116 protein-coding genes and 1 riboswitch (2 of these 117 only partly in view) are annotated in these 110265 nt (G+C 71.9%); of the genes, 69 read left to right on the forward strand and 47 right to left on the reverse strand.

Annotated features, from left to right (window positions below):
* From QQ657_RS21630 to QQ657_RS21665, 8 genes are all read left to right on the forward strand, one after another.
* Window positions 1–13 carry the 3' end of a UDP-N-acetylmuramoyl-tripeptide--D-alanyl-D-alanine ligase gene (locus QQ657_RS21630; RefSeq protein ID WP_284744012.1) on the forward strand. 1490 nt of this gene lie to the left of the window's left edge, so only the last 13 of its 1503 coding nucleotides appear in the window; its start codon lies beyond the left edge, outside the window; it ends in the stop codon at window positions 11–13.
* Window positions 10–1092, forward strand: coding sequence for a phospho-N-acetylmuramoyl-pentapeptide-transferase (gene mraY / locus QQ657_RS21635; RefSeq protein ID WP_155546014.1), 1083 nt, complete (start codon window positions 10–12; stop codon window positions 1090–1092). Before QQ657_RS21630 ends, mraY begins: the two co-directional genes overlap by 4 nt.
* Window positions 1093–1094: 2 nt before the next feature.
* Window positions 1095–2501 (forward strand): UDP-N-acetylmuramoyl-L-alanine--D-glutamate ligase, encoded by a 1407-nt coding sequence (murD, locus tag QQ657_RS21640; protein ID WP_284744013.1) that lies wholly within the window; start codon window positions 1095–1097, stop codon window positions 2499–2501.
* The gene (gene ftsW, locus QQ657_RS21645; RefSeq protein WP_284744014.1) at window positions 2488–3990 is read left to right on the forward strand and encodes a putative lipid II flippase FtsW; all 1503 of its coding nucleotides are present in this window, start codon (window positions 2488–2490) and stop codon (window positions 3988–3990) included. Before murD ends, ftsW begins: the two co-directional genes overlap by 14 nt.
* Complete coding sequence (gene murG, locus QQ657_RS21650; RefSeq protein ID WP_284744015.1) at window positions 3987–5111, forward strand: undecaprenyldiphospho-muramoylpentapeptide beta-N-acetylglucosaminyltransferase; 1125 nt, start codon at window positions 3987–3989, stop codon at window positions 5109–5111. The genes ftsW and murG overlap by 4 nt, the downstream gene beginning before the upstream one ends.
* Window positions 5104–6501 carry a UDP-N-acetylmuramate--L-alanine ligase gene (gene murC, locus QQ657_RS21655; protein WP_284744016.1) on the forward strand — a complete coding sequence of 466 codons (1398 nt, stop codon included), beginning with the start codon at window positions 5104–5106 and terminating at the stop codon, window positions 6499–6501. Before murG ends, murC begins: the two co-directional genes overlap by 8 nt.
* Before the next feature lie 4 nt (window positions 6502–6505).
* Window positions 6506–7336: a cell division protein FtsQ/DivIB gene (locus QQ657_RS21660; RefSeq protein WP_284744017.1), complete on the forward strand. Its 831-nt coding sequence runs from the start codon at window positions 6506–6508 to the stop codon at window positions 7334–7336.
* A gap of 199 nt (window positions 7337–7535) precedes the next feature.
* Window positions 7536–8360 (forward strand): NAD(P)H-binding protein, encoded by an 825-nt coding sequence (locus tag QQ657_RS21665; RefSeq protein ID WP_284744018.1) that lies wholly within the window; start codon window positions 7536–7538, stop codon window positions 8358–8360.
* Here the strand turns inward: QQ657_RS21665 and QQ657_RS21670 are convergent.
* Entirely contained in the window at window positions 8357–9526 is a 1170-nt protein-coding gene (locus QQ657_RS21670) for an MFS transporter (protein WP_284744019.1), read from the reverse strand. The two genes, QQ657_RS21665 and QQ657_RS21670, sit on opposite strands and share 4 nt — an antisense overlap.
* A 77-nt stretch (window positions 9527–9603) precedes the next feature.
* On the opposite strand from QQ657_RS21670, the gene QQ657_RS21675 reads away from it, so the two are divergent.
* The 5 genes from QQ657_RS21675 to QQ657_RS21695 all read left to right on the forward strand — a co-directional run bounded on the left by QQ657_RS21675 (window position 9604) and on the right by QQ657_RS21695 (window position 12254).
* Entirely contained in the window at window positions 9604–10140 is a 537-nt protein-coding gene (locus tag QQ657_RS21675; protein WP_284744020.1) for a CGNR zinc finger domain-containing protein, read from the forward strand.
* Window positions 10141–10216: 76 nt separating this feature from the next.
* Window positions 10217–10411 carry a hypothetical protein gene (locus tag QQ657_RS21680; RefSeq protein WP_284744021.1) on the forward strand — a complete coding sequence of 65 codons (195 nt, stop codon included), beginning with the start codon at window positions 10217–10219 and terminating at the stop codon, window positions 10409–10411.
* A complete protein-coding gene (locus QQ657_RS21685) occupies window positions 10395–10919 on the forward strand; it encodes a DUF6879 family protein (protein WP_284744022.1) in 525 nt (174 codons plus the stop codon). Before QQ657_RS21680 ends, QQ657_RS21685 begins: the two co-directional genes overlap by 17 nt.
* A 22-nt stretch (window positions 10920–10941) precedes the next feature.
* On the forward strand, window positions 10942–11757 hold the full coding sequence (locus QQ657_RS21690) for a helix-turn-helix domain-containing protein (RefSeq protein WP_284744181.1): 816 nt from the start codon (window positions 10942–10944) through the stop codon (window positions 11755–11757).
* A 308-nt stretch (window positions 11758–12065) separates the two neighbouring features.
* Window positions 12066–12254, forward strand: coding sequence for a hypothetical protein (locus tag QQ657_RS21695; protein ID WP_284744023.1), 189 nt, complete (start codon window positions 12066–12068; stop codon window positions 12252–12254).
* 40 nt (window positions 12255–12294) lie between these two features.
* On the opposite strand, the gene QQ657_RS21700 is transcribed toward QQ657_RS21695, so the two are convergent.
* Both QQ657_RS21700 and QQ657_RS21705 read right to left on the reverse strand, forming a co-directional pair.
* The gene (locus QQ657_RS21700) at window positions 12295–12729 is read right to left on the reverse strand and encodes an OsmC family peroxiredoxin (RefSeq protein ID WP_284744024.1); all 435 of its coding nucleotides are present in this window, start codon (window positions 12727–12729) and stop codon (window positions 12295–12297) included.
* The gene (locus QQ657_RS21705; protein ID WP_284744025.1) at window positions 12716–13174 is read right to left on the reverse strand and encodes a MarR family winged helix-turn-helix transcriptional regulator; all 459 of its coding nucleotides are present in this window, start codon (window positions 13172–13174) and stop codon (window positions 12716–12718) included. The genes QQ657_RS21700 and QQ657_RS21705 overlap by 14 nt, the downstream gene beginning before the upstream one ends.
* Window positions 13175–13254: 80 nt before the next feature.
* Here QQ657_RS21705 and QQ657_RS21710 point away from each other — a divergent pair, with 80 nt between their 5' ends.
* Window positions 13255–13761, forward strand: a complete 507-nt coding sequence (locus QQ657_RS21710) for a DinB family protein (protein WP_284744026.1) — start codon at window positions 13255–13257, stop codon at window positions 13759–13761.
* On the opposite strand, the gene QQ657_RS21715 is transcribed toward QQ657_RS21710, so the two are convergent.
* Both QQ657_RS21715 and QQ657_RS21720 read right to left on the reverse strand, forming a co-directional pair.
* Window positions 13748–14518 (reverse strand): DUF1295 domain-containing protein, encoded by a 771-nt coding sequence (locus QQ657_RS21715; RefSeq protein ID WP_284744027.1) that lies wholly within the window; start codon window positions 14516–14518, stop codon window positions 13748–13750. The genes QQ657_RS21710 and QQ657_RS21715 overlap by 14 nt on opposite strands.
* Window positions 14518–15789 carry an SAM-dependent methyltransferase gene (locus tag QQ657_RS21720; RefSeq protein ID WP_284744028.1) on the reverse strand — a complete coding sequence of 424 codons (1272 nt, stop codon included), beginning with the start codon at window positions 15787–15789 and terminating at the stop codon, window positions 14518–14520. The genes QQ657_RS21715 and QQ657_RS21720 overlap by 1 nt, the downstream gene beginning before the upstream one ends.
* 82 nt (window positions 15790–15871) lie before the next feature.
* Between QQ657_RS21720 and QQ657_RS21725 the strand changes: the two genes are divergently transcribed.
* The 11 genes from QQ657_RS21725 to QQ657_RS21775 all read left to right on the forward strand — a co-directional run bounded on the left by QQ657_RS21725 (window position 15872) and on the right by QQ657_RS21775 (window position 25018).
* Window positions 15872–17140 carry an NAD(P)/FAD-dependent oxidoreductase gene (locus QQ657_RS21725; RefSeq protein WP_284744029.1) on the forward strand — a complete coding sequence of 423 codons (1269 nt, stop codon included), beginning with the start codon at window positions 15872–15874 and terminating at the stop codon, window positions 17138–17140.
* Window positions 17134–17868, forward strand: a complete 735-nt coding sequence (locus tag QQ657_RS21730) for a DUF1365 domain-containing protein (RefSeq protein ID WP_284744182.1) — start codon at window positions 17134–17136, stop codon at window positions 17866–17868. The genes QQ657_RS21725 and QQ657_RS21730 overlap by 7 nt, the downstream gene beginning before the upstream one ends.
* Window positions 17861–18475 (forward strand): ECF RNA polymerase sigma factor SigK, encoded by a 615-nt coding sequence (sigK, locus tag QQ657_RS21735; protein ID WP_284744030.1) that lies wholly within the window; start codon window positions 17861–17863, stop codon window positions 18473–18475. Before QQ657_RS21730 ends, sigK begins: the two co-directional genes overlap by 8 nt.
* Window positions 18472–19239: an anti-sigma factor gene (locus tag QQ657_RS21740; protein WP_284744031.1), complete on the forward strand. Its 768-nt coding sequence runs from the start codon at window positions 18472–18474 to the stop codon at window positions 19237–19239. The genes sigK and QQ657_RS21740 overlap by 4 nt, the downstream gene beginning before the upstream one ends.
* A 242-nt stretch (window positions 19240–19481) precedes the next feature.
* Window positions 19482–20786: a cell division protein FtsZ gene (gene ftsZ, locus QQ657_RS21745; protein ID WP_284744032.1), complete on the forward strand. Its 1305-nt coding sequence runs from the start codon at window positions 19482–19484 to the stop codon at window positions 20784–20786.
* Window positions 20787–20862: 76 nt separating this feature from the next.
* The gene (gene pgeF, locus QQ657_RS21750) at window positions 20863–21567 is read left to right on the forward strand and encodes a peptidoglycan editing factor PgeF (protein ID WP_284744033.1); all 705 of its coding nucleotides are present in this window, start codon (window positions 20863–20865) and stop codon (window positions 21565–21567) included.
* On the forward strand, window positions 21564–22292 hold the full coding sequence (locus QQ657_RS21755; protein ID WP_284744034.1) for a YggS family pyridoxal phosphate-dependent enzyme: 729 nt from the start codon (window positions 21564–21566) through the stop codon (window positions 22290–22292). Before pgeF ends, QQ657_RS21755 begins: the two co-directional genes overlap by 4 nt.
* A gap of 98 nt (window positions 22293–22390) precedes the next feature.
* Entirely contained in the window at window positions 22391–22987 is a 597-nt protein-coding gene (locus QQ657_RS21760; protein WP_284744035.1) for a cell division protein SepF, read from the forward strand.
* A 115-nt stretch (window positions 22988–23102) separates the two neighbouring features.
* Window positions 23103–23378: a YggT family protein gene (locus QQ657_RS21765; protein WP_072477845.1), complete on the forward strand. Its 276-nt coding sequence runs from the start codon at window positions 23103–23105 to the stop codon at window positions 23376–23378.
* A gap of 52 nt (window positions 23379–23430) precedes the next feature.
* Window positions 23431–24276 carry a DivIVA-like cell division protein Wag31 gene (gene wag31 / locus QQ657_RS21770; protein WP_284744036.1) on the forward strand — a complete coding sequence of 282 codons (846 nt, stop codon included), beginning with the start codon at window positions 23431–23433 and terminating at the stop codon, window positions 24274–24276.
* Between the two features lie 121 nt (window positions 24277–24397).
* Window positions 24398–25018 (forward strand): hypothetical protein, encoded by a 621-nt coding sequence (locus tag QQ657_RS21775; protein WP_284744037.1) that lies wholly within the window; start codon window positions 24398–24400, stop codon window positions 25016–25018.
* Between the two features lie 35 nt (window positions 25019–25053).
* On the opposite strand, the gene QQ657_RS21780 is transcribed toward QQ657_RS21775, so the two are convergent.
* A complete protein-coding gene (locus QQ657_RS21780; protein ID WP_284744038.1) occupies window positions 25054–25800 on the reverse strand; it encodes an ArsR/SmtB family transcription factor in 747 nt (248 codons plus the stop codon).
* Between the two features lie 64 nt (window positions 25801–25864).
* Here QQ657_RS21780 and QQ657_RS21785 point away from each other — a divergent pair, with 64 nt between their 5' ends.
* The 11 genes from QQ657_RS21785 (at window position 25865) to QQ657_RS21835 (ending at window position 39942) form a co-directional block, all read left to right on the forward strand.
* A complete protein-coding gene (locus QQ657_RS21785) occupies window positions 25865–27196 on the forward strand; it encodes an MFS transporter (protein ID WP_284744039.1) in 1332 nt (443 codons plus the stop codon).
* Window positions 27197–27436: 240 nt separating this feature from the next.
* The gene (gene ileS / locus QQ657_RS21790) at window positions 27437–30604 is read left to right on the forward strand and encodes an isoleucine--tRNA ligase (RefSeq protein WP_284744040.1); all 3168 of its coding nucleotides are present in this window, start codon (window positions 27437–27439) and stop codon (window positions 30602–30604) included.
* A 77-nt stretch (window positions 30605–30681) separates the two neighbouring features.
* Window positions 30682–32304 (forward strand): penicillin-binding transpeptidase domain-containing protein, encoded by a 1623-nt coding sequence (locus tag QQ657_RS21795; RefSeq protein ID WP_284744041.1) that lies wholly within the window; start codon window positions 30682–30684, stop codon window positions 32302–32304.
* Between the two features lie 117 nt (window positions 32305–32421).
* The gene (locus QQ657_RS21800) at window positions 32422–33105 is read left to right on the forward strand and encodes an ArsR/SmtB family transcription factor (RefSeq protein WP_284744042.1); all 684 of its coding nucleotides are present in this window, start codon (window positions 32422–32424) and stop codon (window positions 33103–33105) included.
* A gap of 95 nt (window positions 33106–33200) precedes the next feature.
* Complete coding sequence (locus QQ657_RS21805) at window positions 33201–34679, forward strand: potassium/proton antiporter (protein ID WP_284744043.1); 1479 nt, start codon at window positions 33201–33203, stop codon at window positions 34677–34679.
* A 131-nt stretch (window positions 34680–34810) separates the two neighbouring features.
* Window positions 34811–35467: a M23 family metallopeptidase gene (locus tag QQ657_RS21810; RefSeq protein ID WP_284744044.1), complete on the forward strand. Its 657-nt coding sequence runs from the start codon at window positions 34811–34813 to the stop codon at window positions 35465–35467.
* Window positions 35468–35550: 83 nt separating this feature from the next.
* Window positions 35551–35665: riboswitch (SAM riboswitch) on the forward strand.
* 37 nt (window positions 35666–35702) lie between these two features.
* Window positions 35703–37127 (forward strand): aminotransferase class V-fold PLP-dependent enzyme, encoded by a 1425-nt coding sequence (locus QQ657_RS21815; protein ID WP_284744045.1) that lies wholly within the window; start codon window positions 35703–35705, stop codon window positions 37125–37127.
* Window positions 37128–37173: 46 nt separating this feature from the next.
* Window positions 37174–37743, forward strand: coding sequence for a hypothetical protein (locus tag QQ657_RS21820; protein WP_284744046.1), 570 nt, complete (start codon window positions 37174–37176; stop codon window positions 37741–37743).
* The gene (locus QQ657_RS21825) at window positions 37743–38369 is read left to right on the forward strand and encodes a hypothetical protein (RefSeq protein ID WP_284744047.1); all 627 of its coding nucleotides are present in this window, start codon (window positions 37743–37745) and stop codon (window positions 38367–38369) included. The genes QQ657_RS21820 and QQ657_RS21825 overlap by 1 nt, the downstream gene beginning before the upstream one ends.
* Window positions 38370–38392: 23 nt before the next feature.
* Window positions 38393–39016 (forward strand): signal peptidase II, encoded by a 624-nt coding sequence (gene lspA, locus QQ657_RS21830; protein WP_434056763.1) that lies wholly within the window; start codon window positions 38393–38395, stop codon window positions 39014–39016.
* Complete coding sequence (locus QQ657_RS21835; protein ID WP_284744048.1) at window positions 39013–39942, forward strand: RluA family pseudouridine synthase; 930 nt, start codon at window positions 39013–39015, stop codon at window positions 39940–39942. The genes lspA and QQ657_RS21835 overlap by 4 nt, the downstream gene beginning before the upstream one ends.
* A gap of 98 nt (window positions 39943–40040) precedes the next feature.
* Here the strand turns inward: QQ657_RS21835 and QQ657_RS21840 are convergent, their stop codons facing one another.
* Entirely contained in the window at window positions 40041–41039 is a 999-nt protein-coding gene (locus QQ657_RS21840) for an Lrp/AsnC family transcriptional regulator (protein ID WP_284744049.1), read from the reverse strand.
* A gap of 236 nt (window positions 41040–41275) precedes the next feature.
* Between QQ657_RS21840 and QQ657_RS21845 the strand changes: the two genes are divergently transcribed.
* The 4 genes from QQ657_RS21845 to QQ657_RS21860 all read left to right on the forward strand — a co-directional run bounded on the left by QQ657_RS21845 (window position 41276) and on the right by QQ657_RS21860 (window position 49868).
* The gene (locus tag QQ657_RS21845) at window positions 41276–46249 is read left to right on the forward strand and encodes a DUF885 domain-containing protein (RefSeq protein ID WP_284744050.1); all 4974 of its coding nucleotides are present in this window, start codon (window positions 41276–41278) and stop codon (window positions 46247–46249) included.
* Window positions 46250–46352: 103 nt separating this feature from the next.
* Complete coding sequence (gene fahA, locus QQ657_RS21850; protein WP_284744051.1) at window positions 46353–47558, forward strand: fumarylacetoacetase; 1206 nt, start codon at window positions 46353–46355, stop codon at window positions 47556–47558.
* Window positions 47559–47796: 238 nt separating this feature from the next.
* Entirely contained in the window at window positions 47797–48741 is a 945-nt protein-coding gene (locus QQ657_RS21855; RefSeq protein WP_284744052.1) for a YhjD/YihY/BrkB family envelope integrity protein, read from the forward strand.
* Between the two features lie 86 nt (window positions 48742–48827).
* A complete protein-coding gene (locus QQ657_RS21860) occupies window positions 48828–49868 on the forward strand; it encodes an LLM class F420-dependent oxidoreductase (RefSeq protein WP_284744053.1) in 1041 nt (346 codons plus the stop codon).
* A gap of 13 nt (window positions 49869–49881) precedes the next feature.
* On the opposite strand, the gene QQ657_RS21865 is transcribed toward QQ657_RS21860, so the two are convergent.
* Window positions 49882–50469 carry a class F sortase gene (locus QQ657_RS21865; protein ID WP_284744054.1) on the reverse strand — a complete coding sequence of 196 codons (588 nt, stop codon included), beginning with the start codon at window positions 50467–50469 and terminating at the stop codon, window positions 49882–49884.
* A 241-nt stretch (window positions 50470–50710) separates the two neighbouring features.
* On the opposite strand from QQ657_RS21865, the gene QQ657_RS21870 reads away from it, so the two are divergent.
* Window positions 50711–51658, forward strand: coding sequence for a Ppx/GppA phosphatase family protein (locus tag QQ657_RS21870; RefSeq protein WP_284744055.1), 948 nt, complete (start codon window positions 50711–50713; stop codon window positions 51656–51658).
* 40 nt (window positions 51659–51698) lie between these two features.
* Window positions 51699–51881: a hypothetical protein gene (locus QQ657_RS21875; RefSeq protein ID WP_284744056.1), complete on the forward strand. Its 183-nt coding sequence runs from the start codon at window positions 51699–51701 to the stop codon at window positions 51879–51881.
* Here QQ657_RS21875 and QQ657_RS21880 read toward each other — a convergent pair.
* From QQ657_RS21880 to QQ657_RS21890, 3 genes are read right to left on the reverse strand one after another with little or no spacing between them, the layout of a single operon-like run.
* The gene (locus QQ657_RS21880; protein ID WP_284744057.1) at window positions 51862–54267 is read right to left on the reverse strand and encodes a glycoside hydrolase family 65 protein; all 2406 of its coding nucleotides are present in this window, start codon (window positions 54265–54267) and stop codon (window positions 51862–51864) included. The two genes, QQ657_RS21875 and QQ657_RS21880, sit on opposite strands and share 20 nt — an antisense overlap.
* Window positions 54267–54995, reverse strand: a complete 729-nt coding sequence (locus QQ657_RS21885; RefSeq protein ID WP_284744058.1) for an HAD family hydrolase — start codon at window positions 54993–54995, stop codon at window positions 54267–54269. Before QQ657_RS21885 ends, QQ657_RS21880 begins: the two co-directional genes overlap by 1 nt.
* 9 nt (window positions 54996–55004) lie before the next feature.
* Complete coding sequence (locus QQ657_RS21890; RefSeq protein ID WP_284744059.1) at window positions 55005–55376, reverse strand: ArsR/SmtB family transcription factor; 372 nt, start codon at window positions 55374–55376, stop codon at window positions 55005–55007.
* A 118-nt stretch (window positions 55377–55494) separates the two neighbouring features.
* On the opposite strand from QQ657_RS21890, the gene QQ657_RS21895 reads away from it, so the two are divergent.
* Window positions 55495–56007, forward strand: a complete 513-nt coding sequence (locus QQ657_RS21895; protein WP_284744060.1) for a PaaI family thioesterase — start codon at window positions 55495–55497, stop codon at window positions 56005–56007.
* Here QQ657_RS21895 and QQ657_RS21900 read toward each other — a convergent pair.
* Both QQ657_RS21900 and QQ657_RS21905 read right to left on the reverse strand, forming a co-directional pair.
* Window positions 55991–56308 (reverse strand): nuclear transport factor 2 family protein, encoded by a 318-nt coding sequence (locus tag QQ657_RS21900; RefSeq protein ID WP_284744061.1) that lies wholly within the window; start codon window positions 56306–56308, stop codon window positions 55991–55993. The two genes, QQ657_RS21895 and QQ657_RS21900, sit on opposite strands and share 17 nt — an antisense overlap.
* A gap of 51 nt (window positions 56309–56359) precedes the next feature.
* Window positions 56360–56842: a MarR family winged helix-turn-helix transcriptional regulator gene (locus tag QQ657_RS21905; RefSeq protein ID WP_284744062.1), complete on the reverse strand. Its 483-nt coding sequence runs from the start codon at window positions 56840–56842 to the stop codon at window positions 56360–56362.
* Here QQ657_RS21905 and QQ657_RS21910 point away from each other — a divergent pair.
* Complete coding sequence (locus tag QQ657_RS21910) at window positions 56841–57302, forward strand: pyridoxamine 5'-phosphate oxidase family protein (protein ID WP_284744063.1); 462 nt, start codon at window positions 56841–56843, stop codon at window positions 57300–57302. The two genes, QQ657_RS21905 and QQ657_RS21910, sit on opposite strands and share 2 nt — an antisense overlap.
* Window positions 57303–57402: 100 nt before the next feature.
* Here QQ657_RS21910 and QQ657_RS21915 read toward each other — a convergent pair whose 3' ends face one another.
* Window positions 57403–58560 carry an ROK family protein gene (locus QQ657_RS21915; RefSeq protein ID WP_434056764.1) on the reverse strand — a complete coding sequence of 386 codons (1158 nt, stop codon included), beginning with the start codon at window positions 58558–58560 and terminating at the stop codon, window positions 57403–57405.
* A gap of 142 nt (window positions 58561–58702) precedes the next feature.
* Between QQ657_RS21915 and QQ657_RS21920 the strand changes: the two genes are divergently transcribed.
* Window positions 58703–59443, forward strand: coding sequence for a DUF427 domain-containing protein (locus tag QQ657_RS21920; protein ID WP_284744065.1), 741 nt, complete (start codon window positions 58703–58705; stop codon window positions 59441–59443).
* A 4-nt stretch (window positions 59444–59447) separates the two neighbouring features.
* On the opposite strand, the gene QQ657_RS21925 is transcribed toward QQ657_RS21920, so the two are convergent.
* Window positions 59448–60728 (reverse strand): carotenoid oxygenase family protein, encoded by a 1281-nt coding sequence (locus QQ657_RS21925; RefSeq protein ID WP_284744066.1) that lies wholly within the window; start codon window positions 60726–60728, stop codon window positions 59448–59450.
* Between the two features lies 1 nt (window position 60729).
* Entirely contained in the window at window positions 60730–61323 is a 594-nt protein-coding gene (locus tag QQ657_RS21930; protein ID WP_284744067.1) for a hypothetical protein, read from the reverse strand.
* 57 nt (window positions 61324–61380) lie between these two features.
* Between QQ657_RS21930 and QQ657_RS21935 the strand changes: the two genes are divergently transcribed.
* Together QQ657_RS21935 and sigC are read left to right on the forward strand one after the other, a co-directional pair.
* On the forward strand, window positions 61381–61893 hold the full coding sequence (locus QQ657_RS21935) for a PadR family transcriptional regulator (RefSeq protein ID WP_284744068.1): 513 nt from the start codon (window positions 61381–61383) through the stop codon (window positions 61891–61893).
* An 86-nt stretch (window positions 61894–61979) separates the two neighbouring features.
* The gene (gene sigC, locus QQ657_RS21940) at window positions 61980–62531 is read left to right on the forward strand and encodes an RNA polymerase sigma factor SigC (RefSeq protein WP_284744069.1); all 552 of its coding nucleotides are present in this window, start codon (window positions 61980–61982) and stop codon (window positions 62529–62531) included.
* On the opposite strand, the gene QQ657_RS21945 is transcribed toward sigC, so the two are convergent.
* The 4 genes from QQ657_RS21945 to mgrA form a co-directional block, all read right to left on the reverse strand.
* The gene (locus QQ657_RS21945) at window positions 62528–62803 is read right to left on the reverse strand and encodes a cyclic-phosphate processing receiver domain-containing protein (protein WP_284744070.1); all 276 of its coding nucleotides are present in this window, start codon (window positions 62801–62803) and stop codon (window positions 62528–62530) included. The genes sigC and QQ657_RS21945 overlap by 4 nt on opposite strands.
* The gene (locus tag QQ657_RS21950; protein ID WP_284744071.1) at window positions 62800–63669 is read right to left on the reverse strand and encodes a TIGR03564 family F420-dependent LLM class oxidoreductase; all 870 of its coding nucleotides are present in this window, start codon (window positions 63667–63669) and stop codon (window positions 62800–62802) included. The genes QQ657_RS21945 and QQ657_RS21950 overlap by 4 nt, the downstream gene beginning before the upstream one ends.
* A 15-nt stretch (window positions 63670–63684) precedes the next feature.
* Window positions 63685–64350 carry a TetR/AcrR family transcriptional regulator gene (locus QQ657_RS21955; RefSeq protein WP_284744072.1) on the reverse strand — a complete coding sequence of 222 codons (666 nt, stop codon included), beginning with the start codon at window positions 64348–64350 and terminating at the stop codon, window positions 63685–63687.
* 88 nt (window positions 64351–64438) lie between these two features.
* Window positions 64439–65494, reverse strand: coding sequence for an L-glyceraldehyde 3-phosphate reductase (gene mgrA, locus QQ657_RS21960; RefSeq protein WP_434056765.1), 1056 nt, complete (start codon window positions 65492–65494; stop codon window positions 64439–64441).
* Window positions 65495–65545: 51 nt separating this feature from the next.
* On the opposite strand from mgrA, the gene QQ657_RS21965 reads away from it, so the two are divergent.
* The gene (locus tag QQ657_RS21965) at window positions 65546–66427 is read left to right on the forward strand and encodes an AAA family ATPase (RefSeq protein ID WP_284744074.1); all 882 of its coding nucleotides are present in this window, start codon (window positions 65546–65548) and stop codon (window positions 66425–66427) included.
* Window positions 66424–67791 carry a vWA domain-containing protein gene (locus tag QQ657_RS21970; RefSeq protein ID WP_284744075.1) on the forward strand — a complete coding sequence of 456 codons (1368 nt, stop codon included), beginning with the start codon at window positions 66424–66426 and terminating at the stop codon, window positions 67789–67791. The genes QQ657_RS21965 and QQ657_RS21970 overlap by 4 nt, the downstream gene beginning before the upstream one ends.
* Here the strand turns inward: QQ657_RS21970 and add are convergent.
* A complete protein-coding gene (gene add, locus QQ657_RS21975; protein WP_284744076.1) occupies window positions 67769–68746 on the reverse strand; it encodes an adenosine deaminase in 978 nt (325 codons plus the stop codon). The genes QQ657_RS21970 and add overlap by 23 nt on opposite strands.
* Before the next feature lie 149 nt (window positions 68747–68895).
* Between add and QQ657_RS21980 the strand changes: the two genes are divergently transcribed.
* Window positions 68896–69123: an antitoxin gene (locus QQ657_RS21980; protein WP_284744077.1), complete on the forward strand. Its 228-nt coding sequence runs from the start codon at window positions 68896–68898 to the stop codon at window positions 69121–69123.
* Window position 69124: 1 nt separating this feature from the next.
* Here QQ657_RS21980 and recQ read toward each other — a convergent pair whose 3' ends face one another.
* On the reverse strand, window positions 69125–70960 hold the full coding sequence (gene recQ / locus QQ657_RS21985) for a DNA helicase RecQ (protein WP_284744078.1): 1836 nt from the start codon (window positions 70958–70960) through the stop codon (window positions 69125–69127).
* 84 nt (window positions 70961–71044) lie between these two features.
* On the opposite strand from recQ, the gene QQ657_RS21990 reads away from it, so the two are divergent.
* The gene (locus QQ657_RS21990) at window positions 71045–71482 is read left to right on the forward strand and encodes a DUF6314 family protein (RefSeq protein ID WP_284744079.1); all 438 of its coding nucleotides are present in this window, start codon (window positions 71045–71047) and stop codon (window positions 71480–71482) included.
* Here QQ657_RS21990 and QQ657_RS21995 read toward each other — a convergent pair.
* Both QQ657_RS21995 and QQ657_RS22000 read right to left on the reverse strand, forming a co-directional pair.
* Window positions 71466–72350 carry an SDR family oxidoreductase gene (locus QQ657_RS21995; protein ID WP_284744080.1) on the reverse strand — a complete coding sequence of 295 codons (885 nt, stop codon included), beginning with the start codon at window positions 72348–72350 and terminating at the stop codon, window positions 71466–71468. The genes QQ657_RS21990 and QQ657_RS21995 overlap by 17 nt on opposite strands.
* Window positions 72351–72379: 29 nt before the next feature.
* Window positions 72380–73120 carry an SDR family oxidoreductase gene (locus QQ657_RS22000; RefSeq protein ID WP_284744081.1) on the reverse strand — a complete coding sequence of 247 codons (741 nt, stop codon included), beginning with the start codon at window positions 73118–73120 and terminating at the stop codon, window positions 72380–72382.
* A gap of 259 nt (window positions 73121–73379) precedes the next feature.
* Here QQ657_RS22000 and QQ657_RS22005 point away from each other — a divergent pair, with 259 nt between their 5' ends.
* From QQ657_RS22005 to QQ657_RS22015, 3 genes are all read left to right on the forward strand, one after another.
* Window positions 73380–74105, forward strand: a complete 726-nt coding sequence (locus tag QQ657_RS22005) for a hypothetical protein (RefSeq protein WP_284744082.1) — start codon at window positions 73380–73382, stop codon at window positions 74103–74105.
* 2 nt (window positions 74106–74107) lie between these two features.
* Window positions 74108–74644, forward strand: a complete 537-nt coding sequence (locus QQ657_RS22010; RefSeq protein ID WP_284744083.1) for a hypothetical protein — start codon at window positions 74108–74110, stop codon at window positions 74642–74644.
* Window positions 74645–74715: 71 nt separating this feature from the next.
* Window positions 74716–75225, forward strand: a complete 510-nt coding sequence (locus QQ657_RS22015; RefSeq protein WP_284744084.1) for a mycothiol transferase — start codon at window positions 74716–74718, stop codon at window positions 75223–75225.
* Here QQ657_RS22015 and soxR read toward each other — a convergent pair.
* The gene (soxR, locus tag QQ657_RS22020; protein ID WP_284744085.1) at window positions 75222–75701 is read right to left on the reverse strand and encodes a redox-sensitive transcriptional activator SoxR; all 480 of its coding nucleotides are present in this window, start codon (window positions 75699–75701) and stop codon (window positions 75222–75224) included. The two genes, QQ657_RS22015 and soxR, sit on opposite strands and share 4 nt — an antisense overlap.
* A gap of 98 nt (window positions 75702–75799) precedes the next feature.
* Here soxR and QQ657_RS22025 point away from each other — a divergent pair, with 98 nt between their 5' ends.
* Window positions 75800–76393: an NADPH-dependent FMN reductase gene (locus QQ657_RS22025; RefSeq protein ID WP_284744086.1), complete on the forward strand. Its 594-nt coding sequence runs from the start codon at window positions 75800–75802 to the stop codon at window positions 76391–76393.
* Window positions 76394–76427: 34 nt separating this feature from the next.
* Window positions 76428–77303 (forward strand): methyltransferase domain-containing protein, encoded by an 876-nt coding sequence (locus QQ657_RS22030; protein ID WP_284744087.1) that lies wholly within the window; start codon window positions 76428–76430, stop codon window positions 77301–77303.
* A gap of 10 nt (window positions 77304–77313) precedes the next feature.
* Here QQ657_RS22030 and QQ657_RS22035 read toward each other — a convergent pair whose 3' ends face one another.
* The 3 genes from QQ657_RS22035 to QQ657_RS22045 all read right to left on the reverse strand — a co-directional run bounded on the left by QQ657_RS22035 (window position 77314) and on the right by QQ657_RS22045 (window position 79924).
* Window positions 77314–77802 carry a hypothetical protein gene (locus tag QQ657_RS22035; RefSeq protein ID WP_284744088.1) on the reverse strand — a complete coding sequence of 163 codons (489 nt, stop codon included), beginning with the start codon at window positions 77800–77802 and terminating at the stop codon, window positions 77314–77316.
* Window positions 77799–79169 carry an ATP-binding protein gene (locus QQ657_RS22040; RefSeq protein ID WP_434056767.1) on the reverse strand — a complete coding sequence of 457 codons (1371 nt, stop codon included), beginning with the start codon at window positions 79167–79169 and terminating at the stop codon, window positions 77799–77801. The genes QQ657_RS22035 and QQ657_RS22040 overlap by 4 nt, the downstream gene beginning before the upstream one ends.
* A gap of 65 nt (window positions 79170–79234) precedes the next feature.
* Window positions 79235–79924 carry a response regulator transcription factor gene (locus QQ657_RS22045; protein WP_284744090.1) on the reverse strand — a complete coding sequence of 230 codons (690 nt, stop codon included), beginning with the start codon at window positions 79922–79924 and terminating at the stop codon, window positions 79235–79237.
* Between the two features lie 110 nt (window positions 79925–80034).
* On the opposite strand from QQ657_RS22045, the gene QQ657_RS22050 reads away from it, so the two are divergent.
* The gene (locus tag QQ657_RS22050) at window positions 80035–80940 is read left to right on the forward strand and encodes a phosphatase PAP2 family protein (RefSeq protein ID WP_434056766.1); all 906 of its coding nucleotides are present in this window, start codon (window positions 80035–80037) and stop codon (window positions 80938–80940) included.
* A gap of 312 nt (window positions 80941–81252) precedes the next feature.
* Here the strand turns inward: QQ657_RS22050 and QQ657_RS22055 are convergent, their stop codons facing one another.
* Window positions 81253–82674: a hypothetical protein gene (locus QQ657_RS22055; RefSeq protein WP_284744091.1), complete on the reverse strand. Its 1422-nt coding sequence runs from the start codon at window positions 82672–82674 to the stop codon at window positions 81253–81255.
* 181 nt (window positions 82675–82855) lie between these two features.
* Here QQ657_RS22055 and QQ657_RS22060 point away from each other — a divergent pair, with 181 nt between their 5' ends.
* Window positions 82856–84241 carry a pyridoxal phosphate-dependent decarboxylase family protein gene (locus tag QQ657_RS22060; protein WP_284744092.1) on the forward strand — a complete coding sequence of 462 codons (1386 nt, stop codon included), beginning with the start codon at window positions 82856–82858 and terminating at the stop codon, window positions 84239–84241.
* On the opposite strand, the gene QQ657_RS22065 is transcribed toward QQ657_RS22060, so the two are convergent.
* Window positions 84238–85908: a thiamine pyrophosphate-dependent enzyme gene (locus tag QQ657_RS22065; RefSeq protein ID WP_284744093.1), complete on the reverse strand. Its 1671-nt coding sequence runs from the start codon at window positions 85906–85908 to the stop codon at window positions 84238–84240. The genes QQ657_RS22060 and QQ657_RS22065 overlap by 4 nt on opposite strands.
* Window positions 85909–85910: 2 nt before the next feature.
* Here QQ657_RS22065 and QQ657_RS22070 point away from each other — a divergent pair, with 2 nt between their 5' ends.
* Together QQ657_RS22070 and QQ657_RS22075 are read left to right on the forward strand one after the other, a co-directional pair.
* Window positions 85911–86585, forward strand: a complete 675-nt coding sequence (locus QQ657_RS22070) for a GntR family transcriptional regulator (RefSeq protein WP_284744094.1) — start codon at window positions 85911–85913, stop codon at window positions 86583–86585.
* A gap of 186 nt (window positions 86586–86771) precedes the next feature.
* A complete protein-coding gene (locus QQ657_RS22075) occupies window positions 86772–87614 on the forward strand; it encodes an alpha/beta fold hydrolase (protein WP_284744095.1) in 843 nt (280 codons plus the stop codon).
* Here QQ657_RS22075 and QQ657_RS22080 read toward each other — a convergent pair.
* The 3 genes from QQ657_RS22080 to QQ657_RS22090 form a co-directional block, all read right to left on the reverse strand.
* On the reverse strand, window positions 87588–88592 hold the full coding sequence (locus tag QQ657_RS22080; RefSeq protein WP_284744096.1) for a pirin family protein: 1005 nt from the start codon (window positions 88590–88592) through the stop codon (window positions 87588–87590). The genes QQ657_RS22075 and QQ657_RS22080 overlap by 27 nt on opposite strands.
* A 389-nt stretch (window positions 88593–88981) precedes the next feature.
* On the reverse strand, window positions 88982–89263 hold the full coding sequence (locus tag QQ657_RS22085; protein WP_284744097.1) for a hypothetical protein: 282 nt from the start codon (window positions 89261–89263) through the stop codon (window positions 88982–88984).
* 181 nt (window positions 89264–89444) lie between these two features.
* Complete coding sequence (locus QQ657_RS22090; RefSeq protein WP_284744098.1) at window positions 89445–89879, reverse strand: single-stranded DNA-binding protein; 435 nt, start codon at window positions 89877–89879, stop codon at window positions 89445–89447.
* A gap of 126 nt (window positions 89880–90005) precedes the next feature.
* Between QQ657_RS22090 and QQ657_RS22095 the strand changes: the two genes are divergently transcribed.
* The gene (locus tag QQ657_RS22095; protein WP_284744099.1) at window positions 90006–90602 is read left to right on the forward strand and encodes a PhoU domain-containing protein; all 597 of its coding nucleotides are present in this window, start codon (window positions 90006–90008) and stop codon (window positions 90600–90602) included.
* A gap of 149 nt (window positions 90603–90751) precedes the next feature.
* On the opposite strand, the gene QQ657_RS22100 is transcribed toward QQ657_RS22095, so the two are convergent.
* On the reverse strand, window positions 90752–91174 hold the full coding sequence (locus QQ657_RS22100; protein ID WP_284744100.1) for a zinc ribbon domain-containing protein: 423 nt from the start codon (window positions 91172–91174) through the stop codon (window positions 90752–90754).
* A 101-nt stretch (window positions 91175–91275) separates the two neighbouring features.
* Here QQ657_RS22100 and QQ657_RS22105 point away from each other — a divergent pair, with 101 nt between their 5' ends.
* Window positions 91276–91701 carry a nitroreductase/quinone reductase family protein gene (locus QQ657_RS22105; protein WP_284744101.1) on the forward strand — a complete coding sequence of 142 codons (426 nt, stop codon included), beginning with the start codon at window positions 91276–91278 and terminating at the stop codon, window positions 91699–91701.
* On the opposite strand, the gene QQ657_RS22110 is transcribed toward QQ657_RS22105, so the two are convergent.
* From QQ657_RS22110 to QQ657_RS22130, 5 genes are all read right to left on the reverse strand, one after another.
* Window positions 91698–93740, reverse strand: a complete 2043-nt coding sequence (locus tag QQ657_RS22110) for a transglycosylase domain-containing protein (RefSeq protein ID WP_284744102.1) — start codon at window positions 93738–93740, stop codon at window positions 91698–91700. The genes QQ657_RS22105 and QQ657_RS22110 overlap by 4 nt on opposite strands.
* 114 nt (window positions 93741–93854) lie before the next feature.
* Window positions 93855–94676, reverse strand: coding sequence for an ABC transporter permease (locus tag QQ657_RS22115; protein ID WP_284744103.1), 822 nt, complete (start codon window positions 94674–94676; stop codon window positions 93855–93857).
* Window positions 94636–95439 (reverse strand): ABC transporter ATP-binding protein, encoded by an 804-nt coding sequence (locus QQ657_RS22120; protein ID WP_284744104.1) that lies wholly within the window; start codon window positions 95437–95439, stop codon window positions 94636–94638. Before QQ657_RS22120 ends, QQ657_RS22115 begins: the two co-directional genes overlap by 41 nt.
* Window positions 95436–95876, reverse strand: coding sequence for a MarR family winged helix-turn-helix transcriptional regulator (locus QQ657_RS22125; RefSeq protein WP_284744105.1), 441 nt, complete (start codon window positions 95874–95876; stop codon window positions 95436–95438). The genes QQ657_RS22120 and QQ657_RS22125 overlap by 4 nt, the downstream gene beginning before the upstream one ends.
* Window positions 95877–95947: 71 nt before the next feature.
* Window positions 95948–96277 carry an ArsR/SmtB family transcription factor gene (locus QQ657_RS22130; protein ID WP_284744106.1) on the reverse strand — a complete coding sequence of 110 codons (330 nt, stop codon included), beginning with the start codon at window positions 96275–96277 and terminating at the stop codon, window positions 95948–95950.
* A gap of 85 nt (window positions 96278–96362) precedes the next feature.
* On the opposite strand from QQ657_RS22130, the gene QQ657_RS22135 reads away from it, so the two are divergent.
* The 5 genes from QQ657_RS22135 (at window position 96363) to QQ657_RS22155 (ending at window position 100073) form a co-directional block, all read left to right on the forward strand.
* Window positions 96363–97361 (forward strand): zinc-dependent alcohol dehydrogenase family protein, encoded by a 999-nt coding sequence (locus QQ657_RS22135; RefSeq protein ID WP_284744107.1) that lies wholly within the window; start codon window positions 96363–96365, stop codon window positions 97359–97361.
* Between the two features lie 224 nt (window positions 97362–97585).
* Window positions 97586–98143 (forward strand): PspA-associated protein PspAB, encoded by a 558-nt coding sequence (gene pspAB, locus QQ657_RS22140; RefSeq protein WP_284744108.1) that lies wholly within the window; start codon window positions 97586–97588, stop codon window positions 98141–98143.
* A gap of 70 nt (window positions 98144–98213) precedes the next feature.
* Complete coding sequence (locus QQ657_RS22145; RefSeq protein ID WP_284744109.1) at window positions 98214–98624, forward strand: VOC family protein; 411 nt, start codon at window positions 98214–98216, stop codon at window positions 98622–98624.
* 77 nt (window positions 98625–98701) lie between these two features.
* A complete protein-coding gene (locus QQ657_RS22150) occupies window positions 98702–99334 on the forward strand; it encodes a hypothetical protein (protein ID WP_284744110.1) in 633 nt (210 codons plus the stop codon).
* 61 nt (window positions 99335–99395) lie between these two features.
* Window positions 99396–100073, forward strand: coding sequence for a GNAT family N-acetyltransferase (locus tag QQ657_RS22155; RefSeq protein ID WP_284744111.1), 678 nt, complete (start codon window positions 99396–99398; stop codon window positions 100071–100073).
* Here the strand turns inward: QQ657_RS22155 and QQ657_RS22160 are convergent.
* Window positions 100070–100495, reverse strand: coding sequence for a DUF2269 family protein (locus QQ657_RS22160; RefSeq protein WP_284744112.1), 426 nt, complete (start codon window positions 100493–100495; stop codon window positions 100070–100072). The genes QQ657_RS22155 and QQ657_RS22160 overlap by 4 nt on opposite strands.
* Window positions 100496–100630: 135 nt before the next feature.
* Here QQ657_RS22160 and QQ657_RS22165 point away from each other — a divergent pair, with 135 nt between their 5' ends.
* Window positions 100631–101002: a hypothetical protein gene (locus QQ657_RS22165; protein ID WP_284744113.1), complete on the forward strand. Its 372-nt coding sequence runs from the start codon at window positions 100631–100633 to the stop codon at window positions 101000–101002.
* Here the strand turns inward: QQ657_RS22165 and QQ657_RS22170 are convergent.
* The 3 genes from QQ657_RS22170 to QQ657_RS22180 form a co-directional block, all read right to left on the reverse strand.
* Window positions 100999–102423 (reverse strand): APC family permease, encoded by a 1425-nt coding sequence (locus QQ657_RS22170; protein WP_284744114.1) that lies wholly within the window; start codon window positions 102421–102423, stop codon window positions 100999–101001. The genes QQ657_RS22165 and QQ657_RS22170 overlap by 4 nt on opposite strands.
* Before the next feature lie 99 nt (window positions 102424–102522).
* Window positions 102523–103800 carry a sensor histidine kinase gene (locus QQ657_RS22175; protein WP_284744115.1) on the reverse strand — a complete coding sequence of 426 codons (1278 nt, stop codon included), beginning with the start codon at window positions 103798–103800 and terminating at the stop codon, window positions 102523–102525.
* Between the two features lie 116 nt (window positions 103801–103916).
* On the reverse strand, window positions 103917–104738 hold the full coding sequence (locus QQ657_RS22180) for a class I SAM-dependent methyltransferase (protein WP_284744116.1): 822 nt from the start codon (window positions 104736–104738) through the stop codon (window positions 103917–103919).
* Between the two features lie 109 nt (window positions 104739–104847).
* Between QQ657_RS22180 and QQ657_RS22185 the strand changes: the two genes are divergently transcribed.
* Window positions 104848–105522, forward strand: coding sequence for a GbsR/MarR family transcriptional regulator (locus QQ657_RS22185; protein ID WP_284744117.1), 675 nt, complete (start codon window positions 104848–104850; stop codon window positions 105520–105522).
* Here QQ657_RS22185 and QQ657_RS22190 read toward each other — a convergent pair.
* The 4 genes from QQ657_RS22190 to QQ657_RS22205 form a co-directional block, all read right to left on the reverse strand.
* Window positions 105516–106946 (reverse strand): carboxylesterase/lipase family protein, encoded by a 1431-nt coding sequence (locus QQ657_RS22190; RefSeq protein ID WP_284744118.1) that lies wholly within the window; start codon window positions 106944–106946, stop codon window positions 105516–105518. The genes QQ657_RS22185 and QQ657_RS22190 overlap by 7 nt on opposite strands.
* Before the next feature lie 178 nt (window positions 106947–107124).
* Window positions 107125–109299, reverse strand: coding sequence for a xanthine dehydrogenase family protein molybdopterin-binding subunit (locus QQ657_RS22195; protein WP_284744119.1), 2175 nt, complete (start codon window positions 109297–109299; stop codon window positions 107125–107127).
* Window positions 109296–110258, reverse strand: coding sequence for an FAD binding domain-containing protein (locus tag QQ657_RS22200; RefSeq protein WP_284744120.1), 963 nt, complete (start codon window positions 110256–110258; stop codon window positions 109296–109298). The genes QQ657_RS22195 and QQ657_RS22200 overlap by 4 nt, the downstream gene beginning before the upstream one ends.
* A protein-coding gene (locus QQ657_RS22205) for a (2Fe-2S)-binding protein (protein WP_284744121.1) crosses the window boundary here: on the reverse strand, window positions 110245–110265 show its 3' portion. 432 nt of this gene lie beyond the right edge of the window; the window shows 21 of its 453 coding nt (coding positions 433–453); its start codon lies beyond the right edge, outside the window — the gene reads right to left on this strand; its stop codon occupies window positions 110245–110247. Before QQ657_RS22205 ends, QQ657_RS22200 begins: the two co-directional genes overlap by 14 nt.

Here is a 110265-nt window from a genome sequence, read left to right on the forward strand (position 1 = left end):
TGGTGACGCGTGATCAGCATCCTGATCGCGGCCGGGGCGGGCCTGCTGATCTCCATCCTGCTGACGCCGTACCTGATCCGGGTGTTCTCCCGGCAGGGCTTCGGCCAGGAGATCCGTGAGGAAGGCCCGCAGGGACACAAGTCCAAGCGCGGCACGCCGACGATGGGTGGCGTCGCGATCATCATCGCGATGGTCGTCGGGTACTTCGCCGCGCACCTGATCAACTGGATGTTCAACTCCCGCAGCGGCGCGCCGACGGCCTCCGGGCTGCTCGTGCTGATGCTCGCGGTGGGCCTCGGGATCGTCGGGTTCCTCGACGACTTCATCAAGATCCGCAAGCAGCGCAACCTGGGGCTGAACAAGACCGCGAAGCTGGTCGGCCAGCTGGTGGTCACCATCGCGTTCGCGGTCCTGGCGCTGAACTTCGCGGACTCGCGCGGCATCACGCCGGCGTCGGAGAGCCTTTCCTACGTCCGAGACCTCGCGCTGATCACCTTCCCGTCGGTGATCTTCGTGATCTTCTGCTACATCGTGATCTCCGGCTGGTCGAACGCGGTGAACTTCACCGACGGTCTCGACGGCCTGGCGGGCGGCTCGGCGGCGATGGTGCTGGCGACCTACGTCGTGATCGCGTTCTGGCAGGAGCGGCTGAACTGCGCCAACGGCCCGGCGCCCGCCTGCTACGACGTCCGCGACCCGCTCGACCTGGCCGTGGTCGCCGCCGCGGCGGCCGGCGCGTGCGTCGGGTTCCTCTGGTGGAACGCGGCCCCGGCGAAGATCTTCATGGGCGACACCGGTTCGCTGGCCCTCGGCGGCCTGGTCGCCGGGCTGTCCATGACCACTCGCACCGAACTGCTCGCCATCGTCATCGGCGGCCTGTTCATGGTCGAGATGATCTCGGTGGTTGCTCAGATCGCGGTGTTCCGCACGACGCGGCGAAGGCTGTTCCGGATGGCGCCGTTCCACCACCACTTCGAGCTAGCCGGGTGGGCGGAAACCACGGTGATCATCCGGTTCTGGCTGCTGTCGGCGATCTGCTGCATGTTCGGGCTCGGCCTGTTCTACAGCGAGCAGCTCGGCTTCGGGGGCTGACCTTGGACATCGCCGGTCGTCACGTCCTGGTCGCCGGTGCGGGGGTCACCGGCAAGTCGATCGTGCCCGTGCTCACCGAGCTGGGTGCGCGGGTCACGGTCACCGACGGCAACGCCGAGCGCCTGGCCGAGCTGGACGGCCTGGGCGCGGAGCTGGTGCCCGGGCTGACCGAGCCGCCGTCGGACGTCGTCCTCGTCGTCACCAGCCCCGGCTGGCGGCCGACGTCGCCGCTGCTGGTGGCCGCGGCCGAGGCGGGCGTCGAGGTCATCGGCGACGTCGAGCTGGCCTGGCGGGTCGGGCAGCTGCGCGAGCACCCGCCGTCGTGGCTGGTGGTCACCGGCACCAACGGCAAGACGACCACCGTGGGCATGCTGGAGTCGATCCTCAAGGCGGCCGGCGTCAACGCCGTGGCCTGCGGGAACATCGGCTACGCGGCCCTCGACGCGGTCCGTGCGGGCTACGACGTGCTGGCCGTGGAGCTGTCGAGCTTCCAGCTGCACTGGTCCTCGACCCTGGCGCCGGACGCGGCCGTGGTGCTCAACCTGGCCGAGGACCACATCGACTGGCACGGCTCGATGGAGGAGTACGCCGCCGCCAAGGGCCGCGTGTACACCCGGGCCAAGGTCGCCGTGCGCAACGCCGACGACGAGTGGTCCACGCGGATCGCCGACGAGCACGCGCCCGAGAGCGCCCGCCGCGTCGCCTTCCGGCTGGACACCCCGTCCGCCCAAGAGCTGGGCCTGGTCGAGGACCTGCTGGTCGACCGCGCGTTCGTCGCCGACCCGGCGAACAGCGCCGAAGAGCTCGCCACCCTCGCCGACGTCCGCCCGGCGGGCCCGCACAACGTCTCGAACGCCCTCGCCGCCGCCTCGCTGGCCCGCGCCCACGGCGTCGCGCCGGAGGCCGTGCTGAAGGGCCTGCGCGAGTACCAGCCGGCGCCGCACCGGGCCGTCGAGGTGGCCGAGGTCGCCGGGGTCCGGTACGTCAACGACTCGAAGGCGACCAACCCGCACGCGGCCGCCGGGTCGCTGCGGGCCCACCAGAGCATCGTCTGGATCGCCGGAGGCCAGCTCAAGGGCGCTTCCGTCGACGAATTGGTGAGCAGTATCGCGGGCCGCCTGCGCGGAGTTGTGCTACTCGGTGTCGATTCACCCGTGATCGCCGCCGCGGTCGCGCGACACGCGCCGGATGTCCCGGTGAACAGCCTCCGTCCGGGTGACCATGAACCCATGACTGCGGCGGTGAGTGCGGCCAGCGCGATGGCCCGGCCTGGTGACGTGGTGCTGCTCGCACCCGCCGCGGCGTCGTTGGACATGTTCCGCAACTACGGCGAACGCGGCGACGCGTTCGCCGCGGCGGTGCACGTCCTCCGCGACGACGCAGCGGGGGAGCCGAGTGACGGTAGCTGAGCCCAAGCCCAAGACACCGCCGAAGCGTCCGCGCCGCGAGCGCAAGGAGAGCGGCTTCGTCGCGTTCCGGACCGCGCTGACCGCGTGGCTCTCGCGCCCGCTGGCGTCGTTCCACCTCGTGCTCGCGCTGACCGGTGTGCTCACCGTGATCGGCATCGTCATGGTGCTCTCGGCGTCGTCGGTCGGCTCGTACAACCCGAAGACCGGCAGCGGCGTGTACGCGTTGTTCACCAAGCACCTCGTGTTCGTCGCGCTCGGCGGCGTGGTGTTCTGGCTGGGCATGCGGGTCAAGCTGGAGCGGATCCGGCGGATGTCGGCGACCGCGACGGTGGTCTGCCTCGGCCTGCTGGTGCTCGTGCTGACCCCGCTCGGCTCGACGGTCAACGGCTCGCAGGGCTGGTTCCGGATCGGCGAGTTCACCTTCCAGCCCGTCGAGGCCGCGAAGGTCGCGCTGGCCTTCTGGGGCGCGCACATCCTGGTGATCAAGTACAACGTGATCCACCAGTGGCGGCACCTGCTGGTGCCGGTGGTGCCGATCGCGCTGCTGATGTTCGCCCTGGTCATGCTGCAGCCGGACCTCGGCGGCACGGTCACCCTCGCCGTGGTGCTCCTGGCGCTGCTGTGGTTCGCCGGCGCGCCGAAACGCCTGTTCGGCGTGATCCTCGCGGGCGGCCTGGCCGGCGTGCTCGTGCTCGCTCTCATCGCGCCCTACCGGCTCGCCCGCGTCATGTCGTTCCTCTCGCCGGACGCGGACACCAGCGCCGAAGGCTTCCAGGCCAACCAGGCCAAGCTCGCGCTCGCCGACGGCGGGCTGTTCGGCAAGGGCCTCGGCCAGGGCGCGGCCAGCTGGAACTACCTGCCGAACGTGCAGAACGACTTCATCTTCGCCCTGATCGGCGAGGAGCTCGGGCTGGTCGGCTGCGTCGTCGTGCTCGCCCTGTTCGCCGGGGTCGCCGTCGTGGGCCTCCGGATCGCCACCCGCAACATCGACCCGTGGATCCGGATCGTGTCCGGCACGCTCACCGTGTTCCTCGTGGCCCAGGCCGGCATCAACATCGGCTACGTCGTGGGCCTGCTGCCGGTCACCGGCGTCACGCTGCCGCTGATCTCCTACGGCGGCACCTCGCTGGTGATCACCATGCTCATCATGGGCGTGCTCGCGAACGCCGCCCGGCACGAACCGGAGGCGGTGGCCGCGCTGCGCACGCAGGGGCCGGGTAAGTTCGGACGCCTGCTGCGGCTGCCCGCGCCCGATCCGTACCGCCCGCCCGCCACCCGCAAGGGGGCGGCGCGCACCGGGGCGAAGGCGGCCAGGCCCGCGCCCCGTGCGGCGCGGCCCGCCCCGGCGCAGGAACGACGCAGGTCGGTCCGCGAACCGGTGCGCCGCAGCGCGGCACGGACGAGCACGGCCACGTCTCGCGGCGGGGCCGCGCGGACAACAGCGAGCCGTGGTACCCGGAGTACCGCGAACCGGAGAGGTCATTGGTGAGTAAGCCCGTCAAGGGAACCGAGCGAGCCGCCGCGGGCAAGGCGCCCGTGGTCGTGGTCGCCGGAGGTGGCACCGCAGGACACATCGAACCCGCCCTCGCCCTGGCCGACGCCGTCATGCGGCTGCGCCCGGACGCGACGGTGATCGCGCTGGGCACCGAGCGCGGCCTGGAGAACAAGCTCGTCCCGGCCCGCGGCTACGAGCTCGAGCTGATCCCGCCGGTCCCGCTGCCGCGCAAGCCGACGCCGGAGCTGCTGCGGCTGCCCCTGAAGGTCCGCGACTCGGTCCGCCGGACCCGCGAGGTGCTGGACCGGGTCGGCGCGGACGTCGTCGTCGGCTTCGGCGGCTACGTCGCCCTGCCCGCCTACCTGGCCGCGCGCGGGCGCGTCCCGATCGTCGTGCACGAGGCCAACCAGTCGCCGGGCCTGGCGAACAAGGTGGGCGCGCGGTTCGCTCGCCGGGTGGCCGTCGCCGTCGCGGGCACGCCGCTGCCGAAGGCCGAGGTCGTCGGGATCCCGCTGCGGCGGTCGATCACGTCGCTCGACCGGGCCGCGCTGCGCGCCGAGGCCCGCGAGCACTTCGGGCTGGACCCGGACGCGCCGACGCTGCTGGTGTTCGGCGGCTCGCAGGGCGCGCAGTCGATCAACAACGCACTGTCCGGCGCGGCGAAGGACCTGGCCGACGCCGGGGTCGGCGTGCTGCACGCGCACGGCCCGAAAAACACGCTGGTCGTGCAGGAGTTCCCGGGCCGGCCGGCGTACGTGCCGGTGCCGTACCTGGAGCGGATGGACCTGGCCTACGCCGCCGCCGACGTCGCGGTGTGCCGGTCGGGCGCGATGACCGTCGCCGAGGTGACGGCGGTCGGGCTGCCCGCGGTGTTCGTCCCGCTGCCGCACGGCAACGGCGAGCAGGCCACCAACGCGCGCCCCGCGGTCGACGCCGGCGCGGCGCTCATGGTCTTCGACGGCGACCTCACCGCGGCCAAGGTCGCCGAGCTGGTCGTCCCGCTGGTCACCGACGCCGACCGCGTCGCGAAGATGGGCGCGGCCGCGGTCGGCATGGGCCACCGCGAGGCCGACGAACTGCTCGCTCGCATCGTTTTGGAGGCCGCCGGTGCCTGAACTGCCTGAAGAGCTGCGCCGGGCGCACCTGATCGGGATCGGCGGCGCCGGCATGTCCGGCATCGCACGGATCCTGCTGGCCCGCGGCGCTTTCGTGTCGGGCTCGGACGCCAAGGAGTCGCGCGCGCTGCTGTCGCTGCGGGCTCAGGGCGCGGAGCTGTTCGTCGGCCAGAGCGCCGAGAACATTTCCGCGTTGGCCGAGCCGCCGTCCGCTGTGGTCGTCTCGACGGCGATCAAGGAGACCAACCCGGAGCTGGTCGCGGCGCGCGCCGCCGGGATCCCGGTGCTGCACCGGGCGCAGGCGCTGGCTGGGCTGATGGAAGGCCACCGCGTCGCCTGCATCGCCGGCACGCACGGCAAGACGTCGACGACGTCGATGCTCACGGTCGCGCTGCAGCACTGCCGGCTCGACCCGTCGTTCGCCATCGGCGGCGACCTCAACGAGTCCGGGGCCAACGCCCACCACGGCGAGGGCGGCATCTTCGTCGCCGAAGCCGACGAGAGCGACGGCTCGTTCCTGACCTACTCGCCGTCGGTCGCGGTCGTGACGAACGTCGAGCCGGACCACCTGGACCACCACGGCACCGCCGAGGCCTACACGAAGGTGTTCACCGAGTTCGTCGGCCGGATCGTGCCGGGCGGGCTGCTGATCGTCTGCGGTGACGATCCCGCGGCGGACGAGCTGGGCAAGCAGTCTTCGGAGCTGGGTGTCCGGGTACGCCGCTACGGCCGCACGGTCACCGGTTCCGGCGACGCCCGTATCCTGGACTACGTCCCGGCGCCCGACGGCGGTGTCGTCCGGCTCGAGCTGGACGGTTCCGAGCTGTCGGTGCGCGTGGCCGTGCCGGGTGAGCACATGGCGCTCAACGCGGTCGCGGCGCTGCTGGCCGGGCTGGAGCTGGGCGCGCCGGCTCTCGAACTGGCCGAAGGGCTCGCCGCGTTCGGCGGGGTCCGCCGTCGCTTCGAGTTCAAGGGCCGGGCCGGCGACGTCCGCGTCTACGACGACTACGCCCACCACCCGACCGAGGTGGCCGCGCAGCTGCGCGCGGTGCGGACCGCGGCCGGGACCGGGCGGGTCGTCGTCGTGTTCCAGCCGCACCTGTACTCGCGGACGAAGCTGTTCTCGGCGGAGTTCGCCGCGGCGTTGTCGTTGGCCGACGAGGTCGTCGTGCTGGACGTCTACGGCGCCCGCGAGGAGCCGGAGCCGGGCGTGACCGGCGCGCTGATCGCCGACGCGGTGACCGTGCCGGTGCACTACGAGCCCGCGTTCGACGTCGCCGCCGGTCTGGTCGCCGGGTTGGCGCGCGGTGGCGACCTGGTCGTCACCATGGGCGCCGGGGACGTGACGCAGCTGGGCCCGGAGATCCTCGCCGAGCTGGACAAGCGCTGAGCCGATGAGTCCGACCAGGGAACGCCGCCGTCCGTCCGAAGAGGACGAACGGGATCGCGCCGCCCTGGCGCGGGAACGCCGCGGGCGGCGCTCCGAGGAGGAGCGCCGCCGCACCCGCGTGACCACCCGCCCTGCGCCGCGCAGCCGGCCCAACCGGCGGGTCGAGATCCGCCGCCGCTGGGTGGCGCTGCTGTCGGTGCTGACCGTGATCGCGTTGGTGTACTTGCTGTTCTTCAGCTCGACGCTGGGCGTGAAGGACGTCTCGGTCAGCGGCTCGCGCACGGTGACGGCCGACCGGATCCGCGAGGTGGCGGCGGTGCCGGTGGACAAGCCGTTGCTGCGGCTGAGCACCGACGAGATCCGCGACCGGGTGGCGGCGATGCCGGGCATCGCGACGGTCGAGGTGTCGCGGTCGTGGCCGAACACGGTCGAGATCACGGTGACCGAGCGCACGGCGATCGCGTTCTTCGACAGCGGCCCGGGCGGCGACGGAGTCCACCTGGTCGACGGCGGCGGCGTGGTGTTCAAGACGGTCCCGTCGCGGCCGGCGGGGCTGCCGGAGCTCAAGCTCCCGAAGGTATCGGCCGACGACCCGGTGACGCGGGCGGTGACGGCGGTGTTGGGCGTGATCCCGGAGCAGCTGCTCAAGCAGGTGACGACGGCGACGGCGAAGACCCCGGCGAGCGTGGAGTTCACGTTGTCGAGCGGGAAGATCGTCCGCTGGGGGACGCCGGAGCAGACGGACCGCAAGGCAAAGGTCTTGGCGGCGCTGCTGACCCAAGAGGGCAAGGTCTACGACGTCGCGGCGCCCGAGTTGCCGACGATCACTTCCTGAGTCAGTGTCGCCCGGCGGGCAGCGCTGACCGCAACCGCCGGATGTCTCGCAGCACCTCGTCACGGTTCTTCGCCGACTTCAGCCAGGCAGGGAGCCATTCATCGGCTCATTGTGCCGAGCGCTGGTCCTGGAAATCTCGTGCACTCCATTCCCGTATGCCGTACTATCTCGTACGGCATACGGAAATAAGGAGGGTGTCATGACGATCCTGGTGACGGGCGCGACCGGCAGTGTGGGCCGCCTGGTGGTCGACGAGCTGCTGGCGTTGGGGGCGCCGGTCCGGGCGCTGACCGTCGATCCCGATCGCGCGAAGCTGCCCGCCGAGGCGGAGGTGGTCGTCGGCTCGCTGGCCAAGCCGTCGACGCTGCCTCTCGAGGGCGTCGACGCCGTTTACCTCGCTCCGATGGCGCGGACCGTCCGAAAGTTCTGCGAACTGGCCACCGACGCGGGTATCAAGCGGGTCGTCGCGCTGTCGGGCAGCAGTGTCGGCGACGACCACGAAGGCTCCAGTGGCAACGAATACGGAGCCGTCGAGAAGGCGGTCCGGGAGGCCGGCTTCGCCTGGACCTTCCTGCGCCCCGGCGTCTTCATGAACAACACGCTCGACTGGGCGCCCATGGTCCGCGCGGGCGAGGCCGCCATGGCCTACGGTGACGCGACGCAGACCCCGATCGACCTCGGCGACATCGCCGCGGTGGCCGCCCGGGTGCTGACCAGCGAAGGGCACATCGGCCAGACGTATGTCCTCAGTGGACCGGAGGCGATCAGTCTGCGCGGGCAAGTCTCGACGCTGGAATCCGTGCTGGGCAAGGAGATCCGGTTCCGCGAGCTGACCCGGGACGACCAGCGCGCACAGTGGGTCGGGTACGGCGTCCCCGAATCGGCGGTCGACTGGATCCTGGGCGGCTTCGAGGAGACGCTGCGGCACCCGCAGGTGCCGACCGGCGTCGTCGAGGAGCTGCTGGGGCGAAACGGGACGACGTATGCCGAGTGGGCCGCCGCGCGCCGGGAGGTGTTCGGCTAGACCCGGGTGCGCGTCATTCCGGCCAAGCCGAGCAGCGGGAGGACGCCGGCGAAGACGACGACCGCCGTCCAGCCGCCCAGGTGGTAGGCGATCGAGCCCGCCTGGGAGCCGATCGCGCCGCCGATGAAGAACGTGCCGAGGTAGACGCTGTTGACGCGGGCGCGGGCCGACGGGTCGAGCTGGTAGATCACGTGCTGGCCGGTCACGAGCGTCGCCTGGACGGCCGTGTCGATCGCGATCGCGGCGATCGCCAGCAGGACGACGCTGTGCGCGCCGAACCCGGCGAGCGCGAACGCCGCCGCGCAGAGTGCGAACGCGCCCGCGGTGAGCCGCCGGCCGTGGCCGTGGTCCGACCACCGCCCGGCCAGCGGCGCCACCGCGGCACCGGCGGCGCCCGCCAGCGCGAACAGGCCGACGCCGAACTGGGAGTAGTTGAACGGCGGCGCGGTGAGCACGAACGCGATCGTCGTCCAGAACGCGCTGAACGCCCCGAACATCGCCGACTGGTAGAGCGCGCGGTGGCGGAGGTCGGGGTGTTTCTTCCACATCGCCAGGGTCGAGCGCAATAGCTGTCCATAGTGGACGTCGGTCTTGGGTGCGCGGCGCGGCAAGATGAACCGCAGCACGATGGCGAGCGCGGCCATCGCGGCGGCCGAGATCAGGAACACCACGCGCCAGCTCGTGACCTCGGCCAGGAAGCTGGCGACGACGCGCGAGAGCAGGATGCCGAAGAGCAGCCCGCTCACGACGCGCCCGACGATCCGGCCGCGGATGGCGTCGGGGGAGATGTCGGCGGCGAACGGGATGAGGATCTGCACGACGACCGACGCCGCCCCGGCGATCAGGGAGGCGATCAGCAGCACGAAGAAACCCGGGGCGACGCCGATGGCGACCAGGCTCGCGCAGGCGACCGCGAGCAGCGTCGCGACGAGGCCGCGGTTCTCGAGACGGTCGCCGAGCGGGACGAGCAGCAGCATCCCGGCGGCATAGCCGACCTGGGTGGCGGTGACGACCCCGCCGGCCGCGGCTTCCCCGACGCCGAAGGTGTGCCGCAGCTCGGCGAGCAGCGGCTGGGCGTAGTAGAGGTTGGCGACGGTCAGTCCACAGGAGACGGCCAGCAGCAGCACGAGCCAGCCGGGCGGGGCTTTCTGCTCGGTCTCGGTCATGCGTACCCCCTTGTGGAACCGGTTTGATCGGTTCCCGACGGTACCAGTCAAACCGGTTCCGGCGTACTGTGACCCGTATGACGGACCGATTCCGCGCGGGAGCGGGCAGACTGTGCCTCGACTTCATCCGCACGTTGCGCTACCGCGGAACGCCTTCGGAAGAGGAGGAGCTTCCGGACGCGACGGCGTGGGGAGCGTGGATCGATGCGTTCGGCCCGTACGCGGCCCCGGTGCGGCCGGCATCGGTGGACGACGCGTGGGCGGCGCGCGAGGCGATCCATGCGTTGCTGACCGGTTCTCTGCGCCCCGCGACCCGGCAGCGGTTGAACCGGTTCGCGGCTCTCCCGGTACCGGCGCCGTCGTTGTCGGCTTCGGGCGAGGTGTGGTGGCAGGCGGCGGATCCGGGTTCGGCGATGCTGGCTTTGCTGACGCGGGACGCGTTGGATTTGGTGACGTCGCCGGAGTTTTCGCGAGTCCGGCGGTGCGCGGGTCCCCGGTGCGGGGCGTTGTTCCTGGACACGTCGAGGCCGGGAACGCGGCGGTGGTGCTCGATGGAGATCTGCGGGAACCAGGCGAAGAAGTCGACTTATCGAGCCAAGGCGGCGGCGCACTGAGGTGGGCTTATGCGAGTACGCGACTAGACGCTGGGTAGTCTTGTTTGCACTCTCCGTTATCACTACCGTGCTGACCATGAAACTCACGAAGCTCGCCGGGACGTGCGACGATGGGACGTGTCCGAACGTCTATCTGTCGGACCGCAACACGCTCGTGCTGCAGGGTGATGCGGTGCTGACCGCCGAAGGGCTGGTCTTCTCGCCGGGTGAACAGGCTGTCGAGCTGTCGGTGGAACTGGTCGAGGAGGCGTTGCGTGCGCTTGGGCGCTGAGTGGGGGAAGTACTTCGACGAGTTCGCTGCGTCGGCGTTCCGGCTGGAAGTGCGACAGACCTACACGATGTCGACCGAACAGCCGAACTTGGAGCTGTTCTTGGCCGGTGGCAAGAAACCTGCTGAGCACAATGCCGCGTGGCGTGGGCGGATCGAGGCGATCGTCGCATCCGGGCGAACCATCCAGCGCGCCAAGCTGGTCCGTCATCCGTTGACGGACTACCTTCGATATCAACTCGCCTGGGGAATTCCTGGAAATGTAGCCGCCGGCGAAGACTACCGGATGGTCGACATCACGGAGAATGACTGGGGATTGCCGGATCAGGACTTCTGGCTCTTCGATGGCACAACGGTCGTGCACCTCGATTATCATGCCGATGGAACTTTTGCGGGTGCTGAACTGGTGGAATATCCCGATTTGGGGAAGTATCATGGCTGGCGAAATGTAGCTTTGAGTCACGGGGTGCCGTTTGGCGAATGGGATGCTGGAGCCGGGTCGACAGGATGAACAGCGCGCGACGTTGGCTGAGATGCTTCGGGAATTGCGTCGGGCCGCAGGTCTTTCGGGTGAAAGGCTGGCAGCCCGATGTGCGATGAGCCAGGCGAAGATCAGCCGCATCGAGACCGGCAAGGTTCTCGCCTCGGTGATCGATGTCGAACAGATCGTCGCGGCGCTTGCCGTTCCTGACGAAGCGGCCGAGAAGCTTGTGGCCCTTGCTCGTATCGCCAACGTCGGCTACACCTCGTGGCGGTCTATGGCGCGCACTGGACTCTGGCGTGGTCAGCTCGAGATCAAGGCGTTGCACGAGTCGTCGCGAGTGATCCGGCAGTTCCTCCCGGCGATCCCGAGCGGCCTGCTCCAGACGCCGGACTATGCGCGCCAGGTGCTCACCTCGACGATGAAGGGCCGGCCGGATCGTGACGTCGACAGAATGGTCGAGGCGCGATTGTCCTGGCAACAGGTCCTCGAGGAGAGTGACCGGCAGTTCAAGTTCGTCTTGACGGAGCAGGCGGTTCGCTGGCGGCGAGCACCACTTTCGGTGCTGATCGGCCAGTCGGTGAATCTCCTCGCGATGACTGAGCGGCGGAATGTCGAGATCTCGATCATCCCTCAGTCGGCCGAGGTCTTGGCGTCACCGCTGAACATCTTCGTCATCTACGACGAGCGGCTGGTGACGGTCGAACTGTTCTCCGGCACCGTGGCACTGCGTGATCCGCAGGACGTTGCCTATCACGCCGAACTGTTCGAGACCTTCCGATCACGGGCGTACCAAGGTGATGAGGCTGCCGGATTTCTTCGCTCGATCACTGACGACTTCAGACGAGCACAAGAAATGGGGAGCTGATCGTCTCCGGTCGAGAAAGCTCTATGTGCAGTCGAGAGTAGCTGTCGATTTCTTCGGCTGAGTGTTTTAGGTTTTCTTCATGAAGAACAACACTCGCACTTGCGGCGACTGTCGAGGAAAGGGCTGCGGCGGCTGCGATGGCACCGGCACGATCACCCTTGTCGAAGACTGACCCGCTGCTGCGCCCAGGACTCACCCCGGAAGAATTCCGTTTCGGCACCCGGACGCAGGTCTTCTACCAAGCCCCATATCCAACCGAAGGGCCAACGGAAGCGACGGACGCCTCCGGGCGCCGGGCCTGGCTGTACATGTACGCACACTTCGTCTTCTGCTGGGCCGAAGGCGCGTCACTGGTCCACGTCAGCCACGGAACCCTCGCCGGCCCCAAGATGACCCTGTGGACCGACGTCAGGATCGCCGGACGCTGGTCCGGCGTGGTGCTGGCGGACTTCGGGCAGGCCTGGGTGGCCGCGCACCTCGCCAAATTCGCGCACTGAAACGGCCCCCCGCCGAAAGCGAGGGGCCGTCCGAAAACACTCAGTTCAGCGCCGCGTCCAAGGTGATCGTCGTGCCTGCCAGGGCCTTCGACACCGGGCACGTCTTCTCCGCCGTCTCGGCGTACTCCGCGAACTGCTCCGCCGAAACGCCCTCGATCGACGCCCGCAGCGTGATCGCGATGCCGCTGATCTCGAAGCCACCGCCGGCGGCCGGGCCGAGGGTGACCTCCGCGCTCACGTCGATCGAGTCCGCGGTGAGCTGAGCAGCCTCCAACACCCCCGACAGGTTCATCGCCAAGCACGACGAGTGCGCCGCCGCGATGAGTTCCTCGGGGCTCGTCTGGCCGTCCGGGTTGCCCGCGCGGGTCGGGAACGAGACGGAGAACGTGCCGGCGTTGGACGAGTCCAGACTGACCTCGCCCTTCCCGTTCTGCAGTCCGCCGACCCAGTGGGTGGTCGCGTCACGGCTGGGCATCAGGGCCTCCATGTGAGTACGCGGTGGCCGATGCTGTCAGCCGCCGCAGGGTTGTGATGAGTTCCCGCCGCGAAGCGTCGTCGAGGCCCAGTGCGCAGCCGATGGCCGTCGGGACGCCTCCTGCGCGGGTGCGCAAGAGTCGGCCCTCCTCGGTCAGGCTGATCACCACGGTGCGTTCGTCCTCGGGCAGGCGCGCCCGGGTGACCACGCCGTTGGCCTCGAGTCGTTTGAGCAGCGGGGAAAGCGTGCCGTAGTCCAGGTGTAGCGCCTCGCCGATCTCCTTGACCGGCCGGGCATCGGACTCCCACAGCACCAGCAGCACCAGGTACTGCGGATACGTGAGGCCGAGCTCGCCGAGCAGGGGACGGTACGTGTCCGTCACCGCGCGCGACGCCGCGTAGAGCGCGAAGCAGGTTTGCTCGTCCAAGAGGAACTCATCCGGCACGCCCGTAAACCTAGTCCACGATTACATCGTGCGCAAGGTAATCGGAAAACCTGTCGGTGGTGCCTGGCAGACTCCCGTCCATGACCGAACGACCGCAGCGCCCGAAGGTCCCGCTCACCGGCGGCGAGCGCGAGATCCTCACCGCCCTGCTCGACTACCACCGCGCCACCGTCGCCTGGAAGAGCCAGGGGCTCACCGAAGCGCAGGTCCGCCAGGTCCACCTGCCCAGCGAGCTGACGACCGTCGCCGGCCTGCTCGCCCACCTCACCCTCAACGAGTGGTTCTGGTTCGCCGTGGTCGTCGACGGCGAGGAGGACACCTGGGAGGAGAAGCTCGAGCAGGACCCGGACGCCGAGTTCCGGGTCCCGCCCGAGATCACCCTCGCCCAACTGAGCGCCGACTACGAGAAGCAGAGCGCCCGCAGCCGCGAGATCGTCGCGAAGCACGGCCTGGACGACGAGGTGACGCACAAGGGCGAGACCTTCAACGTCCGCTGGGTCGTCACGCACATGATCGAGGAGACCGCCCGGCACGTCGGCCACCTCGACGTCCTGCGCGAGCTGACCGACGGCCTCACCGGGGAGTGACCTTCTTGGGCGGCAACGGGAAGAAGCCGCTCGTCCGCTCGACGTAGTGCGCGTACGCCGGGCGCGTGCGGGCCATTCCCTTCTCCAGCATGGGCTTGCCCGTGCCGCGGGCCAGGGTGAACGTCATCGCCACGGGGGAGAGGATCGTCAGCGCGCCCGGCCACGTCGAGCAGGCCAGCAGGTAGAGGCCCCACCACACGCACGCGTCGCCGAAGTAGTTCGGGTGCCGCGTGTAGCGCCACAACCCCGTGTCGAGCACCTTCCCCTTCGACGCCGGGTCCGCCTTGAACCGGCGCAGCTGCTCGTCGCCGATCGTCTCGAACCCGAACCCGATCAGCCACACCACGACACCGAGCCAGCCGAGCACTCCGATCCCGGTGCCGTACATCGCGAACTGCACCGGCAGCGAGACGAAGTACAGCACCAGACCCTGGAACAGGTACACGCGGACGAACATCCGCAACGGCGCCTGGCCCATCCGCGCGTACCGCGGGTCCTCCGGCAGCTTGTGGTTGCGCAGGTGCAGGTGCAGTGAAAGGCGCCCGCCCCAGACGACCGTCAGGACCAGGACCACCAGCCGCAGCGGGAGCGGCCCGTCGCCGAAGGGGAACGCGGCGACCGCGACGACCGCGAAGCCGAGCCCCCAGAACGTGTCGACCGTGTCGTACCGCTTGCGTGCCCGCGCGATCCCGAAGGTCGCCACCACCGCGGCGAGCGTGACGCCGGCGGTGATCAGCAGCGTCGCTCCGAGGGGCATCAGATCCACTCCCGCGTCGCCGGCATGCCGCTCACGCCGTGCTCGTCCGGCCGCACGCTCAGGATCTGGTCCACACCCATCCGGTTCTCCTCGAACGCCAGTGCCCCACCGACCAGGTAGAGCCGCCAGACCCGCGCGCCCGTCTCGCCGATCAGCGCGACGACATCGGCCCAGTTCTCCTCCAGGGTGTCGGCCCAGGCCCGCACCGTCCAGACGTAGTGCTCGCGCATCGCGTGCACGTCCCGGACCTCGAGGCCCGCGTTTTCGAGGTGCTCGACCGTCCGGCCCACCGGGCGCATCGTCATGTCGGGGGCGATGTAGCGCTCGATGAACGCGCCGCCGCCGGGGGCGACGTTCCCTCGTGACATCTGCTGGATCAGCACCTGCCCGCCCGGCTTGACCATCTTGTGCAGCGTCGCGGTGTAGGCGGGGTAGTTGACCTCGCCGACGTGCTCGCCCATCTCGATCGACGCGACGGCGTCGAACGGCGCGTCCGGCAGTTCGCGGTAGTCCTGCCGGCGCACCTCGACGCGGTCTTCGAGGTCGTGCTGGGCGAGCCGGCCGCGGATGTGCTGCAGCTGCTCGGCCGAGAGCGTGATGCCGACGGCGTGCACGCCGTGGTGCTTGGCCGCGTGGACCAGCAGCGAGCCCCAGCCGCAGCCGACGTCGAGCAGCCGCATGCCCGGCCGGAGCCCGAGCTTGCGGCAGATCATCTCCAGCTTGTCGTGCTGCGCCTGCTCGAGGCCGTAGCCCGGCTCGTCGGAGGTGAAGTACGCGCTGGAGTAGGCCATCGACTCGTCCAGCAGCAGCTGGTAGAAGGCGTTGCCCAGGTCGTAGTGGTGGGCGATGGCGGACTTGTCGCGCAGCAGGCTGTGCAGCTTCCCGGACAGCCGGGCCTCTTCGACCGGCGGCTTCGGCGGGAGCCCGAACACGCCGAGCTTGCCGGCGAGCGACGCGGCTTCGGCCCAGTCCCGAGGGCCGAGCTTCACCCGGTTGAGCTCACCCGCGCGGGTGAGGGCCCAGATCCGGCGGAAGCCGTCCGCCAGATCTCCTTCGACGTCGAGGTCACCGGTGACGTAGGCGCGGGCGAGACCCAGCTCACCCGGCGAGTAGAGCAGACGGCGGAGGGCACGGCGGTTGCGGAGCACGACGGTGGGCGCGTCCACTGGGCCGGCGCGGGTTCCGTCCCAGGTCCGCAGGCCGACGGGGAGCTGCCCGCCGAGGAGTTTTTCGGCGAACGAGGCGAGGCGGTGCGCGGTGCTGTTCGGCATGTCCGGGATTCGCTCTCTCCTGCGCGGTGGATTGGTGCCGCGCCCATCCAATCCACTTCCGGCGCGGCGGCGAAGTACCGGTGTGGAGATCACGGGAGAACGCATCGCCGTCATCGGCAGCGGGGTGGCCGGGCTGACGGCGGCATACCTGCTGCAACGCAAGCACGAGGTCCTGCTCTTCGAGTCCGACGACCGGCTCGGCGGGCACGCGCACACCCACGACGTCCCCAGCGCCCACGGCGGCACCATCGGCGTGGACTCGGGCTTCATCGTCCACAACGAGCGCACCTACCCGACGCTGCTGAAGCTGTTCGGGGAGCTCGGCGTGCGCACCCGCGACACCGAGATGTCGATGAGCATCCGGTGCGACGGCTGCGGCCTGCAGTACGCCGGCGCGAGGGGGCTGCCCGGGCTGTTCGCCCAGCGCGGCAACCTCGTCCGCGCCCGCTACCTGCGGATGCTGGCGGAGGTGAAGAAGTTCCACCGGCACGCGAAGCGGCTGCTGGACGCGAAGGACGCGGGCGACGTCACCCTCGGCGCGTTCCTCGCCATCGGCGGCTACACGCGCTACTTCACCGACCACTTCATGCTGCCGCTGGTCTCGACGGTCTGGTCGGCCGACCGCAGCGACACGCTGCGCTACCCGGCGCGCTACCTGTTCGAGTTCCTGCGCAACCACGGGATGCTGAGCGTCAAGAACTCGCCGTCCTGGCGGACCGTCGTCGGGGGGTCCCGCGAATACGTCGAACGCGCGGCCAAGCAGCTCACCGCGGTCCACCTGTCCACGCCGGTGCGGTCGGTGCTGCGGACCGCCCGCGGCGTGGAGGTCCGCGACGACGCCGACACCCCGCACCGCGTCGACCGGGTCGTCATCGCCACCCACGCCGACCAGGCGCTGTCGCTGCTGGCCAACCCGACCGCCGCCGAGCGCGAGGTGCTCGGCGCGTTCCGCTACTCGGAGAACGAGGCCTGGCTGCACACCGACACGAGCGTGCTGCCGTCGCTGGCCGACGCCCGCGCGGGCTGGAACTACCGGGCTCCGGTGTGCGGCGCCCCGACCGGCGCGGTCCAGGTCAGCTACGACATGAACCGCCTGATGCGGCTGGACGAGCCGACCGGGTACGTCGTCACGCTCAACCCGGGCGAGGGCACCGGCAAGGAGGCCCTGGTCGCCAAGATGCACTACGAGCACCCCGTCTACACGCCGGAATCCGTTGCGGCGCAACGACGGCTGCCCGAGCTCAACGACGGCGTCTTCGCCTACGCCGGCGCGTACCACGGTTGGGGCTTCCACGAGGACGGCTGTTCTTCGGGGGCCCGCGCCGCCGAAAGCCTCGGAGTCGCCTGGTGACGAACGCGCTCTACGACGCCACGGTCGCGCACGTGCGGCGGATCGACCCGCCGCACTCCTTCGCGCACCGCGTGTACCTGTGGCTGGTGGACCTGGACGCGCCGCCGCGGCTGCCGTGGTGGGCCCGGCCGTTCGCCCGGTTCGACGACCGCGACCACTTCGTCGCGAGCGACCCGCGCGGGATCCGGGAGAAGCTGGACGCGTGGCTCGCCGAACGCGACGTCGACCTGCGCGGCGGCAAGGTCGTCATGCTGGCCGCCGCGCGCGTGCTCGGGTACGTGTTCAACCCGATCAGCGTCTACTGGTGCCACGACCCCGAGGGCCGGCTCGCGTGCGTCGTCGCCGAGGTGCACAACACCTACGGCGGCCGGCACGCCTACCTGCTGAACCCCGACGAAGCCGGCCGCGCCCGCACGGCCAAGGAGTTCTACGTCTCGCCGTTCCAGGAGATGGACGGCGAGTACCGGATGCGCCTGCCCCACCCGGAAGCGTTGCTCGACCTCACGGTCGCGTTGCGCCGCGGGAGTTCGACGCCGCTGGTCGCTACGCTGCGGGGAGTTCGCCGCCCGGTGAACCCGCGGTGGCTGGCCCGGCTCGTGCTGGCCCGGCCGCTGCTCCCGCAGCGGGTGTCCGCGCTGATCCGCCGCCACGGCGTCGCGTTGTGGCTGCGGAAGGCCGCGGTCGTGCCGCGCACGCCGCAGAACGCCGGAGGACAGCTGCATGGATGAGTCGGCCCGCCGGCGCCCGGTGGCGCCGGTGCCCTTCGAGCCTTCGGACGCCCCGGCCGCGCCGACCGCCGAGGAGCTGATGGCGCGCGTCGCGAAGGGCGACGAGCGGGCCTTCGAGCTGCTCTACGACCAGCTCGCCGGGCCGATCTTCGGGCTGGTGCGGCGGATCGTGCGCGACGCGGCCCAGTCCGAAGAGGTAGCCCAGGAGGTGCTCGTCGAGCTCTGGCGCACCGCGACGCGGTACGCGCCGGACAAGGGCTCGGCGCTGAACTGGGCGATGACCCTGGCGCACCGCCGCGCGGTCGACCGCGTCCGCTCGGCGCGCGCCAGCACCGAGCGGGAGCAGAAGGCGACCTTCGAAGCCGCCCGCGGCCGGCCGTTCGACGAGGTCGCCGAGTCCGTCACCGCGCGGCTCGAACGCTCCCAGGTGCGCAAGTGCCTGTCCTTCCTGACCGATCTGCAGCGCGAATCCGTGCTGCTCGCCTACTACCAGGGCTATACGTATCGCGAGGTGGCCGAAGTGCTGTCGACGCCGCAAGGAACCATCAAGACGCGGCTGCGGGACGGCTTGATCCGCCTGCGGGACTGCTTGGGGGTGACCGCGTGAGCACTCCCGAGATGCACACCCTGGCGGGCGCGTTCGCGCTCGACGCGGTGTCCGACGTCGAGCGGGCGGAGTTCAGCCGCCACCTCGAGCAGTGCGAGTCGTGCGCGCAGGAGGTCGCCGAGCTGCGCGCGACCGCGGCCCGGCTGGGCGCGGCGATGGCCGAAGAGCCGCCGCCCGAGTTCAAGGACCGCGTCTTGGCCGCCATGCACGCCACCCGCCAGCTGCCGCCGCGCACCCGGCCCGTCACCGACCGGCACCGCCGTTCGGGCCGCGCCCCGCGCTGGGCGGTCGTCGTCATGGCCGCGGCCGCCGTCGTCGGGCTCGCCGCGGGCGGGGTGTTCGGCGGGATCGCGCTGACCCAGCAGCAGGAGCTGCAGTCCGCGCAGACCCGGCTCGACCAGGCGAAGCAGCGCTACGAGCCGGTGGCGGCGCTGCTCGCCGCGCCGGACGCGAAGACCGCGCACGGCGAGGCACCCACCGGCGGCGGTGTGACGGTCATCCTGTCGAAGTCCCTGAACCGCGTGATGGTGATGGACGCCGGCCTGCCGGCGCAGCCCGGCGGGAAGGTGTACGAAGCCTGGCTGATCACCGGCAAGGACGCGCCGCGTTCGGCGGGCGTGATCGCCGCTTCCGGCGACGGTGGCCTGGTCGTGGCGGACGGCATCGGGTCCACCGACCACCTCGCGGTGAGCCTGGAACAGGCCGGTGGATCGCCCAGCGGGGCGCCCACGGACGTGCTCATGAGCATGCCCGTGCCGGCCTGACGGAGCGCCATAGCAGACGGGGCCGGAGCGGTGATCGCGGCTCCCAGCTCTTGCGCGCTCGAACGTGTTGTGGCAAAACACCTTTGCGACACACGGCGTGCCTACTGGATTAGAGCCTGCCTGGTGCCTACCGTCCTGCCTAACGTCGGCAGTTGACATAACTCTCAATCTGGGGTTTAGGTTGAGAGTCGATCATCCGCCGGCGGGCTGTACGGGCACAACGATCAGGAAGGCGGACTTCGATGACGCCCCCGCACAACTACCTTGCGGTGATCAAGGTGGTCGGCATCGGCGGTGGCGGCGTGAACGCCGTGAACCGCATGATCGAGGTCGGCCTCAAGGGTGTCGAGTTCATCGCGGTGAACACCGACGCACAAGCACTGCTCATGTCCGACGCCGATGTCAAGCTGGACATCGGCCGCGAGCTGACCCGTGGCCTCGGCGCGGGCGCCGCCCCCGAGGTCGGCCAGAAGGCCGCCGAAGACCACCGGGAAGAGATCGAAGAGGTCATCAAGGGCGCCGACATGGTGTTCGTGACGGCCGGTGAAGGCGGCGGCACGGGCACCGGCGGCGCGCCGGTCGTGGCGCAGATCGCCCGCAAGCTGGGCGCGCTGACCATCGGCGTCGTGACCCGCCCGTTCACCTTCGAGGGCAAGCGCCGCGGCAAGCAGGCCGAGGACGGCATCCAGTCGCTGCGCAACGAGTGCGACACGCTCATCGTCATCCCGAACGACCGGCTGCTGCAGCTCGGCGACATCGGCGTGTCGCTGATGGACGCGTTCCGCTCCGCGGACGAGGTGCTGCTGTCCGGTGTCCAGGGCATCACCGACCTGATCACCACCCCGGGCCTGATCAACCTCGACTTCGCCGACGTCAAGAGCGTCATGTCCGGCGCGGGTTCCGCCCTGATGGGTATAGGGAGCGCACGCGGTGAAGGCAGAGCCATCCAGGCTGCGGAGAAGGCGATCAACTCGCCCCTCCTCGAAGCCTCCATGGATGGTGCGCACGGCGCACTGCTTTCGATCGCGGGTGGTTCGGATCTGGGCCTGTTCGAAATCAACGAAGCCGCGTCGCTGGTGCAGGAGTCCGCGCACCCGGACGCCAACATCATCTTCGGCACGATCATCGACGACTCCCTCGGCGACGAGGTCCGCGTCACGGTGATCGCGGCCGGCTTCGACGCCGGCGCACCGACCCACAAGAAGCTCGACCCGTCGACCTTCGGCTCCGGCTCGCGCCAGGGCTCGACCACGGCGTCGGCCTCGGCGGGGCAGGTTTCGAACCAGCAGGGGCCACCGTCGGGGGCGACCCCGGTGCCGTCGGCGGGCAGCTCCGGCTACCCGGTCGCGCCGCCGCGGTCGCACTCGCCGCTGCCGTCGGCGTCCGGCCAGAACTCCGGCGGGCTCCCGCAGCCCGGCGGCGGTTCGCGCGGCTACTCGCCGATGGGCTCCAACGCGACCCAGGGCAGCCTGCCCGGCCGCGCGATGCCGGTGCACGACGACCCGTCGGACGACGAGGTCGACGTCCCGCCGTTCATGCGGCGCTAGCGACACCACCGTTGAAGGCCATCACCCGGGAACTAGAGTCCTGGGTGGTGGCCTTCAGTGACGTCAAGGAGGATTCGTGCGGGTTCGGCGAGTGGTCACGACCAGGGCGGGCGGCGCGTCACGGCCGCCGTACGACACGTTCAACCTGGGCGACCACGTCGGCGACGACGAAGGCGACGTCTACGCGAACCGCAAGCGCCTAGCCGCCGAGCTGGGCCTGGCCGAGGACAAGCTGGCCTGGATGGAGCAGGTCCACGGCCGCACGGCGACCACGGTGGACGGCTCCGAAACCCGGGCCGCCGAGGCGACCGACGCCCTGGTGACCGCGACCCCGGGCGTCGCGCTCGTGGTGCTGGTCGCCGACTGCGTCCCCATCCTGCTGGCCGACGCCGAGGCCGGCGTGGTCTCGGCGGTGCACGCCGGGCGCGTCGGCACGCGGGTCGGCGTCGTCCCGGCGGCGGTCGAAGCCATGCGGGAAGCCGGGGCCGAGGTGGGCCGCATCGAGGCGCTGCTCGGCCCGGCCATCTGCGGCGACTGCTACGAGGTCCCGGCCGCCATGGCCGCCGACGTCGAGAAGCACGTGCCCGGCAGTGCGTGCAAGACCCGGAAGGGCACGCCCGGCCTCGACCTGCGCGCCGGGCTCTGGCAGCAGCTCGCCGGCCTGGGGGTCGGCAAGATCGGTGTCGACCCGCGGTGCACGAACGAGGACAAGACGCTCTTCAGCTACCGCCGCGACGGCACGACCGGGCGGATCGCCGGGATCACCTGGGTCGAGGCATGACCGATCGCAAGGCCGAGCTGGCCGCGAACCTGGCCGAGGTCGAGGAACGGATCGCCGCCGCGTGCCGCGCGGCCGGGCGAGCGCGCGACGAGGTCAAGCTGATCGCGGTCACCAAGACGTTCCCCGCTTCCGACGCCGCGCTGCTGGCCGACCTCGGCGTGGCCGACCTCGGCGAGAACCGCGACCAGGACGCCGGCCCCAAGACGCTCGAAGTCGCCGAGTTGCGACCGGAGGCAAGCCTGCGCTGGCACATGGTCGGCCGGCTGCAGCGGAACAAGGCACGCTCCGTGGCCGGGTGGGCGCACGAGGTGCAGTCCCTGGATTCGGCCCGGCTCGCCGACGCGCTCGCGAAGGCGGTACGTGCGGCTCGCGACGCTGGGATACGTGACGAACCCCTCGACGTGCTGATCCAGGCGAGCCTCGACGACGACCCGGAGCGCGGCGGCTGCCCCCTCGGCGAGCTCGGCGCGCTCGCCGAGCACGTCACCCACACGGACGAACTGCGGTTTCGCGGCCTGATGGCCGTCGCGCCGCTCGGCGCCGACCCGGCGGAGGCCTTCGAGCGGCTCGCCCGCGCGGGTGAGCGGCTCCGAAAAGATCACCCGAATGCCGCAGACGTCTCCGCCGGGATGAGCCATGATCTCGAGCAGGCGATCACGCACGGCTCGACCTGTGTGCGTGTCGGAACCGCGTTGCTCGGTGGACGCGGTTTAGCCTCGCCGTAGGGAGCTCGCGCGATCGGTCACGTTTAGTGGTCGCCCGCGCGGGGCACTGACGGCGTGGAGAAACGTTGGTGCGGGAGCGGCTAGGGCTAGGGAGAGGCATGAGCGCGCTGCAGAAGCTGAAGGCCTACTTCGGGATGGTGCCCGCAGACGACGACGGCTACGAGACCGAGGACGACTACCGGCGCGGCTACGACGACGACTACGACTCCTACGAGGAGCCGGCACCGCGGCCGTCGCGCTCACGGTACCGCGACGTCGAGGACACTTACGACGAGCCTGTCAGCCGCAGTCGATCACGCTCCGTGTCGGCAGCCGAGCCCGCTGTCCACGGTGCGCTGGCGATGGACCGGCAGCCGGAGCCGGTGGCGCGCCTGCGCCCGGTCACCGAACCGGCCCGTCCGCCGCTGCGTGATCCGCTGAGCCGGATCACGACGCTGCACCCGACGAGCTACGTGGAGGCGCGCGCCATCGGCGAGCACTACCGCGAGGGCATCCCGGTGATCATCAACCTCACCGAGATGGAGAACGCGGACGCCAAGCGGCTCGTCGACTTCGCCGCCGGGCTGGCGTTCGCGCTGCGCGGGTCGATGGACAAGGTCACCAACAAGGTGTTCCTTCTCTCACCGCCCGATGTGGACGTCACCGCCGAAGACCGTCGGCGGATTGCCGAGGGCGGATTATTCTTGCGGGGCTGAAGTCGCGCGGACCGCTGAGCGCAAGCAGACGTGATTTTGTCGACCCGATGCGGCGTCGACCCCCTCAACTGCGTCTTCTGCGAGGACGCCCGGTTAGAGTAGGTACGTGGAAGCTGTGTGGCTGGTCGTCTGGTACGTGCTGTTCGCCTTTTGGCTGCTGCTGACGGCGCGGATCGTGATCGAACTCGTCCGGACTTTTGCGCGTGAGTGGCATCCGGCCGGGGGGGTTGCGGTGACGCTCGAGACCATCTACACAGTGACGGACCCGCCGGTTCGTCTGTTCAGACGAATCATTCCGATGGTTCGAATCGGCGGCGTCGGACTGGACTTGTCGATTATGGTGCTGCTGTTGGTTGTGTTCTTCGCGATGCAACTGGCGACTCCAAGTTGATCGGGGAGACTTGGGTGGACCCTGCAGGCCATGGAGTGCGTGAGGTGATCTGATGTCGTTGACCCCCGCTGACGTGCATAACGTCGCGTTCAGCAAGCCGCCCATCGGCAAGAGGGGCTACAACGAGGACGAGGTGGACGCGTTCCTCGACCTGGTGGAGACCGAGCTGGCCCGCTTGATCGAGGACAACAACGAGCTGCGCCAGCAGATGGAGCAGCTCGACGCCGAGCTCGAGTCGACTCGTGGCGAGCTCGACAGCGCAAAATCTGCGCCCCCGATGCGTGAAGAGCCGTCGCGGCGGCTCGCTCCGGTGCCGCCGCCGCAGTCGGCCATGGAGCAGACCCAGGCGCACTCGATGGTCGGCGACAGCGCCGAGCCGAACGTGCAGGCCGCCAAGGTCCTGGGCCTGGCTCAGGAGATGGCCGACCGGCTGACCGCCGAGGCGAAGACCGAGTCCGACGGGATGCTGGCCGAGGCCCGCACCAAGTCCGAGCAGCTGCTTTCGGACGCGCGGGCGAAGTCGGACTCGATGGTGAACGAGGCGCGCACGCGCGTCGACACCATGCTGAACGACGCGCGGACCCGTGCGGAGACGTTGGAGCGCCAGGCGCGCGACAAGGCCACCACGCTGGAACGCGAGTCGCAGCGCAAGTACACCGAGACGATGAACAGCCTGAACTCCGAGAAGGGCGGGCTGGGCAAGAAGATCGAAGAGCTGCGCACGATCGAGCGGGAGTACCGCACGAGGTTGCGCGGGTTCCTCGAGTCCCAGCTGCGTGAGCTCGACGACCGCGGCTCCGCGGCCCCGGCGTCGGCCTCGTCGAACTCCGGGCAGTCGTCCGGTTCGTCGAGCGGCGGCCAGGGCTACTCGTTCGGCCCGCGCGCCGAAGCGGGCTGATTTCCCCGGGCCCACCCCGCCGGCACCCTGCCGGCGGGGTGGGCCACGGTTCGGAGTCGATCCGGTACCGCACGTGGGCGGGTCATCGGACGATCTTGCCTGGTTCGTGCTGTAATTCAGCGTGCTTTACATCGTGCTGGTACTGGTACTGGCGGCTCTGGGGTTGCTCGTCTCCGCGCTCATCACGGCCTCTTCGCTGTGGGCGTGGGTGTCCATCGGCCTTTCGGTGCTGGCCGGGCTGATCCTGGTCGCCGACTGGCTGCGCCGCCGGCGTCGTGCCGCGGCACCCGCCGAGCCCGAAAAGCCCGTCTCCGAAGAACCGGTCCCGCCGGCGGAGGAACCTTCCCCGGCGGAAAAGCCGGCGGAGGAGGAGCAGACCGTCCTCATCCCGGCGGCCGGTGACCTGGGCGATCCGGCCGACACGCCGGAGCCCGAACCTGAGCCCGACTCCGAATCCGACTCCGAGAAGACCGTCGTGGCGGAAGCCCCGGTCGAATCGGCGAACGGTATCGAGTCCGATCCGGGTGTGGAAGAGACCCCGGACGCCGACATCGCCGTCCTGGCCGACCTCGAGGACGAGGTCGTGGTGGTCGACGAGCACCCGCGCTACCACCTGACGACCTGCATCTGGCTGGGCAGCCGCGACACGATCCCGATCGGCATCGGCGAGGCCCGTCAGCTCGGCTTCACCCCCTGTGACCGCTGCCGCCCCGACGCGAACCTGGTCGCCGCCCACCGCTAGTCGACGACACGCGAGCGAGGTGCGACGACACGCTGTCAGGCGGCGAGGTCGGCCAGGCCCAGCCGGGTGGCCAGCGCCCGCGCTCCCTCCGGTGTCAGCTTCACCGCGCGGTGAGCCGCCCCGCGCCGCCGCATCCAGCCCGCCTCCGTGAACCGCGTCGCCACGGCCGCACCCAGCGCGCCCGCCAGGTGGTGGCGCTGCTCGCTCCAGTCCAGGCAGAACTTCAGCAGGGGACGCCGGCCCGCCGCGGCCGCGTCGAGATCGACGCCGAGCGAGCCGAACACTTCGGCCGCGTGCGGACCCAGCGTGTACGGGTGCTCGCGCAGCGGAGCCGAAATCCGGTCGCCCGGCCGCCGCCGCGTGTCGGACGCCCCGGACAGCGCGCCCCGCTCGAGCAACGCCGACGTGACCGCCACCCCGAGCCGGCCCGCCAGGTGGTCGTAGCAGGTCCGCGCCGTGCGCAGCGCCTCCGCGCGCGTCCCCTCGCGCAGGGACGTCACCGGTTGTGACGGCGAGAACCGCGCCAGTGTCTCCATCAGCTCGGCCGGGTCCGGGCCGGCCAGCCGGTAGAACCGGTGCCGCCCCGACTTCTCGGCGACCACCAGGCCCGCGGCCCGCAGCTTCGCCAGGTGCGCGCTGACCCCCGGCGCGGACAGCCGGGCCTCGGCCGCCAGCACGGACGCCGCCAGTGCCCGGCCGTCGGCGAGCGCGAGCAGCACGCGGACCCGCGCCGGGTCCGCGAACAGCGCCGCGGTGCGTGCGATGTCGGCGTCGCCTTCCATGACTCCAGGATGCCCCGGGCACACTTCCACCGCGACGGAAGCGTCCCGGCGGTCCACTGGGGACATGCGTTCCGCCCTTCTCCTCACCATGTGCGCCGGCATGTTCCTCGTGCAGCTGGACGTCACGGTCGTCAACGTCGCCTTGCCCGCCATCGGCGCGGACCTGCACGGCGGCCTCGCGGCGCAGCAGTGGGTGGTGGACGGCTACGCGGTCGTCCTGGCCGCGTTGCTGCTGACCGGCGGCGCGCTCGGCGACGTCTTCGGCCACCGCCGGGTCGTCCTCGCGGGCTTCGTCCTGTTCGGCGTGGCTTCGGCGGCGTGCGGGCTCGCGAGCACCGCACCCTGGCTCGTCGCCGCCCGGGCCGGGCAGGGCCTGGGCGCCGCGTTGCTGCTGCCCGGGACGCTCGCCGTGATCACGAACGCCTACCCGGGACACGCCGAGCGCGCGCGGGCCCTCGGCGTCTGGGCCGGGGTGTCGGCGCTGGCGCTGGCGGCGGGCCCGGTGCTCGGCGGCGCGATCGTCTCCGCGGCGGGCTGGCGGCCGGTGTTCTGGCTCAACGTCCCGATCGTGCTGGCGGCCGCCCTCGCGACCCGGCGGCTCGCGCCGCGCGGCGACCGCGCACCCGGCCGGCGGGTCGACGTCGCCGGCGTCGCCACCGCCGCGCCCGCCCTCGGCGCCGGCGTCTACGCGGTCATCGGCGGGAGCGTGCCCGCCGCGGTGGTGGCGGTCGTCGCGCTGGCCGCGTTCCTGGCCGTGGAACGGCGCGGCCCGGACCCGATGCTGCCGCCGGACGTCGTCCGGCGGACGGCGGGCGCGAACTTCGTCGCGGCGGCGATGAACTTCGTCGGCATCGGCGCCATCCTCGTGCTGACCCTGTACCTCCAGGGGGTGCGCCACGCGTCGCCGTTGACCGCGGGGCTCGAGGTGCTGCCGCTGTTCGGGCCGCTCTCGGTGCTGGCGCCGATCTCGGGCCGGCTGACCGGCCGCTTCGGGCCGCGTCCGCTGATGGTCGCCGGACTGGCCCTGGGTGCGCTCGGCATGCTGAACCTGGTGCGGCTCAACGGGAACAGCGGCTACCCGGACCTCCTGCCGACGCTGCTCGGGCTCGGGATCGGGATGGGCCTGCTGACGACGGCGGTGGTGACGGCCGCGGTCGGCGGCATCCCGCCCGAACGCGCGGGCGTCGCCAGCGGCATCAACAACACCGCCCGCCAAGCCGGTGGCGCCCTCGGGGTGGCGGTGCTCGGCGCGGTCGCCGGCGAGCCGGGCGGCCGGTTCCTCGAAGGGCTGCACCGCGCCGGCCTGATCGCGGGGGCGTTGTGGCTGCTGGCGATCGGCGTGACGGTGGCCGGCGTACGTGCCCCTCGTGACAACCGGGTTGCGCGGGCCGGTTAACCTGGTAACCAGCAAGGCGTCGATCCGGCCATCACCGGGGAGCCTCCGGAAGAACCGAGCGTCACCGCTCTCAGTAGAACCGGACGGGTGCGGCCCGTGACAGCCGTCGAACGAGCGGCCTGGGTGATCTTGCCGGGCAAGCGGGGTGGTACCGCGGTGCGCCGCCAAGGCGTTTCGTCCCCGTGTGGATGACCGGGAGCCGGTCGTCCGTACGAGAGCGACGAACCGAGGAGCACCGGGATGTACCCCCAGGCCAAGCTCGACGACAGCGCGGGTGTGCCGTCGCAGCCGTCCTTCCCCGAGCTGGAGAAGCAGGTCCTCGCCTACTGGGAGACGGACCGGACGTTCCAGGCATCCATCGACGCGCGCCCGGCCGGCGAGCACGGCGACAACGAGTACGTCTTCTACGACGGCCCGCCGTTCGCCAACGGCCTGCCGCACTACGGCCACCTGCTCACCGGGTACGTCAAGGACCTGGTGCCGCGCTACCAGACGATGAAGGGCCGCAAGGTCGAACGCCGCTTCGGCTGGGACACCCACGGCCTGCCCGCCGAGCTCGAGGCGATGCGGCAGCTCGGCATCACCGAGACGTCCGAGATCGAAGAGATGGGCATCGCGAAGTTCAACGCGGCTTCGCAGGAGTCCGTCCTCCGCTACACCGACGAGTGGCGCGACTACGTCACCCGCCAGGCGCGCTGGGTCGACTTCGACAACGACTACAAGACGCTCGACGTCACCTACATGGAGTCGGTGCTCTGGGCGTTCAAACGCCTGTGGGACAAGGGACTCGTCTACGAGGGCTACCGCGTCCTGCCGTACTGCTGGCGGGACGCGACGCCGCTGTCCAACCACGAGCTGGGCATGGACGCCGACGTCTACCGCAACCGGCAGGACCCGGCCGTCACGGTCGGCTTCCGGTTGCAGGACAACGGGAACGAGCTCGACGGTACTTACCTGCTGATCTGGACGACCACGCCGTGGACGCTGCCGTCGAACCTCGCCACCGCCGTGCACCCCGAGGTGCGCTACGTCGTCGTCGAGAGCGAAAACCTTCCCGGCAAGCGGTTCCTGCTCGCCGAGGCGCGGGTCGCCGCGTACGCGCGTGAACTCGGCGAAGAGCCGGCGGTCGTCGCGCACTACACGGGTGAGCAGCTGCTCGGAACCCGTTACGCACCCCCGTTCCCGTACTTCGTCGGCACGGAGAACGCACACCGCGTGTTGGCGGCCGACTACGTCACCACCGAGGACGGCACCGGCGTCGTGCACATCGCGCCCGCCTACGGCGCCGACGACAAGGTCGTCACCGACGCGGCCGACATCCCGCCGGTCACGCCGGTCGACGCGCACGGCAAGTTCGACGCGACCGTGCCCGACTACGAGGGCCAGCAGGTCTTCGACGCCAACCCGAACATCGTCCGGGACCTCAAGAACGGCACCGGTTCGGCGGGGCAGCAGGGTTCCGTGCTGCTGCGGCACGAGACCTACGACCACTCCTACCCGCACTGCTGGCGCTGCCGGAACCCGCTGATCTACCGCGCGGTGTCGTCGTGGTTCGTCGCGGTGACGCAGTTCAAGGACCGGATGGTCGAGCTGAACCAGCAGATCACCTGGTACCCGGGCAACGTCAAGGACGGTCAGTTCGGGAAGTGGCTGGAGAACGCCATCGACTGGTCGATCTCCCGCAACCGGTACTTCGGCACGCCGATCCCGGTGTGGCAGTCCGACGACCCGGAGTACCCGCGCACCGACGTCTACGGCTCGCTCGACGAGCTGGAGGCCGACTTCGGCGTGCGGCTGGACAACCTGCACCGGCCCTACATCGACGAGCTGACCCGGCCGAACCCGGACGACCCCACGGGGAAGTCCACGATGCGCCGCGTCCCGGACGTCCTCGACGTCTGGTTCGACTCGGGCTCGATGCCGTACGCCCAGGTGCACTACCCGTTCGAGAACGCCGACTGGTTCGAGCACCACTACCCGAGCGACTTCATCGTCGAGTACATCGGGCAGACCCGCGGCTGGTTCTACCTGCTGCACGTGCTCGCGACGGCGCTGTTCGACCGGCCGGCGTTCCGCGCCTGCGTCGCGCACGGCATCGTGCTGGGCTCCGACGGCGCGAAGATGTCCAAGTCGCTGCGCAACTACCCGGACGTCAACGAGGTGTTCGAGCGCGACGGCTCGGACGCCATGCGCTGGTACCTGATGGCGAGCCCGATCCTGCGTGGCGGCAACCTCGTCGTCACCGACAAGGGCATCCGCGACGCCGTCCGCCAGGCCGTGCTGCCGCTGTGGAACTCGTACTACTTCCTCGCGCTCTACGCGAACGCCGAAGGCGTGGAAGGCAAGTGGCGCACGGACTCGTCGAACGTGCTCGACCGGTACGTCCTGGCGAAGACGCACGAGCTCGTCACCGACGTCGAGTACGCGATGGACCACTACGACGTCGCGGGCGCGTGCCAGACCGTGCGGGACTTCCTCGAGGTCCTCACGAACTGGTACGTGCGGCGGTCCCGGGACCGCTTCTGGGCCGGTGACCAGGACGCGATCGACACGCTGCACACGGTGCTGGAGGTGACGTCGCGGGTCGCGGCGCCGCTGCTGCCGCTGACCACCGAGGTCGTCTGGCGCGGGCTCACCGGCGGCCGTTCGGTGCACCTCACCGACTGGCCGAACGCGCTCGACCTGCCCGCCGACGCGGCGCTGGTCACCACGATGGACCGGGTGCGGCAGGTCGCGTCGTCGGCGCTTTCGCTGCGGAAGGCGAACAAGCTGCGCGTGCGGCTGCCGCTGTCCTCGCTGGTCGTGGCGGCCGACGACGCCGAGACGCTGGGCGCCTTCGCCGACATCCTGCGCGACGAGGTGAACGTCAAGGCGGTCGAGCTGACCACCGACGTCGCCGCGCACGGCGGGTTCGAGGTCGCGGTCAACGCGCGTGCCGCCGGCCCGCGGCTGGGCAAGGACGTCCAGACCGTGATCAAGGCCGTCAAGGCGGGCGACTGGTCGCTGCAGGGCGGCAAGGTCGTCGCGGCCGGGATCGAGCTGCGGGAAGGCGAGTTCGACCGCCGGCTGGTCGCCAAGGGCGGCGGCGCGGCGGCCGAGCTGCCCGGCGGGTCCGGGCTGGTCCTGATCGACACCGGGGTGACGCCGGAGCTGGCGGCCGAGGGCCTGGTCCGCGACCTGGTCCGGGTCGTGCAGCAGGCGCGCCGCGACGCCGGGCTGGACGTCGCCGACCGGATCGCGCTGACCGTCGATTCGGTACCTGACGTCGTCGAGGCGGCCCGGACGCACGAGGAGTTCCTGGCCTCGGAGACGCTGGCGACGTCGGTGACCCATAGTCCGGTGACCGAGGGCTTCGCCGGCACGGTCGGCGACGGCACCAAGGTGACCGTTTCGGTAGCAAAAGCCTGACCTGCTGTCGTAGGTGGCCGGTAAGATCGGCCGGCCACCTACGGCGGTGGCGTTCCTTGGGGGAGGGGTACGCGGAAATGAGTCCTGCCAAGAGACGGGGCGTCCTGATCGGCGGCGCGCTGCTGGTCGTCGTGGTCGTGGTGGCGGCGTTCTTCGTGCTGAACGGCGGGGGATCGGCGCCGGAGGCGGAAGCCGGGGCCACGAGCGTCGAGACGCCGGGTGCCCTCGACCCGCACACGGCGATCACCGAGTACCTGCAGGACCTGTCCGAGAACAACACCGACGCGGCGAGCCGGCTGACCGACGCCGCTCCGGCGGCCGCGGTGGCCCTGCGGGACGCGCGGAACACGCTGAACCCGTCGACGCTGACGGCCAAGCTGACCGTCCTGCAGCCGACCCCGGCCGGGGCGACGCAGACCGGCGGGACGTTCAGCCTCGGGTGGACGCTCAAGCCGGGCAAGGTCTGGACCTACGACGTGCCGTTCCAGCTGGCCCAGGCCGGCGGGAAGTGGCTCGTGCACTGGGCGCCGTCGCTGCTGCACCCGAAGCTGGAGGCGGGCCAGCGGCTGGTGGTCAGCACGGCCGTGCAGGACACGACGGCGGTGGCCGACCGCGACGGCAAGCCGCTGCTCATCAGCGGGTCCGCCGGCCTGCGTCCGGTCGAAGGCGACCCGGCGCCGCTGCTGCGTTCGGCGCTCGCCGGACAGGTCACGGCGGCGGCCGGCGGCGGCTTCGCCGTCGAGCGCGTCGACACCGGTGGCAAGAACGTGGAGACGCTGTTCGGGAAGGCCGACGGTGAGGCCAAGACGCTGACGTCGAGCCTGAGCCTGGCCGCGCAGAACTCCGCGCAGGCCGCGGTGGACGGCAACAAGGGTTCGGCCATGATCGTCGCCCTCGACACCGGCTCGGGCGACATCCTGGCCGTCGCGCAGAACGCGGCCGCCGGGAACGCACCGAAGGCGCTTCACGGCCTGTACGAGCCGGGGTCGTCGTTCAAGATCGCGACGTCGGTCGCCGCGGTCCAGCAGAGCGGCCTCTCCGCGACCTCGCCGGTCGACTGCCCCGGCGTCGCGACCGTCGGGACGCGGACGGTCAAGAACGAGGGCTTCGAGCTCGGGGCGACGAACCTGCAGACGGCGTTCGCGCGGTCGTGCAACACGACGTTCGGGCAGCTCGCGCTCGACCTGCCGGCCAACGGCCTGCAGAAGGCGGCCGACGAGCTGGGCCTCAACGCCGACTACGAGATCCCCGGCATCGACACCGAGCTGGGCAAGGTCGAGCCCGCCGCGAGCAAGGACGAGCAGGTCGAGGACGGGTTCGGCCAGGGCCGGATCCAGGCCAGCTGTCTCGGCGGCGCGCTGATGGCGGCCACGGTCGCGTCCGGCAAGGCGATCACGCCGCGGCTGTGGCACGACCTGGACACGACGGTCGTCAAGGGCTACTCGCCGCCGCCGGCGGCCGTGCTCGGCCAGGTGCGGACGATGATGCGCGCGGTGGTCACCAGCGGCACGGGCCGCGGCGCGGCGAGCGCGGGCCAGGTGTTCGGCAAGACGGGCACGGCCCAGTTCGGCGACGGCTCGAACGCGACGGGCTGGTTCGTCGGCTACCGCGGGAACGTGGCGTTCGCGGTGCTCCTGGAGGACTCGAACGACTCGGGCCCGGCAGTAACCCTGGCCGCCAAGTTCCTGAAAGCTCTCTGACCGGGCACAAGCGGCACTTTCACGTGAAAGTGCCGCTTGCTGGTGGTCGCTTTCACGTGAAGCGCGTGCTGCGTCGCTTCGGCCGCGGGCGAAGGGTGGCCGCCGTACCGTGGGCGCATGGAGACGATCGCTCTCGCCGAGGTTGCCGCGGTGCTCGCCGACCCGAGCCGCGCCACCATGTGCCTCGCGCTGCTCGACGGGCGGGCCTGGACCGTCGGTGAGCTGGCCAAGGCGGCCGGGATCGCGCTCTCCACGGCCAGCGAGCACGTCTCCCGGCTGGTCGACGCCGGGTTCGTCGCCCGGGTCAAGCAGGGCCGGGCCAGCTACGTCCGGATCGCCGACCCGCGCGTCGCCGAGCTGATCGAGCACCTGGCCCAGCACGCCGAGCACCGGCCGGTGACCGGGCTGAAGTCGTCGTTGCGGGTGAAGCGGCTCGGGTTCGCGCGGACCTGCTACGACCACCTCGCCGGCGTGCTCGGTGTCGCCCTCCGCGACGGCATGCTGGCCACCGGCCTGATCGACGCCGACGGCGGGCTGGCGCTGACCGGCCGCGGCCGTGCCGTGCTGGCCGAGCTCGGCGTGCCGGTCGCGCCCGGGCGGCGGTCGCCGCTGCGCGACTGTCTGGATTGGACGGAGCGGCGCGACCACCTCGCCGGAGCCGTGCCCGCGGCGTTGCTCGAGCGCGCGGTCGGTGCCGGCTGGGTCGGCCGCGACGGGCATCGCGCGGTGAAGGTGTTTCCGGCGGCGGAGAAGCCGTTCGCCGCGCTCGGTGTCGATCTCACCGCGCTCGGTGGGCCTTAACACACCACGCGCCCGGCGCGCCCCAGCGGTACACGAAGGAGTTAACTCGGCCGCTTCACTATTCTGAGGGCCCACGGCACTCGGAGGGAGGCGGCATGGACCAGCTTCCCGTGCTGCTCGGCGTCGGCGGTGCCGTGCTGCTCGCCTCCGTGCTCGCCGTGCGCGTGTCGATCCGGCTGGGCCTGCCGTCGCTGCTGCTCTACCTGGCGATCGGCGTGCTGCTGGGCGAAGCCGGCTTCGGCATCCGGTTCGACAACCCCGAGCTGACCCAGTCGCTCGGCCTCGCCGCGCTCGTCATGATCCTCGCCGAAGGTGGCCTGACGACGCGCTGGTCGGCGGTGAAACCCGCGCTGGGCATCGGGATCGCACTGTCCACTGTGGCCGTTGTGGTGAGCGTCGCGGTGACCGGCGCCGCCCTGCACTGGCTGCTGGGCCTCGACTGGCGGTTCGCGCTGCTGTGGGGCGCGGTGCTCGCGTCGACCGACGCGGCCGCGGTGTTCTCGGTGCTGCGCTCGGCCGGGATCGGCAAACGGCTCACCGGAGCGCTGGAGCTCGAGTCGGGCATCAACGACGCGCCCGCGTACATCGCCGTCGTGGTGCTGGCCGAAGGCGCCACTGTGGACTGGACATTGCCGCTGCTGGTGGTCTACGAACTCGCGGCGGGCCTCGCGATCGGGCTCGGTTTCGGCTGGCTCGGCGGGATCGCGCTGCGCCGGGCCGCGTTGCCGGCGACCGGCCTCTACCCGCTCGCCACGGTCGCGGTGTGCGTCGTGGCGTACTCGTCCGGGCAGCTGCTGCACGCGTCCGGGCTGCTCGCCACCTACGTCGCCGCGCTGGTGCTCGGCAATTCGCGGCTGCCGCACCGCTCGGACACGCTGTCGTTCGCCGAAGGGCTCGGCTGGCTGGCGCAGATCGGGCTGTTCGTGCTGCTCGGCCTGTTCGCCTCGCCGGGCCGGGTGCTCGAGGCGGTGGTGCCGGGCCTGGTCGCCGGGGCCGTCGTGCTGCTGCTGGCCCGGCCGATCTCGGTCGTGCTGGCGATGCTGCCGTTCCGGCTGCCGTGGCGGGAACAGGCGTTCCTGTCGTGGGCCGGGCTGCGCGGCGCGGTGCCGATCGTGCTCGCGATGATCCCGCTGTCGCAGGGGGTGCCGGGCGCGCAACGGCTGGTCAACGCGGTTTTCGTGCTGGTCATCGTGCTGACGCTGCTCCAGGGCGCGACGCTCGGGCCGCTCGGGCGCTGGCTCGGGCTGGCGAAGAAGTCCGAGGCGCACGAGATCGAAGTCGACTCCGCGCCGCTGGACGAGCTGGGCGCCGAGCTGCTGCAGGTCCGCATCCAGCCCGGGTCGAAGCTGCACGGCGTGTACCTGTCCGAGCTGCGGCTGCCGGTCGGCGCGACGGTCAGCCTGGTCGTGCGCGAAGGCGCCGGCTTCACCCCGCAGAAGACCAGCCGGTTCCAGGAGCACGACCAGCTGCTGGTGGTCACGACCAGCGGGGTCCGCGACGCCGTCGAGCTCCGGCTCCGCGCCGTGGACCGGGCCGGCCGCCTGGCCCGCTGGAAGGGCGAGTCGGGCCGTTAACCAGTGCCGTTGTCCGGCGCTTGTCCCCACAAAAATCTCACTTGATCTTCCCTTCGTTCCCCCTTTTGGCTTACTGTGCGCTCCATTCATTAGTTCGAATGGGTGAGTGAACAGCCAAAGGAGTACGCAGGGTGACGAAACTTCACGTGCGTGGGGCGAGCCTGATCGCGGCGATCGTCGTGACGGCCGGGCTGGCCGGCGTCCCGGACGCGGCCGCGGAGGTCGCCCCCTTCCCGGCGTTCGCCCTGCCGTTCAAGGCCGGCCAGCAGGTGTACTCGGCCGGCATCCACTCCGACGACGGCAGCACCGGCGTCAAGAACGCCATCGACTTCAGCCCGGCCGACAAGACCGTGCGCGCGCCGTTGGCCGGCACCGTCCACCTGCAGCACTGCGCGGGCGGGGACTGGGTGACCATCGACCACGACGGCGGCTGGCGGACCGGGTACTACCACATGGAGGGCATCGAGGTCACCGACGGTGAGCACGTCGAGGCCGGCGCCGAGCTCGGCTCGACCGGCAACGCGCTGCCGTGCGGCGGCAGCAGCACCGGCGCCCACGTGCACTTCACGCTCTGGACCCTGCCGGACGCCCCGGCCGCGAACTGGGACGGCAAGTCGTTCGCCGAGGTCTCGACCACGGTCGCGGCGGCCAGCGGCGAGCCCGTCGACGGGAAGACCATCGGCGGCTGGCGCTTCACGGCCGGAGCCGAGCAGTACACCGGCACGGCGACGCACCTCGCCGACAACGCCGTGACGCAGCTGCCGGGACACTTCCGCGCGAAGCTCTGACGTCCTCACGGTGTGTGAGCGGCGTCTCAGAATGTGAGGCGGGGGTTGGCCGCCGGCGGCGTTCTCGGTTACCTTCTGGCTCAGGTCATGAGTGCCAGCGCGAAGCCCCGGCTTGCTGGCCGGCAACCCTCCAACCGCGGTGGGGTGCCCCGGGTGAAGACCGGGCCGGTCGCGTCGTGCGACGGGCAAGCGCGGGCCCCTCGCCGGGGTCCCCCGGACCGCCGAGGAGGCACCGATGACTCTCGCCATCGATCGCACCAGCACGACCACCGCCCCGACCGGCTTCGGCACGGCTGCTCCCGCCGAGTTCCGGGTCGCCGCCGGAGCCACCCCGACCGAATTCGCCGCGACCGCCGGAACCCTTGCCGCGCAAAGCATCCCGGCCGTCGCGGGTGCCGCCGTGCGGGTCCCGCTCGTCACCGGGGAATCGATCGGCTACGCCAACCTCGACCACGCCGCGAGCGCCCCGTGTCTCGACGCCGTCCGCGCCAAGGTCGACGAGTTCCTGCCCTGGTACGCCAGCGTCCACCGCGGCGCCGGCTTCGCGTCCCAGGTCTCGACGCGCCTCTACGAGCGCACCCGCGACGTCCTGCGTCGCTTCGTCGACGCCCGTCGCACCGACACCGTCGTCTTCACGCGCAACACCACCGACTCCTTCAACCTGCTCGCCCGCAGCCTGCCCCGGCACACCACGGTGATCGTCTTCGACACCGAGCACCACGCCGCGCTGCTGCCGTGGCAGGGCCCGAACGTCCGGCGGATCCCGACCCCGCGCACCCGCCTCGCCGCAGTGTCCGCTGTGGACGAAGCTCTCGCGGATTCCCCGCAGGGACCGCGGTTGGTCGTCGTCACCGGAGCGTCCAATGTGACCGGTGAGCTCCTGCCGGTGGCGGAGATCGCCGCCGTGGCGCGCAGGCACGGCGCCCGCATCGCGCTCGACGCCGCCCAGCTCGCGCCGCACCGCCGGATCTCGATCAGGGAGCTGGACGTCGACTACGTCGCCCTGTCCGGCCACAAGCTGTACGCGCCCTTCGGTGCGGGTGCGTTGATCGGCCGCGCCGACTGGCTGCGCGCCGCCAAGCCGTACCTCGCCGGCGGCGGCGCGACCAAGCTCGTGACCGAGGACGCGGTGGTCTGGAACACCGGCCCCGAGCGCCACGAAGCCGGCTCGCCCAACACCGTCGGCGTGTACGCGCTCGGCGTCGCGTGCGAGACGCTCAGCGAGAACTGGGACGCCGTCGTGGCGCACGAGCAGGCCCTGCTCACCCGGCTGCGCAAGGGTCTCGAGGGCATCCCGGGCTGCGCCGAGCTGCGGCTGTTCGACGCACCGGTCGACCGCGTCGGCACGCTCAGCTTCGTCCTCGACGGCTTCGACCCGGGCTGGGTGGCGGCGGTGCTGTCGGCGGAGTACGGCATCGGCGTGCGCGACGGGGCGTTCTGCGCGCACATCGCGGCCAAGCGCCTGATCGGCATCACCGGCGGCGACGGGCGGCAGGCGATCCGCGTCAGCCTCGGCCTGGGCAGCACGGAGGAGCACGTCGACCGCGTCGTGCTGGCGCTGCGCCAGATTGTCTCGCGCGGGGCCCGCTGGGAGTACGCGAAGGTGGACGGCCGCTGGGCTCCGGTCGGCGACCCGCGGGAGCTGCCGCCGTTCTGCTGATCGCTGGCCTGGGCGGATGGGGAGAAGGCCGGTTTTCTGGTTTCCGTTGGCACTGCTGGGGATCGCGCAAGTCGGCATGGCGGCGGTACAGCTGTTGTCGCGCCGCAGCGCCGCCGAAGGTGAGTCCGCGAACCTCCTCCTCGGGCCGGCGCCGTCGCCCGGTGCGACGGAGTACGGCCGAGCGCAGTGGCTGAGCCAGGACGCCTTCTACTCGCTCGGGCGGGGCCTGCCCGCCGGGCCGGCGTGGCTGGTCGCGCTCGGCGTGGCGCTCGTCGGCACAGCGATCTGGTACGCCGTCGCCCTGCGGCCCGCCCGCACCGGGTGGTTCGTCCTCGGCACGCTGGGCGCGCTGCTCGCCCTCCCGCTGCTCGACCTGATCGGGTCGTGGCAGTTCCGCCTCGGCGACGGGCTGCGCGGTCCGCTGCTGGCCACGCTCGGCCTGCTGGTGCTCGCCGCGTACGAGCGCAGCAGGCTCGTCCTGCTCACCGCGTTCGTCTTCGCGGTGATCGCGGTGGTGCTTTCGGCCGATCTCGTGGGGGTGCTCGTTTCGGCGGCCGTCCTGCTCGCCGCGGCGTTCGCGGTACTGCTGCGCCGGGCACCCGATACCCTGCATTGATGGGGAATGAGCGACGCTGTTGGTTTCCGTTGGCGGCGCTGGGGTTCGCGCAGCTGATCATGGTGCTCGCCGAGCTGCTGCCGGGGGAGAGCCTCGCCGCCGGTACCTTCGCGGACTTGCGCGCACTGCCGATGAGCCGGGCGAACGAGCTCGCCACCGGCACCATCGGCGGTACCGGCGGCACGAGTGTCGCCGTCGCCGTCTACGCCGGCCCCACGAGGTCGGCCACCCTCGGCTGGCTCGTCGCGCTCGCCTGCGTCGTGGCCGCCGTCGCCGGCTGGTACTGGCTGAACCTGCGCCGCGCCGGGACGCCGCCGCGCACCGCCCGGTTCGCCTGCGGGACCCTCGGTGCCCTGCTCGCCATCCCGGTGCTCGACCTGGTCGGGATGCTGCAGTTCCGGCTGGCCGGGGACGTGCGGGGCGCGCTCCTGGCGACGCTCGGGCTGCTGCTGCTCGCCGGGTACGAGCGCAGCCGGTTCGTCGTCGCCGTCGCGGGGGTGTTCGCACTGGTCACCGTGGTCCTCCTGCCGCCGGTGGCCGGGGCGCTCACCGCGGCGGTGGTGCTGTTCGGGGCCGCGTTCGCCGTGCTCCTGCGCGGCCCGGTCACCGCCGCCGACACGCCCTGACCAGCGCCGTGGAGAATGGGGTGGTGAGCACCGACCCCAGCCACTCCGAACCCGACACCGCCGCGCCCGAAGAGGCGGTGCCCGAGACCCCGGCCGAACCGCTGCCGAAGCGCCGTGTGGGCTGGGTGTTCGCCGTCGCGGTCGTGTTCTGGGCGATCGACCTGGTGACGAAGAACCTGGTCACCGCCAACCTCGAGGGCAAGGAGCCGGTCCGGATCCTCGGCGGCCTCATCTACCTGCAGGTGATCCGCAACCCGGGCGCCGCGTTCTCGATGGCCACCGGCATGACGTGGGTGCTCGCGCTGGTCGCCCTGGCCGTCGTCATCGCGATCGTCTGGCTGTCCCGGCGGCTGCGCTCGATCGGCTGGGCCATCGGGCTCGGCCTCGTGCTCGCCGGCGCCACCGGCAACCTGACCGACCGCATCTTCCGCGCGCCCGGCGGGCTGCAGGGCCACGTCGTCGACTTCATCTCGGCGTTCGCCCCGAATGGCAAGGGCTTCGCGATCTTCAACATCGCCGACTCGGCGATCTGCGTCGGCGGTGCTCTGATCGTGCTGCTGTCCCTGCTGGGCAAGGACTACGACGGCACGTCGACCAAGGACAAGAAGAAGGCCGAGCAGGACGAGCAGCAGGAGGAGCAGGCGTGAGCTCGCGGATGCTCCCGGTGCCCGACGGGCTCGACGGGATGCGGGTCGACGCCGGCCTCGCCAAGCTGCTCGGGCTCTCCCGCACGGTCGTGGCGGAACTGGCCGAGTCCGGTGCGGTGCTGCTGAACGGCCAGCCGGCGGGCAAGTCGGACCGGCTCACCGCGGACGGCCTCTTGGAGGTCACCCTGCCGGAGCCGGCGAACCCGGTCGAGGTGATCGCCGAGCCGGTCGCGGGCATGCAGATCCTCCACGACGACGACGACATCGTCGTGATCTCGAAGCCGGTCGGCGTCGCGGTGCACCCGAGCCCGGGCTGGACCGGCCCGACGGTGGTCGGCGGCCTCGCCGCGGCCGGCCTGCGGATCGCGACGTCGGGCGCGGCCGAGCGCCAGGGCGTCGTGCACCGGCTCGACGCGGGCACGACCGGTGTGATGGTGGTGGCCAAGAGCGAGCACGCGTACACGGTCCTGAAGCGCGCGTTCAAGGAACGCACGGTCGACAAGGGCTACCACGCGATCGTCCAGGGCCACCCCGACCCGACGCGCGGCACGATCGACGCCCCGATCGACCGCCACCCGCGTCACGACTACAAGTTCGCGGTCGTCCAGGGCGGCCGCCCGAGCGTGACGCACTACGAGGTCGTCGAGGCGTTCCGGGCGGCGTCGCTGGCGCACATCAAGCTGGAAACCGGGCGGACGCACCAGATTCGCGTCCACTTCTCGGCGCTGAAGCACCCCTGCGTCGGCGACCTGACGTACGGCGCGGACCCGGTCCTGGCCCGCCACCTGGGCCTGAACCGCCAGTGGCTGCACGCGAAGACGCTCGCTTTCGCCCACCCGGCGGACGGCCGGTGGGTCGAGTTCGAGTCGGAGTACCCGGACGACCTCGCGAACGCGCTGAAGATCCTGCAGGACGAAAGCTACTGACCCTGGCTGCGGCAGCGGTGCCTCCTCCGTTGTCTTGAATGAGTCATTCAGGACTCCCGAAGACCTGAATGACTCATTCAAGACGCCAGCCGCGAGCCTCAGTCTTCGATCGACCAGATCAGCGTGCGCTCGTCCGGCTCCGGCCGCGGGCTCCAGCGCACCGACACCACCCGCGTCGCGTCGGGGAGGACGTAGACCGTGTGGCCGCCCAGGGTCTCGCCGGGCTGGACGCCGATCTTGTGCGGCGGCCGCGACGTCAGCGACACCGGGGCCTTGCCGATCGCGGTGCCGTCGGCGGCGAGCAGCTCGAGGTAGTTGTCCGGCAGCGACACGAACGGGATCGCCCCGCGGTTGGTGATCTCGGTGTGCACGACCACCGAGCGTTCGCCCTCTTCCAGGCGGTAGCCCGCCGCGCTGAACAGGTAGTCCGCGGGGTCCTGGACTTCCAGCAGCTGCACCGACAGCTGCTCGCCCTCCAGGCCCTGGGTCTCCAGCACCTCGCGGATCCGGCCCTGCTTGCCGCCGGCCGGGGCCGCGGGGCGGGCGGGCTCGTCGCCGCGGGCCCACGACGCCGTCTGCGGCAGGCCCCACGTGCTCACCACGGGGTCCACCGGCGCCGGCGGCGGGGCGAACTGCTGGGGCGGCCGCTGCTGTTGCGGCCGAGGCGGCGGGCCGGGGTACTGCCCGGACGGCGTCCCCTGGACGTTGTACGGCCCGGACGGCGCTCCTTGGACGTTGTACGGCCCCGAAGGCGCGCCCTGGACGTTGTACGGGCCGGACGGCACACCGTGCGGGCCCGGCGGCGGCATCGGCGGCGCCGGCTGCTGCGGCACCGGCTGCGACGGCGGGGGCGGGAACTGCTGCGGCGGCCGGTTCGCCCACGACGGCGGCGAGCCCGCGATCGCCGCCCGCAACCCCTGCGGATCGCTCTCGACGCCGACGAGCAGCGGCAGCCCGCTGCCGGACAGCGCCACCAGCCGGTAGGCGACCTCGCGCGGATCCATGCCGACCTTGGCCGCCAGCTCGTGCACCGCCGCCTTGCCGAGGTCGGCGAGGGCGGCGAGCAGGCGGGTATCGACGGGATCGGTCACGGCCACCCGCTGAACGCTACCGCCTCGCCGGAGCGGCCGCGCCGAGGTGGTCCGCCCCCGGCGAACAGCGCACCGTTCTTGTCGGTGATCTCCGTTTCCGATCCGGCCAAAGATAGGCCGGACCCTCGAGCGGTACGTGCCATTGCCACGAAATCCATCCGGCCGTGGCTGTGGTCGGATGGGAAACGAACGGCACAGTAGGGTCGGCCTTGGAGCACATCACCGACGCTGGGGGTCCTGCCATGACCGCGGTCACCGAACTCGCGGACGAGTTCGTCGAAGCGCTGTTCGCCGCCGATCCGCTGACGCCCGCGCTGCTGGGCGTCCGCCCGGCCGAGCCCGGCCTGCCGGACCTGTCCGCCGGAGCCGAGCAGGCGCACCGGGCCCGGCTCGCGGAGTTCGCCGAGCGGGCCCGCGCGCTGCCCGTCGACGGGCTGTCCGCCGAAGACCGGGTCACCCGCGAGGTCCTGATCGCCACGGCCGAAGACCGCGTCGCGTCGATCGACAGCCGGATGGCCGACTACACGGTCACCGACATCATGGTCGCGCCCGCGGCCTCGCTGCTCATGGCGCTGCCGATGACGACCGTGACGGCGGGGGAGGCCGCGGAGGCCCAGCTCGGGCGCCTGGCCGCGGTCCCGGAGTACCTGCGCCAGGCCGCGCGGCGGCACGCCGAGGGCATCGCCGACGGGCTCGTTCCGGTGGCGCACCTGGTCGAGGCCGCGATCGCGCACCTCGACCGCTACCTCGCCGCCCCGGACGCGGACCCGCTGCGCCGCCAGCCGGCGCCGGACGAGGAGTTCGGCCGCCGGCGCGACGAGCTGCTGGCCGACGTCGTGCGCCCAGCCTTCGCTGAGTACCGCGAATTCCTCGTCACCGAGGTGCAGCCGCACGGGCGTCCCGCCGACCGGCCGGGCCTGAAGTGGCTGCCCGGCGGCGAAGAGGCGTACGCGCGGCTCGCGAAGGTGCACACGACCACCGACCGCACCCCGGAAGAGCTGCACCGGATCGGCCTCGACGTCATCGACTCGCTCGCCGCCGAGTACCGCGAGCTGGGGCAGAAGGTGTTCGGCACCGACGACCTGGCCGAGATCTTCGAACGCCTGCGCACCGACCCGGCCCTGCGCTGGAGCAGCGGTGACGAGCTGCTGGACACCGCCCGCACGGCCGTTGCCCGGGCCGCCGCCGAGGCCCCGAAGTGGTTCGGCCGGGTCCCCGCGGAGCAGTGCGCGGTCGAGCCGGTCCCGGCGGAGACGGCGCCCGGCGCGCCCGCCGCGTACTACCTGCGCCCGGCCGCCGACGGCTCCCGGCCCGGCATCTACTTCGCCAACACCCACGAGGCGGGCGAGCGGTTCCGGCACACGGCCGAGTCGACCGCGTTCCACGAAGCCGTGCCCGGGCACCACTTCCAGCTCAGCATCGCCCAGGGGCTGACCGAGCTGCCGCTGCTGCGCCGCATCGGCAACTTCACCGCCTACACCGAGGGCTGGGGGCTCTACAGCGAGCGCCTCGCCGACGAGATGGGCCTCTACTCCGACGACGTCGCGCGGCTCGGCATGCTGACCGGCGACTCGATGCGGGCGGCCCGGCTGGTCGTCGACACCGGCCTGCACGCGCTGGGCTGGAGCCGGCAGCAGGCCGTCGACTACCTGCTGGAGCACACGCCGGAGGCGCGCGTCGAGGTCGAGTCCGAGATCGACCGCTACATCGCGTGGCCGGGCCAGGCACTCGCGTACATGGTGGGGCGCCTGGAGATCCAGCGGATCCGCACCGGCGCCGAGGAGCGGCTCGGGTCCCGGTTCGACATCCGCGCGTTCCACGACCTCGTGCTCGCCGGCGGCGCGCTGCCGCTGTCGGCGCTCGCCTCCGCCGTCGACGACTGGGTGGCCGGGCACGGCGACACGGCCAACGGCCTGGCCGCCGAGCTCGTCGAGCTGACCTTCGAGCAGGAGCCGCTGTACCCGTCGGTCTTCGGCCTGCCCGCCGACCACGACCGGCTCGCCGACCAGACCCGGGCCGCGCAGGAGCGGTACCTCGCCGCGTTCCGGGACCTGGCCGCCCGCGCCCGGGCGCTGCCCGCCGGCAGCCTGTCCGCGGAAGAGGCCGTGACGCGCGAAGTCGTCGTCGCCTCCGCCGAGGTCGAGGCCGACCGGCTCGGGGCCCGCAGCGCCGACATCGCGGTCAGCGACGGGCTGACCGCGCCCGCGCTGGGGCTGCTGCTGTACCTGCCGTACTACCAGCTCGACGACGAGAAGAAGGCCCGCGGCTACCTCGCCCGGCTCGGCGCGATCGGCACGTTCCTCGAGCAGCTGACCGAGCGGCAGCGAGAGAGCCTGGCCGACGGGCTCGTGCCGGCGGCATATCTCGCCCGCGTCGGCGTCGAGTACATCGAGCGGTACCTCGCCGCGCCGGACAGCGATCCGCTGAAGGTGGGCACGACGGCGGCCGTCGAGGGCTTCGAAGCCGAACGCGACCGGCTGCTCGCCGAGGTCGTCCACCCGGCTTATGCCCGCTACCGCGACTTCCTGCGCACCGAGGTCGAGCCGGTCGGCCGGCCCGACACCGCGCCGGGCATCGGCCACGTCCCGGACGGCGCGCAGCGGTACGCCGCGCTGATCCGCGCGGAGACGACGACCGAGCGCACGGCCCAGGACCTGCACGACACGGGGCTGGCGCTGATCGAGCAGCTCGGGGCGGAGTACCGCGAGCTGGGGCAGAAGGTCTTCGGCACCACCGATCTCGCCGGGATCTTCGAGCGCCTGCGCACCGATCCGGCGTTGCGCTGGCGCGACGGCGAGGAGCTGCTGTCCGCGGCCCGGGACGCCATCGCCCGCGCGGAAGCCGTGGCGCCGCAATGGTTCTCGCGCATCCCGGCGGAGAAGTGCGAGGTCGCGCCGGTGCCCGAGGCCGACGCGGCGAGCGGCACGATCGCGTACTACCTGCAGCCGTCGCTCGACGGTTCGCGGCCGGGCACCTATTACGCCAACACCCACGAAGCCGACAAGCGCCCGCGGTTCACCAGCGAGGCGATCGCGTTCCACGAAGCCGTGCCGGGCCACCACTTCCAGCTCAGCCTCGCCCAGGAGCTGAAGGACCTGCCGCTGCTGCGGCGGATCGGCATGTTCAACGCCTACGCGGAAGGCTGGGGGCTCTACGCCGAGCGGCTCGCCGACGAGATGGGCCTGTACTCCGACGACGTCGCGCGGCTGGGCATGCTGACGCAGGACTCGATGCGGGCGGGCCGGCTGGTCGTCGACACCGGGATGCACGCGCTGGGCTGGAGCCGGCAGCGGGCGATCGACTTCCTCGTCGAGAACACGCCGATGGCGCGGATGGAGATCGAGGCGGAGATCGACCGGTACGCCGGCTGGCCGGCCCAGGCCCTCGGGTACATGGTGGGGCGGCTGGAGATCCAGCGGCTGCGCGCCGAGGCGGAGGCGGCGCTCGGCGACCGCTTCGACATCCGGGACTTCCACGAAGTCGTGCTGGGCCACGGCATGCTGCCGCTGCCGGCGCTGGCCAAGGTCGTCACCGACTGGGTCGCGAGCCGGACCGACACCCCGGATTCGCTCGCGGACGAATGCCTGGAGCTGATGTTCGAGGCACAGCCGCTGCTGCCGTCGCTCTACGGTCTCCCCGGCGCGCACGACCGGCTCGCCGACCAGTCCGCCGAGGCGGGCGCCCGGCAGCGTGCCGCGTTCACCGGCTTGATCTCGCGAGCCGAAGCACTCGACGCGGCGGCCTTGTCGCCCGCCGAGCGCGTGACGCGGGATGTCGTGATCTGGCAGGCACGCACGCTGATCGACGTGCTGGACTCGGGCCGCGCCGACATCGCGGTGAGCGACGGGCTCGCGGCGCCGGCGCTGGAACTGCTGATGGAGCTGCCGCAGACGGTGCTCGACGACGAGGCCAAGGCCCGCGGCTACCTGAGCCGGCTCGCGGCGATCGGTACGTACCTGAACCAGCTGATCGAGCGGCAGCGGGCGGCGCTCGCCGAGGGCCTCACGCCGCCGGAGTTCCTGGCGCGCATCGGCGTCGGGTACGTCGAGCGCTACCTCGCGGCTCCGGAAGCCGACCCGCTGAAGGTGCCGGTCCACGGGCTCGAGGCCGAGCGCGACCGGTTGCTGGCCGAAGTCGTGTACCCGGCGTACGCGCGCTACCGCGACTTCCTGGCCGGCGAAGTGGTCCCGGTCGCGCGGCCGGAGACGTCGCCGGGCATCGGCGACCTGCCGGGCGGGCCGGAGCGCTACGCGGCCCTGATCCGCGCGGAGACGACGACCGAGCGCACGGCCCAGGACCTGCACGACACCGGCCTGGTGATCATCGAGCGGCTGGCGGGGGAGTACCGCGAGCTGGGGCAGAAGGTGTTCGGCACGACGGATCTCGCGCAGATCTTCGAGCGGATCCGCACGGACCCGGCACTGCGCTGGCGCGACGGCGACGAGCTCCTGGACGCCGCCCGGCGGACGATCGCACGGGCGGAAGCCGTGGCCCCGCAATGGTTCTTGCGTGTACCGGAGCAGAAGTGCGAGGTCGCGCCGGTTCCCGCCGCGGAGGCCGAGAGCGGCTCGATCGCGTACTACATCGACCCGTCGCTCGACGGTTCGCGTCCGGGCACCTACTACGCCAACACCCACGAGGCGGACCAGCGGCAGCGGACGCTGGGCGAGTCGGTGGCGTTCCACGAAGCCGTGCCGGGGCACCACTTCCAGCTGACGCTCGCACAGCAGCTCACCGGAGTCCCGCTGCTGCGGCGGATCGGCATGTTCAACGCCTACGCCGAGGGCTGGGGGTTGTACGCGGAGCGGCTCGCCGACGAGATGGGGCTGTATTCCGACGACGTGTCGCGCCTCGGCCTCCTGACGCAGGATTCGATGCGGGCGGCGCGGCTGGTCGTCGACACGGGGTTGCACGCGCTGGGCTGGAGCCGTCAGCGGGCCGTGGACTTCCTGGTCGAGAACACGCCGATGGCGCGGATCGAGATCGAGGCGGAGATCGACCGGTACGCGGGCCACCCCGGGCAGGCGCTCGGCTACATGGTGGGCCGCTTGGAGATCGAGCGCCTGCGCGCGGAGGCAGAACGCGAGCTGGGCGACCGGTTCGACATCCGCGAGTTCCACGACACGGTGCTGGGCAGCGGAACCCTGCCCCTCCCGGTACTGGCGGACGTGGTGGCCACCTGGGTGACGGCCCGCTCGAAGGGAGCAAAGGAGTGAGCACCGGCGGGAAATGCCGTGTCGACCCGCTGATCACGCGTGTCGACTCCGCAATCACGCGTCAGGCGGCCTGGCCCGGCCCGGATGACGAGGAGCAGCAGACGTGACCTGGCTCGACCTCGCCGACGACACCCCGTTCGGCCTGGACAACCTGCCCTACGGCGTCTTCTCCGTCGGCGGCGCGCAAGAGCGGCGGGTCGGCGTGCCCGTCGGCGAGCAGGTCCTGGACCTGACCGCCGCGGCCGCCGAGACCGCCGCGCCCTTCGCGCCGCTGCTCACCGATGGCGTCCTCAACCCGCTGCTGGCCGCCGGGCCGGACACCTGGCGGGAGGTCCGGGAGAGCGTCCGGACCTGGCTGACCGAGCCCCGGTACGCCGACCTGCTGCGCCCGCACCTCGTCCCGCTGGCCGAGGTGACCACGCACCTCGCCTTCGAGGTCGCCGACTACGTCGACTTCTACTCCAGCGAGCAGCACGCCCTCAACGCCGGCCGGATCTTCCGGCCCGACGCGGCCGAGCTGCCGCCGAACTGGAAGCACGTCCCGATCGGCTACCACGGCCGGGCGGGCACGGTCGTCGCGTCGGGTACGCCGGTCGTCCGCCCGCACGGGCAACGCAAGCCGCGCAACGCCGACGCTCCTTCGTTCGGGCCGTCGCAAAGGCTGGACATCGAGGCGGAGGTGGGGTTCGTCGTCGGCGTCCCGTCCACGCCGGGCACGCGAGTGTCCACTGAGGACTTCGCGGACCACGTCTTCGGCGTCTGCCTGGTCAACGACTGGTCGGCCCGCGACATCCAGGCCTGGGAGTCGCAGCCGCTGGGCCCGTTCCTCGGCAAGTCGTTCGCGACGTCGGTGTCGCCGTGGATCGTGCCCCTCGCGGCGCTGGAGCACGCGCGGGTCGATGGCCCGCCGCAGGACCCGGAGCCGTTCGAGTACCTGCGCACCGGCGAAAAGCAGGGCCTGGACCTGGCGATCGAGGTCCGGCTCAACGGTCACCTCGTGTCGAGCCCGCCGTTCGCGACGCAGTACTGGACGGCGCCGCAGCAGCTGGCGCACCTGACGGTCAACGGCGCGAGCCTGCGCACGGGCGACCTGTTCGCCTCGGGCACGGTGACCGGCCCGGACCGCGACCAGCGCGGCTCGCTCCTGGAGCTGTCCTGGGGCGGCCGCGAGCCGCTGGACCTCCCCGGCGGCCGGCAACGGACGTTCCTGGAGGACGGCGACGAGGTCGTGATCAGCGCGACGGCCCCCGGCCCGGCCGGCACTCGCATCGGCTTCGGCGACGTCCGCGGCACGGTGGTCCCCGGCTGAACCCGCGTCAAGTCCGAATCCGCGAATCCGTAACCCGCGTGACTGAAGCCGGAACTCGCGTGATCGAAACCGGATCTCGCGAGTTCCGGCTTCGATCACGCGAATTGCGGGCCGGATCACGCGAGATCCGCCCGTGATCACGCCGGACCCGCTCGGGAACACGCGAGATCCGGCCGTGACGTTTTCCCCGCCGCCGGGTCGGACTGCGGGGGACGCAAGCGGATGAGAGGGTCGGCCGGTGGGACGTGGAGCGGGGAAAGCCGTCGTGGGCAAGGGGGTCCGGCGGGCCGGGGCGACCCTGGCCAAGTACCGCGAACGCGACGGTGACCACTACGCCGCCGCGGTCACCTTCTTCAGCTTGCTCGCGCTGGTCCCGCTGGTCATGGTCGCCGTCTCGGTGGCTGGGTTCGTGCTGGCCGGCGACCGGCTGCTCGCGACCGAGCTCGACCGGGTCATCGACGGCTCGCTGCCGCCCGAGATCGGCGGGCAGGTCACCGGCGTCGTGCACACCGTCGTGGGCGAACGCGGCCGGATCGGGCTGCTCGCGCTCGCCGTCGCCGCCTACTCGGGCTGGAGCTGGATCAGCAACGTCCGCGACGCGGTCACCGCGATGCTCGGCCAGGACCGCACCCCGCGGCCGCTGCTGCGCGGCATCGCCGCCGACGTCGTGGTGCTGGCCGGGGTCGGGCTCGCGATGGCCGTGTCGTTCGGCCTGGCGGCGCTCACCGGCGCGGCCGGCACCTGGGTCCTGAACCTGACCGGGCTGACCGGCGGGTTCGCGCACTTCGTCCTCGTCGCGGGTTCGCTGCTGCTCGGCCTCGCGGCGAACTGGCTGGTCATCGCCTGGTGCCTGGCTCGGTTGCCGCGCCGGCCGCTGCCGCTGCGCTCGACGCTGCGGCCGGCCGGGGCCGCCGCCGTCGGGCTCGCGGCGCTGCAGCAGGCCGGCGGGCTGTACCTGCACCTGCTCGGCCGCTCGCCCGTGGTCGCGGCGTTCGGCACGCTGGTCGGTGTGCTGCTGTTCGTCTACCTGGTCGTCCGCTGGCTGCTGATGGTCACGGTGTGGCTCACGGTCCGGGCCGAGCCGCCGGCCGGCACGCTCGCCGCCGACGTCCGCTACGCCGGTACGACGCTCGGGGCCGGGGCGTCGGCGGAGCTGGTGGTCCGCACCCTGACCGGCCGGTGAGTGGCGGCGCGCACATCGCCGGCGCGCGGCCCGGCCGGCCCCGTTAGGATCCGCTACTAAGCGCTTGCTCAGCAATGGAGGTGGCCATGCGGATCGGGACCGCGATCAACTACGCCGGAGGCTTCGCCGACAGCGTCGCGGACATCGTCGAACTCGAGAAGGTGGGCCTCGACGTCGCCTTCGTTCCCGAGGCCTACTCCTTCGACGCCGTCAGCCAGCTCGGCTACCTGGCCGCGAAGACCGAACGCGTCCAGCTCGCGTCGGGCATCTTCCAGATCTACACCCGCACCCCGACCCTCACCGCGATGACCGCGGCCGGGCTCGACTTCGTCTCCGACGGGCGGTTCATCCTCGGGCTCGGCGCCTCCGGCCCGCAGGTCATCGAGGGCTTCCACGGCGTGAAGTACGACGCGCCGCTCGCCCGCACCCGCGAGATCGTCGAGATCTGCCGCCAGGTGTGGCGCCGCGAGCGAGTCGTCCACGACGGCAAGCACTACACGATCCCGCTGCCGCCGGAGCAGGGCACCGGCCTCGGCAAGCCGCTCAAGCTGATCAACCACCCGGTGCGCGAGCGCATCCCGGTGCTGCTGGCCTCGCTCGGGCCGAAGAACGTCGCGCTCACCGCCGAGATCGCCGAGGGCTGGCAGCCGATCTTCTTCCACCCGGAGAAGGCCGCCGACGTCTGGGGCGAGTCCCTGGCCGCGGGCAAGGCCAAGCGCGACCCCGCGCTGGGCGAGCTGGACACGTTCGTCAGCGCCGCGCTGGCCATCGGCGACGACGTCGAGCCGCTGCTCGACCACCTGCGCCCGCTGGTCGCCCTCTACGTCGGTGGGATGGGCGCGCGCGGCAAGAACTTCTACAACGACCTCGCCTGCCGCTACGGCTACGAGGCCGAGGCGAAGCTGATCCAGGACCTCTACCTCGACGGCAAGAAGGAGGAGGCCGCGGCCGCGGTGCCGATCGAGCTGCTGCGCTCGATCTCGCTGGTCGGCCCGGCCGGGTACGTCAAGGAGCGGCTGGCGGCGTTCAAGGAGGCGGGGGCGACGACACTGGTCGTCAACCCGATGCTGCCCGGCCGCGAGGCGCGGGTCGCGGCCGTGGCCCAGCTGCGGGAGCTGCTCGCCTGAGCCCGGACCGGCGTCAGACCGGGACCGCGTAGACGGCGATCCGCGGGGAGTCGATCCCGGCGAAGTCGTGGGTCCCGTCGCTGGTGATCAGGCGCAGCTCGGGTCCCGGCCCCTCCGGGGCGACGAGCGTGCTGTCCGGCTCGTCCGCGGGGAACGTCGCGGTGCGGCGAACCTGGAAGCGGGCCTCGCGGCCCTCGTCGTCGCGCACGACGACCGCGGCGCCCGGCAGCAGGGTGCGGAGACGGGCGAACGCGCCGCTGGTGTACCCGAAGCCGGCGTGCCCGGACAGCACGGCGACGCCCGGTGCGCCGGGTGCGGGGCCGTCGGCGAACCAGCCGACGGCCGGCGCCGTGCCGGGCTGCTCCCGGCGGCCGCCGACGTGGCCGAGGTCGACCAGGTGGTTGAGTGCGAGGCCCAGGTCGGGGATCACCAGCGCGGCCGGCAGGACCCCGGCACCGACGGTCACCGGGCGGTCCGCGGTCACCCCGGGAGCGCCCGGGGTGAGCACCGCCGTGACGCCGAGCAGGACGCAACCGAGCCCGGCCACCACCGCGAGCACGGCGGCGGCCGGCCGTACGAGCGTCGAGTGGCGCTCTCCCACGTTCCCCTGCCCCACGCCGATAAGTCGGGACGCGGGGGGCGGGCGTTACCGAATCGTGTCCAGGAGTGGTGCGATTCACTCGATCGGGTTATCCCACTGTGACCTGCGCGTCAATAAAGCACGTCCGGAGGAGGTAAAGCCGACAATTCCCGGCGAACCGCGGCGATTTCGGGCAGTATTGCGTGTTTCGACCTGTCGAACTGGGGATATCCACTCGTCCGGAAGCGAGGTGCGCCGAGCCGTGCGAAAAATCGAAGAGCCCGCGGTGGGCGTGCTGGACGTCGGATCGTTCAGCGCCCGCTTGGTGGTGGTCCCGGTGGACGGCTCGCCCCGCGAGCCGCTGCTGAACCACCAGACCCGGCTGCGCCTCGACCGCGAACTCGACGCCCGCGGCCGGCTCTCCGCCCGCGGCATCGCCGCCGTCACGGCCGCCGTCGCCGCGGGCATGACCACCGCCTACCGCCACGGCGTGAGCCACATCTACCCGCTCGCGACGTCCTCGATCCGCGACGCCGCCAACGCGGCCGACGTCGTCCGGCACGTCGCCGGCGAAACCGGCGTCGAACTGCGGTTCCTCTCCGGCCGCCGCGAAGCCGAACTGACCTACCTGGCCGCTCGCCGCTGGTACGGCGCGGACGCCGGGCCGCTGCTGGTGCTCGACATCGGCGGCGGCACGGTCGAGCTGGCCGCGGGCCGCGGCGACCGGGCCACGTTCGCGCGGTCGCTGCCGCTGGGCGCGCGGTCGATGACCCGCGACTGGCTGCCGGGCGAGCGCGTGTCGACCAAGCAGGTCAAGGCGTTGCGCACGCACGCGCTCGACGTCGTGACCACGACCCTGAGGGCCGCGGACGTCGAAGACCCGCGTGTCATCGGGTGTTCGAAGGTGCTGCAGCAGCTCGCGCGGCTGGCGGGCGTCCGCCCGACCAAGTGCAAGGAGCTGCGCCTCGACGACCTGCGCGCCTGGATCCCGCGGCTCGCCGCGCTGCCGCCGTCCAAGCGGGCCAAGCTGCCGGGCATCTCCCGCAGCCGCGCCCACCAGGCGCTGGCGGGCGCGATCGTGGCGGAAGCGCTGCTGACGGTCGCGGGCGGCAAGGTCGCGATCTGCCCCTGGTCGACCCGCGACGGCCTGCTGCTGACCCTGCAGGACAAGGCGCGGGAAAAGGCGGGGAACAAGGTCGTGGCGGCCTGACCCCTGGCCGCGGCCGGGAAAACCGGGTATTCCGGAAGGTATGAGCCAGCAGCAGCACAGCCACGCCCGCGACGACGAGGACGACGAGCTCCCCAAGCTCCCGACTCCCGGTCAGCTGACGCACGACGTCCCGACCGCGCCGGACCCGGACGTCAACCCGGGTGGGACCGAAGAGATTCCGGCCCCACCCGGGCGTGATGTCGTCAGCGACCTTCCAGAGTGACCGGGTTGGTCGGATCCGCGTACTGACGCACCTTCTCCGAGTCGCGCCGCATCGGGGCGCGGCCCGGGGGCTGGCCCGGCGGGTCACCCGCGTCGATCTTCGGGATCGCGAACCGCTGCGGCTCGGCGGTGACCGTGACGCGCTCGCCGTGGTGCAGCACGTCCAGCGGCTCGCCGTCCAGCACGTGGTAGGTCGCCTGGTCGCGGTCGATCTCCACCTGGAACCGGGTGCCGCGGAACATCAGCCGGAAGGTGATCCGGTCCAGCTGCGGCGGCAGCCGCGGCGCGAACGCCATCGTCGAACCGTGGTCGCGCAGGCCGCCGAAGCCGGCCACGGCGCCCTGCCACGCCCCGGCCAGTGACGCCATGTGCAGGCCGTTGCGCACGTTGTTGTGCACGTCGTGCAGGTCGGTCAGCGCGGCCTCGGCGAGGTAGTCGTAGGCCAGTTCGAGGTGCCCGACCTCGGCCGCGACCACCGCCTGCGTCCCCGCCGACAGCGAGGAGTCGCGCACGGTCCTCGCTTCGTAGTAGGCGAAGTTGCGGGCCTTCTCCTCCGGGCTGAACGAGTCGCCGCACAGGTACAGCGCCAGCACCAGGTCCGCCTGCTTCACGACCTGCTTGCGGTACAGGTCGAAGTACGGGAAGTGCAGCAGCAGCGGGTAGTGCGCGAGGTCGGTGTTCTCGTAGTCCCACTCGTCGTGGTCGAGGAAGCCCTCCGACTGCGGGTGCACGCCGAGTTCTTCGTCGTAGGGCAGGAACATCGCCGCGGCGGCCGCGCGCCACGAGTCCAGCTCGACCGTGTCGACGCCGAACCGCGCCGCCACGTCCGGCTGGCGCTCGCACGACTCCGCCGCCGCCAGCAGGTTCCGCTTCGCCATCAGGTTCGTGTAGACGTTGTTGTCCGCCACCGCGGAATACTCGTCCGGCCCGGTGACGCCGTCGATGCGGAACGCGCCGTGCCGGTCGTGGTGGCCCAGTGACGCCCACAGCCGCGCGGTTTCCAGCATCAGCTCGGTGCCGTAGTCGCGCTCGAACTCGTCGTCGCCGGTCGCGTTGAGGTAGCGCAGCACGGCGTCGGCGATGTCCGCGCTGACGTGGAACGCGGCCGTGCCCGCCGGCCAGTACGCCGAGCACTCGGCGCCGTTGATCGAGCGCCACGGGAACGCCGCGCCGCGCAACCCCAGCTGGTGCGCGCGTTCCCGCGCTTTGTCCATTGTGGAGTGCCGCCAGCGGAGGGCGTCGCGCGCCGCGTCCGGCATCGTGTAGGTGAGCACCGGCAGGACGAACGACTCGGTGTCCCAGAAGGCGTGCCCGTCGTAGCCCGGGCCGGTCAGCCCCTTGCCCGCGATCGCGCGGCTTTCGCCGCGGGCCCCGGCCTGCAGGAGGTGGAACAGCGCGAAGCGAACCGCTTGCTGCAGCTCGGGATCGCCCTCGATCTCGATGTCCGAGGTGGCCCAGAAGTCGTCGAGGAACTGGCGCTGCTCGGTGACCAGGCCCTTCCAGCCGGTCTGGCGCGCGCCCGCCAGCGCGGCCTCGACCTGCGACCGCAGCGCCGGCACCGAGCGCTGCGCCGACCAGCCGTAGGCGAGGAACTTGGTGATGCGCAGCCGCCCGCCCTTCGGCACGTCGACCGCGACGGTGAGCCGTGCGAGGTCCTCCTCGGAGTGGATGCGGGCGCGGATCCCGTCGTCCACCTCGATCTTGTGGTCCATCGCCGCGGCCATCCGCAGCCCGGACCGGCGGGTCTGGTGCACCAGCACGGCGTTGTAGTCGGACGCGCGGTGGAACTCGCCGACCAGCGGCGAGTTCAGCGCGGCGGCCACCCGCGGGTCACTGGTGTCGGACTCGATGGGCTCGTTGGCCAGCAGGTCGGACTGGACGACCAGCTGCAGGTCCTCGTCGAGTGGTTCGACCTCGTACCGGATCGCGGCGACCGCGCGCTGGGTGAACGACACCAGCCGCTCGGTGCGCACGCGGACCCGCCGTCCGGTCGGCGACGACCATTCGGTGCTGCGGCACAGCGTGCCCTTGCGGAAGTCGAGCACCCGGTCGTGCTTGGTGGCCGCGCCGTAGCGCATGTCGAGCGGCTCGTCCTCGACGAGCAGCCGGATGATCTTGCCGTCGGTCACGTTGACGACGGTCTGGCCCTCTTCGGGGTAGCCGTAGCCCGCTTCGGCGTACGGCAGCTCGTGCTGCTCGTAGAAGCCGTTGAGGTAGGTACCGGGCAGGCCGCGCGGCTCGGCTTCCTCGAGCGTTCCGCGCATCCCGATGTGCCCGTTCGACACGGCGAACGCGGACTCGGTGCGCTGCAGGGCGTCGACGTCCATGCCGCGCCAGCGCAGCTCCCACGGCGAGCATTCGTAGCCGCGGGGTTCTTCTTCGGTCATCAATCCTCCAGGAGGTCGGCGAGGTCGTCGACGACGATGTCGGCCCCGTGGGCCCGGAGCTGGTCGGCCTGGTCGGCGCGGTTCACGCCGACGACGTAGCCGAAGTTGCCGGCCTTCCCGGCCTGCACGCCGGACTGGGCGTCCTCGAACACGGCCGCGTGCGCGGGTTCGACGCCGAGTTCCGCGGCGCCGGCCAGGAACGAGTCCGGCGCGGGCTTGCCCTTGAGGTTCCGCTCGCGGATGGTCAGGCCGTCGACGCGGGCTTCGACGTACTTGCTGAGGTCACCGGCGTCGAGCACCTTCGCGCCGTTCGCCGACGACGTCACGACGGCGATCCGCAGCCCGGCGGCCTTGACCGCTTCGAGGTAGCGGATCGAGCCGGGGTAGGGATTCACCCCGCGTTCGTCGATGATTTTCAGGACCAGCTCGTTCTTGCGGTTGCCGACGCCGTTGACGGTGGCGGCGTCCGGGGCGTCGTCGGGGGTGCCTTCGGGCAGCTCGATCCCGCGCGAGCGCAGGAATTCACGGACCCCGTCGGCGCGCGGGCGGCCGTCCACATAGGTCGCGTAGTCCTGGTCGGTGAACTCGCGGTACTCATCGCCGTCGCGGGCGCGAAGAAACTCGTCGAAAGTCCGTTTCCAGGCTTGGCTGTGGAGAACCGCGGTGCCGGTCAACACTCCATCGAGGTCGAACAGGCAGGCGGTGATGGTTTCGGGCAGTCCCGTCATGCTCGCACGCTACCGGTCCTCGTCATCCGCGGGCCGTTCCGGGTGCGGCCGTACCCGATGGATGAGCTCGTGCACGGTGGCGTCCGCGAGCCGGTAGCGCACGACGCGCCCGGTGCGCTGCGTGGTGACCAGCCCGTGCGCGCGCAGCAGCCGCAGGGCCTGGGAAACCGCGGTGTCGGTCATGCCGGTGACGGCGGCGAGGTCGGTGACGCTGATTTCGCGGGCGTAGTGGATCGAGACGAGCAGCGCCAGCCGGGACGGGTCGGCGACCACGGAGAAACGCTGGGCCCACTCGTCGATGACGGCGCGGTCGCCCAGCCCGTCGACCGCGGCGGCCACCCGTTCGGGGTCGATGAGCTTGCGGCCGGCGTCGTTGTCCACCCCAGGATGATTCCACCCGGGCCGGGACCTCCGGTGGCCTGGGTCACGCCGCGCTTGACGCGGGCGGGTGCGCGGGCGAGGCTGCGATTAAGACAGTTGTCATAATCGAGGAGCCGAGATGACCGATGTGGCCGCCGGGGCGCAGACCCGCTCGAAGACCATCACCTGGCAGGACCCGCTGCCGACCGCCCGGCTCGGCGCGTCGATGACCGGGTTCGAGTACATGACGGCCATCGCCGACGGCACGCTGCCGGGGCCGCCGATCGCCGCGCACTTCGGGCTGCGCTGGGAGCGCATCGGCCACGGCGAGGTGGTCGCCGTCGCCGAGCCCGACGAGTCGCTGTACAACCCGATCGGGATGGTCCACGGCGGGGTCGCGGCGACGATGCTGGACTCGGTGGTCGGCTGTGCGGTGCACACGACGCTGCCGGCCGGCGTCGGCTACTCGTCGGTGGAGCTGAAGGTGAGCTACCTGCGCGCCATCCACGCGGGCCGCGGCGAGATCCGCGCGACCGGGCGCGTGGTGAAGGAGGGCTCGCGGATCGCGTTCGCCGAGGGGGAGATCCGCGACGCCGAAGGCAAGCTGCTGGCGACGGCGTCGGGGACCTGCGTGATCACCCGGGCTGCTTGACGTCCCAGTGCTCGACGAGCAGGCCGTCCTCGACGCGCAGGATGTCGACGATGGCCGTGCCCGCCACGTGCAGGTGCACCATGACGAGGTCGTGCTCGGCGGCGATGTGCTTGATTTCCGCGGTCGCGCCGGCGAGCGGTGAGTTCTTGACGGCGTCGGCAAACGCGTCGCGGCCGTTGGGCAGGCCGGGGCTGTGGGTGACGAAATCGGGGTGCAGCGCGGCCTTCGCGGCGTCGAAGTCCTTGTGCACGAACAGGTTCTCCAGGCAGTCGACGACGATCATGCGGTTCGTTTCGCTCATGGGGGCCATCGTCGGCCGCGCGGGCTTCGCGGTCGATTACGTGGCAGGTAATCAGCGCGGCGGCCGGACCCTTCTCGCGCGGATCGCGTCGCCACCGCCGAAGCGGCCGATGACCGCTGCCAGCAAAGCGCGGGCGTCCTCGACGCGGCCGGCGCCGAACTCCGTCTCGAGTTCGTCCTGAAGGTCTGCTCGCAGGGTCCGGGTGGCTTCGACGGCGTCGTGCGCGTGCTCGGTGAGGTGCAGCAGCTTGGTGCGCGCGTCGGCCGGATCGGGCGCACGCCGGACCAGCCCCCGGCGTTCGAGATCGGCGACGGCCTTCGACGCGGCCTGCTGCGTCACGCCCATCCGGTCGGCGAGCGCGGTGATGGACAGCGGCGCGGCGAGGACGTGCTGGATCACGACGCCGTCGTTGAAGCGCAGGTCGCCGAAGCCCTGGCCGGTGAGCCGCCGCTGCACCTCGTCGGTCATCGCCCAGCCCGCGAAGAGGGCGGTGAGTGACAGATCGAGGCCGTCCGGGCTAGGATTCACAACCATGGTTGTGGAATCTAGCAGGGTGCCGGCCCAGCTGGCCGGAGCGTTCGTCCGCGTGGCGCACCGGATCGTGTGGTGCACGCTGGTGACCGTCGACGGCCGGGGCCGGCCGCGGTCGCGGGTGGTCCACCCGATCTGGGACCTCGGCTCCGACGGCTTGACGGGGTGGCTGTTCACCCGGCCGACGCCGCTGAAGCTGGCGCACCTGGCGGCGTCGCCGTACGTGTCGTGCTCGTACTGGGACCCGCAGCACGAGGTGGCGGTGGCGGAGTGCCGCGCGGAGTTCGCGGACGACGAGGAGACGCGCAGGTTCTTGTGGGACCTGTTCGCCTCGACGCCGGAGCCGCTGGGCTACGACCCGAAGATCCTGGGCGGCGAAGACCACCGCGACCCGAAGATCACGGTCCTGAAGCTGACCCCGTGGCGGGTGTCGACCGGCGGCGAAGCCTGGCGCGCGGCTTAGGTGACACCGGCAAACGTCTTGAATGAGTCATTCAGGGCGTCGGAGGTCCTGAATGACTCATTCAAGACCATCGGGGAGGTCGGCAGCCGCCAGAGGGCAGTCAGGCCGCGCCGACGCGGCGGTCGAAGACCAGGCCCTGAGCCGCCCGCAGCCCCACACTGATCGCCCCCGCCAGCACCGCGTCCTCGCCCAGTTCGCCCTGGACCACCTTCGGCACCAGCGGCGTGAACGCCCGCAGCGCGCGGTCCAGCGGCTCCAGCAGCAGGTCCGCCGCCGTGCCCATCCCGCCGCCCAGGACGATCAGCTCCGGGTCGATCACCGCCGCCACCGAGGCCACCGTGTACGCCAGCCGGTCGGCCTCGGCTTCGAGAGCGCGCCGGGCCAGTTCGTCGCCTTCGCGGGCCAAGCGGAACACCTCGCGGGCCGACTTCGCCGTGCCCAAGCCGAGTTCGCGGGCGCCGCGGACCACCGACTGGGCCGCCGTCGCCTCTTCGAGGTGGCCGCGCGCCGGCGGGGAACCGGGGGAGTCGGCCGCGCGGGTGCGGCCGTACGGCAGGTAGCCGATCTCGCCCGCCGCGCCCGTCGCGCCGCGGAACACCCGGCCGTCGACCATCATGCCCATGCCGACGCCCGTGCCGATCGTGATGCAGCCGAACACCGACGCCCCGCGCGCGGCGCCGCTTTCGCCCTCGCCGACCGCCGTCAGGTTCGCGTCGTTCTCCACCATCAGGTCCGGGCCCAGCACCGCCTCGAGGTCGTCGATCAGCCCGGCGCGGCCCCAGCCCGGCAGGTTCGGCGCGTGCCGGAAGCAGCGCTTCTCCGGATCGGCGACGCCGGGGGAGCCGACCACGCGGACAACGATGTCGGCCTGCGACAGCCGCGCCTCCGCGACGGCCGAAGCCGCGATCTTCCCGACCGCCGTGACCAGGGCGGCGCCGGAACGCGCCGTGTTCCGTTCGTCGCGGCGCGCCACGATCGTGCGGCCGAGGTCGGACACCGCGACGCGCAGGTGCTCGCGCCCGATGTCGACGCCCAGCACGTACCCCGCGGTCGGGTCGGCCTCGTACAGCACGGCCGAGCGTCCGGTGCCGGTCGAGGTGTGCCCGGTCGGGCGCGCCAGCCCGGCGGCTTCCAGCGCGAGCAGCGCCTGGCTCACCGTCGGCTTCGACAGCCCGGTGTCCTTCGCCACCTGCGGCCGGGTCGCCGGTCCGCTGCGGCGCAGCAGGTCGAGCACCGCCCGCTGGTTGATCTTGCGCATCCCGGCGGGGGTCCCGACCGTTGGAGCATCTACGCCGGCCACCCGTGCCCGCCTCCTGTCATCCGCTTGCTTCCTGCCACGCTAGCCGCCCGAGCCCCGGTTTCGCCGGAATACGCTCGCTTCGGGACCCGTTGACCGGGGCATGAGCACTCCGGTACGCGGCCGGGTCCGCGTGGCACAAGGCGCGAAGCGGGTACGCGTGTTCCTCGGCGGCCAGGTCGTCGCGGACACGGTGCACCCCCTTCTGGTGTGGGAAGTTTCTTACTACCCGACGTACTACTTCCCGCGCGCGGACGTCGTCAGCGGCGTTCTCGCCCCCTCCGGCCGGACGTCGCATTCGCCCAGCCGCGGAGAAGGCGTTCTGTCGACGATAAAGGGTGGCGGAGCCGAGGCGGTGGACGCCGCGCTGGAATACCCGGATTCGCCCCTCGAGGAGCTCCGCGACCACGTCCGCTTCGACTTCGGCGCGTTCGACTGGTTCGAGGAGGACGAACAGATCTTCACGCACCCGCGCGACCCCGGCGTCCGCGTCGACATCCTGCCGAGCTCGCGCCACGTGCGCATCGAGGTCGACGGCGTCACCGTCGCCGACACCGTGCGGCCGCACCTGCTCTTCGAGACCGGCCTGCCGACCCGGTACTACCTGCCGCGCGTCGACGTCCGGATGGACCTGCTCGAGAAGATCGACACGGTGACGCACTGCCCGTACAAGGGCGCCGCCGACCACTTCGACGTGGCCGGGCACGGGGACCTCGCGTGGAGCTACCCGACGCCGCTGCCGGAGAGCGAACGCGCCGCGGGCCTGGTGGCGTTCCTCGACGAGAAGGTCGACGTCTTCGTCGACGACGTCCGGCAGGAGCGGCCGAAGACCAAGTTCGCCTGACGCGTCACGCGTCCGGCAGCCAGTTCCCGTGGAAGCCCGCGGGAACGCGCTGCGGCAGGTGGACCGTGGCGACCGGCGCGGCGGCGACGTCCCCGGCGTCGAGCACGACGAGGTCGCTGCGGTCCTCGGCCGCGTCGTAGACGTAGGTCAGCAGCCAGCCTTCGCCGTGCTCCGCCGGGACGAACACCGCCTCGCCGGGCACCCGCCCTTCGCCGAAGACGTGCTCGGTGGCCGTCCCCGCGTGCAGGTCGTAGCGGCGCAGGACGTCGTGGCCGGTGACGTGCCCGAAACGCGCGTCGGACCCGGCGAGCCGGTCGTCGATGCGGGGGAACTCGCCGGGCCGGTCGTCGAGCCGGTCCTCGGTCACCGTCCCGGCGACGGGATCGATGGTCCACCGGTACAGGAACGCCGGCGGGTCGTCGTGGCCCGCCTGCCACTGGTGGTCGTAGCGCAGGACGTGCACGACGATCCGGCCGTCCCGGGTGTCGAAGGCGTTGAGCGTGTGGAAGACGTAGCAGGGCTCGATCTCCAGCCAGCGCACGCCGGCTTCGGGCCGGTCGCGGCGCAGCACGCCGAGCCGGGCGCCGTAGCCCGCGTCCCAGCGGTAGGGCATGCCCTTGCCGACCGACGCGTGGTCGAACACCACCGGGAGGTCGTAGAAGACGGCGTGCTCCGCGGTGAGCGCGAAGTCGTGCATCATCGTCAGCCCCGGGACGTCGATGGGCTGTTTGACCACGAGCTTGCCGGCGGCGTCGGCGCGGTAGTAGCTGACGTGCGGCGCGGTGATGCTGCCGTAGCCGAAGAAGTGCAGCTCCCCGGTCGTGGGGCAGATCTTCGGGTGCGCGGTCATCGAGTCGGCCAGCTCGCCGCCGAAGTCGTAGGCGCCGACGGTTTCCAGGTCGGTCGTGATCTCGTACGGCAGCGAGGATTCGACGAGCGCGAGCGTGCGGCCGGCGTGGTTCACCACGTGCGTGTTCGCGACGCTGGCGTGGAGGTTGCGCGTGCCGTCTTCGTTGTACAGCTTGAGATCCGGGTCGTCGAAGCTGTCGGTGCGCACCCACCGGTTGCGGTACCAGGCGGCGCGGCCGTTCTCGAGCCGGACGCCGTGGACCATGCCGTCGCCGGTGAACCAGTGCTTGCTGTCCTCGCGCGGGTTCGGGCCGTTGCGCAGGTACCAGCCGGTCAGCTCGGGCGGGAGCGTGCCGGTGACGGGGAGGTCGAACGCGGTCAGCTCGTCGTGGACGGGGGCGTAGGCACCGCTCAGGTGGAAGTCGCTGGTGGTCATGTCAGGCGGCCTTTTCGGCTCGGGCGCGCACGATGCGCAGGTAGCGGACGGTGAAGGCGACGGGCACGGCGAAGCCGAGGACCTTGAGCGTGATCAGGGCGGCGGTCGCGTGCGGCGCGAAGTGCAGGAGCGCGACGCCGGCGAGGCCGGTGACGGTGAAGCTCGCGGCCCACACGAGCGTGATGACCGCGTTGACGCGCTTGAAGACCGGGTTGCCCCAGAGCTCCGGCGGCGTCATCGTGCGGGCGATGCCGAGGGTGAACGGTTTTCCGATGGCGAGCGAGCCCCAGGCGGTCAGCGCCAGCCAGGCGTCGGTGAGCGCGCCGGTGTAGGTCTTGAGCGGCGACGCCGGGAAGGCGAACGCGGTGGTCGTGAGCAGGGCGAAGAAGGCGAGCGCGCTCCACTCGATGATGAGGGCGTCCGCCTTGCGGCCTTCGCGGCGGGCGTTCAGCAGGAGCGCGGCCGAGAGGACGAGCCCGGTCAGGCCGGACCAGCGCCAGTCGAACTGCGTCGCGACCACGGCGAACGCGATCCACGGAAGGAAGCTCTTCAGGTAGTTCATGCCGGTCTCCCCCGGACGTTCCAACTTTGACATGTCGAAACTAGAAGCTCCTGGGTAGACATGTCAAGAGTGGAATGTCAGACTGAGGGCATGAGCTTGCGCCACGCTGTCCTCGGCCTCCTGGAAGAGCACCCGATGAGCGGCTATGACCTGCTGAAACGCTTCGAGCAGGCGATGTCCAACGTCTGGGCGGCCACGCAGAGCCAGCTCTACGGCGAGCTCGGCAAGCTCGAGGCGGCGGGGCAGATCCGCGTCCACGCGGAGGGGCCACGCGGGCGCAAGGAGTACGAGATCACCGAGGCCGGCCGCACGGAGCTGCGGCATTGGCTGGTCGACGTCGAGCCGAACCGCGTGACGCGCAACGAGTCGCTGTTGCGGGTGTATTTCCTCGGGGTGGTCGGCCCGGAGCGGGCCCGGGAGTATCTGGAGTACCTGGGCGAGACGGGCCGGCGCCGGTCCGGGCGTCTGGAGGAGCTGGAGGCGTCGATCGACTGGGGTGACGACGATGCCTCGGTCTACGGCCGGCTGGTTCTCGAGTGGGGCAAGCGGTTCTCGGCCATGCAGCGCGAGTGGGCGGAGTGGGCGGTCAAGCAGGTCGAGTGAGGGTCGTATAACGCCCTATACCGCGCGTCTCCCACCAGCCGGACGGCGGAATCGCGAGGCTCGCCGTCACTGCTAAGTTCCGGATCATGACCCGCGGTGAGGACGACGAGCGCGTCACGGCCTTGGCGATGGCGGCGGGCCGTGGCGATCGGCGGGCCTTGGAGGAGTGGGTCCGCGCGACGCAGGCCGACGTCTGGCGCTTCCTCGCCCACCTCGCCGACGCTTCCTCGGCCGACGACCTGACGCAGGAGACCTACCTCCGCGCGTTCGGCAGCCTTCGCCGCTTCGCCGGCCGTTCGTCGTCGCGGACGTGGCTGCTGTCGATCGCACGCCGGGTCGTCGTCGACCAGATCCGGGCCGCGGGCGCTCGGCCCAAGATCGCGGACACGGACTGGGAAGCCGCCGCCGAGCGCACCCGCGACCCGGCGGCCGGCTTCGAGGAGCTCGTCGAGCTGGGCCTGCTGCTCGACGGCCTCGACCCGGAACGGCGCGAAGTCCTCGTGCTGACCCAGGTCCTCGGCTTGTCTTACGCCGAGGCTGCTGACGTGTGCGGCTGCCCGGTCGGCACGGTCCGGTCTCGCGTCGCCCGCGCCCGGGAGGACTTGGTCCAGGCCCGTCGAGCCCGCGGTGCCGGTTAGCGGACCCTGGGTCCGTATCGCCGCGCCATGCCGGTGAGCCACTCTCGGCCCACCGGGTTCGCCGTGTGCACTCTGACCTCCACCGGCCAGCGGTCGTTCTCGCACAGCCAGAGCACGACCGGGCGGGTCGTGTCGCCGCCGCCGAGGTCGTGGTCCAGCGAGATTGCCGTGAACTCGCCGTCCGTGAGCAGTGCGATCGCCTCCTCGCTCGACTTCGCCCACGTCCAGCCCGGCGGCGCCGGCCGGAGGTCGTCGACCCAGAGCCCGGTCATGCGGCCAGCAGTTCGCGTGTCCGGGCCTGCTCCGCCGCCGATCCGAACGGCATCACCAGCAACTCGGTCGCGCCCGCGTCTTCGAGGGACTTCACCTGACGGCGCACCGTTTCCTCGTCGCCCACGATCGCGCTGTCGGAGGCGCGGGCGTAGCCATCACGGTCCAAAATGGACCGGTACGCTGGGACCTCCGCTGCCGCGCCGTAAGTTTCTTCCACCCATGCGCGGCGTTCGTCCACTTCGGACGTCACGCAGATCAGCTGACCCGAGACGACCCGCCGGCCGGGACCCAGCGTCGGCACCACGAACTCGCCGATCGCGCGCGGGCCGGCCCACGTCGTGATCACACCGTCGGCCAGCTCGCCCGCCAGGCGCGTCGAACCCGGGCTGACCGAGCCGACCAGGACCGCCGGCCGGGACGCGCCCGGCGTGGTCAGGCCGCCCGCCGCGGTGAGCGTCTCGCCGTGGACGGCCGCCTTTTCGCCGCGCAGCAACGGGTTCAGCGCTTCGAGGTACTCGCGCAGGTGCCGCAGCGGCCGCTCGTAGGAGTACCCGAACTCCCGCTCGACGATGTACCGGTGGCTCAGCCCGACGCCGAGGTGGACCGGCGCGCCGGTCGCGGCCTGGACGGTCAGCGCCTGCGCCGCCATCGTGATCGGGTGCCGCGGGTAGGTCGGCACGACGCACGTGCCCAGTTCGACGCCGGGCGCCGCGGCGCCGAGCGCGGGCAACGCCGTGAGCGCGTCCCAGCCGCCGCGCTGTGCCAGCCACAACGTGCCGTAGCCGAGCTTCGCGGTTTCGCGTGCTTGCGCGGTCATCCCGTCGAAGCCCACACCGAGTTCGTCGATCAAAATCCCCGTGCGCATGTTTCCTCCCAGTACTCAGTACGCGCGCTCGAGCTGCTTCCGGTCGAGCGCGACGGATTCGGTGAACAGCGCGATGACCCGCGGCGCCACCTCGCGCAGTCGCATCGTCGAGACGGCGACCGGCTCGAAGGCGTGCGCGACGGTGTCGGCGATCAACGCGGGCTCCGCCGGCGGAACGCTGACGAGGAAGCCGTGCAGCACCGCCTGGTAGGCGACGGCGAGCTCCCGGGCCGGCCGGTCGGCGCGCAGCAGGTCGTTGCCCGCCAGCAGTTCGAGGTACTCGACGAACGCCTCGTCGTGGCGCGGGTCGAGCTTGGCGTGCAGCTTCGGCAGGAGCTTCCCGAGCGTGTCGGCGTCGTCGGCGTACCCCGCGCGCAGCAGCGGCCGCCCCAGCACGTTCGTGTACTGGACCTCGGTCAGCCGCGACAGCCGCGCGGCGAGCGGGTCCGCTTCGACCGCCCGGACGAGGTCCTCGATGCTGCGCACGGACTCCCGGAGCAGAACCGCGAGGAACAGCTCCTCGCGGTTCTTCCAGTGCAGGTAGACGGTCCCCTTGCCGACGTCCGCGCGCTCGGCGACGTCCTCGATGGTCGTGCGCCGGTAGCCCACGCGCAGCAGCAGGTCGGCGGCCGCGTCGAGGATCCGCTCGGCCCGCTCGGCGCGGTCTTCGACAGGAGGCATGACCCCATCATATGACCAAATACGAAATCTGGTCAAACGTCGAGCCGAAAACGGCGGGACGCACCAGGCGCCCCGCCGTAGTCAGCCGTCAGCCGTCCGAGGACCGCTTCCAGAGGTTGATGCCCGCGTCGGTGGCGTGGCCGTCGATCTCGGTCAGCTCTTCGGAGCTGAAGTCGAGGTTGCCCAGCGCGCCGACGTTGTCCTCCAACTGCTTGACGCTGCTGGCACCGATCAGCACCGACGTCACGCGGTGGTCGCGCAACGCCCACGCGAGCGCCAGCTGCGCCAGCGACTGCCCGCGGCGCCCGGCGATCTCGTTGAGTGCGCGGACCCGGCCGAGGCGGTTCTCGTCCAGGGTGTCCGGGTCGAGGGACTTGCCCTGTGCCGCCCGCGAATCCGCGGGGACGCCGGTCAGGTACTTGTCCGTCAGCAGCCCCTGCGCCAGCGGCGAGAACGCGATGCAGCCCGCGCCCGCCTCGTCGAGGGCGTCCAGGAGGCCGTCCTCCTCGATCCAGCGGTTCAGCATCGAGTACGACGGCTGGTGGATCAGCAGCGGCGTGCCGAGCTCGCGCAGCAGCCGGGCCGCCTCCGCGGTCCGCTCCGAGTTGTACGACGAAATCCCGACGTAGAGCGCTTTCCCGGCGCGGACGGCGGAGTCGAGCGCTCCGACCGTCTCCTCCAGCGGCGTCTCGGGGTCGAACCGGTGCGAGTAGAAGATGTCGACGTAGTCCAGGCCCAGGCGGCCGAGCGACTGGTCCAGCGAGGACAGCAGGTACTTGCGGGAGCCCCACTCGCCGTACGGGCCGGGCCACATGTCGTAGCCCGCCTTGGTGGAGATGACCAGCTCGTCGCGGTACGGCTTGAAGTCGGTGGCCAGCAGCCGCCCGAAGTTCTCCTCCGCCGAGCCGTACGGCGGGCCGTAGTTGTTGGCCAGGTCGAAGTGCGTGATGCCGAGGTCGAACGCGCGGCGGGTGATCTCGCGCTGGGTCTGCAGGGGCTTGTCGTGGCCGAAGTTGTGCCACAGCCCGAGCGAGATCACGGGCAGCTTGAGCCCGGACCGCCCGCAGCGCCGGTAGGGGATCGATTCGTATCGGCCGGAAGCCGCAACGTAGGTCACGCGGCCGATGCTAGCTCTCCTGGACATACCCGCCAGTCCGGTACAGTCCGGGGTGAGCGAGCGCTTAGGAGGCCATCGGTGGGCACCGGATTCTTCACCTCCGTCGACGACGTGTCGGCGAAACTGGCCGAGGCCGGCTACCTGGCCTCGACGGCGGTGGCGACCACGGTGTTCCTGGCCGACCGGCTCGGCAAACCACTGCTCGTCGAAGGCCCCGCCGGCGTCGGCAAGACCGAGCTCGCCAAGGCCGTCGCACAGGTCAGCGGCTCGCGGCTGGTGCGCCTGCAGTGCTACGAGGGCATCGACGAGGCCCGCGCGCTGTACGAGTGGAACCACGCGAAGCAGCTGCTGCGGATCACCGCCGGCCGCGACGAGACGTGGGAGGACGCCCGCACCGACATCTTCGGCGAGGAGTTCCTGCTGCGCCGCCCGCTGCTCACCGCGATCTCCTCGGACGAGCCGACCGTGCTGCTCATCGACGAGACCGACAAGGCCGACATGGAGGTCGAAGGCCTGCTGCTGGAGGTGCTCGGCGACTTCCAGGTGACCGTGCCGGAGCTGGGCACGATCACCGCGACGCGCGCGCCGTTCGCCGTCCTGACCTCCAACGCGACGCGCGAGCTGTCCGAAGCGCTGCGCCGCCGGTGCCTGTTCCTGCACATCGACTTCCCGGACGAGGAGCTGGAACGCGAGATCGTCCGGCTCAAGGTCCCCGGCATCGACGCCGCGCTCGCCGATTCGGTCGTCCGGGTGATCGCCGCCCTGCGCGCGATGGACCTGCGCAAGCTGCCCTCGGTCGCCGAGACCATCGACTGGGCACGCACGCTGCTCGCGCTCGGCGCGTCGACGCTGGACGAGCAGGTCGTCCGCGAAAGCCTCGGCGTCGTCCTCAAGCACCAGGACGACATCGCCAAGGCCGGTGCCGGCCTGAAGCTCGAACAGGTCCTGGACGCGTCGTGACCGGCGGCGTGCCGGAGCGGCTCGCGTCGTTCGTCCGGGCCCTGCGGGCCCAGGGCATCCCGGCCGGCCCCGCCGAGACGGTCGACGCCGCGGCCGCGCTCGAAGTCCTCGGGTTCGACGACCGCGAGCTGGTCCGCGAAGGGCTGGCCGCGGCGCTGGTCCGGCGCGGCGGGCAGCGCGCGGTGTTCGACGCCGCGTTCGACCTGTACTTCCCGGCCGGGATCGGTGCGCCCGAGCGGGCTCGCGAAGACCAGCCGTCGACGCTGGAGGAGCTGCGAGAGGAGCTCGCCGCCGCGCTCGCGGACGGCGACCAGCAGGCGCTGGCCCAGCTCGCCGGGCTCGCGGTCGACATGCTCGGCCAGTACGGCTCGGCGTCCGGTCCCGGTGGCGGCTTCTCGGCCCACCAGACCCTGGAGCGGCTCCAGCCGCAGACGCTGATCGCGCGGGTGCTGGCCGCGGTGCGCGGAGGCGGCGTGCGCGGCGAGTTCACCGACCGGTTCGACCGCGACGAGATCCGGCGCCGCGTCGAAGGCTTCCGCGGGCAGGTCCGCACCGAGGCGCGCCGGCGCGCGGCCGAGGTCCGGGGCCGTGAGCGCGTGGCCAAGCACGCCATCGCGCCCGCGCCCGACCGCGTCGACTTCCTCATCGCCAGCCGCACCCAGCTCGCCGAGCTGCGCCGGACGATCCAGCCGTTGTCGCGCAAGCTCGCGACGCGCCTCGCCGCCCGCCGCAAGCGCACCACGCGCGGGCAGATCGACCTTCGCCGCACCTTGCGCCGGTCGCTGTCGACCGGCGGGGTGCCGCTGCGCCCGGCCTACCGCCACCGGCGGCCCGGCCGGCCCGAGATCGTGCTGCTGTGCGATCTTTCCGGGTCCGTGGCGGGGTTCGCGAACTTCACCATGCTGCTGGTGCAGGCCCTGCGCGACCAGTTCAGCAAGATCCGCGTGTTCGCGTTCGTCGACAGCGCCGACGAGGTCACCCACCTGGTCACCGGCGGCGCGGCCGACCCCGAGCACCTGGGCGCGCGGATGCTGTCCGAGGCGGCGCTGGTGCGCTGGGACGGCCACAGCGACTACGGCGGCTCACTGCGCCAGTTCACGGCGAACTGGCTCGACGCGGTCGGCCCGCGGACGTCGGTGCTGATCCTCGGCGACGCCCGCACGAACGGCGGTGACCCGAACCTCGACGCCGTCCGCGAGATCAAGGCCCGCGCCCGGCACGTCTACTGGCTGAACCCGGAGCGCCGCTCGCTGTGGTCGACCGGCGACTCGGCGGCGCTGGAGTACGCCGACGTCGTCGAGATGCACGAGTGCCGCACGGTGCACCAGCTCGGCACACTGGTCACCCGCCTGCTGCCGGTGTGAGCCACGCGTCGATGCCGCGCAGCATCGCTTCCTTCGTCGCTTCGGGCGCGAAGGACGCGGTGACGCTCGCCCGCGCGAAGTCCGCCATCGCCGCGTCGTCGTAGCCGAAGGCGTCCCGGACGCGGGCGTACTCCGTTGCCAGGTTCGCGCCGGTGACCGACGGGACGTCGGTGTTGAGCGTGACCGTCAGCCCCGCGTCGAGGAGCCGGGGGAGGGGGTGCTCGGGCAGTGACGGAACCAGCCCCAGCGTCACGTTCGACGACGGGCAGACCTCCAGCGCCAGCCCCCGGTCGCGGACCTCGGCGACCAGTGCGGGGTCTTCGAGGACGCGGATGCCGTGGCCCAGCCGTTCGGTGCGGCCGACGTCGAAGGCTTCGCGGATGCTGTCCGGGCCGGCGTCCTCGCCGGTGTGGTGCAGCAGGTGGACGCCGGCCGCGCGGGCCTTCTCGAAGACCGTCGCGAAAGGCTGCAGGGAGTGGTTTTCCTCGCCGGCCATGCCGATCGCGAAGACTTCGTCGTACTTCAGCGCGAGGTCGAGGGTGCGTTCGGCGCGTTCGACCGAGCGGCGTCGCGAGTGGTCCAGCAGCAGCCGCCACCCGAGCCCGGCAGTGCTCGCGTTCAGTCCTTTGAGGACGGAGTCGAGCGGCATCTCGAGGTCGCCCAGGCGTTCCCCGTGCGACGCCGCGGTGAACGTGACTTCCGCATAGCGCGTGCCCTGGGCGGCTTCGTCTTCGCAGTACTCGCGGGCGATCCGCTCGAAGTCCTCCGGACGCCGGAGGCACGCCCGGACGAGCGCGTTGTAGTCGGCGAAGGCGCGGAAGCCGTCGAACACCGGAGGCTCGGCCGGGACATCGACGCCGTTGGCCGCGCCGAGCTCACGGAGCGTGTCCGGCCGGATCGTGCTCTCCAGGTGGACGTGCAGGTGGGCCTTCGGCAGGGCGGCCAGGTCGCGCATGATCGTGAGCCTAGGCGCGCCCGCCCAGGTGCGCGCGCGATTTCCGGCCCAGCGCCACGGCGGGCAGGTTTGGTCTGGGTCACACGGGGAACCTCCGGGTGGTTCGTCCGCGTTGTCAGGATGACCGCACACCGACGAGGGAGACGACCATGGCTTTCCTGCGCAAGCTCACCGTGCTGGCCGGCGCGGCCGGCGCCGCCCGCGCGTACGCCAAGAAGAACCCCGAAAAGGTGAACGGGGCCGTCGGCAAGGCGGCCAAGTTCGTCGACGACAAGACCAAGGGCAAGTACCACGAGCAGATCGCCGGCGCGGTCCGCAAGGTCAACTCCGTGACCGGGCCGGACGGGCACCCGGGGCCGGGGCCGGCCACCCGCTAGGTCACTCGGCGGTCAGGACCTCGAGGACGCCCTCGCCGTACTTGGCGAGCTTGTTCTCGCCGACGCCGCTGACCGTGCCCAGGTCGGCCAGTGAAGACGGCCGTTGCGTGGCGATCTGGCGCAGGGTCGCGTCGTGGAAGATCACGTACGCGGGGACACCCTGCTCCTTCGCGACGCCGGCCCGCCAGGCACGCAGGCGCTCGAACAACGGGGCCGCCTCCGCGGGCAAGTCCGCCGCGGGGGCGGCCTTGCGGGTGCCCCGGACCTTCGCGGCCGCCGCGCGCTCGGGCTCGCGGCGCAGCATCACCTCGCGGTCACCGCCCAGCACTTCGGCGCTGGCCTCGGTGAGCACCAGCGAGCCGTAGTCGCCTTCGACCGCGAGCAGGCCCTGGGCCAGCAGCTGCCGCACCACCGCGCGCCACTCCGGCTCGCGCAGCTCGGTGCCGATGCCGAACGTCTTGAGCGTGTCGTGCTGGAACTGCGTGACCTTCGGTGTGGACTTGCCGAGCAGGATGTCGATCGCCTGGCCGGCGCCGAACTTCTGCCGCCGCTCGTTCCGCAGCCGCACGATCGTCGACAGCAGCTTCTGCGCCGGGATCGTGCCGTCGAACTTCTCCGGCGGGCTCAGGCACGTGTCGCAGTTGCCGCAGGGCTCGGCCTTCTGCCCGAAGTAGTTGAGGATCTGCACGCGGCGGCATTCCACCGTCTCGCACAGCGCGAGCATCGCGTTCAGGTGCGCGCCCAGCCGCCGCCGGTGCGCGTCGTCGCCCTCGGACGTGTCGATCATCTTGCGCTGCTGCACGACGTCCTGCAGCCCGTACGCGAGCCAGGCCGTCGACGGCAGGCCGTCGCGCCCCGCCCGGCCGGTCTCCTGGTAGTAGCCCTCGACGGACTTCGGCAGGTCGAGGTGCGCGACGAACCGGACGTCCGGTTTGTCGATGCCCATGCCGAACGCGATCGTCGCGACCACGATCAGGCCGTCCTCGCGCAGGAACCGCGACTGGTGCTTCGCACGGGTGCGCGCGTCGAGGCCCGCGTGGTACGGCACCGCCGGGATCCCGTTCTGCACCAGGAACTCCGCGGTCTTCTCCACCGAGTTCCGGGACAGGCAGTAGACGATCCCCGCGTCACCCTGGTGCTCGGTGCGCAGCAGCTCCAGCAGCTGCCGCTGCGGCGAGTTCTTGCCGACGATCCGGTACTGGATGTTCGGCCGGTCGAAGCTCGCGACGAAGTGGCGGGCCTCGTCGAGGTTCAGCCGCGCCGCGATCTCCTTGTGCGTGGCTTCGGTGGCCGTCGCGGTCAGCGCGATCCGCGGCACGTCCGGCCAGCGCTCGTGCAGCGCGGAGAGCTGGAGGTAGTCGGGCCGGAAGTCGTGGCCCCACTGGGCGACGCAGTGCGCCTCGTCGATCGCGAACAGCGAGATCTTGCCGCGGTCGAGCAGCCGCACGGTGGACTCGACCGAAAGCCGTTCCGGGGCCAGGTAGAGCAGGTCGAGCTCGCCGGACAGGAACGCCGACTCGACCTCCTGGCGGGCCGCGTAGTCCTGCGTGGAGTTGAGGAAACCGGCGCGGACGCCGGCGTTGCGCAAGGCGTCGACCTGGTCCTGCATCAGCGCGATCAGCGGGGACACCACCACGCCCACACCGGGCCGCACCAGCGCGGGAATCTGGTAGCACAACGACTTCCCGCCACCGGTGGGCATCAGCACGAGCGCGTCACCACCCGCGATCACGTGCTCGACGATCGCCGCCTGGTCACCGCGGAAGGCGTCGTAGCCGAACACGCGCCGGAGGGTCTCCAGCGCGTCGGACACGGTCGCGAACTCGGTCTCTGCCACCCGGCCGAGTCTAGAGCGGGGGTCCGACAACTTCCGGCCGCCCTCTCCGGCGCGGCGGGATCCGGCGGGTGCACACTGGTCGTGATGGACGAGTGCTTCCCGGTGCCCGATCTCGCCGCGCATTTCGGCGGCGAGTGGCGGCTCGACCGCGAAATCCGCACCGCCGACGGGGATCCGGCGGGGGAGGTGACCGGCACCGCCACCTTCACCGAGGAGGACGGCGTCCTCGTCTACCGCGAAGCCGGCGAGATGCGGCTCGCTGCGTTCACCGGACCGGTGACCCGCACGCTGCACTACCGGCCCACCGCGCCCGGGCGCGCGGATGTGCACTTCGACCACGGCGGGTTCTTCCACGCCCTCGACCTGCGCGCCGGGCGCTGGGACACCGACCACCCCTGCCGCGACGACCTCTACCGCGGCAGCTACCGGGTGCTCGACGCGCGGCGCTGGCGGCAGGAGTGGGCGGTCCGCGGCCCGGCGAAGGACCACGTGATCGTCACGCGGTTCACGCGGACGGGCTGAGCAGGTCACCCAGGTCGATCCGGCGCAGGAACTCGCTCCGGATCCGGTCGCCGACCTCCGCGACCAGCCACCCGCCGTCGTCGGACGGGTCGATGTGCACCCGGAACGGCCGCTCGCCCTTCGGCAGGCCGACCACCCGCGCCAGTTCCTCGGCGACCGTCGAGACGTCGGCGTCGGCGGGCGTGATGCCGGCCAGCTTCTCCGCGACGTGGTCCATCAGCCCCGCGTACCGCTCCTCGTAGGCGGTCGCGACGGCCTCGTCGGCCGGGTGCCCGGAGTTCGGGAAGTGGTTGGTGCCCGAGGTGAACGCGCCCGGCACGATGATCGTGGTGTCGATGCCGAACCGGGCCACTTCGGCGGCGTAGGAGACGGCGAGGCTGTCCATCGCCGCCTTCGCCGCGAAGTACGGCGCGAGGTAGGGCGGGGTGCCGCCGCGGACGCTGCTGCTCGACACCCACACCAGCAGCCCGTCGCGCTGGGCGCGCAGGTGAGGGAGGGCGGCCCGGTTGACGCGCTGGGTGCCGATCGCGTTGGTGTCGTATAGCTCGGCGAGCTGCTCCGGGGTGAACGCTTCGGCCGGGCCGAGCACCATGTGCCCGGCGTTGTGGACGACGACGTCCAGCCGGCCGTGATCGGCGACGATCCGCTCGATGGCGGCGTCGGCCGACTCCTGGCTGGAGACGTCGAGCTCGACGGTGCGCAGGTCGGCGCCGTGCTCACGGGCGAACGCGGCGGCCGCTTCGACCTGGGGCGCGTTGCGGCCGCCGGTGTCGCGCATGCCCGCGTAGACGGTGTGCCCGGCCCGGGCCAGCGCCCGGGCGGAGAGGGCGCCGATCCCGCTGGAGGCGCCGGTGACGACGATGATCATGACTCTGTCCTTTCCTCTGGATGGGTTGCTCAGACGATTCCGCCGTTGGCGCGCAGCACCTGGCCGTTGACCCAGCGGGCCGGGCCGGCGAGGAACGCGACGACCTCGGCGATGTCCTCGGGCTTGCCGAGCCGCTCGAGCGGCGGCTGCTTGGCCATCCGGGCGATGGTCTCTTCGTCCTTGCCGTCGAGGAACAGCGCGGTCGCCGTCGGGCCGGGGGCGACGGTGTTGACGGTGATGTCGCGGCCGCGCAGCTCGCGCGCCAGGATCATGGTGATCGCCTCGACCGCGCCCTTGGTGGCGTTGTAGATGCCGTAGCCGGGCAGGTTCAGCCCGAGCACCGACGTCGAGGTGGTGATCACCGCGCCGCCGTCGCGCACCCGCTTCGCGGACTGCTGGGCCACCGCGAACGTGCCGCGGATGTTGGTGCGGTGCACGCGGTCGAGGACGTCGAAGTCGGTGTCGGCGATCGGGGTGGGCGCGTTCATGACGCCGGCCAGGTGGGCGACGACGTCGACGCCGCCGTAAGTGCGTTCCGCGGTGTCGAACAGCTCCGCGACCGCGGCCGGGTCGGCCACGTCGGCGCGGACGGCGATCGCCTGCCCGCCCCGCTCGGCGATGGCGTCGACGGCGGCCTGGGCCTCCTTCTCGTTGCCGGCGTAGTTGACGACGACCGCCATGCCGTCGGCGGCCAGGCGCTCGGCGACCTGGCGGCCGATGCCGCGGGAGCCGCCGGTGACGATCGCGACGCGGGTTCCGGTGGTGCTCATGGTTCCTTCTTCCGGTCAGGGCGGTGGTTGTATCACCGCTTCCGTCTTTCTGTTATCGACGATAGCACTTCGATGGTAACAACGCTAGTGCTCCGGTGTTATCGTCGTTACACCCGCGCGGCCGGCGCGGCATCCGGCCGTATTCGCGCCGCCGGTCGGCCGAATCGCGAGGTCGAGCGCGTCCCGGCGGGTTTCGGAGCCCGGTCCGCGGGAACTCCGGACGCGTCGGGGGCGACGTCCGTGAAGGAGTGTTATTGCAATGCCCACATGGCTGATCGTCGTGATCGTCGTCGTGGCCGTCGCGGTGCTCGGCGCCGTGATTTGGCTTGTGACGCAAGAGATGCAGCGGAAGCGCCTGCAGCAGCGGTTCGGCCCGGAGTACGACCGGACGGTCGAGGAGAGCGACAACCCGCGTGCCGCGCAACGGGAACTCGCCGAGCGCGAGCGCCGGCACAAGGAGCTCGACATCCGCCCGCTGTCGGCGTCGGTGCGGGAGCGCTACGCCCGGGAATGGGCGCAGGTGCAGGAAAAGTTCGTCGACGAGCCGTCCACCGCGGTCGCCGAAGCGGACCATCTCCTCGTCGCGCTGATGGGCGAGCGCGGCTACCCCACCGAGGGGTACGAGCAGCAGGTGGCCGATCTTTCCGTGCGGCACGCCAAGACCCTCGAGAACTACCGCGCCGCGCACACCACGCAGCAGAAGAGCGACGGAGCGTCCACTGAGGACCTTCGCGACGCGATGGTCCGCTACCGCACCGTCTTCGAGGACCTGCTGACCGACGGCGCGGACGACGACCGGCAGCACGACCACCACGACCGTCGCAACGGGCACGACCGCAACGGGCACGACCGCGACCACGCCGGCCGCGGCGAGGCCGAAGCCCGCGATGACGACCGGCTCGAGGTCCACGAGACCCCCGAGACCGGACACCAGGAACACCAGGCGTCCGCGCAGCCGCGGACCGAGTGGAACGGAGGACGCTGACCATGACCGAGCACCTGACCCGGCACGGCACCGAACACGATGACGACTTCGCCGAGGACGTCCGCGAGCCGGACACCGCCGGAGTTCCCGGGGACCACGCCGACTTCCGCGAGCCGGGCACCGGCGAAACCTACGACGGCGACCGTGACGGCGACCATGGCCTGAGCACGGCGGACCTGGCTTCCGCGTCGGCCCAGCCCGCCGCCGAGGACTCCCACGCGGAGTCGGCACCCGCGGAGGCGGCACCCGCGCGGTCGGGTGGTGACGTCGAGGCCCCGCCGCTGATCGACGAGGACAAGGTCACCGGCTTCCGGGACCGCTGGCAGAACGTGCAGACCGGCTTCGTCGACGACCCGAAGCAGGCGGTGCACCAGGCCGACGAGCTGGTCGCGGCCGTGATCAGCGCCCTGGCCACCACGTTCGCCGAGCACAAGAGCGAGCTGGAAGGCCAGTGGCGGCAGGGTGAACCGGCCACCGAGGAGCTGCGGATCGCGCTGCGCCGCTACCGTTCGTTCTTCGACCAGCTGCTGCCGCGCTAGCCGGATCCGTTTGCCGGCGGGCATGATCGGGTAGCACGCCGGTGAACGGGTTCAGCAACGGGAGGCAGCCGATGAACGTGGCCGATCTGCTCGTCGACGGGTTCGGCCGGGTCCGGGAGAACGTGCACGCGGCGGTGGAAGGGCTCACCGCCGAGCAGCTCCGGACCCGGCTGGACGACGAGGCCAACTCGATCGCCTGGCTGGTGTGGCACCTGACCCGCGTCCAGGACGACCACGTCGCCGCCGTGGCCGGGACCGAGCAGGTGTGGACCGGCCAGGACTGGCTTTCGCGGTTCGGCCTCCCGTTCCCGGCGGGCGACATCGGCTTCGGGCACCGCCCGGCCGACGTCGAAGCGGTCCGGGTCGACAAGCCGGACCTGCTCACCGGGTACTACGACGCCGTGCACGAGTCGACCGTCCGGTTCCTCCAGGGGCTCGACGAGCCGGCGCTCGACCGGATCGTCGACGAGGCCTGGGACCCGCCGGTGTCGCTGGGCGTGCGGCTGGTCAGCGTCCTCGACGACGACATCCAGCACGCCGGGCAGGCGATGTTCGTCCGCGGCGTGCTGGAGCGCCGCTAGTCTTCGTAGCCCTCGCTGCGGTGGTCGGCCAGCCGCTGCGGGCCGGGCCCGTCGGCGCCGAGCCGGTCGCCCGGGTTGGCGAGCCGGCACTTGGCCAGGGACATGCAGCCGCAGCCGATGCAGTCGGTGAGCTGGTCCCGCAGCTGTTCCATCTGCCGGATCCGCGCGTTCAGGTCGTCCTGCCAGCACTGCGAGATCCTCGCCCAGTCGGCTCGCGTCGGCGTGCGGTCGTCGGGCAGCAGGGCGAGCACTTCGCGGATTGTCGACAGCGGCATCCCGACCCGCTGGGACATCCGGATGAAGGTCACCCGCCGCAGCGCGTCCCGGCAGTAGCGGCGCTGGTTGCCGGCGGTGCGGCGGCTGCGGATGAGGCCTTCGTCCTCGTAGAACCGCAGCGCCGACGCAGGTACCCCGCTGCGCCGCGAGAGTTCGCCGACGGTGAGATCGGGCAGCGTCCGGACTGTGGCGTTGACCATGCTTCCCAGCCAACCACAGCCGCGCACTTGACTTCAAGCGAGCTTGAGGTCTGATCCTGGGCCGGACGGCAACAACGCCGCTGTGCCAAGGAGGAAGTGTGTCCGAAGCTCCCGTGCGGGTCGCGGTGATCGTGGGAAGTGTCCGGGAAGGACGGTTCGGCCCGGTGGTGGCCGACTGGCTGGCCGGTGTCGCGGGCGACCACGGCGGGTTCGAGGTCGACGTCGTCGACCTCGCCGAGCCGGAGCTGCCGCTGGCGCTGCCGGCGTTCGGCACCGTGCCGTCGCCGGCGGTCATGGCCGAGATCGCGAAGGTGACGCCGCGGCTTCTCGCGGCGGACGCGTTCGTCGTGGTCACCCCGGAGTACAACCACAGCTATCCGGCCTCGCTGAAGAACGCGATCGACTGGCACCGCGCGGAGTGGACGGCCAAGCCGGTCGCGTTCGTGTCGTACGGCGGGATTTCGGGTGGCCTGCGCGCGGTCGAGCACCTGAGGGCGGTCTTCGCCGAGCTCCACGCGGTGACGATCCGCGACACGGTCAGCTTCCACGGCGCCCACGCCCGCTTCGGAGCGGACGGGCAGCCGACGGACGAGGCGGCGTCGGTCGCGGCGAAGGTGATGCTCGACCAGCTGGGCTGGTGGGCCCGGTCGCTGACGGAGGCCAGGACGGCCCGGCCGTACCCCGGAGCTTGACTTCAGGTCGGCTTGAAGGCCGACGATGGCGGGCATGACGACGGAACAGCTGCTCGCCCGCCTCGACCGGGCCGACGCCTTGCCGGGGGCGGGCGAGCTGCGCGAAGCGACGTACGAGCTGCTGAGGTGCCGGCCGGGCGAGCGGGTCTTGGACGTCGGTTGCGGTGGTGGACGGGCGGTCGTGGAGCTGCGCGGCCGAGGGGTGCGCGCGGTGGGGGTGGATCGCGATCCGGGGATGCTGGCCGTGGCGCGGTCGCGCAGCGCTGGTCGTGCCGCGCCGGTTCGCGCGCCCGGCAGCATGCCTCGGGCGGACGGCGGACCGTCCGGCTCCACCGCCGCGGCGCGCACCTCGGCCGGCGAACCTGCCGCGGTGGTGCGTACTCCCGTGGCTGCGGGGTTCGTCGAGGCCGACGTGCTCCGGCTGCCGTTCGCCGACGGGGAGTTCCGGGGCTATCGCGCCGACAAGGTGCTGCACGAGCTGGCAGACCCGGCGGCGGCCGTCGCGGAGGCTCGGCGGGTGCTGGCTCCCGGGGGCCGGGCCGTGCTGTGCGGGCAGGACTGGGACACCCTCGTGCTCGACTCGGACCGGCCCGCCCTGACCCGCGCGATCGTCCACGCCCGCGCCGACCTGATCGCAGGCCCGCGTGCGGCCCGGCAGTACCGCACCCTGCTGGTCGACGCCGGGTTCACCGAGGTCGCCGTCGAGGTCAGGACGATGGTCGACACCGGCGGCAGCTTCCTGCCTCTGCTGGACGGCCTCGCCGCGGCGGCTCGGGACGTCGGCGTCGCGGCGCGGGCGCCGATCGATGCTTGGCTGCGGGAACAGTCGGCGCGGGCCGCGGCGGGTCGGTTCTTCCTGGCCGTCCCGATCTTCGTCGCCTCGGCCACGGTGCCGGACAGTCCACAGTAGACAAAGCCGGTCAGGACGCCTGGCACGTCTGGTACGGCAGCTGGACGTCCGTTCCGGTGAGCGAAAGGGTGGCCTCGGTCGAGTACCGGCCCTCGGCCGCCAGCGCCGCGAACGCCGTGCAGACCAGCTGGTTGATCCCGACACCCGTGATGGGCTTGAGCGGGAACGAGAAGGAGATCGCCGCCGGCGGGCCGGGATCCAGCACGATCGGCCCGGTCCGGCGCGGAAGGCCCGACACGTACCCGTCGGCGGTCTCTTCGGTGGTCGGCCCGGCCAGCAGCATCGACAGCGCCGTCTCGACACCCGCGGTGCTGTCGGTCGCCCGCGTCACCGGGGCCACCCGCCCGTCCATGACGAAGTAGAGGATCACGTCGGTGCCGCGCCCGCTGGTGCCCGGGTTCCGCAGCGTCGGCGCCGGCCCGGCCGGGACGACGCCCGTCGGTTTGACGCCGCACGCGCTCACCAGCAGCAGCACGACCAGGACCAAGAGCTTCTTCACCGCGCCTCCTCGAACCGGGCCGCCCGGGGCAGGCGCAGCTCGAAGCGAGCACCCGTGCCGGTGTTCGCCGCGACGATGTCGCCGCCGTGCAACCGCGCGTTCTCGCGCGCGATGGACAGCCCGAGCCCGCTGCCCTCGGACCGCGCCCGGGCCGTGTCCGCCTTGGCGAAGCGGTCGAAGATCCGGGGCAGCACCTCGGCGGGGATGCCCGGCCCGTGGTCGGTGACGGCCAGCACGACGTCGCCGCCCTCCGCCCGCAGCGTCACCTCGACCGGGGGCGCGCCGTGCCGCAGCGCGTTGCCGACGAGGTTCGCCACGACGATGTCCAGCCGCCGCCGGTCGAGCGCGGCCGTGATCCCGGGCGGCAGGTCGGCGACCACGCCGGTGTCCGTGGAGTTTTCGGAACCGGGTTGCCAGCCGCGCGCGGCGAGGCTGTCGGTGACTGCGGCGGCGACGTCCAGCTCTTCCCGGCGCAGCTCGGCCCGGCCCGCGTCGAACCGGGAGATCTCGATCAGGTCCTGCACCAGCCGGGTCAGCCGTTTCGTCTCCGCCGACACCAGCCGTGCGGCGACTGCGGTGTCCGCAGGCAGCTGGCCGGCGTCCTCGTCGAGGACGTCGGTGACGGCGTTCATCGCGGCCAGCGGCGTCCGCAGCTCGTGCGAGACGTCGGCGACGAACCGCCGCGCGTCGGCCTCCATCGCGCGCAGCGTGCCGACCGTGCGCTCCAGCTCCGCCGCGGTGTGGTTGAACGTCGTGACCAGCTGCGCGAGCTCGTCGGAGCCCTTGGCGCGCAGCCGCACGTCGAGCCGTCCCCGGCCGAGCTGGTCGGCCGCGGTGTTCAGCGCGCGGACCGGCCGCAGCACCTGCCGCGCGGCCAGCAGGGCCACCCCCACCGCGAACGGCAGCGCGAGCGCGGAGACCAGCCAGGCCTGGCGGGCCAGTTCGTCGATCGCGGCTTGCTGCTGGTCCAGCGAGGCCATCGCGTAGACCTCGAGGCCGGTCGTGGAGCCGGTCGCGGTCTGCACCGGGATCCCCACGAAGAACCAGGGGTACCCGTGGGCGTCGACCCGCTGGAACTGCGTGTACGTGCTGGTCGCCACGGCCTGGCGCAGGTCGGCGGGCACCTGGTCCAGTGACATGCCCGAAGACGAGTGCAGGTCGTGGTAGACGACCAGCGCGCCGCTGGGCTTGAGCGCGGAGGCGAACGCGTCGAGCGTGGCTTGGGACGGTGGCAGCGACACGGTCGGCAGGTACGCGACGATCTGGTCGCGCAGCTTCAGCATCGTCTGGTCCTGGATGCCCTTGAGGATGGCGTTGCGCGCGGAGACGTAGCTCGCGCCGGCCGCGGCGGTGGCGCCGAGGATCATGATGACCGCGAACGCGGCGACCAGCCGGGGCCTCAGCCCGGCCAGCCACGAGCGGACCTGCCGGATCACGACCGGCCGAACCGGTAGCCGAACCCCCGGACCGTCTGCACGTGCTCCGGCTTCGCCGGCACGTCTTCGATCTTCGCGCGCAGCCGCTGCACGCACGCGTCGACGAGCCGCGAGTCGCCGAGGTAGTCGTGGTCCCAGACGGCGGAGAGGATCTGCTGGCGGCTGAACACCTGCCCGGGCGTGCGCGAGAGCTCCAGCAGCAGCTTCAGCTCGGTCGGGGTCAGCGACACCGGGGCGCCGCGCTTGGTCACCTCGAGCCCGGCGCGGTCGATGACCAGGTCGCCGTGCCGTTCCTCGGGCTGCGGCGGCTCGTCCGGCCGCTCCGCGACGGCCCGGCGCAGCACGGCCCGGATCCGCGCGTCCAGCACCCGGGGTTCGACCGGTTTGGCGACGTAGTCGTCGGCGCCCGCTTCGAGCCCGGCCACGACGTCGAAGTCGTCGCTGCGCGCGGTGAGCATGATGATCGGGATCGGTCCCGACGCGCGCATCCGGCGGCACGTCTCGAAGCCGTCCATGCCGGGCAGCATGAGGTCGAGCACGACGATGTCGGGATGCTGGTGCACGAGCACCTCGATGCCGAGCTCGCCCGATTCCGCGGTGTGCACCACGTGTCCCTGCCGGCGCAGGGCCAGTTGCAGTCCTTCCCGCACCGCCGCGTCGTCTTCTACCACCAGTACCTCGGCCACGGCGCCATTATTCGGAAAAGCGCACGTCGTGGCGACCCGGGCGGATCTTGTAGCAAAACCATGACATCGCTCTGACGGGATCTCGAAATGCCGGAGCCAGACTCGGAGACATGGCAGTGATCATCTCCGAGGTACGCCCCGCCACCCCGCCGGCCGGGCGCCACGCGCTCGTGACCCGGGCCGTGTCCCGCACCGCCGTGCTCGCGGCGAGCGCGGCCGGGTTCGCCCTCGCCTTCGTCGCGGCCTACCTGCTCTTCGTCCGCACCGAGGCCGGCCGCGGCGTCGAGAACGGCGTCGTCCGCAGCGCCCAGTCCGCGGGGACGACGGTGGAGTGGGCGGCCCCGCTGCGCGACACCGACCTGGTGGTCGTGCTCGGCGGCGTCGCGGTGCTGCTGGTGGTGCTCGCCCTGGCGCGGCGGCGGTTCGCGCTCGGCGTGACGGCCCTGCTGATGCTCGCCGCGCCGCTGATGGTGGCGCAGCTGCTCAAGCTGTACGTCCTGGACCGCCCGAGCACGGGCGAGCGGCTCGGCGTCGCGAGCCACAACAGTTTTCCCAGCGGGCACGTCAGCGCGGCGATGGCGGTGCTGGTGGCGCTCGCGATCGTGCTGCCGCGCCGCTTCCGCCCGCAGGCCCTGGTCGCGGGCGGGGTCGGCGTCGCCTGGGTTTCGGCGGCGGCCGTGGCGCTGGGCTGGCACCGGTTGAGCGACACCGTCGGCGGCTGTCTCCTGGTCGCCGCGGTCACCTGCGCCGGGGCGGCGGTGGTCTCCGCCCGCCGCCCCGACGGTGACCGGGTGCCACCGGTACCGGTGCTCTGCGGCTTGCTGGCACCGGTCGCCGTGGTGCTGGCGGGGTATCTGGTCCTCGCGACGGCGACGTCCGGCGCCGCCCAGTTCGTCGCGGCGATGGTGCTCGCCGCGATGTCGGCGATGGCGGTGGTGCTGCTGCTCGTGGTGCCGCTGAGGCGGGTGGCGTTCGACCCGGCGGAGGTCCGGGTCCGGCGGCTCCGGCGCCGCTGACCGGCCCCGAACCGAACGGCCGGCGGTGACCGGGAACCGTGTTACCGTGGGCGTCGCCTGCCGGGATCGTCAGCACATCGGGTGCCCGATTGCGGCGATGAAGGCATCGGCATCGCATTGCTAGGCAGTGGGCCCTGGTGGGCTCAGGCTGCAAGTGAGATCCAGTGATCGAGATACCGACTGGTAACAGGGTAGGCGGTAACAGTCCCTCTCGGACCCGGCAACGACCGGACCCGCAGGGGGAGCGACACCGCTGATTGCAGGTCTGGTGCTTCCCCGGTCGTCCGTCATCGGCCGGGGACTACCCGGCGATCACAGTCCGAGTGCCGTCCGCAGCGCGGTCACCGCCGCCGCGACGGCCGTTCCCGCTCCGCCGGCGCTCTTGGCCAGAGCGACCAGGGCGGTGAGCCGGCGCAGCATTCCGGGCTTGTCCGGCTCCTTGGCCGCGAGCTCCTTGCTCACGCCCGCGATGGTGTCTTCGGCCTGGTCCGCGACTTCGTCGGCCACCTTGCCGCGCAGCGCGGTGACTTCCGCCTGGAGCTTCTCCACGAGCGCCGCGAGGTCCGCGCCTTGCGAGCCCATGTTGACGTCTCGCATCGTCACCGTGGACTTGGACGCCACGACGCCGGCCGAGCCGTGGATGACGGTTTCGTTCTTCTCCTGCACGAGATCTCCTCCGTTGATCAGGTAGAAGTTGCCCCGGGGGCGCTCCAGCGCCTCGGACAACAGGGTCGCGGTGTCGGTCAGCTTGCGGGCGAGGCCCTTGCTCGACACCTGGTCGCTCAGCACCCGCAGCATCCAGATGCGGTCGGCGTAGTAGCCGTGCGCCGCGTCGATCACCTCGGTCAGGTACTCGTGCTGCGTCAGTCCGTGCCGCTGGGGCCGCAGCAGCTTGCCGCACATGTCGTCGAGGAAATCCTCGATCCCGGCGCCGGGCGCGAGCCGGCCGGACCGGCAGAATCCCAGCACGGTCTCCAGCGCCGCCAAGTCCGCGTGCAGGTGCGACACCTGGACGCGCAGCCGCCGCAGGAGCTCACGGTCGGAATCGGCCGTGTCGGCGATGGTCCAGCACGAGACCGGCGTGTTCGCGACGATGGGTGAGGTGTGCCAGAGCCGCACCTGTGTCGCCTCGTCCCTCGGGCGTTGCTGCACCTCCAGGAAGACACCGGGCGTCCCGACCGAAACCCACCAGCGTGGCGGCGTGAAACCGGCGGGAGTGCGGCGGGTCGTGGCGCTCAGCAAGTGACCTGCCAGAGCCGGGCCGAAGTGCACCAGGGGCTGTGGGGTGTCGACGCCGCCCCGGATGCGGGCCAGCACGCCGAGCGCCGCCCGGGCTCCCGTGCTGACGGTCGCCAGATCCAGTCCGCGGAAGTCGAGATCGCAGAAGAACCCGATCTCGAACCGGCCGACGACACCGTCGCTGTAGAATCTCCGGAACAAGGGCTTGAGCCGGACCTTGAACGGAAGCCGGGGTTCCGTTCCGCTCAGCTTCGACAGGACGATCCTGTTCCGCGCGTCGACGTAGAACGACTCGTTCAGCCAGGGTGACGGGTTTCCGCGCATCCGCCGCCGGACGGGTCCGAGGCCGCGGATGAAGTCCGTCCGGCAGTCGTCCTGTGAGCCGCGGGGGTGTACCCGCAACGGGTGTGGCCATTTCGGCGAGTCGATGCGGTGGCCCGAACCGGCCAGCAGTCCCCGGACGTCGACGACCGGGTGCTGCACCACGACCAGCACGGCACCACCCCCTCGCGGACATCCGGAGCGCCGTTCAGTGATCGGTTCGGCGATCTCCGCTGTTACGTTCGAACGATACTTGTCCGAGGTCAGCGGCAGGCAGCGCGCCTGGTCGGCCGGCGGGCCAGTTTCGGGGGATTGGACCGCGACAGCGCTGGCGGCGGGGCCTAGCGTCGGTGTCGTGCATCCGAGGCTTGCCGAAGACCTGAAGTCCCTGCCCGAGCTGCTCGACGCCGCGCGGAAGCTCGCCGGTGAAGCGCTTGCCGGGCTGCCCGAGCGGCCTGCCGCCGTTCCGCCCGGCGACCTGGTCCGGGCGCCGCTGCCGCTTGAAGGCGCCGGGGGCCGGGGCGCGCTCGAGGAGTTCTCGCAGCGCTGGGAAGCCGGCTTCGCGGGCAGTGCCGGGCCTCGCTACCTCGGGTTCGTCACCGGGGGTGCGACTCCGGCGTCGCTGGCCGGGGACTGGCTCACCGCCACCTACGACCAGAACCCCGCCAGCGGCATGGACTCCTCGGCGCAGGACCTGGAACGCGAGACGGTCGGCTGGCTGGCCGAGCTGTTCGGGCTCGGTAGGGAGTTCTCCGGCGCGTTCGTCACCGGCGCCACGATGTCCACCGTCACCGGCCTCGCCATCGCCCGCGAATGGCTCGGCGAGCGCGCCGGGGTGTCGGTGTCCGACGACGGTGCCGCCGCGCTCGGCCCCGTCACCGTGCTGTCCGGCTCGCCGCACTCGAGCATCCTGAAGGCGTTGTCGTTCCTCGGGATGGGCCGGACGGCGCTGCGGAAGGTGCCGGTGCTGCCCGGCCGCGAAGCCGTCGACGTCGCCAAGCTGGCCGAAGCGCTCGAATCGCTGGACGGGCCGGCCGTCGTCGTCGCGAACGCGGGCACCGTGAACACCGTCGACTTCGACGACCTGCGTGCGATCGCCGCGCTCAAGCAGCGGTACGACTTCTGGCTGCACGTCGACGCCGCGTTCGGCGGGTTCGCCGCGCTCTCGCCGGAGCACGCGGCGCTGACCGCGGGCCTCGACCAGGCTGACTCGGTGGTCGTCGACCTGCACAAGTGGCTCAACGTGCCCTACGACTCCGCCGTCCAGTTCACCCGCCGCCGCGACCTGCAGCTGCGGGTGTTCAGCAACAACGCGGCCTACCTCGGCGAGATCGGCGAAACCCCGGACTTCCTGCACCTCACGCCGGAGAACTCCCGGCGACTGCGTGCCCTCCCGGCCTGGTTCTCGCTCGTGGCCTACGGCCGGGACGGGCACCGCGAGATCGTCGAGCGCTGCGTGTCGCTCGCCCGGGACCTCGGCGCGCGGCTCGACGGCTCGCCGCGCTGGCGGCTGCTCGCGCCGGTGCGGCTCAACGTCGTGTGCTTCGCCCCGGCCGAGGACGTCACCCAGGACCGGATCGACGCCCTCGTCCGTGCCATCGCCGAGGACGGGACCACCTTCCTCACCCCGACCGTCTACGACGGCCACCCGGCACTGCGGGCGGCCTTCAGCAACTGGCAGACGACCGCGGCCGACGTCGACCGCGTCTTCGCCGCGATCGAGCGCGTGGCCGCCGGCTAGCTGCGGTCCGACTTCGGCATCAGGTACTTCCACGGCGAGGCGCCGGCACCGAGCTCGCAGGGCACGTGCACCAGCGCCGGCCGCCCCGCGGCGAACGCCTTGTCCAGCGCGCCCCGCAGGTCGTCCGGGGTGCGTGCGGTCAGGCCGAGCGCGCCGAACGTCTCGGCCAGCCGGGCGAAGTCCGGGTTCCGGAGCTGCCCGCCGAGCGCGCGGCCCTCGAACAGCCGCTCCTGGTCGAGGTGGACGTTGCCGTAGTAGCCGTTGTCGAACACGACCGCGACCACGTTGAGTCCATATTGGACGGCTGTGGCCAGCTCCTGCGCGGCGAACATGAACCCGCCGTCGCCGGCCACCGAGACCACCGGCCGGCCGGGGAAGGCCGCCTGCACGCCGAGTGCCGTCGGGTAGCCGAAACCGAGCGTGCCCTGGTGGCCGCACGTGACGAAGGTGCGCGGCGAGTAGACGTCGAACCCGAAGTAGGACGCGAACCCGACCTGGCAGATCTCTTCGACGAAGAAGCCGTCGCGGGGCAGCACGTCCCGGATCGCCCGCAGGTACTCCAGTTCGGGGCCGACGTCGGTGAACCGCTCGGCCACGGTCGCCTTCAGCGCGGTGAACTCGGCGGTCCGATCCGTCCTTTGTGGACCTGCTGCCTCGGTGAGTGCGGCCGTGGAGTCGGCCGCGTCGGCGACGATCGCGACGTCCGCCTCCAGCCGGGTCGCCTGGCGTGGGTCGATGTCGAGCAGGATCGTCTTGAGGCCGGCGGGTTTCTCCGGCCAGCGGAACCAGGACAGCTCCATCCGCGACCCGATGCCGATCACCACGTCGGTCTCCGCCCACCGCTCGAAACCGGAGACGCAGGTGAAGCCGAGCGGGTGGTCGTCGCCCACGATGCCGCGCCCGCCGCGGAACGGCACCACCGGTGCCTGCAGCCGTTCGGCCAGCGCCCGGACCTCGGCGGCCGCGTGCCGGGCGCCGCCGCCCACCATGATCATCGGGTTCTTCGCGCCGGCGAGGAGGTCCGCGGCTCGCTCCAGCGCGACCGGGTCGACGACCGGGCGGGGCAGCGGCAGCGGGCCGGCCGCCTCGGCGGGTGCGCGCAGCCCCAGCACGTCCCACGGCACCGCGAGGGAAACCGGCCTCGGCCGCCCGCCCGCGGCTTCGCGGAAGGCGGTCGCCAGCGCGTCCGGGACTTCGACCGGGTGCTCGACCAGGGCCGACCACTTGGTCAGGGTCCGGAGGGTGGCCAGCTGGTCGGGCATCTCGTGCAGGTGCCCGAGCCCGCGGCCGAGGTAGGCGCGGGGGATCTCGCTGGTCAGGCACAGCACCGGCGCGCTGGCTCCGTGCGCCGAGAGCATCGCGGCCGAGGCGTTGAGGACGCCGGGGCCGGGGACGACGGTGTAGACGCCGGTGCGCCCGGTCGCCTGGGCGTACCCGAACGCCATGTAGGCCACGGTCTGCTCGTGCCGGGCACCGATCACCCGGATGTCGTCGCCCGCGCGGGCCAGGCTGTCGAACAGGTCGTAGGTCTGCACGCCGGGGAGCCCGAAGACGGTGTCGACGCCGTGGGCCCGCAGCCCGTCGACGATCAGGTCGGCCGCGGTGGGGGCGGGCGGGGGAATCGGCATCGGCGCGGCCTCCTGGGCGTTGTCCGTCGGCAGGACCATATATGGTTTCCTACATGATCAGCGCGTCGTCGGGAAGACCGGTCACGAAGTCCCAGCTGGCCTACGAGACGATCAAGGCCAGGATCATCGACGGCCGCTACGGGCCCGGGTACCGGCTGGTGCTCGACCAGATCGGCCGCGAGCTCGACGTCAGCGCGGTACCGGTCCGCGAGGCCCTGCGCCGGCTCGAGGCCGAGGAGCTGATCCAGTTCGAGCGGAACGTCGGCGCCCGGGTGGTGGCCATCGACCCCACGGAGTACCGGCACGCGATGGAGACGGTGGCGATCGTCGAAGGCGCGGCCACCGGGCTCGCCGCGCCGCTGCTCACGCCGGAGGCACTGGCGCGCGCCCGGTCGTTGAACGAGCGGATGCGTCAGAGCCTGGCCGAGTTCGACCCGCTCGCGTTCACGGCGCTGAACGCGGAGTTCCACGAGGTGCTGTTCAGCGCCTGCCCGAACCCGAACCTGGTCGACCTGGTGCAGCGCTGCTGGACCCGGCTGGCGGCGGTCCGCGACAGCACCTTCGCGTCCGTGCCGGGGCGGGCACCGAAGTCGATCGAGGAGCACGAGCGGCTGCTGGCGCTGATCGAGGGCGGGGGCGATCCGGCGGAGGTCGAGCGGTTCGCGCGGGGACATCGGCTGGCGACGCTGGAGGCTTATCTCGCGCGGGAGCGGTGAAGGCCGGGCTTGGCTGACGAGCTGCTCGGGCCAGGTGGGTGACGCTGCCGGGTTGCCTTGGCGGGGCGGGTACGCAGGGGTTGGCGGGTCGGGTTGTTCAGAGGCGCGGGTGACTCCGGGCCTGGGCGAGGTGCGCCCGAGGGGCGTGGGGTTGCCCGGATTGCCTCGAGAGTGTCAGGGTCGGGGATGCCGATCTTCTCCGCGCCGGATGGGACCGCGCTTGCCTTTCGCCTCTTCGGTTCTCGTGGTGACCCCGTTGTCTGCCTGCCCGGTGGACCTATGCGAGCCGGGGCCTATCTGGGGGATCTCGGGGGGCTTGGCGAGCGGCGACAGCTCGCCGTGCTGGATTCGCGGGGAACCGGGGACTCCGAGATACCCCGTGATCCCTCGACCTATCGGTGTGATCGGCAGCTCGAGGATGTCGAAGCGCTGCGCAAGCACCTCGGCCTCGAGCGGTTTGACCTGCTCGGGCACTCCGCCGGGGCCAGCCTTGCCACCCTCTACGCCGCTCGGTATCCGGGGCGGCTGCGCCGGCTTGCGCTTGTCGCGCCTAGTCCGCGGGCCGTCGGGTTGCAGCTGCCCGTTGCCGAACGGCGGCGGATCATGGCGCGGCGTTCCGGTGCGCCCTGGTTCGAGGCCGCCGCCGCGGCCTATGAGGCGATTGCCGCCCGGAGCGCGACCAGTGCCGACTGGGCCGCCATCGCCCCGATGTACTACGGCCGTTGGGACGACGCCGCCCGGCGGCACCAGGCCACCGAGCCCGGGCAGCGCAACGGGGCCGCCGCTCGCGTCTACAACGCCGAGGGTGCCTTCGAGCCCGAGCGCACCCGGGCTGCGCTCGGGGCCGTCGATGCCCCTGTGCTGGTGCTGGCCGGTGAGCTGGACTGGATCGCCAGCCCCAGCGTCGCCGGCGAGTTCGCCGCGCTGTTCATGGACGCGCGGGTCGTCGTCCTGCCCGGCGCCGCGCACTATCCCTGGCTGGACGACGCGCCCGCGTTCGTCTCAGCCGTGGCCGGCTTCCTGGCCTGACGGCGGGTTCCGGCGCGGTTTGATGCGGACCGCCGGCAACTCGGGCGCAGGCAGCCGCTGCGGTGTGCCCGAGTAGCCCGTCACGCTGCCGAACTGGTCGGATTCCGCCTGCCAGGCCTCGCGGAACGCCGCGATCTCCTCGTGGGTCCGGCCGACGAAGTTCCACCACATCAGGATCTCTTCGTCGAACGGGGTGCCGCCCAGCAGGAGGAACCGGGCCGGCGCCGAGCCCCGGTTGCTCAGCGTCAAGGAGCGCACGCCGGTGCCGATATAGCCCAGCTCGGCCGCGCGGACGCGGGTGCCCGCGACGACGACGTCGCCCGTGTCGGCCAGGACGCCGTGCTCGAAGCGGGGGTCGACGCCGAGGGACATGTGGGCGTCCGGGCCCAGCACGATCTCCGCGCCCAGGAGCGGGGTGAACGTCGGGATCGGGGACGTGCGCCCGGCCAGCGACCCGAGGAACACCCGGATCTCGGCGCCCTCGATCCGGTTCACCGACGGCACGTAGTGGTCGAAGGCGCGTGCCGTGTGCCGGTGCCGCTCGGGCAGCGCCACCCAGAGCTGGACGCCGTGCAGCGTCTTCGCGGCTTCGGTGGAGACCTCCGAGTGGCAGATACCGTGCCCGCCGGTCATCAGGTTCAGCTCGCCGGGGCGGACCGTCGCGTGCGTGCCCAGGCTGTCGCGGTGCTTGATTTCGCCCGCGAACAGCCAGCTCACCGTCTGCAGGCCGGTGTGCGGGTGCGGGGCGACGTCCATGGCGCCGGTGACCTCGGTCGGGCCGTAGTGGTCGGCGAAGCACCAGGCGCCGATCAGCGAGCGGGAGCGCTGGGGGAGCGTCCGCCGGACCCGCATCGCCCGCGGGCCGCCCAGGGGGACCTCACGCGGGGTGAGGATCTCGACGGCCGGGTGCTCGGGGTCGGCGGTCGCGGGCCGGTCGCCGCAGGCGAGCTCGGTGGGGGCGGCCTCGGTGTTGCTCATGCCCGCCACGGTAGTCGCGTCGGGTGGCCGGGCCCGGGCGCCGGGTGGGCCGCGGTGCGGGGGCGGGTGGGGCGGAGTTGGTTGCGCGGGCCGGATTCCGGCAACCAGAGCCCCAGGTCGGCCGGGCAGGTCGCCGGGTCGGACGGGTGGTCGCCGGATGGTGACGGCCGGGACCATCCGGCGGACCGGCCGGCGCGGCGTGTTCGAGCCTCGCGTTCGCCTGATGGTGACGATCGGGACCATCCGGTGGGGTGGACCGGCTGGCGTGGCGTGTTCGGGCCTCGCGTTCGCCTGATGGTGACGTCCGGAACCATCCGGCGGACCGGCCCGCGCGGCGCGTTCGGGCCGCGGGTTCGCTTTATGGAGTTGTCAAGCTTCGCGCCGCCGGGTCAGGCGGCGTGGTGGTGCTGTTGCGCCGTGACGATCGCGTGGCCCTCGGCCGTCAGGATCGCCGGGACCTGCTCGCCCGGCAGGCCGGGGCGGGCCGCGCGGACCAGGCCCTGGTGGGCCAGCGCGTGGGCCGCGAACTGGTCGCCGCACGACAGGCCGTCGATGAACAGGTCGGGCTCGCTGCTGCAGGACACCCGGCCGCGCCCCGCGCCGACCGCTCGCAGCATCGCCAGCATCCGGTGGTTCACCAAGGGGCGCACGGTCTTCTCGTTGCTGTTCATCTCGGTCCCTCCCGCTCGTGGTTCGGCCTCTACCCCTGCGTCGAACCAGCTGACGGGATTTCGACAGCACCTCCGGAAACCGGTCCGGCCGTGAGCGTCCGTCCATCGTCACCACCGCCGGTCGAGCCCGGGTCGACTCCTCGTCAACGGGCGTTCGGACGCCGGACGCGACCGGGTGGGCTCAGAACGGAGGCGATCCCGCGACCGCCGGCTCCGGCGTCCACGAACTGCTCGCCTCGCCGCCGGCGGCCCGGCTGAGCCGGGTCACCTTGGCCGTGGCGTACCGCAGGGCCGGGCCGATCTCTTCGACGTCCAGCTCCGTCACGGTGCGCTTCTCACCCTCCTTCGTGTCGTACGACCGCTGTCTCAGCCGGCCTTGGACGACCACGCGGGCACCGCGCCCGAGCGACTCCGCGACGTTCTCCGCGTACTGCCGCCACAGGCTGCAGCGCAGGAACATCGCCTCGCCGTCGCGCCAGGCACCGGACTCGCGGTCGAACGTGCGCGGCGTGGACGCGACCGTGAAGTTCGCGACCGCGGCGCCGGACGGGGTGAACCGCAGCTCGGGGTCGGTCGTCAGGTTGCCGACCACGGTGACGAGCGTTTCGCCTGCCATCGGGCTCCTCCTTCTTCTCCGGGTGCGGGGTGCACCGCTCTCGCCGACGAGGAGAGCACGGGGGTCCGACAGTTCCGGGCCGGGCGACGAGATGCCGGTACCCGGCCGGGCTGGTTTCCTGCCGCCATGCCGACGGCGTTTCAGAAGGAGCTGGGCACGCTCGCCCACCGGCTCGCGGACCTGTGCGCGCTGGTCGCGACCGCGCTCGAAGAGGCCACGCGTTCCGTGCTCGAAAGTGACCGCACGCTGGGCGGACGGGTGCGGGAAGACGGTGCCGCGGTCGTCGCGCTCGGGGCCGCGTGCGAGGACCAGGCGTGTGCGCTGCTGGCCCTGCACCCACCGCGGGAGGAGGACGTGAAGGCGGTCGTCGCCGCTGCCTGCACCGCTGTGGATCTCACTCGGATGGGTGGTCTTGCGCGGGAGGTCGCGGAACCGCGGCGGGTGCCGCTGGAGGTGCGGCCGTCGCTCGGGCGGCTGAGCGGGCACGCGGTCGCCGCCGCCCGGGCGCTGCGGGGGCTGCTCGGCGGGGAGGGGGATGCCGGGCTGGCCGATGCCGTCGCGCTCGCCGAGGCCGCGGAGCGGGGGTTGCGCGAAGCCGCGCGCGGGTGTGGCGCGGGGGCCGCCGTCGACGTGGTGCTGCTCGCGGCGATCTACGGCCGGTTCGCCGGGACCTCGGCCCTGATCGCGCGCCGGGCCGCGGGGTTCGCGTCGGTCGGTGCCTGACTGCCGGGTGGCAGCGAACTCGGGGCGGCAGCGAGCGGGCTGCCGAGGGACGACAGCGGCGCGAGGTTTGTTCCTATTGCCCGAAAAGGACGGCGCAGCTTCGAACGCCGAGGCCGGTCAGCGAACCCGGCGCTCGAGCCGCTTCCGGCTCAGTTGCCCTGCTGCGGGAACTGGCCCTGCTGCGGGTACTGCTGCTGCGAGGGGTGCTGCGGCTGCGGGAAACCCTGCGGCTGCGAAGGGTGCGGCGGCTGGAAGCCCTGCGGCGCACCCTGCTGCGGGAACCCCTGCGACGGCGGCTGCTGCGGGTAGCCCGGCTGAGCGCCCTGCTGCTGCCCCTGCTCCTCCTGCGCCTGCAGGCGGACGGCGTCCTCCTTCGAGATCCGGTTCTCGATCCCGCAGAACGTGCACTGCGCGGAGTACTTCACGCTGATCGGGAAGAGCGGGATGAAGAAGAGGGTGAACTTCGTGACCGCCTTGCGCACCGCGTGCGAGGCGGGGTTGCCGCACCGGCCGCACAGGAAGGTCGTCATCGCCAGCACGTAGATCCGTGTCCGCCAGCCCCAGATCAGCATCGGTACTTCTTTCTCCCAGGTCCTCTGTCCGCCGCGCAGCCTCGCACACCGGCGCGCCGCCGCGTGGCGGTTTCGCCGAACTCGGGGACTAGATTGTGATCATGCCGAGCGATTTCGCCCTCAAGACCATGAACGCCGTGCACCGCGGCCTGATCAAGCTCACCGGCGGGAAGGTCGGCTGGCACGCCGCCATGCCCGTCCTGGAGCTCACCACGACCGGCCGCAAGAGCGGGCAGCCGCGGTCGGTGCTGCTGACCTCGCCGCACCAGGACGGCGACACGCTGGTCGTCGTGGCTTCGCGCGGCGGGGACGACACGCACCCCGCGTGGTTCCTCAACCTGCGCGACAACCCGGACGTCGAGGTGTCGCTCAAGGGTGCCCCGAAGCGGCCGATGCACGCGCGGGTCGCCGATGCCGACGAGCGCGCGAAGCTCTGGCCGAAGATCGCCGGCGACTTCAAGAACTACGCGCAGTACCAGACCAAGACCGAGCGCGAGATCCCGCTCGTCTTCCTCGAACCCCGCTAGCTCCGCGCGGTCAGGTAGCCCGGGTCCGGGCCGGGGATCGCCTGGTCCGGCACGCCCGCGAGCAACTGGCTCATCGCGTGGAAGTACGGCGGTGCGGCGACCGTGCCGCCGAACGCGCCGTGGCCGCAGTTGCCGAGGTGCACCGGCGTGCCCGGGCAGATCTCGCGCGGGCGCGGGCCGTCGGCGAAGACCATCGACGAGACCGCGTATCCGTCGACGCCGCCGACGAACGCCACCGACTCGCTCTGCTGCGTCGTGCCCGTCTTGCCGATGTCGGGGCGCGTCCAGCCGGCCGCGTGCGCCGCCTGGGCCGACGTGCCGTCCGTGGTGTCCTTGCTCAGGCCCGCTTCGAGGGTGTTCGCCACGCCGGTCGGGATGACCTGCTCGCACGCCTGCTGCTGCACCGGGACGGCGTTCCCGTTCCGGTCGGTCACCGAAAGGATCGGGTCCGGCGGGCACCAGACGCCGCCGCTCATCAGCGTCGCCGAGACGTTCGCCATCTCCAGCGGGCTGACCGGGCTGTTGCCGAGGGTGAACGACAGCAGGTTCTGGAAGTACTTCGACTGCGGCTCGTTGTACTGCGGGTTGCCCGACGACGGGTCCGGCACGGCCCCGGCGTCGTTGGTCGCGAGGGTGTTCCGCAGGCCCAGCTTGTACGCCATGTCGAGCACGGCGGGCATCCCGACTTGGTTCTCGAGCCCGACGAAGGCGACGTTCGGCGACGTCGCGAGGCCGTCGGCGAGGCTGATCGGGTCGGCGTAGTGGCCGTCGTTGTGGACGGTGTAGCAGGCCGTGTGCGCGTTGGCGTTCGGCGGCGTGAAGCACTGGCTGTCCGGGTTGGGCAGTGGCGTCTCCAGGCCCGCCTTGCCGGCGACGAGCGCCGCCGCCGAGGTGAAGATCTTGAACGACGAGCCCGCGCCGAACTCGTTGCTCGCGTCGGCGACGATGTCCGTGGACGTCTCGCCCTGCGCCGGATCCGTGCCGTAGTTCCGGTTGGCGACCATGGCGAGCACCTGGTGGCCGCTCGAGCCCGGCTGCACGACGGCGAAAGTGTTGGCCACGCCGTCCTGGGTGGTCGGCACGTTCGCGTCGACGGCGTCCTTCGTGACCTGGGAGACGCGCGGGTCGAGGGTGGTCTTGATCGTGTAGCCGCCGGTGGCCAGCTGATCCGGGGTGAACCCGGCGTGGCTCAGGTAGTTCTCGGCGTAGGCGCAGAAGAATCCCGCGTCCGGCGCCGCGCCCATGCACGTCCCGGACGGCGTCACCGGCCCGTTCGGCAGCAGTCCCAGCGGGGCCGCTTTCGCCGTCGCCGCGTAGGACGCCGGGAGGGAGCCGTTGGAGACCATGGCGTCGATGACGAGGTTCCGGCGCTGCAGCGCCCGGTCCGCGTGGGTGTACGGGTTGTAGACGCTGGGGTTGTTCACCATTCCGGCGAGCAGCGCCGCCTGCGGAACAGTCAGTTTGTCCGCCGTCGTCCCGAAATAGGCTTTCGCCGCGGCGCCGACCCCGTACACGGTTCCGCTGAATTCGACCACATTGAGATAATCCGCCAGAATGTCGTCTTTGCTCGTCGTGTCGTTGAGCTGGACGGCCATTTTCGCCTCGCGCAGCTTGCGCGCGAGCGAGTCTTCACGGTCTTCCTGCTGCGCGATCGGGTTGGTCCGGTCGACGACGTTCACGAGGTAGTTCTTGACGTACTGCTGGGTGATCGTCGACGCGCCCTGCAGCGAGCCGCCGGCGCTGTCGTTGACCGCCGCGCGGAGCATGCCCTGCACGTCGACGCCGCCTTCGGTGTAGAACCGGCGGTCTTCGATCCCGATGATGGCGGCCTTCATCGTCGTCGCGATCCCGGCCGGGGTCACCGGGAGGCGGTACTGCGCGTAGAGCGTCGCGATCGGCGTGCCGTCGCGGTCGGTCACCGTCGTCGTCAGCGGCGGATCGGCCGCGGCGAGCTGGGCGGAAATGGCGTCCACCGAATCGCTGACCTGATTCGACAGCAGGCCGGCGCCGATGGCGGCGGGCGCCACCGTGCCCGCCACCAGAATTCCGGCGAGAACGCACAAACCGGCAAAAGAGACCACGCCAGGGCGACCATTCACGAAACCGAGATTAGCCACTCGGGAATGAAGCCGCCGTTCGGTGAGATATGCGCCTCAACGGGCCAACCTGCCGAGCAGGGCCGAAGCCACGGCGATCGCGACGGCGGTCGCCGCGGCCAGCACGCCGAAGTCGAGCCCGAGGTGCGAGGGGGTGCCGATCAGCAGCCCGCGCAGCGCGTCGACCTGGTAGCTCAACGGGTTGACGTGGCTGAGCACCTTCAGCCACGACGGCATCAGGTCGACCGGGTACAGCGCGTTGGAGCCGAAGAACAGCGGCATCGTGATCGCCTGGCCGATGCCCATCAGCCGTTCGCGTGACAGCACGATCCCGGCGATCACGATGGACAGGCAGCAGAAGAACGCCGACCCGAGCACGAGCACGACGGCCATCGCCAGCAGTTTCAGCGGGTTCACGGTCAGCCCGACGCCGAGGATCGCGGCCAGGATCAGCACCATCAGGGCCTGGACGAGCGCGCGGACCCCGGCGGCGAACGCCTTCCCCGCGACGAGCGCGGCGCGCGGGGTCGGGGTCACCAGGAGCTTGGCGAGCACGCCCGCGTCGCGTTCCCAGATGATCTGGATGCCGTAGAAGATCGAGATGAACAACGCCGACTGCGCGAGGATGCCGGGCGCGAGGTAGTCGAGGTACGGCGTCGAGCCGGTCGGGATCGCCTTCAGCCGGGTGAACGTCTCCCCGAAGATCAGCAGCCACAGCGCGGGCTGGATCGCCCGGGTGAGCAGTTCGGTCTGGTCGCGGCGCAGCTTCTGCAGCTCCACCAGGCACATCGCGCCGACGCGCGCGGCGAGGATGCGCACCTGGCGCAGCGGACCGGGGTCAGCCGAGACGGCGGGCGGTGCGGCGAGCGGCACGGACACTGCGGATCCCTCCTTCGTCGGTTTCGAGGCGGTCGCCGGTGACCACCCGGAACACGTCGTCCAATGTGGACCCCGGGCCGAGGTCGGTCTCGAGGTCGGCGGGGGTGCCCAGCGCCCGGATCCGGCCGGTGTGCATGAGCGCGACGCGGTCGCAGTACTGCTCGGCCTCGTCCATGTAGTGGGTCGTGACGAGCACGGTCATGCCGGTGTCGGTGCGGATCTGCGTGATCCGCTCCCACACGGCCGAGCGCGCGACCGGGTCGAGCCCGATCGTCGGCTCGTCGAGGATCAGCAGCCGCGGCGAGCTGACCAGGGCCTGGGCGAGCTCGAGCCGGCGGATCATGCCGCCGGAGTAGCCCTTCGCGACGCGGTCGGCTTCGTCGGCCAGCCCGACGAGGTCCAGGGCGCGCCGCACCTCGGCGTCGCGACGCGCGCGTGGCACGTCGAAGAGCCTCGCGAACAAGGCGACGTTCTCGCGCCCGGTCAGGGCGCCGTCGGCCGACAGCTGCTGCGGGACGTAGCCGATCAGCCGCCGCACGGCCATCCGGCGGCGCGCGACGTCGACGCCGAACACCGTGATGTGGCCCGCCGCGGCAGGCAGCAGCGTGGTGATCATCCGGAGCGTCGTCGTCTTGCCCGCCCCGTTCGGGCCGAGCAGGCCGAACACCTCGCCGGGCGAGATCTCCAGGTCGACGCCGTCCACCGCGCGGGTCGTCCCGAACGAGTGGCTCAGCTCGGTGCACCGCACCGCGGGTTCGGTCATGGCTGCTCCTTCAGGATGCCCATGAGTTTTTCGAGCGCCGGCAACGCCTGTTCGATCGCTGCTGTGTCCTCTTCGGACAGTCCGGTGAGCGCTTCGGCGACGAGTCCGGTGCGGGCGCGCCGCCACGACGCCATCCGGTCGCGCGCGGCGTCGGTGATCTCCAGCCGGGCCGCGCGCCGGTCCACCGGGTCGGCTTCGCGCCGCAGCAGGCCGGCGTCGACGAGCTGGTTCACCAGCGTGCTGACCGAGTTGGCGGCCAGGTGCAGCTCGCGCGCGGCCGCGGCGACGCCGATGCCGGGGTGGTCGGCCACCACGCGCAGCACCTCGACCTGCGCGCCGGGCAGCGGGAAGCCGGGGACTTCGGCGCGCACCCGGCGGCGCACCACCCGGCGGATCCCCTGGACGGCGCCGAGCAGCCGGTCGGCGAGTTCGGTCATGCCGCCAAAGTAGCTCTGACTCAGATCTATTAGCAATGCTAAATGTCTGTTAGGGGAGAAATGCGGAGAAATCAGCCGGGCAGGCGCGCGGCTTCCGCGAGCGCCAGGTCGAGCAGGCCCGGAAAACGGGCGTCGAACTCCTCGCGGCGCAACGCGTTGAGCCGCTGCGTGCCGCTGTCCCACTGCTTCAGCAGGCCGGCGGCGCGGAGGATCTTGAAGTGCCGGGACGCCGCGGGCTTGCTGACCGGCGGCATGATCGCGCCGCACGACTGGCCGGGTTCGAGGGCGAGAGCGGCGACCATGGCCAGCCGGTGCGGGTCGCGCAGCGCTTCCAGGGCCTCGGGGAACGAGACGTCCGCGAGGGCCGGGTGCTCCAGGGGGGTCGCGGTGCGGCTGGCCATGGTCCGAGTATCCCCGGTTGCCGGGACGCCGCCCGCTGTGCCATGGTCGATGTTAGCCAATCGATTAACATGAGGGAGTTCAGCGGTGCGCGTCTATCGCCCCGAATCCGGAAGCCTTGTCCAGCGCGAAGAGCCCACGCCCGAGCCGCAACGCGGGGAAGTGCTCGTCCGGGTCCGGGCGACGTCGCTCAACTACCGGGACCTGCTCATCCTCGACGGCGACCACTTCACCAACGGCCCCGGGAGCCTGATCCCGGTGTCCGACGCCGCGGGCGAGGTCGCCGCGGTCGGCGAGGGCGTCACGCGGTTCAAGGCCGGCGACCGCGTGGTCAACGCCTTCCACTCGGGCTGGATCGCCGGACGGCTGCCCGACACCCTGGCCGGCTACGGGAACGGCCAGGACGGCTGGCTCGCGGAGTACCGCGCCGTCGGCGAACACGCGCTCGTCGCGCTGCCGGATTCCCTGAGCTACGAACAAGGGGCGACCCTGCCGTGTGCCGCGGTCACCGCGTGGACGTCGCTCAACGGCGGGACGCCGCTGCGTCCGGGCGAGGTCGTGCTCACCCTCGGCACCGGCGGCGTGTCGCTGTTCGCCCTGCAGCTCGCCAAGCAGCACGGCGCCCGGGTCGTCGCGACGACGTCGAGCGCGGCCAAGGCGGCCAAGCTGACCGAACTCGGCGCGGACGTCGTCATCGACTACACCGCGACGCCCGAGTGGGGCAAAGCCGTTCTCGACGCCACCGGCGGCCGCGGTGCCGACCGGATCGTCGAGGTGGGCGGGCCCGGCACGTTCGCGCAGTCGCTCGTCGCGGCGGGGACGCACCACGCCGACATCGCGCTGGTCGGGTTCGTCGGCCGCAGCGGACCTCCGGTCGACTTCATGGACCTCTTCCGCAGCGGCGCGACCATCCGGAAGATCTGGGTCGGCAGCCGCGAGGACACCGAGGATCTCCTCCGGTGGCTCGCGGTCCGGCCGCTCGAGCCGGTCGTCGACAGCGTCTTCCCGTTCGACGACGCCGGGGCGGCGCTCGAGCGGTTCCGGAGCCGGCGCAACCTCGGCAAGGTGGTCGTGACGGTGCCGTGAGGCGAGAGGGATACCGCTGATCGGCTGAACCTGACCCGGTGTGACCGTTCGGCGGCGAAGTGCTGCCGCTCGCCGCGTGATCGCCGGGTTCCGGTCCGGAACCGGCGGCCGCGGGCGCATGCTGTCCTTTCCGACCCCGCGTCCCCGCGCCTGACGTCCACTGTGGACATTGCCAGAGCGCCCGGCCCGGCGGTCTTCTCGACCGGAGATAGGACACACCGCCCGTGACCCTGCTGGACAGCAAGCTCGTCCGCTGCTGGACGTCCCGTCCGCACCTGCAGTCCCTCTACACCCTCGCCGCGGCCGCCCCGCGGATGCGTGCCGCGCTCGGCCTCACGCCCACCGGTGGCGGCACGGTCGGGTTCAAGGTGGACGGAGACGCCCTGGCCCGCACCGAAGCGGAGCTGATCGCCGCGACGTCGGCCCGGCTGCCGGTGCACCCGCTGGTGACGCAGGACCTCCACGGCCGCTCGACGGTCCGGTGCTGGCGCCGCAACCGCGACCTGCGCGTGCTGACCGCCGACCTGGTCGACGTCGCGGACCGGCTGGCCCGGGCGGGCTACGGCGGCTGCCTGCGGTCGGCGACCGTCGAGTTCGCCGAGCCGGACGGGCGCCGCGACCGCAAGCTCGCGCTGGTCTACCTGTTCGACCGCGGCACGTTCCACACGGCGCCCGCGGCCGGGACCCCACCCCTCGATCGCGCGCTGGAGCTGCGCGCCCGCGCCGCGCTGCACGGCGCGCTGCCGTTGGAACCGCACGCGCACCGCCGGTTCGTCGTCTGAAATTCCCGCGTTTGTCGAGGTCACGGGCTTCTGCGAGGATGCTTCTCTCTTCCGATCGAAGGAGATCGCAATGGCTTCCGTCCTGAATCCGTACCTGAGCTTCCGCGATGACGCGCGCCAGGCCATGGAGTTCTACGAGAGCGTCTTCGGCGGCACCCTCACGGTGAACACGTTCGGGGAATTCGGGTCACCCGAAGGGGCGGACGCGGAAAAGATCATGCATGCCCAGCTGGTGGCGGAAAACGGCTTCAGGCTGATGGCCGCGGACACGCCCGCCGGGATGGACCACAACCCGGGCACGAACATTTCGGTCAGCCTCAGTGGTGACGACGCGGGCGACCTGCGCGGCTACTGGGACAAGCTGAGCGACGGCGGCACCGTGACGGTTCCGTTCGAAAAGCAGATGTGGGGCGACGAATTCGGTGCCTGCGTCGACAAGTTCGGCATCCCGTGGATGGTCAACGTCGTCCAGCAGGCGTAGCGGGGCGTTGCAGCCCGCGCCCGCGTCGGTGACGATGAGGGGCCGGCGTGGTTCCGCGCCGGGGCGAAGGAGGCCCGATGGCGGGTTCCCCCTGGACGTGCGCGCAGTGCGGCGCGGTCAACGACCCCGCGGCCGGGCGCTGCGGTACCTGCGCGAGCCTGGCCCCGGGCCGGGCTCGCGCGCGAGCGCTGTGGGTGCTGCTGACCCTGATGCTGGTCGCCGGGGTCGCGATCGGCGGGGTCCTGCTGTTCACCGCGCGCTCGAAGCCCTCGCCCGACGCGTCCGGGCCGTTCCCGTCGTACACGACGCCCGCCCTGCCGACGACCAAGACCGTCGTCACGACCGCGAACGGCGTCACCCCGCCGGTCACGCCGTCGACGTCGACCTCGGCGACGCCGGCGGGGAAGCCGTGCCCGGGTGACGCGGCCCGGTACCTGCCCGGCGGCCAGGGGACGGCGCTGCTGGTCGCGCAGACGGTGAAGTCCCTGATCACGATCTGCCAGGTACCCGACGGCCGGATCTTCTACGACGGCCAGGCCCGCGGGCAGGCGGCCTCGGACGACACCCACATCGTGCTGCCCGCCCAGGCCGCGGGCGGCGGTTTCGTCGCGAAGAACGGCGACTACACCTACAAGGTGGGTGCGGGCAGGCTGGTCGTGTCGGCCGGGTCCGGGGTGCTCTCCGACGACGAGCTGACCACGGTCGGCTGAGCGCTTGCTCAGGATGTGGGAGCGCCGCCGGGCGGCCGGCTGTTTTGCGCATCCTGGCGGTATGTCTTCTCCGCTCGACAACCCGACTTGGGCGTCGCTGACCGGCCCGCACGCCCGCTTCGCGGAACGCCGTGGGCGCGTGGTGCGCTACCCCGAGGACATCGCTCCGTTCCTCGGCCTTCCCGACGATCCCGGCGAGCAGGACTGGCTCGACGTCGCCGGGCTCGGCGGACCGGGAGCCGTCGTGGTGCTCGCGGCCACCGCCGCCCGGCCGCCGGCCGGCTGGGAAGTGCTCGACGCGCTGCCCGGCGTCCAGCTCGTGGACGAGAGCGTCGCGGCCGCGCCGGACCCGGAAGCCGTGCGGCTGGGGCTCTCGGACGTGCCGGAGATGCTGGACCTCGTGGAGCGGACGAAGCCCGGGCCGTTCCGGAAGCGGACCGTCGAGCTCGGCACGTACCTGGGGATCCGGCGGAACGGCGCGCTGGTCGCGATGGCCGGCGAGCGGCTGCACCCGCCCGGCTACACCGAGATCAGCGCGGTGTGCACGGACCCGGCGTACCGCGGGCAGGGCCTCGCGACGCGGCTCGTGCACGCCGTGGCGGCGGGCATCCGCGAGCGCGGCGAGACGCCGATGATGCACGCGGCCGCGAGCAACACCTCCGCGATCCGCCTGTACCTCTCGCTCGGCTTCGTCCTGCGGCAGCGGCCGGACTTCGTCGCCGTCCGCGTGCCCGGTTAGGCGCCGGTCGAGGAGCCCGGCCGCACGATCATCAGGACCGTCACCGCGGCCCACAGCAGGTTGAACACCCCCGTGACCATGGCGAGCCTGCCCAGCTTGGCCGAAGTGGGCTCCTCGGCCAGCAGCCGTCGTTGCCGCGGCAGCACCAGCACCGCGAGCACCGCCGCCGCGACGGCGGTCAGCCCGATGGACACGAGCAGCCACGGGTCGCCCATGACGTGCATCGTGCCCGCGACGCCGAAACCGAACACCGGCACCGCGATGGCGGCGTAGGCGTACACGCGGCAGATCCGGTGCAGCGTCTTCGCGATCTTGAGATCGCCCTTCCGGACGGTGGCGGGGAACATGCTGGCCGCGACGGCGACCGGGCCGACGGCGAGGATCGCCGCCAGGACGTGGACCGAGAGCAGGATTTTCGACACGCACCGAAGTTATCGATCTTCGCGCGGGCCCGGCAGTGGCTGGAATGCCAAGAACCGCCGAGTTCCGGCCAGCGGTGTCCGGATGTCGATTCCGGCGTCCCCGATTCGACGCACCAGTGGAGAAAGGGGACCACGATGACCGCCTCGACTCGCACCGCCACCCCGGCCCGGATCCGCAGCCTGCCGGTCCTGCTCGCCACCGAAGACGACGCCGAGGACATCGGCCTGCTGGCCCCCGACGACCGCCTGACCTGCCACGTGCACGGCCGGTGGATCCACCAGTGCGTCGCGTCGCCGGCACACGTCAGCCCGGTCACCCGGCACCGCTGGTGCCGCGGCTGCCGGACCGAGTTGTGCGTCGCCGTCGACGAGCTGTCGCTGGCCGTCTCGATGACCTGCCCGCGCTGCGGCCACGGCGGCAGCGCCGCCACCACCCGGCTGACCGTGGCCTGCCGCGCGAGCCTGGCCGCCGAGCGCGCCGCCCGGCGCGCGGCCTGGCTGTTCTAGCCGGGAACGGTTTCGAGCCCGAGTTCGTCCAGGCCCGCGTAGACCTCCGGCCGGCGCCGCCGCAGCCACACCGCGAGCCCGAGCCCACCGGCCACCGCCACGGCCAGCAGCCACGGCAGCAGCGCGATCGCCGGCGCGTCGGACCCGGCGAGGGTGGGGAAGTTGAGGAACGCCAACGTCGTCACGGCGATCAGGCCGAGCCCGCCGAGGCCGGGCGCCACCGCCGTGCGCCAGATCCGGGGGTCGCGCCGCCGGCGGAAGAACGCGACGACGGCGACCCCGGCCAGGGCCTGCAGGGCGATCACTCCGAGCGTCCCGATGCCGGTCATGCTGGCGGTGAGGTCGGCGAGCGGGTCCAGCCCGGCCAGCGCGTACCCCGCCGCGATGAGCGTCGCCACCCCGATCTGCGTGCCGCTGGCGACGTACGGCGCGCCGTTGCCCGCGTTCGTCCGGGCGAGGACCGCGGGCAGCACCCGGGCCCGGCCGAGCGCGAACAGGTAGCGCGTCGCCGAGTTGTGCAGCGCGAGCAACGCCGCGAACAGGCTGACGACCAGCAGCAGCATCATCACGTCGGTGAGGAACGAGCCCAGGTACGTCCGGCTGATCGAGAAGACCAGGTCCCCGGTCGCGAGGTGGTCCTGGGCGGTCTTCCCGGCCTCGGCGACGCTCGTCGCGCTGACGACCGCCCACGTCGTGAACGCGGCGAAGACGCCGATGAGCACGATCGCCGTGTAGGTCGCGCGGGAGATCGTCCGGTGCGGGTCCCGTGCCTCTTCGCTGAACAGCCCGGTGGCCTCGAAGCCGACGAAAGCGTTGAAGGCGAACAGGAACGCGACCCCGACCGAGCCGGAGAAGACCACGCCCGGCGCGAAGGCGTGGACGTCCAGGCCGGTCCGGACGGCGACCGCGACGTCGAGGACGAGCAGGATCGACACCTCCAGGACCAGCGAGACCCCGAGCACCTTCGCGCTGACGTCGACCCCGCGCCGGCCGAGCGCGAACACCGCGGCGGCGGACAGGAGGCTCCACAGCTGCCACGGCGTGTGCCACCCGAAGACCTGCTCGACGACGTTCGCGGTGAAGAACCCGCTCGTCCCGACCGCGCCGGCGACGAAGCAGTTGTAGCCCAGCAGCGCGATCAGCGCCGCGACCAGGCCGAGCGGGCGGCCGAGGCCCTTGGTGACGTAGACGTAGAACCCGCCGGCGCCGGTGACGACCCTGCTCATCTGCGCGTAGCCGACGCCGAAGAGCACCAGGATCACGGCGGCGAGCAGGAACGCGCCGGGCATGCCCCCGCCGTTCCCGAGCGCGATGCCCAAGGCGGCGATGACGACGATGCCGGTGAGCGGCGCGACGGCGGCCAGCACGAGGAAGACGACACCCGGCGTGCCCAGCGCGTCGCGGCGCAGTGCGTCGGACATGGGATTCTCCTCCCGCGGTGGCTTGTCCGGGCATGGTGCGCCCCGGATGCCCCCACGGTCTTGTGCGGCAGCGCAGGCCGGTTGTCCCGGGGCGCTGGGTCAGCTCGGCACCCACATCGTCACGCGGGTGCCGCGGCCCGGCTGGGAGTCCACCGTGCCGTGGCCGCCCACTTCGGCCAGGCGGGCGAGGATCGACTGGGTGATGCCGAAGCCCGGTGGCCGGTCGTTGACGTCGAAGCCCTGACCCTGGTCGCGCGCCACCACCGCGATCCCGCCGTCGCGCTCCTCCACGCGCAGCACGACCTGCTTCGTCCCGGAGTGCTTCACCGTGTTGCGCAACGCTTCCCGCACCGCGTCGCACATCGCCGTGCGGCGGTCCTGGGACAGCTTGTCGTCGTCGGCGAAGTCCGCCGCCACGAGCTGGGTGCGCAGGCCGTCGCGGGCCATCTCGGTCGCGACGTCGGCCAGCTCGACCGCGAACCCGCGCCTCGTCCCGTTCGGGATCGGCTCGGTGATCCGGCGGCGGATCTCGGCCGCCTCCGCCTTCGCCACCGAACGCACTTCGGACAGCCGGCTCACGGCGTGCGCGTCGTCGCCCGGGGCCGAGATGGCGAGCGCTTCCAGCGTCTGCAGGACGCTGTCGTGCATGATGCGCCGCGTGCGGCGGCGCTCGGCCTCGCGCCCGCGCCGGATCCCGATGTCCACCGCGAACCGGGTACCGGCGCCGAGCAGGATGAGGATGCCGGCGGCGAGCACGATCGCCACCGCCAGCGCGACCATGCAGCCGATCGACCGCGTGACGGAGAGCTGGTCGGTCAGGGGGAGGCCGCCGGCCAGGGTGAGCGCCGCCCGCAGCGGGGCGGCCGCCACCACCAGCCACAGCGCCGAGGGCAGCCCGGACGTCCCCGCCCACATGGCGACCGCGCCGACCAGCCAGGTCCAGGACACGTCGACGGCGAACGGCTGCACCGACGGCGGGGCCGTCGCGGCGACGGCGAAGTTGAGTGCCACCCCGACGGCCAGGTCCAGCGCCAGGGCGCGGCCGGTGACGCGGGCCCGCAGCCCGCCCGCGCGCAGCACCCAGGCCACCGCGCCGGTGTTGGCGGCGACGGCGAACACCGTGGCGGCCAGTACCGGCCCGAGCCCGACCCGGCCATTGGCCGCGGCGAACCCGATGAACACCTTGACGAACGCCGCGATCCGGTAGGCCAGCGGCACGACGACCCAGTAGCGCGCGGCGCGGGCGAGCGTCGCGTCCCCGACGGCGGCGAGATCGCTGTGCTCGTCGGGAGGCTCGGCCGGCTCCGCGGGTGTGCCGCTGCGCAGCAGCGTGCGAACGAGCGTGCGCGGCGGTGCGGCGGAGCCCGCCTCGGGCATCGGTGGTCCCCATTTCGTCCGGCCGTCCGGGCGGATTGAGCCTGGCAGCGGGGCGGGGCGTCGTCAACCGCCCCCCGGGGTAGGGGTCCGGCCGGGGAGCAAGGGGGTTGCTCCGGTCAGAAGCGGTAGCGGAGCACGGTCGTGCCGCGCCGGGAGACGGCGGTGCTCAGCGCCGCGAGCCGCGTGAACCACCGGATCGCGGCCGGATACCCGGCGACCTCCGGCGCGCGGGCGAGGAGGATTTCCTCGACGAGCGTCAGGTCGGGGTCCCACCGCTCGGGCTCGCGCGGGTCGTCGAAGCCGGGGTGCCGCACGACGCCCGCGATGGACCCGGTGCCGCGGTAGTGCTTGATCGCCCACAGGTGGAAGCGGGTGTAGCCGTTGAAAGCCACTTCTCCGGCGGGGAAGTGACTCGTCAGCCGCTTCAGCAGAGCGGCGAAGTCGGCTTCGCCGAGGAACGCCACCAGCCCGTCGGCGACGATCACCGCGGGCCGGTCCGCCGGGACGCCGGCGAGCCACTCCGGGTCGGTGAGGTCGGCGGCGAGCGCGTGGACGTTGGCCCGCGGCGCGACGACTTCGCGCCGGACGGCCGTGACCCCGGGCAGGTCCACGTCGTACCAGTCCACCGTGGACGGCGGCCGCACGCGGGAGCAGCGGTCGTCGAGCCCCGCGCCGAGGTCCAGCACGACGGCGTCGGGGTGCTGTCCGACGAACCGCCGGACCACCTCGTCGAGCTTCTTGGCCCGCAGCGCGATGTCGCGGACCTGGCTCGTCACGACGCTGGTCGTCGCGGGGTCGTAGCCGATCTTCGCGGCGATCGCCTCGGCCGTCGGGTCGTTCAGCACCGGGTGGGGCGAGCGGCTGTCGAGCGCCCGGCCGCCCAGGGTGAGGTAGAGGCTCTTCTCGACCGGCGTGAAGGCCGGGAGCGTGGTTCCCATGCTTCGGACGCTATGTTGCGTTTCCAACTCGGTCAACGCGTTTCACCGTTTTGAGGTGCTGTTTTCGAAGATCGTTGCAATGATTGCGGCGAGTGCAAAGGAGGACGCCATGCCCGGCAGCCGGCTCACGCTCACCGATCGGGAGAGCATCGCCGAGGGACTGGCCGCGGGTCTCGGATACGCCGAGATCGCGCGCCGGCTGGCGCGCCCGACGTCGACTGTCACCCGCGAGATCGCGCGCAACGGCGGCCCGAGCGGCTACCGGCCCGCCGCCGCCGACGTGGCCACGCGGAACCGGGCTCGCCGGCTCGATCCGCCGGCACCCGGTCCCGGCGACGCGATCGGCGCGTTCGAAGACCGGTTCACCGCCATGATGGTCGCGACCGGGCTCGCGCGGATGCCCGCCCGCGTGCTCGCCTGCCTGCTCACCAGCGAGGACGGCGGCCTGTCCGCCGCCGAGCTCGTCCGCCGCCTGCGGGTCAGCCCGGCGTCGGTGTCGAAGGCCGTCGCCTACCTCGAACGGCTCGAGCTGGTCCGGCGCGACCGGGCCGCCGCGGGCCGTCGTGAGCGCTACGTCGTCGACGACGACGCCTGGTACCGCGCTTCCACCCGGGAAGTCGAGGTCTGTACCACCTGGGCGAACGCCGCGCGCGAGGGCGCGGACCTGCTCGACGGCACCCCGGCGGGCGCCCGGCTGGACGCGATGGGCCGGTACTTCGACCACGTGGGCCGCGATCTCGCCCGGGCCGCCGAACACTGGCGCGAGGTGTTCACCGCTCAGTAGGTGTGGAACACCGTGTCCTCGCCCGCGTACTCCTCCCAGCCGGGCTCGCCGGTGGCGGCGAAGCGGTACCAGGCACCGTTCAGGTCGCGGGCCAGCTCCCGCGGCGGGTGCTCGCCCAGCAGGCCCCGCGGCCCGGACAGCGGTCCCAGTGCGTCGAAAACGAACGGCAGCTCGAGCCCGTGGCACGCGCCCAGGCTGCCTTCGAGCAGCGGGGAACCCCACTCGAACTCGTAGCGGAAGGTCCGGCCGCCGTGGTGCTCGGCCAGGTCGCGCACGCCGTCGCGGAAGACCAGGTCGGTCAGCGCCGCGACGAGGACCTCGCCCGCCGAGCGGTCCGAGCCCAGGCCGTACCGGTGGAGCACGCCGGCCGGGTCGGGGTGCGACACCGCCAGCGACGCCACGGCCTGGTCGTCGGTGACCGCGTCGAGCGCGCCGTTGGGGACCAGGTAGAGCCGCATTTCCTCGCTGCAGCTGCCGACGACCAGGTCGACGTCGCGGCCCGCGCCCGCGCGGATCGCTTTGGCCGGGTGCTGCGGCAGGACGTCGTCGCCGACCATCGGGAGGAACGGGCTGAGCCCGTACCCGCGGTCGTAGCCGAGCGCGTCGCGCAGGTCGGGGGCACCACCGGGCCGCAGGACGGCGTCCTGCGCGTCGAGCAGCTGCTCGGTCGAGACCTTCCGGAACGCCTCGGCGGTCGGTTCGGCCTTCAGCTCGTCGGCGATCACCCGGGCGAGGCGGCGGGACTGGACGCCGTCGCGCACCATGTCCGGGTGTCCACTCTGGACGATGGCCCGGTGGAACAGGCCTTGCGAGAGCGGGGAGCCGAGGAGGCAGGCGACGCTGACCGCGCCGGAGGCGGCGCCGAAGAAGGTGACGTTGCCGGGGTCGCCGCCGAAGCCGTCGATGTTCTCCTGGACCCACCGCAGCGCCGCGAGCTGGTCGCGCAGCCCGAGGTTGGTGGTGCCGCCCTCCAGCGGCAGGAAGCCGTCGACGCCGAGGCGGTACTGGACGGTCACGAGCACCGCGCCGGCGTGCGAGAACGAAGTGCCGTCGTAGCCCGGTGCCGACCCGGTGCCGCCGAGGAACGCGCCGCCGTGCACGAACACGAGCACGGGCAGGCCGGCCGCACCGAGCTGCGGGGTCCAGACGTCGACCGTGAGGTACTCCGGGCCCGGCCGCCAGCCGGTGCCGGTCAGGGGGGAGAGGTCGAGCCCGGGCACGTCGTGCCGGCGTTGCGGTGCGGTCGGCCCGGGTCTGCTCGCGTCGCGGACGTCCTCCCACGGCGGGGCCGGGACGGGTTCGGCGAAGCGCAGGTCGCCCTCGGGCGCGGCGGCGTACGGGATGCCGCGGAACAGCGCGAAGCCGGCGGCGGTGACTTGACCGCGGACCGCGCCGGACGTGGTGGGGACGACGGGGTCGGTCATGCCGGGGGGTCCCTTCGAGGAAGATCGGGGGCGAGCGCCCGTCAGCCTAGGACCGGGGACGGGGTGCCGTCATGGGCGAACCGTCGCGGGAGTTGTCGCGGATGGATAACGGCGCCGTGCTCGTTGCGCCAGGTGGACGAACGCGAGGGCGGGACACGCGCGTGTCCCGCCCCCGGCGTCAGTCTTCGAGCAGATCTTCGATGGTGATCGGGATGTGCCGGACCCGGATGCCGGTGGCGTTGTGCACGGCGTTGGCGATCGCCGCGGCCATGCCGACCGTGCCGATCTCGCCGAGCCCCCGCGCACCGACCGCGTTGTGCAGGGTGTCCGGGTACTCGACGAACTGGACGTCGACCTCCGGGATGTCGGCGTTCACCGGGAGCAGGTAGCTCGCGAAGTCGCCGTTCGCGAGCCGGCCGTTCGCCTCGATCTCCAGGCCCTCGTGCAAAGCCGCCGAGACGCCCCAGATCATGCCGCCCATGATCTGGCTGCGGGCCGCCTTGTCGTTGATGATCCGGCCCGCGTCGAACACGCCGAGCATCCGTGACACGCGCGCCTCGCGCGTCCACTTGTGCACGCGGACCTCGACGAACTGGGCGCCCCACGAGGCGAACGAGTGCTTGGTCATCTCCTCGCCGGGCGCCGACGTGCCGGTCACCTCGAGCGATTCGCGTCCCACGGCTCGCAGCAGCTCACCGAACGTCATGGACTGCCCGTCGGCGAAGACGCGGCCATCGGCGTAGGTGACTTCGGCGCCTGCGAACGGCGCGCCCGGGTCGGCCGCCAGGGCGACCAGTTCGTCGATCGCCTTGGTGGCGGCCAGCATGATCGCCGTGCCCGCGCTCGCCGTCGCCGTCGAGCCGCCGGACATGCCGCCGGGCGGCAGGGTCGAATCGCCGAGCCGCGGCACGATCCGGTCGGCGGGGATGTCCAGCGACTCGGCGCCCACCAGGGAGAGCACGGTGAGCAGGCCGGTGCCGGGGTCCGCGCCGCTCGTCGCGACGACAGCGGTTTCGTCCGCCCGCAGGGTGATGCCGACCGTGGCCGGGAACCGCAGGGCGGGGAACACCGCGGTGGCCACGCCCACGCCGACGAGCCAGTCGCCGTCGGTGCGCGTGCCCGCCGGGCGGGGCGCCCAGCCGAACCGGTCCGCGCCGATGCGGAAGCACTCGTCGAGGTGCTTGCTCGACCACTGCAGGTCGTGCCCGGGCGGGGCGGTCGAGTTGTTGCGGACGCGCAGCTCGATCGGGTCCATGCCCAGCTTCACGGCGAGCTCGTCGATCGCGCTCTCCAGCGCGAACGAGCCGGGCGCCTCGCCGGGGGCCCGCATGAACGTCGTCGGCGGGAGGTTCAGCGGCACGATCTTCTGCGTGATCGACAGGTTCTTCGTGGCGTACCACTCGCGCGAGGTGCCGTGCGACGTCGGTTCGACGAACGACCGGCCGACGTCCGTGTGGCACCACGAGTCGTGGCGCAGGGCGACCAGGGTGCCGTCCGGCTCGGCGCCGAGCGCGAGCTTCTGGACCGTCGAGGCCCGGCCGGCGGTGGCGGTGAAGACCTGCTCGCGGGTGAGCGCGGCCTTCACCGGCCGGCCGAGGGCCCGGGCCGCCGCCGCGGCCAGGAACGCCGGCGTGGAGGTCCGCCCCTTGCCACCGAACGCGCCGCCGACGAACGGGTTGATCGCGTGGACGGCGTCCGGCGCCAGGTCGAGCGCGATGGCCAGCTCCGCCGCCTGCATGTTGGACGCCTGGTTCCCGCTGTAGACGGTCAGCTTGCCGTCGTCCCACACCGCGACCGCGGAGTGCGGCTCCATCGCGGCGTGGTTCTGCGCCGCGGTCGTGTAGGTCGCCTCGACGACCACCGGGCTCGCGGCCAGGGCGGCTTCGATGGATTCGACGCCGTCTTCGAGCACCTCGATTTCCGGGGGAGAGCCGTCGAAGCCCGGCGGCGCGACTTCGGCCGTGTCGAGACCCTCGGCGAGCGAGGTCAGGGCGGGCCGCTCGCGGTAGGCGACCTCGACGAGGGCCGCCGCGTCCCGGGCCTGCTCGAACGTCTCCGCGACCACGAAGGCGACCGGCTGGCCGTAGTAGGTGACTTCCTTGTCCTGCAACGGAACCCACGTCTCGCCGAACACCGGCAGGCTCGGCGAGCGCAACGCCAGCGAGTCGAACGGCGTGTACACCTCGAGCACGCCGGGCGCGCTCTTGGCCACGGTGGCGTCCATGGCTTCGATCTCGCCGTGGGCGATCGTGCTGAGGACGATGTAGCCGTAGACCATGCCGGAGAAGGAGTGGTCGGCGCCGTACTTGGCCTCGCCGGTGACCTTCAGCGGCGCGTCGAGCCGGGTGATCATCGGGAGCTCCCCTCGGTCAGTTCGAGCAGGGCGCGGACGATCGTCCGCTTCAGCAGTGACGCCTTGAATCCGTTGTCGGACAACGGGCGCGCGCCGTCGGCGGCCACGGCCGCGGCGGCCTCGAAGGAAGCCTGGGTCGCCGGGGCGCCGCGCAGGGCGTCCTCGACGGCGGGCAGGTGCCACGGCACCGTCCCGACGCCGCCGGCCGCGACCCGCGCGTCGGCGATCTTCCCGTCGCGCACGTCGAGGGCGACGGCGGCGGAGCACAGCGCGAACTCGTAGGACTGCCGGTCGCGCACCTTGACGTAGGTCGAGTTCGTGGCCCAGTCGAGCCGCGGGACGACCACCTCGGTGATCAGCTCGCCGGGGCGCAGGTCGTTCTCCAGCGCCGGGGTGTCGCCGGGCAGCTGGTAGAAGTCGCGCAGGGCGACTTCGCGGGTGCCTTCGGCGTTCGCCAGCTGCAGGCGCGCGTCGAGTGCGACGAGGGCGACGGCGACGTCACTGGCGTGCGTGGCGACGCACGAGTCGCTGGTGCCGAGGATCGCGTGCATGCGGTTGGCGCCGTCGAGCGCGGAGCAGCCGCTGCCGGGCTCGCGCTTGTTGCACGGCATGGCGACGTCGCGGAAGTACGAGCAGCGCGTGCGCTGCAGCAGGTTCCCGCCGATGCTGGCCATGTTCCGGATCTGCTGCGACGCGCTCAGCAGCAGCGCGCGCGAGATCGCGGGGTAGACCTGCGGGTGCGCGGCGATGGCGCTCATCCGCTCCAGCGCGCCGAAGCGCAGGCCGTCGCTCGTGTCGATGCCGTGCAGCGGGACCTGGTTGATGTCCAGGACGTGCTCGGGCGTGAGGACGTCGAGCTTCATGAGGTCGACCAGCGTCGTCCCGCCGGCCAGGAACGTGCCGGGCGTCGCGAGCGCGTCGTCGACGGTGGTGGGGGCGGTCAGCTCAAAGGGACGCATCGGCCCG

It is taken from the genome of Amycolatopsis ponsaeliensis, assembly GCF_030182635.1.
Lineage (GTDB): Bacteria > Actinomycetota > Actinomycetes > Mycobacteriales > Pseudonocardiaceae > Amycolatopsis > Amycolatopsis ponsaeliensis.

Excerpts from the sequence above, each read along its gene's own strand:
- QQ657_RS22050 (WP_434056766.1), top strand. The coding sequence starts at position 80,035 with ATGGCAGTGATCATCTCCGAGGTACGCCCCGCCACCCCGCCGGCCGGG.
- QQ657_RS22090 (WP_284744098.1), bottom strand. The coding sequence starts at position 89,879 with ATGGCAGGCGAAACGCTCGTCACCGTGGTCGGCAACCTGACGACCGAC.
- QQ657_RS21990 (WP_284744079.1), top strand. The coding sequence starts at position 71,045 with ATGGACGAGTGCTTCCCGGTGCCCGATCTCGCCGCGCATTTCGGCGGC.
- QQ657_RS22170 (WP_284744114.1), bottom strand. The coding sequence starts at position 102,423 with ATGTCCGACGCACTGCGCCGCGACGCGCTGGGCACGCCGGGTGTCGTC.
- QQ657_RS21695 (WP_284744023.1), top strand. The coding sequence starts at position 12,066 with ATGTACGCACACTTCGTCTTCTGCTGGGCCGAAGGCGCGTCACTGGTC.
- QQ657_RS22015 (WP_284744084.1), top strand. The coding sequence starts at position 74,716 with ATGAACGTGGCCGATCTGCTCGTCGACGGGTTCGGCCGGGTCCGGGAG.
- QQ657_RS21675 (WP_284744020.1), top strand. The coding sequence starts at position 9,604 with ATGACGGACCGATTCCGCGCGGGAGCGGGCAGACTGTGCCTCGACTTC.
- ftsZ (WP_284744032.1), top strand. The coding sequence starts at position 19,482 with ATGACGCCCCCGCACAACTACCTTGCGGTGATCAAGGTGGTCGGCATC.
- QQ657_RS22100 (WP_284744100.1), bottom strand. The coding sequence starts at position 91,174 with ATGCTGATCTGGGGCTGGCGGACACGGATCTACGTGCTGGCGATGACG.
- QQ657_RS22080 (WP_284744096.1), bottom strand. The coding sequence starts at position 88,592 with ATGAGCAACACCGAGGCCGCCCCCACCGAGCTCGCCTGCGGCGACCGG.
- QQ657_RS22095 (WP_284744099.1), top strand. The coding sequence starts at position 90,006 with ATGCCGACGGCGTTTCAGAAGGAGCTGGGCACGCTCGCCCACCGGCTC.
- QQ657_RS22190 (WP_284744118.1), bottom strand. The coding sequence starts at position 106,946 with ATGACCGACCCCGTCGTCCCCACCACGTCCGGCGCGGTCCGCGGTCAA.
- QQ657_RS21825 (WP_284744047.1), top strand. The coding sequence starts at position 37,743 with ATGGGGAATGAGCGACGCTGTTGGTTTCCGTTGGCGGCGCTGGGGTTC.
- wag31 (WP_284744036.1), top strand. The coding sequence starts at position 23,431 with ATGTCGTTGACCCCCGCTGACGTGCATAACGTCGCGTTCAGCAAGCCG.
- QQ657_RS22200 (WP_284744120.1), bottom strand. The coding sequence starts at position 110,258 with ATGCGTCCCTTTGAGCTGACCGCCCCCACCACCGTCGACGACGCGCTC.
- soxR (WP_284744085.1), bottom strand. The coding sequence starts at position 75,701 with ATGGTCAACGCCACAGTCCGGACGCTGCCCGATCTCACCGTCGGCGAA.
- QQ657_RS22070 (WP_284744094.1), top strand. The coding sequence starts at position 85,911 with ATGGTTTCCTACATGATCAGCGCGTCGTCGGGAAGACCGGTCACGAAG.
- QQ657_RS22005 (WP_284744082.1), top strand. The coding sequence starts at position 73,380 with ATGCCCACATGGCTGATCGTCGTGATCGTCGTCGTGGCCGTCGCGGTG.
- QQ657_RS21925 (WP_284744066.1), bottom strand. The coding sequence starts at position 60,728 with ATGACCACCAGCGACTTCCACCTGAGCGGTGCCTACGCCCCCGTCCAC.
- QQ657_RS21755 (WP_284744034.1), top strand. The coding sequence starts at position 21,564 with ATGACCGATCGCAAGGCCGAGCTGGCCGCGAACCTGGCCGAGGTCGAG.
- QQ657_RS22030 (WP_284744087.1), top strand. The coding sequence starts at position 76,428 with ATGACGACGGAACAGCTGCTCGCCCGCCTCGACCGGGCCGACGCCTTG.
- QQ657_RS21700 (WP_284744024.1), bottom strand. The coding sequence starts at position 12,729 with ATGCCCAGCCGTGACGCGACCACCCACTGGGTCGGCGGACTGCAGAAC.
- QQ657_RS21980 (WP_284744077.1), top strand. The coding sequence starts at position 68,896 with ATGGCTTTCCTGCGCAAGCTCACCGTGCTGGCCGGCGCGGCCGGCGCC.
- QQ657_RS21880 (WP_284744057.1), bottom strand. The coding sequence starts at position 54,267 with ATGACCGAAGAAGAACCCCGCGGCTACGAATGCTCGCCGTGGGAGCTG.
- QQ657_RS22010 (WP_284744083.1), top strand. The coding sequence starts at position 74,108 with ATGACCGAGCACCTGACCCGGCACGGCACCGAACACGATGACGACTTC.
- QQ657_RS21860 (WP_284744053.1), top strand. The coding sequence starts at position 48,828 with ATGCGGATCGGGACCGCGATCAACTACGCCGGAGGCTTCGCCGACAGC.
- QQ657_RS21680 (WP_284744021.1), top strand. The coding sequence starts at position 10,217 with ATGAAACTCACGAAGCTCGCCGGGACGTGCGACGATGGGACGTGTCCG.
- QQ657_RS22175 (WP_284744115.1), bottom strand. The coding sequence starts at position 103,800 with ATGCCCGAGGCGGGCTCCGCCGCACCGCCGCGCACGCTCGTTCGCACG.
- QQ657_RS22000 (WP_284744081.1), bottom strand. The coding sequence starts at position 73,120 with ATGAGCACCACCGGAACCCGCGTCGCGATCGTCACCGGCGGCTCCCGC.
- QQ657_RS21885 (WP_284744058.1), bottom strand. The coding sequence starts at position 54,995 with ATGACGGGACTGCCCGAAACCATCACCGCCTGCCTGTTCGACCTCGAT.
- QQ657_RS22165 (WP_284744113.1), top strand. The coding sequence starts at position 100,631 with ATGACCGCCTCGACTCGCACCGCCACCCCGGCCCGGATCCGCAGCCTG.
- QQ657_RS21800 (WP_284744042.1), top strand. The coding sequence starts at position 32,422 with ATGGAGACGATCGCTCTCGCCGAGGTTGCCGCGGTGCTCGCCGACCCG.
- QQ657_RS22155 (WP_284744111.1), top strand. The coding sequence starts at position 99,396 with ATGTCTTCTCCGCTCGACAACCCGACTTGGGCGTCGCTGACCGGCCCG.
- QQ657_RS21760 (WP_284744035.1), top strand. The coding sequence starts at position 22,391 with ATGAGCGCGCTGCAGAAGCTGAAGGCCTACTTCGGGATGGTGCCCGCA.
- QQ657_RS22195 (WP_284744119.1), bottom strand. The coding sequence starts at position 109,299 with ATGATCACCCGGCTCGACGCGCCGCTGAAGGTCACCGGCGAGGCCAAG.
- QQ657_RS21845 (WP_284744050.1), top strand. The coding sequence starts at position 41,276 with ATGACCGCGGTCACCGAACTCGCGGACGAGTTCGTCGAAGCGCTGTTC.
- QQ657_RS22065 (WP_284744093.1), bottom strand. The coding sequence starts at position 85,908 with ATGGTCCTGCCGACGGACAACGCCCAGGAGGCCGCGCCGATGCCGATT.
- QQ657_RS21795 (WP_284744041.1), top strand. The coding sequence starts at position 30,682 with ATGAGTCCTGCCAAGAGACGGGGCGTCCTGATCGGCGGCGCGCTGCTG.
- QQ657_RS21715 (WP_284744027.1), bottom strand. The coding sequence starts at position 14,518 with ATGCCCCTCGGAGCGACGCTGCTGATCACCGCCGGCGTCACGCTCGCC.
- QQ657_RS21920 (WP_284744065.1), top strand. The coding sequence starts at position 58,703 with ATGAGCACTCCGGTACGCGGCCGGGTCCGCGTGGCACAAGGCGCGAAG.
- ileS (WP_284744040.1), top strand. The coding sequence starts at position 27,437 with ATGTACCCCCAGGCCAAGCTCGACGACAGCGCGGGTGTGCCGTCGCAG.
- QQ657_RS21995 (WP_284744080.1), bottom strand. The coding sequence starts at position 72,350 with ATGATCATCGTCGTCACCGGCGCCTCCAGCGGGATCGGCGCCCTCTCC.
- QQ657_RS22040 (WP_434056767.1), bottom strand. The coding sequence starts at position 79,169 with ATGATCCTCGGCGCCACCGCCGCGGCCGGCGCGAGCTACGTCTCCGCG.
- mgrA (WP_434056765.1), bottom strand. The coding sequence starts at position 65,494 with ATGTCCAGGAGAGCTAGCATCGGCCGCGTGACCTACGTTGCGGCTTCC.
- QQ657_RS22185 (WP_284744117.1), top strand. The coding sequence starts at position 104,848 with ATGCCCGGCAGCCGGCTCACGCTCACCGATCGGGAGAGCATCGCCGAG.
- QQ657_RS22105 (WP_284744101.1), top strand. The coding sequence starts at position 91,276 with ATGCCGAGCGATTTCGCCCTCAAGACCATGAACGCCGTGCACCGCGGC.
- sigC (WP_284744069.1), top strand. The coding sequence starts at position 61,980 with ATGACCCGCGGTGAGGACGACGAGCGCGTCACGGCCTTGGCGATGGCG.
- QQ657_RS21955 (WP_284744072.1), bottom strand. The coding sequence starts at position 64,350 with ATGCCTCCTGTCGAAGACCGCGCCGAGCGGGCCGAGCGGATCCTCGAC.
- sigK (WP_284744030.1), top strand. The coding sequence starts at position 17,861 with ATGGATGAGTCGGCCCGCCGGCGCCCGGTGGCGCCGGTGCCCTTCGAG.
- QQ657_RS21900 (WP_284744061.1), bottom strand. The coding sequence starts at position 56,308 with ATGAGCGAAACGAACCGCATGATCGTCGTCGACTGCCTGGAGAACCTG.
- QQ657_RS21805 (WP_284744043.1), top strand. The coding sequence starts at position 33,201 with ATGGACCAGCTTCCCGTGCTGCTCGGCGTCGGCGGTGCCGTGCTGCTC.
- QQ657_RS21815 (WP_284744045.1), top strand. The coding sequence starts at position 35,703 with ATGACTCTCGCCATCGATCGCACCAGCACGACCACCGCCCCGACCGGC.
- QQ657_RS21945 (WP_284744070.1), bottom strand. The coding sequence starts at position 62,803 with ATGACCGGGCTCTGGGTCGACGACCTCCGGCCGGCGCCGCCGGGCTGG.
- QQ657_RS21935 (WP_284744068.1), top strand. The coding sequence starts at position 61,381 with ATGAGCTTGCGCCACGCTGTCCTCGGCCTCCTGGAAGAGCACCCGATG.
- QQ657_RS22075 (WP_284744095.1), top strand. The coding sequence starts at position 86,772 with ATGCCGATCTTCTCCGCGCCGGATGGGACCGCGCTTGCCTTTCGCCTC.
- QQ657_RS22180 (WP_284744116.1), bottom strand. The coding sequence starts at position 104,738 with ATGGGAACCACGCTCCCGGCCTTCACGCCGGTCGAGAAGAGCCTCTAC.
- QQ657_RS21915 (WP_434056764.1), bottom strand. The coding sequence starts at position 58,560 with ATGCGCAAGATCAACCAGCGGGCGGTGCTCGACCTGCTGCGCCGCAGC.
- add (WP_284744076.1), bottom strand. The coding sequence starts at position 68,746 with ATGCGCGACCTGGCCGCCCTGCCGAAGGCCCACCTGCACGTCCACCTG.
- QQ657_RS22085 (WP_284744097.1), bottom strand. The coding sequence starts at position 89,263 with ATGAACAGCAACGAGAAGACCGTGCGCCCCTTGGTGAACCACCGGATG.
- QQ657_RS21785 (WP_284744039.1), top strand. The coding sequence starts at position 25,865 with ATGCGTTCCGCCCTTCTCCTCACCATGTGCGCCGGCATGTTCCTCGTG.
- QQ657_RS21690 (WP_284744181.1), top strand. The coding sequence starts at position 10,942 with ATGCTTCGGGAATTGCGTCGGGCCGCAGGTCTTTCGGGTGAAAGGCTG.
- QQ657_RS21670 (WP_284744019.1), bottom strand. The coding sequence starts at position 9,526 with ATGACCGAGACCGAGCAGAAAGCCCCGCCCGGCTGGCTCGTGCTGCTG.
- QQ657_RS22145 (WP_284744109.1), top strand. The coding sequence starts at position 98,214 with ATGGCTTCCGTCCTGAATCCGTACCTGAGCTTCCGCGATGACGCGCGC.
- QQ657_RS22120 (WP_284744104.1), bottom strand. The coding sequence starts at position 95,439 with ATGACCGAACCCGCGGTGCGGTGCACCGAGCTGAGCCACTCGTTCGGG.
- QQ657_RS21895 (WP_284744060.1), top strand. The coding sequence starts at position 55,495 with ATGACCGATGTGGCCGCCGGGGCGCAGACCCGCTCGAAGACCATCACC.
- QQ657_RS21910 (WP_284744063.1), top strand. The coding sequence starts at position 56,841 with ATGGTTGTGGAATCTAGCAGGGTGCCGGCCCAGCTGGCCGGAGCGTTC.
- QQ657_RS21780 (WP_284744038.1), bottom strand. The coding sequence starts at position 25,800 with ATGGAAGGCGACGCCGACATCGCACGCACCGCGGCGCTGTTCGCGGAC.
- QQ657_RS21710 (WP_284744026.1), top strand. The coding sequence starts at position 13,255 with ATGACCGAACGACCGCAGCGCCCGAAGGTCCCGCTCACCGGCGGCGAG.
- QQ657_RS21905 (WP_284744062.1), bottom strand. The coding sequence starts at position 56,842 with ATGGTTGTGAATCCTAGCCCGGACGGCCTCGATCTGTCACTCACCGCC.
- QQ657_RS22125 (WP_284744105.1), bottom strand. The coding sequence starts at position 95,876 with ATGACCGAACTCGCCGACCGGCTGCTCGGCGCCGTCCAGGGGATCCGC.
- QQ657_RS21720 (WP_284744028.1), bottom strand. The coding sequence starts at position 15,789 with ATGCCGAACAGCACCGCGCACCGCCTCGCCTCGTTCGCCGAAAAACTC.
- QQ657_RS22130 (WP_284744106.1), bottom strand. The coding sequence starts at position 96,277 with ATGGCCAGCCGCACCGCGACCCCCCTGGAGCACCCGGCCCTCGCGGAC.
- QQ657_RS21875 (WP_284744056.1), top strand. The coding sequence starts at position 51,699 with ATGAGCCAGCAGCAGCACAGCCACGCCCGCGACGACGAGGACGACGAG.
- QQ657_RS22150 (WP_284744110.1), top strand. The coding sequence starts at position 98,702 with ATGGCGGGTTCCCCCTGGACGTGCGCGCAGTGCGGCGCGGTCAACGAC.
- QQ657_RS21665 (WP_284744018.1), top strand. The coding sequence starts at position 7,536 with ATGACGATCCTGGTGACGGGCGCGACCGGCAGTGTGGGCCGCCTGGTG.
- QQ657_RS21930 (WP_284744067.1), bottom strand. The coding sequence starts at position 61,323 with ATGTCAAAGTTGGAACGTCCGGGGGAGACCGGCATGAACTACCTGAAG.
- QQ657_RS21660 (WP_284744017.1), top strand. The coding sequence starts at position 6,506 with ATGAGTCCGACCAGGGAACGCCGCCGTCCGTCCGAAGAGGACGAACGG.
- QQ657_RS21950 (WP_284744071.1), bottom strand. The coding sequence starts at position 63,669 with ATGCGCACGGGGATTTTGATCGACGAACTCGGTGTGGGCTTCGACGGG.